Raw genomic sequence first — 115,343 nt, forward strand, 5'->3', positions numbered from 1 at the left:
CTCGCGCGACCAGTACCGGTAGGCGTCGACGACGTTGCGGGTGTCGCCGTGGGCGAGCAACTCGGCGTCGAGGCGCGGGTCGGCGGGTGCGAGTTCACCGGGATGTTCGACGGCCCAGGGCCCGACTCCCACGGCCGGCCCGGTCTGCCATTCGGTGGGACCGGGTACCGCGCCGGACTCGTCGGCGGAACCCGCCGGGCCGGCCTCAGTCAAGCCCGAGGTCGCCGAGATCGAGGAGCGAGCGGTACGGCACGCCGAGACCCGTGATGACCGCGTCCGCGCCGGTCGCGCGGTCGACGACAGTGGCCACTCCGACGACGTTGCCGCCGATACCGCGGACGGCTTCGACAGCCGTCGACGGAGAGGCGCCGGTCGTGCTGGTGTCCTCGACGACGAGCACGTCGCGACCGAGGATGTCGGGGCCCTCGATCTGGCGTTGCATGCCGTGTGCCTTGGCCGCCTTGCGGACGACGAAGGCGTCGATCGGCCGGCCGTCGGCGTGCATGATCGACGTCGCCACCGGGTCCGCCCCGAGGGTGAGACCGCCCACGGCGACGTAGTCCCAGTCCGCGGTCAGTTCCCGCATCAACCGGCCGATGAGGCGGGACGCCTCGTGGTGCAGCGTCGCGCGGCGCAGGTCGACGTAGTAGTCGGCCTCCTTGCCCGACGACAGCGTCACCTTGCCGTGGACCACGGCGAGGTCGCGGACGAGCTCGGCGAGCCGTGCCTTCGCGGTCGGATCGACCTGCGGGGTCTCGGCGGGAACCGGGGCGGACGAGGACATGCGGCTTCCCTCTCGGTCGAACATGGAGCGTCAGGCGATCAGTTGCGGTGCCGGTTGGGCCGCTCGCCGGTGTCGCGGCGGGGTGCGTCGTCGGAGGTCCCGGCGGACCCGCGGACGGGCATCGGCGACATCCGGCGGCCCCCGGTTGAAGGGGCCGGGGGCTTGCGGGCCGCAGCCGGGCTCTCGGGATCTGCGGACGCGCCGGTCTGGGACGCCGGTGCCGTCGAGGTGCCGGCGGCCTGCCGACGGCGCTTGTCGCGGAGGGACTCGGTCTTCTCGTCGGCGAGCTCGGCCCGCGTGGGTCCGTGCGGGTCGCGCGGATCGGGTGAATCCTCCGGCTCTCGCATCGGCGGCAGCACCCGGAGCAGATCGGCGAACCGGCGGACGACCTCCAGGCCGGTGTTCAGCTTGGCCGGGTCGTTGGTCACCGGCATCGAGCCGAGCGCCCAGTTGCCCTCGTTCCACAGGACCTCGACGAACGCGGGCGCCTTGTTGGCGAGGGCCACCATGCGGCGGTCGCAGACCCGGCGGGCGACGTCGAGGTTGTTGGAGAACATGACGCGCGGGCCCATCGCGCCCAGCAGTTCCACGTCTTCCTCGGCGGGCGCGAGGACGTCCTCGTGCCGGAGGTCGACGACGACGTGCGAGGGTGAGGAGCGTCGGACGGCGATCACGGTCGCGGTCTCGGCCAGGTCGAAGACCACGGCCTCCACCCCGGCGTAGTGGCCGTAGGCGACGTCCTGGACCGGGATGTGGTCGCCGACGTTCATCGTGGCGCGCCGAAAGACCTTGCGCAGCTTGGTGTCCGACTCGCGGAACTTGAACTCGTGCTCATCGCCCCAGACCGCACGCTGGTGCCGTGCGACGCTCGACCGCTGGCGGTCGAGCCACAACAGGACACCCGCACCCAGTAGGGCCACGGCGGCGATCAGGAAATAGACGGTGGTCATCGCGCTACAGCCTACTATCGGCGGTCCCGCGGTGAGGTCATCCGCCTACCCGGATGTACCCGCGTTCCTTGTCGACGACGTTGACCAGCATCTCGGCCGGGTCCGCGGTACCCGCCGCGACATAGCGCCGCAGGTTGTCGAGGACCTGCTCGGCCAGCGCCTCGCGCCATCCGACGGCATCTCCGCTCATGTGCGCCGAGATCGCGACCCCGGGCAGATCCCACAGCGGGCTGTCGGCGGGCAGCGGCTCGGTCACGAAGACGTCGAGCGTGGCCGCGCCGAGGTGGCCCGAGCGGAGCGACTCCACGAGGGCCGCCTCGTCGACGAGTTCGCCGCGGCCGACGTTGACGAGGTGGGCGCCGGGTTTCATCGCCGCCAGCACCGTCGCGTCGATCATCCCGGCGGTCTGCTCGGTCAGCGGCGCGATTGCGACTACGGTGTCGAATCCGCCGACCTGTGCGGCGAGATCGTCGGTGGCCACGACATGCCCGAAGTCCGGATCCGAGTCGCGAGCGGTCCGGCCGGCCCCGACCACCCGGACACCCACCGCGCGAAGCAGTTTCGCGATCGCGCGGCCGATCCCGCCGGTCCCGATCACCAGAGCGGAGGTGCGGTGGGTCGCCACGGTCTCGCGGTGTCGCCATTCATGATCGCGCTGCAGCGCCATCGATTCGTGTAAACCCTTGTGCCGCGCGAGGACTGCGGCGAGGACGAACTCCGCGATCGGCCGGTCGAAGACGCCGTGGGCGTTGGTCACCACGACGTCGGAGGCCCGTAGCCCGTCGAAGAGCAACGAGTCGACGCCCGCCGCACACACATGAACCCAGCGCAACGATGCCGTGGCCGCGCCCCAGTGGTCGGCGAGGCCACGGGAGAAGAAGTCCCACAACACGAGAACGTCCGCACCCGGCAGGGCCGCGCCGAGATCGTCGGCCGTGCAGAGCCGTACCGTCGCGAGCTTCTCGAGCTCGGCGAGGTTGCCCGGCGGGGGATCGTCGGGCGAGATCAGCAGGGCGACCACGGGCGCGTGTGGGGTCATGACCCCACCGTAGGTGACGGGTCGGTGCGTTCGTCGATGACGAAGAGCAGCAGCGTCACCGCAAGGAAACCCGCCGGCACCCAGGCGGCGCGGCCACCCATCACCTGGGTGCAGACCGCCCCGACGAGTGCGCCGCCGGCGAACACCCCGACCACGCGGCCGTAGACCGTCAGGGCCTTGCGCGCGTCCGGGGCCCGGTCGACGGTGACGCCGTACCCGGCCTCCACGAGGCGCATCAGATTCCCGGTCGTGGCCACCGCGATGTAGTTGAGATCGCCGATGTTGCGGAACAACTCGATCTGCATGGCGGTGATGAACGAGATGGGGATGGTGACGAACGAGTGCGGGACGGAGGTGGGGACGAAGCCGATCACGACGAGGATGCTCACCTGCAGCGCCATCGTCACGCGGATCGGGTACACGAGGAGATGGTCGAAGCGGCCGGCCTTCACGTGCACCGCCAGCACGACGCCGACGAGGAACGCGAGGATCGGCCAGAGATGACCGGAGGCCTGATACCAGTGCTGCTCCGACAGATTCAGCGCGAGCAGGATGACGTTCCCGGTCTGGGCGTTGGCGAACACCCCGCCCCGGGACAGATACGTGTAGCTGTCGAGAAAACCGCACGCCGCGGTGATCAGCAGGGCGAAGCGCAGCGACGTCGACGTGGTCACAGGACCACCGGGATCGAACCGGTCCGGCACCCCGACCGGTCGAGCAGCGAACCCAGTCGCTTCGGGGTCTCCAGCGTGACCGAGCGGTCGGCGACGACGAGTCCCGGCACCCGGCTCTCGAGCTGCTGCTCGAACTCGGACAGTTCGCCGACGGTGTGCAGCCAGACAGCCATCAGGATGTTCGCGGTACCGGTGACCTCACAGCAGACCCGTACCTGGGGTAGTTCGTCGAGCGCGTCGACGAGCGCCGAGATCGACCTCGACGACGCCCGCGCCCAGACGTTCGCCGTGACGGGCCATCCGCTGATCACGTGCGACACCTCGCATCTGATCGACAGGACGCGTTCGGCGACGAGTGCGGTCAGCCGACGCCGGACGGTCGGCGCGCTCAGACCACTCGCGGTCGCCAGATCGACCGCCGAACGCCGGCCGTCCTGCGCCAGGGCGGCGATGAGCTTCAGATCCATCTCATCGGGTTCGTGCGCCAGCGGGCGGTGCTCGGGTCGGTGCTCGGCGAGCACCGACTCCTCGGCGTCGGACAGTGTGTGCACCCGCCAGCGTTCGCTCTCGCCGAAGACACGCATCACCACCCTCGTCCGGGTCCGGGCGACCCCCTCGAGGTCGGCGAGTCGCTGCACCCAGTCGCCGAGGAAGCCGAGATCGGGGACCATCACGGTCAGCAGCAGGTCGCCGTCGCCCGCGGTGCGCTGGATGGTGGCCACGTGCCGGTCCGCCGACAACCGCTCGACGAGCGCCGCACGCCGTGACGAGGTCTGGACCTCGACGAACGCGCTGCAGCGGGTGTTCAGGTACGCGGCCCCGGGATAGGTCACGATCCAGGCGAGACCGCTGTCGACGAGCCGCTCCCAGCGTCGGGCCGCGGTCGCCGCGCTCACGCCCACGACGTCGCCGACGACGCCCCACGGCGCCCTCGGCGCGACCTGCAGAGCGTGAACGATCTGATAATCGAGGTCGTCCGGCACGCAACAATCCTGCATCACGAGGTGAACTTTTTTCGGTTTCGGCAGACGCCGGGACAGTCCGCGGCAGCGCTCCTACGTTTCCTCCCAACACCCCAGTGGCCGCTTGAGCGGCCCGAGATCGAGGAGGACGATTCGTGAAGGTCTGCGTCATCGGCGGAGGTCACGGCTCTTATGCGGCCGCGGCCGAGCTCAGCGAGAAGGACCACCATGTCACCTGGTGGCGACGGGACGGCGCAGCGTTCTCGTCCCTGGTCGAGCGCGGCACGCTCGAGATCGACGACCACCGCGGCCGGCGGCAGATCGGCGTCGACGGCGGAGCGGGCGGCGGGATCTCGATCGTCGCCGACCTCGCCGAGGCGGTGTCCAACGCCGAGGTCATCGTCGCGCCGGTTCCGGCGTTCGCCCACGAGTCGCTCGCGCGGCAGCTCGCCCCGCACCTGCGCGACGGCCAGGTCGTCTACCTGCCGCCGGGCAGCTTCGGGTCGTTCGTCTTCGCGCGGGCGGTGCGCGCGGCCGGCAATCCCGCGGACGTCGCGTTCGCCGAGACCGGGACCCTGCCCTACCTCGCACGCAAGCACGGCGACACCCGGGTCGTCGTCAGCGGGTACGCCACCCGTCTGCCCACCGGAGTGTTCCCGGCCCGGCACACCGATCGGGCGCTGGCGGTCCTCGGTGAGGTCTATCCCGCCGTCGAACGCAGCGAGGACGCCCTCAGCGGCGCGCTCATGAACGCCGGCCCGATCATCCACCCGCCGCTGATCCTGATGAATGCCGGTCCGCTGGAACACTTCCCGTCGTGGGACATCCACAACGAGGGCACCCAGGACGCCATCCGGCGGGTCACCTCCGCGCTCGACGCCGAACGCATCGCGGTCCGGGAGGCGCTCGGCTACGGCGCACCGCACTTCCCGCTCGCCGACCACTACACCGCCGACGGCGACGAGTGGATGTACGGCAATGCCGCCCACGAGAAGCTCACCGACAGCGGCGACTGGCGCGAGAACATCGACCTGCACACCCACCGCTACATGACCGAGGACGTCGAGATCGGGCTGGCGCTGCTGAGCTCGGTGGGGCGGTGGGCGTCGGTACCGACGCCGGTGGCCGACGGCCTGCTCGCCCTCGCCGGCGCGGTCACCGGACGTCCGGCCGCAACCGGCGGCCGGACCCTGGAGAACCTGGGACTGGCCGACCTCGACCGGTCCGGCATGCAGGCACTGCTCCACGACGGACCGGCCCAGTGACGGGTCGCCACGTCGCCGTCGTCGGCGCCGGCCGGATGGGTCAGGGCATCGCCGCCGCGCTGGCCTTCGGGAACGTGTCGGTCACGGTCGTCGACCTCCGCGACCGCGGTGCCGACGCCGCGGCCTACCTCGACGGGGTTCGCACCGCGGTCCGTCAGGCACTGGCGCACAAGGTCACGCTCGGCCTGCTGGCGATCGAGGACCTCGACGACGTCGCGGCGCTGGTCACCGTCGTCGGCGAGGTCGACGCCCTGGGTCCGATGGCCGGCGCCGATCTGGTGTTCGAGGCGGTACCCGAGGTCGCCGAGATCAAGCGCGACGCGCTCGCGTGGATCGAGGCGATGGTCGGCGACACCGTCCCCATCGCGTCGACCACCTCGAGCTTCCTCGTCGACGAGCTCGCCGGGGCGTTGTCGGCCCCGGAGCGATTCCTCAACGCGCACTGGCTGAATCCGGCTGACCTCATGCCGCTCGTCGAGGTCGCGCCGGGCACCGCCACCGGCCGCGGGGTCGTCGACGCCACCCGCGACCTGCTCGTCGCGTCGGCAAGGTACCCGTCGTGTGCGCCCCGTCGCCCGGGTACATCGTGCCCCGGCTGCAGGCGCTCGTGATGAACGAGGCGGCCCGGATGGTCGACGAGGGGGTGGCTAGCGCCGAGGACATCGACACCGCGGTGCGCATCGGATTCGGCTCGCGCTTCGCGGTTCTCGGCCTGCTCGAGTTCATCGACTGGGGTGGTTGCGACACCTTGTTCCACGCGTCGAATTACCTGCGTGGTGAACTCGGCGAGCGGTTCGCGCCCGCCCCGCTGGTCGAGTCCAACATGACCTCTGGGCGTCGTGGGATATCCGACGGCGCAGGCTTTTACGAGTTCGACCCGGCCACCGTGGCCGACTACCGCGCACAGCGGATCGCCGACTTCGCCCGCGTACTCGACGCGGTCGGGCGTCTCGCCCGGCACGAGGAGTTCAGCACGGCCGACTGACGGATCGGGCGACGACCTCACCCGCCACCGGACCCGGTTCCGGTGGCGCGGTGAAGCGTGCCCGAACGCGGCCAATAGCTGAGCGCGGTAAAGCTTTTCCCGATTCCCACCGCCTCGCGGGTTCGACACAATCGATCCATCCACGAGTACAGCCAACGAACGACGGCCTCGAGGGTCCGTTCGCCCACCGATGAGGAGTGATCCGTGGTAACTCTCGACAATTCTGCACCACCCGACCCCTCGGCCACCGGCACCGGCCGGCCGCGCCGGGAACGGACCACCCGCGTCGCCGTCGCGTCCGGTGTCGGCACGATCATGGAGTTCTACGACTTCGCGATCTACGGCACCGCGACGGCACTGGTCTTCAACAAGATCTTCTTCAACGTCGACGATCCCTGGTTCGGCACCTTCCTGGGCTTCGCGACCTTCGCGGTCGGCTTCGTGATGGCGCCGATCGGCGCCCTGATCTTCGGACACTTCGGGGACAAATTCGGTCGACGCAAGGCGCTGACCGCCGCCTTCCTGCTCATGGGCGGATCGACCCTGGCCATGGGCGTCCTCCCCGACTACCAGGCCATCGGGATCGTGGCACCGATCATCCTGGTCTTCCTGCGCATGGTGCACGGCATCTCGCGCGGCGGTGAGATCGGCGGCGCCGCCCTGCTCGCCGCCGAACACGCGCCGACGCACCGGCGCGGTCTGTACGGCTGCTTCGTCACCCTCGGTTCGCCGGTCGGCGGCATCCTGGCCAACCTGTCGTTCGCCCTCGTCCTGCTGTTGCCGATGGAACAAGTCCTGGCCTGGGGCTGGCGGATCCCGTTCCTCATCGGCGGTGTCGTGCTGGCGATCGGGGTGTGGACCCGGTCCCGCGTCAGCGAGACTCCGGACTTCGTCGAGTCCAAGCAGGCCGAGGAGAAGTCGCCGCCGGCCTTCGCCGTGCTCCGCCAGAACTGGCGTCGCGTCGCGCTGGCCGCCGGTATCAACGTCGGACAGAACTGTTACGCCTTCCTGCTGTTCACGTTCATGCTCTCCTTCCTGACCGAGACCGATCCGGGACGCGGCTTCGACCGGTCCCCGGTGGTCTTCGGCAGCACGCTGGCGCTCGCCTGCCACGCCGCGACGGTCGTGCTGGGCAGCTACCTGTCCGACCGGCTGGGCCGCAAGACGGTGATCGGATTCGGGATGATCACGTCGCTGCTGTTCGCTCCGATCCTGTTCTCCGTCACCGCATCCGGGTCGTTGGCCGCCTGCATCACGGTCATCTCCATCGGCTTCGCACTGACCGGGTTCGTCTATGGTCCGATGCTCACCACCTTCGCCGAGCTGTTCCCGATCACGCAGCGCTACAGCGGCATCGGGATCGGTTTCCAGGTCGGCGCGGTGCTGGGCGGCGGCCTGGCGCCGATGATCGCGAACCGGATCGTCAGCGCCACCGGCAGCGTGATCCCCGTCGGCTTCTATGCGGCGGCCCTGATGGCGATCAGCCTCTGCTGCCTGATGGTCATCCGCGAGACGGCTCCCGCGCTCGCCGGGCGACCCACGTTGCGACAACGTCTGCGCAGCTGACCTCGCGGGCCAACCATTGACAGCATCCTGTCATTAATGACAGGATGCTGTCATAGTCGTCCGAAGGAGGCACCATGAAGACCGTCCATCTCGCCCTGTACCCGACGCTCGCCGATTGGGAGTTCGGGTACGTCGCGTCCGGCATCAACAATCCCGAGTACCAGGCCGAGCCGGGAACGTTCCGGATCGTGACCGTCGGCGCGACGACCGAGCCGGTCCGCACCATCGGCGGGGTCACGATGGTGCCCGACACGACGCTCGACGCGATCACGCCCGAGGACAGCGCGATGCTCGTCCTGCCCGGCGCCCAGATCTGGGAGACCAACGACGCCTTCGTCGACGCCGCGCGGCGCTGGTCCGAAGCCGGCACCCCGGTTGCCGGGATCTGCGGCGCGACAATGGGTCTCGCGCGGGCCGGACTACTCGACGACCGACGCCACACCAGCAACGCGCCGGAGCAGTTGTCGCCCACCGGTTATGCCGGGGCCGCCCACTACGTCGACGCCCCCGCCGTCACCGATCGCGGTGTCATCACCGCGGCGGCGATCGCCCCGGTCGACTTCGCACGGGAGGTCTTCGCGTTGCTCGGCGTCTACACGCCGCCGGTGCTCGACGCCTGGCATCAGCTCTACGGCCACCAGGATCCCAGCGGCTTCTACGCGCTAGCCGGCGAGCAGTGAGAGACCCGCAGGACCTGCTGTCAGCCTCCGCGCTGACAGCGTTCCGGCTGAACGGGCAGTTTCTCGCACTCGCCGAGCGTCTCGCCGAACCCGCCGGGCTGACCGCCACGCGGTGGCAGGTGCTCGGCGCGGTGCTCGACGAACCGCTGCCGGTCGCGGGCATCGCACGGGCGATGGGGATCACGCGCCAGAGCGTGCAGCGCACCGCCGACCTCCTCGTCGCCGACGGACTGGCCGAGTACCGCGACAATCCGGCCCACCGTCGCGCCAAGCTCGTCGCCCCCACCGCGGCCGGCCTCGCGGCCGTCCGGGCGATCAACCCGGGCCATCGCACGGCGGCCATCCGGTTGGCGGCCGCACTCGACCCGGCCCGGTGGGAGCACGCCTTGACCGCACTCCGCGATCTCAGCGCCGCCCTCGACGAACTCGACGACCAGCGTTGATGTCTAATTGTTGACAATCGTACGATCGAGCGTCACCGTGTAGCCATGACTGCCGGCGTCGAGTCCCAGATCCACAGTTCCCAGGTCCGCACCGACCGGATCGCGTCGCTGAGCCCCGCCCTGAAACAGGCGACTCCCGTCGTCGTCGACACTGCGGCCGGTTCGTGGATTCGGGGCACCGACGGTCGCGACTACCTCGACTTCACCACCGGTATCGGCGTGACCAGTACCGGCCATTGCCACCCGCACGTCGTCGCGGCCGCGCAGGCGCAGTGCGCGAAGATCATCCACGCGCAGTACACCACCGTGATGCACACCCCGCTCCTCGAGCTCACCGCCCGACTCGGGGCGGTACTGCCCACGGGCCTCGACTCCGTCTTCTACGCGAACTCCGGTTCCGAAGCCGTGGAGGCCGCCGTCCGTCTCGCCCGGATGGCCACCGCGAAGCCCAACATCATCGTGTTCCAGGGCGGCTTTCACGGCCGGACCGTCGCCGCGGCCAGCCTGACGACCGCCGGAACCCGCTTCTCCGCCGGTTTCTCGCCCCTGATGAGTGGCGTGCACATGGCTCCGTTCCCCTACGCCTACCGCTACGGCTGGGACACCGACACCGCGGTCGACTTCGCACTCCGTGAACTCGACTATCTGCTGCAGTCGCGCGTCGCGCCCAACGACACCGCGGCCTTCCTCATCGAGCCGGTGCTGGGCGACGGCGGATACCTGCCCACCCCGCCCCGCTTCCTGCAGGGCCTGCGCGAGCGCGCCGACCGCCACGGCATCCTCCTCGTCCTCGACGAGGTACAGGCGGGATTCGGTCGCACCGGCAGGTTCTGGGGTCACCAGCACGCGGCGGGCCTGACCCCCGACATCCTGATCACCGCCAAGGGCCTGGCGTCGGGATTCCCGATCTCGGCGATCGCGGCGCCGACGGAACTGATGAGCAAGGCGTGGCCGGGGTCGCAGGGCGGCACGTACGGCGGCAACGCCGTCGCGGCCGCCGCCGCGATCGCGACCCTCGAGGTGATCGAGTCAGAGGGCCTCGTCGAGAACGCGCGCGTCCGCGGTGAGCAGCTGCTCGCCGGTCTGCGGCAGGTGTGTGCACCGTTCCCGGGCGTCGGCGACGTCCGCGGGCTGGGGCTGATGGCCGGCATCGAGTTCATCACGACCGATGCCGCCGGGAACACGACGCCCGACGCGGCGGCCGCGCTCGCCGTTCAGCAGGCCACCACCACCCAGGGGTTGCTCTCACTCACGTGCGGGCCGTCGGCCAACGTCGTGCGCCTGATCCCCGCCCTGGTCGTCACCGCCGAGGAGATCGACCTCGGCATCGCCCGCTTCGGTGCCGCGCTCGCCGCGGCCCTGGGCTAGACCTGACAGCCCGGTCTCACATGCCACGGGTGGACATCGCAGCCGAACTCACCGCTCTCGGTGTCGATGCGGACGCCTCGACACGTCGCCTGGCCGAATACTCCTACGACGCCTCCAATTACCGTGTCCCGCCCCTGGCGGTCACCTTCCCGCGCAGCGCCCGCGACGTCGCGACGGTGGTCGGGTGGTGTCATGACCACCGCGTCCCGGTGGTTCCCCGCGGCGGTGGGACCTCCATGGCCGGCAACGCGATCGGGCCCGGCGTCGTGCTCGACCTGTCCCGGCATCTCGACCACGTCCTGTCCGTCGACGCCGAATCCGCGACCGCGGTCGCGGGCGCCGGGATCGTCCTGACCACACTGGCCGCCGACGCACGAGCCGCCACCGGCGGCAGGCTCACCTTTGCGCCGGACCCGTCCTCGGCCTCGCGCGCGACCCTCGGCGGCGCGATCGGCAACGACGCCTGCGGCAATCACTCGGTTCGGTACGGCCGTACCAGCGACCACATCGTCGAACTGCACCTCGTCACCGCCGACGGCCTGATGCTCACCGCAACTCGTGACGGGCTCCGCGCCACCGAGGCCGCCGATGCCGCGGCAGCGGAGCGCGCGGCCGAGATCACCGCGTCCCTGCGGGAGCTGACCACCGCGAACCTCGCGATCCTGCGCACCCAGCTCGAGACCATCCCGCGGCAGGTCTCCGGTTACCATCTCGCGAAGCTGCTGCCGGAGAACGGTTTCGACGTGGCTCGCGCACTCGTCGGCAGCGAGGGGACCTGCGCGATCGTCGTGTCGGCACGCGTCACGCTGGTACCGGTCCCGACGTCTCAGCTCCTGCTGTGCGTCGGCTACCACTCCCCCGCCGACGCCGCCCGGGACGTACCGGCGATCCTTCCGTTCGCACCGTCGGCCATCGAGGGCATCGACCGCAAGATCGTCGCCACGATGGCGGCGCGGCGTGGCCACGACGCCGTCGCCGGCCTGCCCGACGGATCCGCGTGGTTGTTCATCGACGTCGACGAGGACAGCGCTGCCGCGCAATCCGAGTCAGATGTGCCGGCGACCGCCAAGCGGTTGCTCGACCACCTGCGTGCGCAGGGACGGATGACCGACGCCACGGTGGTCGACGACCCCGCCCGCCGCCGGGCGCTGTGGCGGGTCCGCGAGGACGGCGCGGGTCTGTCGTCGCGCCTCGCCGACCCCGACGACGAGAGCATCGGCGCGGGCTACGAGTCGTGGCCCGGATGGGAGGACGCGGCCGTCGCACCCGAGCGGCTCGCCGACTACCTCGACGAGTTCGCCGGCCTGCTCGACCGGCACGGCCTCACCGGGGTCATGTACGGCCACTTCGGCGCCGGGTGCATGCACGTGCGCATCACGTTCGACCTGCGCTCCCCCGAGGGGCGCGCGGTGATGGCACGCTTCTGCACCGAGGCCGCCGAACTCGTGGTGCGACACGGCGGTTCACTGTCCGGTGAGCACGGTGACGGACGCGCCCGGTCGGCGCTGCTGCCGCTCATGTACAGCCCGGCGATGATGTCGGCCTTCACCCGCTTCAAGGCGATCTGGGACCCGCACGGAATCCTCAACCCGGGCAGCATCGTCGATCCGCCCCCGATCACCGCCGACCTCGCCCTCGCCGACGTGCCGCGTCGCCACTGGCCCACCGCTTTCGACCTGGGGCACGAACTCCCGCTCGTCGACCCGTTCGTCCACGCGGTACAGGGATGCATCGGCGTCGGACGGTGCCGGGCGGACTCCGGCGGGGTGATGTGTCCGAGCTACAAGGCCACCCGCGACGAAAAGGACTCCACCCGCGGGCGCGCCCGTGTGCTGCAGGACATGGTCCGCACCGCGCCGAGCGTCGACGAGGGATGGCGGTCCACCGATGTCGCGGAGGCGCTCGAACTGTGCCTGTCGTGCAAGGCGTGTTCCACCGACTGCCCGACCGGCGTCGACATGGCCACCTACAAGTCGGAGTTCCTCGACCACCACTATCGACGTCGGCTCCGCCCGCTGTCGCACTACTCCCTCGGCTGGATGCCCGCGTGGCTGTCGGCGGCGGGGCTCGCGGCACCGGTCCTCAACCGCGCACTGCGATCCAGGCTGAGCGGTCTCGCCGCGCGCGCCGGCGGACTCGACCCCCGGCGCACGATGCCCGCCTTTGCGACACAGCGTGCGCGGCGCACCCATCTCGGTGCACTCTCACCGGTCGACGCGTCGTCCACGGTCGTGCTGTTCGTCGACTCCTTCACCCGCGCCTTCCGGCCGCAGGTGGCCACCGCGGTCGCCGAGATCCTCCGGGCCGCCCACTCCGTCGACCGTGCGTCAGATCCCGTCGACCGTGCATCAGCTTCCGTCGGCTGTGCGGCCGACAACTGCTGCGGCCTCACGTGGATCTCCACCGGCCAGCTCGATCATGCCCGAAAGGTGCTGCGCCGTACCGTCGCCGACCTCGACGACGGGACGGACCGACCGATCGTCGTCGTCGAACCCAGTTGCGCCGCGGCGCTCGCGAAGGACCTGCCCGAACTCGTGCCGACCGACGCCGCCCGTCGCGTGGCTGCACGCGTGCGAAGTTTCGCCGCCCATGTGCCCACTCTGCTCGATGCCGGCTGGCGACCACCACCACTGCCCGACGAGGTGACGTTGCAGACCCATTGCCACGAGTACGCGGTGTTCGGCGCCCGGGTCGGCATCACCGCCCTGGAGGCCCTGGGGGTCACCGTGCACACCGCGGACGGTTGTTGTGGCGTGGCAGGCAACTTCGGTTTCGAGAAGGGTCACTACGAGGTGAGCATGGCCGTCGCCGAGAACGGACTCGCACCGGCGCTGCGGAACGCGCCGCAGCGGGCCGTCGTCACCGACGGGTTCAGCTGCGCGATGGCCGTCGAACACCTCGCCGCCGTCGACGACGCCCTCGCCCCCGCGCGCGTACGCGGAATCCATCTCGCCGAACTGCTCAGGGCATCACCCGATACCGATACTCCAGGAGTACAACCATGACGACCATCGCGCCCCAGACCGCTGCCGAAGCAGTGTCCCGCGTCCACACCGACCTGTTCGTCGACGGCGAGTGGGCTCCGGCCGCGTCGGGCAAGCGCTTCGACGTCGTGAACCCGGCCACGGAAGAGGTACTCGCCCAGGTGGCCGACGCCGACGCCGTCGACGCTCGGCGCGCGCTCGAGACCGCGGCCGCGCACCAGGCCGAGTGGGCCACGACCTCACCGCGGTTCCGCAGTGAGATCCTCTATCGCGCACATCAACTCATCATGACGCGCGCGGACGAGATCGCCGCGGTGATGACCGCGGAGATGGGCAAGCCCCTCGCTGAGGCCAAGGGCGAGGTCGCCTATGGCGCCGAGTTCTTCCGCTGGTTCGCCGAGGAAGCCGTGCGCATCGGTGGCGACTCCACCACCACCGGCGACGGATCGCACCGGGTCGTGGTGACCAGGCAGCCCGTCGGCCCGTGCATCCTCATCACGCCGTGGAACTTCCCGCTGGCCATGGCGACCCGCAAGATCGGGCCGGCCGTCGCGGCCGGTTGCACCATGGTCTTCAAGCCCGCCGAACTCACCCCGCTCACCTCCCTGCTGCTGGCCGACATCCTCGTCGAGGCCGGTCTGCCCGCGGGGGTGCTGAACATCGTCACGACCAGCGACCCGTCGACCGTCGTCACCGAGTGGATGGAGAGCGGACTCGCCCGCAAGGTCAGCTTCACCGGGTCGACCGAGGTCGGGAAACTACTCCTGCGTCAGGCGGCGGGCACGGTCATGCGGACGTCGATGGAGCTGGGCGGCAACGCGCCGTTCATCGTCTGCGCCGACGCGGACATCCCGCGGGCCGTCGACGGCCTGATGTTCGCCAAGATGCGCAACATCGGTCAGGCCTGCACGGCCGCCAATCGAGTCTTCGTGCACCGCAGCGTGATCGACGAGTTCACCGACGCCTTTGCCGCGAAGATGGCTGCGTTGCAGGTGGGTGATGGTGCGGCCGACGGTGTGCAGGTCGGCCCGCTCGTCGAATCGAAAGCCGTCGAGAAGGTCTCGGCGCTGGTGTCCGATGCCGTGGCCAAAGGCGCCACGGTCGTCTGCGGGGGCGAGAACCCGGACGGCCCGGGCTTCTTCTATCCGCCGACCGTCCTGACCGACGTCGGGCTCGACGCGGATCTCACTCGTACCGAGATCTTTGGGCCCGTCGCCGCGATCATCCCGTTCGGAAACGCCGACGACGCGGACGATCCCGCGGCCGACGACGAGGTCATCGCACTGGCCAACGACACCCCGTGGGGGTTGGTCAGCTACTTGTTCAGCCAGGACGTCGACCGCTGCGCCAGGCTGTCGGCCGCGCTGGAAACCGGTATGGTCGGGGTCAACACCGGCGCCGTGTCCAATCCCGCAGCCCCGTTCGGGGGCGTCAAGGAATCGGGACTCGGCCGCGAGGGCGGACGCGTGGGTATCGAGGAATTCCTCGACATGAAGTACACCGCCACGCCGATTCCCCGTCGCTGACAGGGGTTCCGTTATCCATCCCGTTCAGACAGGAGCGAGAAGACCATGTACCTGGGTGCTCAGCTGTTCACCGACAGCGAGTACGAACAGCGCCTGAGACGTGTCCGTGAGCTCATGGACCGTCAGGGTCTGTCGGCGATCATCGTCACCGATCCGGCCAACATCTTCTATCTGATCGGTTACAACGCCTGGTCGTTCTACACCCCGCAGATGCTGTTCGTGCCGATCGACGGCGAGATGATCTTCTACGCCCGGGAGATGGATGCGCATGGCGCACATCGCACGTCGTGGTTGCCTGCCGACCAGATCGTCGGCTACCCGGAGAGTTACGTGCAGCGCCCACATCTGCACCCGTTCGACTGGGTCGCCTGGTCACTGCGACAGCGCCACCAGATCGCACCGGCGTCCAAGGCCGGCTCGGTGGGGCTGGAGATGGACTCGCATTTCTTCTCTCCCAAAGCCTATCGGGCGCTGTTCAACGCGATCCCGGAGTGGAAACTCGTCGACAACTTCGAACTCGTCAACTGGGTGCGGTCGGTGAAGTCCGACGCCGAGATTCAGCTGATGCGGCAAGCCGGGATGGTGTGCTCGGAGGCCATGCGCGCCGCCATCGACACCATCGACATCGGGGTCCGGCAATGCGATGCGGCCGCGGCCATCTCGCAGGCGCAGATCACGGGCACCCCGGAGTACGGCGGCGACTACCCGGCGATCGTCCCGATGATGCCCACCGGCGCGGCGGCCGACACCCCGCACCTCACCTGGCACCAGGGCACTTTCGTCGAGGACGAGGCGGTCGTCATCGAATTGACCGGTGCGCACAACCGATACCACTGTCCGCTTGCCCGGACGGTGTCCCTCGGCACCCCGAGCAAAGACCTGGACTACGTCGCCAAGGCAACCGCCGAGGGCCTGAACAACGTGCTGGAGGCCATCAAGCCGGGCGTGGCCACGCGCGAGCTCGCCTCGACGTGGAACTGGACACTTGCGAAGTACGGCCTCGAGAAACCCTCGCGCCTGGGCTATTCGATCGGCATCGGCTACCCGCCCGACTGGGGCGAGCGCACGATCAGCATCCGCAGCGAGGACGAGTCGGTACTGGAGACCAACATGACCTTCCACATCGTCTGCGGAATGTGGATGGACAACTACGGTTTCGAGCTGTCCGAGTCGGTTCGGGTCAGCCCGACCGGCGTCGAATGCTTCACCGACTTCCCGCGCGAACTGATCCAGAAGTAGCCACACAACCTGATCGACACCAGCACGACGACCACACAATCTGATCCCTGAGGTCCGAAACCAACACGACGACCACACCACCTGATCCCTGAGGTGCGAAACCAACACGACGACCACACGATCTGATCCCTGAGGTGCGAGGAGCGCAAGCGACGAGCCACGAAGGGCTGCCGAGACGAGGTGAAGAAAGTGACCACAACCGAAACCGCCTATCACAACCGACATTCGGCACCGACACTGCCGTTGGCGGGCCGCGCCAAGGACCTCGTCGGTTCGATGATCGACTCGTCGACCTCGCTGCTCGCCGCGCAGTCCCACGACATCGTGCGGTTCGCGATGGGCTCCCCCGCGGACGAGGCCGTACCGGCCGACGAGTTCCGTCAGATCGCCGGTGAGATCCTCGATCACACCTCGTTCACCTACGGTGCCACGGAAGGCGAGCCCCGGCTGCTGCAACTGCTCGTCGACTATCTCGCCACGACCCCCGACCCGTCGTCCCTCGACCGGTTGGTCATCACCACCGGCGGGATGCAGGGACTCGACCTCGCCTGCAAGCTGTTCGTCGATCCCGGGGATCTGGTCATCGTCGAATCCCCCACGTACACCAACGGCAGTGCGACCGCGCTGTCCTACGGCGCGCAGCTGCTCGAGGTTCCCGTCGACGACGACGGCATGCAGGTCGATCAGCTCGAGGCACTCGTCGCACGCACCCGTCAGACGCCGAAGGCGATCTACACGATCCCGACATTCCAGAATCCGTCCGGCGTCACCATGTCCGAGGAGCGCCGCCGCGAACTGCTGCGGCTGGCGCACACCTGGGGGTCGGTCATCATCGACGACGACCCGTACGGGCTGTTGCGGTTCGCCGGCACCGACATCCCGACCTTCCAGACGCTCAGCCCCGGCGACCCGCTGATCTTCTCGGTCCGTACGTTCTCCAAGATCCTCGCGCCGGGCTGGCGTGTCGGCTGGGTCGACGCCGATCCCTCCCTACGCCAGCTGCTGATCAACGGCAAGCAGGCGATGGACACCTGCACCAACGTGCCCAACCAGCACATCGTCGCCGAGTACATCGCCCGCGGCGGACTCGAGGACCATCTCGCCGGGATTCGCCTGCTGTACCGCGAGCGCAAAGAGGCCATGCTCGACGCCATCAGACGTCATCTCGGCGATCGGGTGGTGACCACGGACCCCGAGGGCGGCTTCTTCCTGTGGGTCACGTTGCGCGACGAGTTCGCCGAGATCGACACGCGCGAACTCTTCGAGGTCGCGCTCGCGGACGGGGTGGCGTTCATCCCCGGCCCCGCGCTGTCGCCCGGTAAACGCTTCCGCAACTCGATGCGTCTCTGCTTCGCATCGAGCACCCCGGAACGGATCGACGAGGGTGTCCGACGTCTCACGGCCAGTCTTGAGAAGATGGCCGGGTGAGTCGTGAACCAGACCTGACCGCCGCCGAGACCGCGGTGCTCGGCTTCATCGACGAGGCCGCGATCATCTCGCTCACCTCGGCACTGGTCGAGGCGTCCAGCGAGAACCCGGGCGGTACCGAAGAAGCCGCGGTCGAAGTGCTCGAGAGTGCCTGCCGCGCGCTCGGTTTCGACGTCGTGACCCACGAAGTGGCACCGGGGCGGCCCAATCTCGTCGCCACCGTGCCTGCCGGCACCGGAGCGGGACTGATGTTCCTCGGACATTCGGACGTGGTACCGGCCGGTCCCGGCTGGTCAGCGGACCCGTACACGGTCCGCATCCGCGACGGCCGCATCTACGGCCGCGGTGCCACCGACATGAAAGGCGGACTCGCCGCCGTCGTCGCGGCGATGACCGCGCTGCGCCGGGCCGCCGAGGTCGGGGTCGAACTCTCCGGACCGGTCCGCCTGGTGTGCACCGTCGACGAGGAGGAACACGGGACCGGGGTGCGGGACTTCGTGGGCCGCCCCGCCGACCTCGAGTTCCGCGGCTGCGTGGTCGCCGAACCCACCGACATGCAGGTGGTCCGGGGTTGCCGCGGTGCGTCGTACATCGAGATCGAGGTGACCGGTCGCGCGGCTCATTCCGGACGTCCCACCGATGGTCGCAGCGCCATCGACGCCGCGGCGGCCATCGTCGACATCATCCGCGCCGACGGTGAACGGCTGGCCGAGACGGCCGACGACCTGCTCGGTCACGGCACCTGGAATGTCGGCACCATCACAGGCGGACAGGGCATCTCGGTGGTGGCACCGGGTTGTTCGCTCGGCATCGACCGGCGCCTGATGCCCGATGAGGACCCGCATCGGATCGCCGACGATCTGCGAAGAGCGATCAGCGACAGAAGAATCGACACCGACGGCATCAGCGTCGACGTCCGGGTGACCATGGAGATGCCCGGTTTCGCGACGGAAGCCACGCACCCGCTCGTCACCACAGCGGTCGGTGCGGTCACCGATGCCGGGGCGGACACCTCGGTCGGCGGCTGGACTGCCGCCTGCGACGGTGGCTTCGTCAGCCGCGACCTCGGTGTCCCGTCGATCGTTCTCGGTCCGGGCAACATCAACACCGACGCCCACCAACCGGACGAGTCGGTGGCCATCGCCGACCTGGTCATCGCGGCGAGAGCCTACGCCCTCGCCGCGATGCGGCTGCTGGGCCCCTAGTTCACCTTCTGCTTCTGCAGCGCCGTGAAATCGTTCTCGAGACTGGGGATCTCGGTACCGCGCAGCGAGGCACCGGCGGTCTCCTTCAGGAAGCAAAGGGCGACCATGCCGATGGCGCAGGCGCCCATCATGTAGACCGCGGGGAACAGGTTCCAGTCGGTACTCTCGACCACTGCATCGTTGACGAGCGGCGCGGTTCCGCCGAATGCCGCGGTCGCGACGTTGTAGGAGATCGCGAACCCGGCGTATCGGACCTGGGTCGGGAACATCGCCGGGAAGGTGGCGGAGATGGTCGCCAGCTGAGGGATGTACAGCACACCCAGGATGACGAATGCCACGATGGCCCAGGCGAATCCCTGCCCCATCAGCCAGTAGAGCGGCAGCGCGAGGACGAACAGGCCGATCAGCGAACCCCACCACATGGGTTTGCGGCCCGTCGAGTCCGACCACCATCCGAAGAACGGGATCAGCAGCATCATCACGAGCTGGCCGATGAGGTTGACGATGCTGGCCGAGGTCTCGGACAGATCGATGGTGTTCTGCAGGTAGGTCGGCTGGTAGGCCAGCAGGGTGTAGTTGGCCACGTTGAGAGCGATCACCAGACCGAACATGGTGATGATCGGACGCCGGTAGTTGACCAGCAGATCCTTGAACCGGGTCCAGGCCGAGCCCTTGATCTCGTTGTCCTGCTCCAGTTCCTGGAACACCGGCGTGTCCTCCATCTGCGACCGCAGGTACAGCCCGATCAGGCCCATCGGCAGTGCGAGCAGGAACGGGATGCGCCAACCCCACTGATCCATCTGGCTGTCGGACAACGCCAATTGCAGCAGGAGGACGAAAAGTGTCCCGCCGCAGAAACCGGCCAGGGTGCCGAATTCGAGGAACGAACCGTACTTTCCGCGCTTGTTGTCGGGCGCGTACTCGGCCATGAACGTTGCGGCACCGCCGTATTCGCCGCCGGTCGAGAATCCCTGGATGACACGGAGCAGGATGAGCAGGACGGGCGCCCAGAACCCGATCGACGCATGCGTGGGCAGCAGACCGATCAGTGCGGTCGCGCCGGAGATGAGCAGGATCGTCATCGCCAGAACCGATTTGCGGCCGATGCGGTCGCCGATCGGTCCCCAGACCATACCGCCGAGGGGCCTCAGGACGAAGGAGATCGCGAAACCCAGCATGGTGCCGACGGTTCCGAACTCCCCCGGGAAGAACGCCTGCGTCAGGTAGACCGAGGCCGCGGCGTAGACGCCGTAGTCATACCACTCGGTCGCATTGCCGATCGCCGAGGCGCCGATGGCCTTGCGGAGAAGCCTCTTGCCCTCTGGTGAGTTCGGGTCTGGTGCGAGCTGCTCGTAACTGTCTGCTGTCGTCGTGTCGCTCATCTGCGCTTCCTGAGTCGTGGGGCCGCTGAGGGTCGATCTCGTTGCTGCGATCGGTGGACCCGGGGCCGCGGGCGATCAGCCCCTCGCCACCTGCAGGTTCGCGGCGTCCTCGCCGTCCCCGAGCAGGCGACGCAACCCGTCGGCCATGTGCTCGATCATCAGAGCATCGGCCGCCGCGGCGTCTCCCGCGGCAATGGCGTCCACCAACGCCTGGTGTTCGTCGATCCGGTCCTTTCCCGAGGAGTACGTCCCTCGCATGGCTCGCAAACACATCCGCGTCTCCACGAGGATCGTCTCGTGCAACCGCGAAAGCCGTTGACTTCTAGCATATTCCACCAAGGTCTGGTGGAAGGTCATGTCGGCCTCGGCCATCCCCGCGCCGTTCGGCTCGTCGACGAACACGCGCATCGCGTCGACCGCGCCGCCCAGTGCCTCCACCGCCTCCTGCTCGCGCCGCGCGATCACCTGTTGCACAGCAGCGCGTTCCACCGCAGTGCGCGCGACGTACATGTCCCGGATATCGTCCTCTTCCATCGAGACGACGAACAAGCCGCGGTTACGGTGGCTGACCAGCAGTCCTTCCGCGGTCAGTCGCTGCATGGCCTCGCGCAGCGGACCACGACTGACGCCCAGATCGGCCGCCAGCCCCGACTCCGTCAACTGCGAGCCGGGTGCGAAGTCCCCGTTTGCGATCGCATCGTGCAACTTACGCGCGATGATCGCCGGTGTCGATTCCTGGACCAGCGGCGACAGCACCCGCCGACGTGGCGATTTGTCCTGTTTCGCCTGGTCGACGACGGTTCGATTCGTCCCCGGGTCCTGTGGACCCGGCGTCTTCGCCCCCACCTTCATGGTCACCGTCATTCCCTCTTTCTTACCGTGAATGGCGCGCGTAAGTCAGTGTTTCCCCGCGCGCGCCGCCCATCCAGACGTCATTGCAGGCTGCGGCGAAGTCGTCCAGACCCTCGATGATCGTGGCGAACACATTGCCCGGCACCCATCCGACGTCACCGTTGACCAGCAGATTGTTGCGGCCGTAGAACACTGCGAGGTCGATGAGGAGCCGGTGCTCGGCGGGGGCCGAGCCGAGCTCGTAGCCATACGCCGGGTTCTCGAGCACCCCGTCGAAGGTGAAGTAACACAGGTCGCCCGGGATGGGCGTGATGGTGGTGTTCTCCATGCCCGGTTCGGTCGCGCAGAAGGCCGGTAGTAGAGTGTAGATCTCGTTGCGGGCGAACTTTCCGTGAAACACCTGACCGCCCAGCGGCAACGCGTCCCAGACCGCGGCTGCGGTGCGAGGCGCTTCGGCATCGAGCATCCGGGCGACCGCCGTGACCCCGCGCTTCTCCAATGTCACGGTGATGAACCGGTCATGTCGGGCCGCGGGGCCGGTTCGCTGTTCGTCGGTCACGCGCGGTCTCCCAACATCGTGAAGCCGGCGGCCGCCTCGTACGCTGCCGCGACGCGCAACACCGTCGCGTCGTGATGCCGGGCGCCGACGAACTGCGCGCCGGTCGGCAGACCATCGGCGAATCCACTCGGTACGGTGATCGCCGGCTGACCGGTGAGATTGAACGGGTAGCTGTAGGGAGTCCAGGATGTCCAGTCGGGCGACCCCGCCCCGTCCGGGACGATACGACCGGCCTCGAACGCCACCGTCGGCATCGTCGGCGTCAGCAGGACGTCGAATTCCTCATGGAGCAGGCCCATCTGGGTACCCATCTCCATCCGTAGCGCGGTCGCGCTGACGAAATCTGTTGCAGTGAAACCGGAATGCCGTTCCACCGCGTCGATCAGCAGCGGGTCCACGAGTTCGGCCGCGTGCGGTCCGAGCCCGCGGACGACGACGTCGGCACCCGCGAACCAGATGACGTGGTAGGCCCAGGCCGGGTCCTCCCATCCGAGATCGACCTTCTCCACGGTCGCCCCGAGCTGTTCCAGTACCGACGCCACCCGGTCGGTGTTGGCCTGTACGCCTGGGTCGTTGGTGCCGAAGCCGAGATCGGCGCTGTAGCCGACACGCAGATCGGCGAGGTCGCGAACGTCGGCGACCGCGGTGACCGCACTGGTTGTCGGCGACGGCAATGCGGACCAGTCACGGGGATCGAACCCGCTCAAAACATCGAGCAGCGCAGCACAATCCGATACCGTCCGCGTCATCGGACCGACGTGGGCGACCGGCGCGAACGGGCTCGGCGGATACATGGGCACCCGGCCGAGTGTCGGCTTGAACCCGACGACGCCGCAGTAGGCGGCCGGTATCCGGATGGAACCGCCACCATCGGTGCCGACCGACAGCGGACCCAAGCCGGCCGCGAGCGCCGCGGCACTGCCTCCGCTCGACCCGCCCGACGTACACGAGGTGTCCCACGGATTGCGGGTGACGCCCGTGCGCGGACTGTCGGTGACGCCCTTCCATCCGAATTCCGGTGTGGTGACCTTTCCGAGCAGGACCGCACCTGCCTCACGAAGACGTGCCACCGCGGGAGCGTCGATGTCCCACACCATCTGATCGGGCTCGATCATCAGCGAGCCGCGCAGCGTCGGCCATCCGGCGGTCAGCAACAGGTCCTTGATCGAGACCGGAACGCCGTCGAGCGGTCCGCGGGGTGTCCCGGCGGCGAATCGCTCAGTGGACTCCCGGGCCTCGGCGCACGTGCGTTCGCGGTCGATGAGGCAGAACGCGTTGATGGACGGATCGACGTCATCGATGGCGTCGAGCATCTCCGCCGCCACCGAATCCGGCGTCAGCTCGCCGGTACGGTAGGCCTCGGCCAGTTCCGTGGCGCTGAGCCACCGCGTGGCGTCCGTCATGCGTCCCCTCGGAAGATTGGTAGATTGTTGACAATCTACCTTGGAGGTGTGGGCGTGACAACCACCGTCGCGATGCTCTATCCCGGCCACGCAGCCGAGGACGACTTCGAACTGATCGAGGCCGCGATCGGCGCTGTCGAGCCCCATTCCGAGGTCCGATTGCCGGTCGTGATCACCGAGGTGGACTCCGACGACCACACCGTCGAGGCCATGGCTGCGGTCGGCGAGCAGGACCGCCTCTTCAACGGCGTGCGGCGAGCGCAGGCCCACCACCCATCGGCGCTGATGTGGGCGTGCACCTCGGGCAGCTTCGTCTTCGGTTTCGACGGCGCCCGACGCCAGGCCGCCGATGTCGCCGGAAAGTCCGGCCGTCCGGCGTCGTCGACGTCACTGGCCTTCGTCGCGGCCTGCCGGCATCTCGGTCTGTCACGGGTCGCGGTCGCCGCCACCTATCCGGAACCACTGGCGAGCCGCTTCATCGGGTTTCTCGCCGACGCGGGTGTCGAGGTGGTGGTCCTGCGCGCCAACGACATCGGGACGGCGACCGAGGCAGGGATGTTCGACGGCGACGAATTGTTCGAGATGCTGTCGGCCGCCGATTCCACATCGGCACAGGCAATCCTGGTCCCCGACACCGCGTTACACACCGCGATGTGGGTCGTCGACCTCGAGGCCAAGTTCGGCAAATCCGTGCTGACCGCGAATCAGGTCACCGCGTGGGAGGGGCCCCGACTCACCGGGCTCACGGTCGACGCTCCCGGACTCGGGAGCTTGTTCACCTCTCCGCCCGGCCCACTCGCTGGTTGAGGGGTGTCCCTACCCGCTGGTTGAGGGGTGCCCCCACCCGCTGGTTGAGCCGGCCCCGAGCGGAGCGAGGCGCCGTGTCGAAACCACTCACAGGTCTCGTCAGAGTGTGTCCCCTACCCCTTGGTTGAGGGATGCCCCCACCCGCTGGTTGAGGGGTGCCCCCACCCGCTGGTTGAGGGGCGTCCCCACCCGCTGGTTGAGCCGGCCCCGAGCGAAGCGAGGCGCCGAGTCGAAACCACCTGGTAACCAGGCAAACCCGTAAGGACCTCAGCCCTCAACCGACCAACCCGAAAGCGCCGCAGATGTGTACGTCGAGTCGATGTCGTCGCGGAGGCTAGCCAGGCAGGCTGGCGTGTCACGCTGGCAAGCCGAAATCCAGAGACAGTCCGGAATGACGCCGGCCTGATTGTCGGCAGTTGAGTTTCTCGGGTCACCAGGTGGTTTGAGGTTCCCCTGAAAAAGTGGACACGGTTAGCTTGTTTGCTGACTTGTGTGTGATCTGATTTCGAAGTCGATAGGTGAGACCATCCCTAGCGAGCTATGCCTTCTGTCATGGTTGTAGAATCGGATGTAATTGTCAAGTCCGGCAGCAAGATTCGCGTAGCTGCCGTACGCGTGGCGCTTGTAGTTCTCGTGTTTGACCGTTGACCACAACGACTCGGCGCCGGCGTTGTCCCAGCAGATGCCGGTCGCGCCCATCGAGCGTTGCAAACCATGTCGACGGCACGCTGAAGCCATGTCGTAGCTGGTGTACTGACCGCCTCGGTCGCTGTGCAGAATGGTGCCGGCCACCGAACCGCCACGAGTGAGCACTGCAGCATCCACCGCGTCCTCGACGAGCTCGGTGCGCATGTGATCTGCCAGCGACCAGCCCAGCACTCGACGCGAGTGCTCGTCTCGGATCGCGCACAGGTAGGCGTCCCCTTCGCCGCAGGTCAGATAGGTGATATCGGAGGTCCAGACCAGGTTGATGCCGCCGCGATCGAAATCGCGGCCGACCCGGTCCGGCGGGAACGACGCGGCCGGATCGACCTGGGTGGTCCTGACCTTGAACGTGCGCGGACTGATGCCCTCGATGCCCATCTCGGCCATGATCTTGGCGACGGTGTTCTCCGAGACCGCCACCCCCTCAGCGTGCAGATCGGCGGTAATGCGCGGTGAACCGTAGATGCGTCGCGAGGCCTGCCAGTGCGCCAGAATCTTCACTTCCAGATCCCGGCGCCGCTGCTGTCGGGGCGTCAACTCGACACGATGTTGCCGATCTGCCCACGCGTAGAATCCGGACCGCGACACACCCAGGAGAGCAACAAGTTTCGTCACGTCGTGGTTGGCGCACTCCGCGGCGATGAGTTCGAAACGACTCACCGATGATGCTGCGCCGCAAAGTACGCCGATACTTTTTTCAGGAATGCGATATCACGGTCCTTCTCGGCGAGTTCGGCACGCAGCCTGGTCAGTTCTGAGCGTTCACTCGCCGACAGATCTTGGTCGGGCGGCACCTTGCGAACATCATCGGCGACGCCGTCTCGAAGCCGCTCAGCCCGAACCCATTTGCCCAGCAGATTCTCATGCACATTGAGTTCCCGAGCCACCTCGGTGATCGGCCGACCACCATCAATCACCCGACGAGCAGCCTGAGCCTTGTACTCCGGCGTAAACGACCGCCTCCTGGACATGTCGACATCCTTCCAGCAGGACCCCTGGCCCCACTATCTCGGTGTCCACTCAAACTGGGGAGGCTCAGTTTCGACACGGCGACTCGCCTAGCGGCTCGTTGCCGGCTCAACCAGCGGAGGGGAGGTGCCGCATCAACCAGCGGAGGGAGGTGCCGCATCAACCAGCGGAGGGAGGTGCCGGCTCAACCAGCGGAGGGGGGTGCCGGCTCAACCAGCGGAGGGGGGTGCCGCCTCAACCAGCGGAGGGAGCTGCCGGCTCAACCAGCGGAGGGGGGTGCCGCCTCAACCAGCGGAGGGAGGTGCCGGCTCAACCAGCGGAGGGGGGTGCCGGCTCAACCAGCGGGGGCTCGCGACCGACGCACAGTCAACGAGATTCGGCGCACGGCCGACGGATCAGTCGATCACCGCTTTCGCGACGGTGATGCAGGTGGTGATCCACTCCCGGTCGGCCGGTCGGAGCGGGCGTGACGCGCGGTCGGCGTCCTCGATCGCCCAGTGCGCGTTGAGGATCATCCGGACGATGACCCAGTCGCGGGCCCGGTCCGGATCGAGGTCCGCCGCATCGGTGATGGTGTAGAAGCGGCGGCGGATGTCGTACCGAACGTCGGACACGCGCGGGCCGAGGCGATTCCACAGCATGGGGGCGAGTTCGTAGTGCGCATCCCCCGACATCGGGCTCGGGTCGATGGCGACCCAGCGGCCGTCGGCATCGGCGAGGACGTTCTCGTGGTGCAGGTCGCCGTGCACGATGACACCCACCGTGGCCGTGTCGGCCAGGAAGTCCCGGCCGACCGACAGCGCCTGCTCGACGAACCGGCGCGGAACCGGCGCGTCCCGCGGGATGCCGGCCAGGTTGTCCAGCCAGCGCTCGAGATGTGTGGTGAGGAGCGCCAGCCGCCCCGGCGCAGGGATGTGCAACCGGCCGTAGAGACCGGCGACCACCCGGCATGCTTCGTCATCGTCGATGGTCGTCAGATCGCGTCGCGTCAGTCGTTCGAGGAGGATCGCGCGTCGACGCGGATCGGCGCGCAACATGCGTACCGCCCCGCGACCGTGCCAATGTTGCAGTCCCAGTGCCTCTTGCGCACCTTCGTCGTCACCGTCGAACGCCACCTTGAGGACCGCCCGCGCACCCTGCCGATCGAGCACGGGAACGACGAGTGACTCGAACCCGTGCCACAGCTCGTCACCGTCACGACGCAATCCCCACTCGTCCAGGAGGGCCGAGACCGCGCCCGGTAGACGCGACAGCCAGTCCACCCAGAGCGGACCGAGCGCGGCCTGCTCCGACAGACCGACCGGGATCTCCGGCGCCGTGATCACAGTGCGCCGCGGACGAACCGGTAGCCCATTCCGGCCTCGGTCAGGAGGTGCCGCGGGTGCGCCGGGTCCTCCTCGAGTTTGCGTCGAAGACTCGCCAGGTAGACGCGCAGGTAGTTGCTCTGCCCCAGGTACCCCGGGCCCCACACCGTGGTCAGGATGTCACTCTGCGACACCAGTTTTCCCTCGTGACGCACCAGCATCTCCAGGATGCCCCACTCGGTCGGCGTCAGGTGGACCGGAACCTCCCCGCGCGTCACCTGTTTGGCGGCCAGATCCACGACGAAGGCACCCGCGTCCACGACCGGCGCTTCCGACGTCGCGTTCGACACGGCTCCGCGCCGTAGCGCGGCTCGCAGCCGGGCCAGGAACTCCTCCATGCCAAAGGGTTTGGTGACGTAATCGTCGGCCCCCGAGTCCAGCGCGACGACCTTGTCGGCAGCGTCGGTGCGCGCCGACAGGACGATGACGGGCACCGTCGTCCATCCGCGCAGTCCCTCGAGAACCGTCAGACCGTCGATGTCGGGCAGGCCGAGATCGAGCACCACGACGTGCGGGTTCTCCCGCGCGGCCGCTGTCAGCGCGGCGGCCCCGGTGGCCGCGGTCGTCACCGCGAAGCCACGCGCGTTGAGGTTGATCCGTAGGGCCCGCAACAACTGCGGTTCGTCGTCGACGACCAGGACCCGTGTCTTCTCGGCGCTCATCGGGTCGGCCTTGCTGTCTCGGGGTGCGCGTCCTCGTCGGTCGCGGGCAGGTCGACGACCATGGTGGCGCCACCGCCCGGCGTGTCCTCGACGCTCAGCACGCCCCCGATTGCCGTGACGAATCCCCGCGCCACCGACAGCCCCAGGCCCACCCCCGACGACGCGCCGCTGGTGTCGCCATTCTGGTGGAAGGGTACGAAGATCTGGTCTCGATCCACCATCGGGAGACCGGTTCCGTGGTCAACGACCCGGATCACGCATCGGGGCGGGTCGGCGGGGGTCAGCCGGGCGGTGATCTCGACCTGCCCGCCGCCGTGTCGGCGCGCGTTGTCGATGAGGTTCGCCAGCGCACGCTCGAGCAGTCCGGGATCGGTGTACGCCCAGGCATGTTCGAGATCGAAGACCGGGCCCGGTGGCCGGTCGGGACGGCCCGCCGTCACCGCGGCGCGATGCACGACCTCGGGCAGGAAGGTCCGCTGCCGCTGCGGCCGGACCGCCCCTGCCGCGAGCCGCGAGGAGTCCAGCAGGTTCCCCACCAGCGAGGTGAGGTGATCGACCGACTCGTCGACGGTCGCCAGCAGTTCCGCGGTGTCCTCGTCACTGAAGGTGACGTCGTCACTGCGCAGGCTCGACACCGCCGCCTTCGCCGCGGCCAACGGCGTCCGCAGTTCGTGTCCGACCGCCGACAGCAGGGCCCGCCGTAGCTCGTCGGTGCGCGCGAGCGCGTCGGCCGTCGCCGCCTCGGCTTCGAGGGCGTGACGCTGCACGGCGCCCGCCGCCTGCCCGGCCACGGCCGACAGGACGCGACGATCCCGCGCCCCGAGCTTCGGCCCGCGCAGGAGCAGTTCGAACTCGTCACCCGGCACGACGCAGACGGTGTCGGCGTCCTCCGGGGTCGTCGGCGGTGAGTCGCCCACCGCGGCCTCGACCGTCCGGCCGGCCCGCGAGGTCCGCCGTACCACCGACACGGCCGACTGATCGTAGGTCTCCCGGAACCGGTCCAGCAGGACCGGGACGTCGGCACCGCCGAGCACGACGCTGGAGAACAGCGCGAGCAGTTCGGCCTCGCGGGCGGCGTCCTGCGCCTGTGCACGTCGAACGGTCGCCGAATCCACCAGCGCGGCAACCGCGATCGCGATCAACAACATCACCAGGATGGTGATCAGATTGTCGGGCTGGCTGATCGTGAACGTGAACCTGGGATCGGTGAAGAAGTAGTTCAGCAGCAGGCCGGAGATGACCGCCGACAACGCGGCCGGCAGGATGCCACCGAGCATCGACACCGCCAGCACCGCAACGAAGTACAGCGCCGATTGGCTGGCGAAACCGAGCCACGGGTCGAGCAGCTGGAGCACCCCGGTGACGACGGCCGGGACCAGCACCGCGAAGACCCAGCTCAGCGGCCGGTGGAAGCGGGTGTCCCGGATGTCTAGTCGGGACCGCCGGGTCGTCTCGTCGTGGGTCACCATGTGCACGTCGATGCGGCCGCTCTCGCTCACCACGGCGGCGCCGACGCCTTCGTCGAAGATCCGCTGCCATCGCGGTCGGCGCGAGGTGCCGAGTACGAGCTGGGTGGCGTTGACGCCACGTGCGAAGTCCAGCAGCGTGTCCGGGATGTCGTCGCCGACGACGGTGTGGATTCGCGCCCCGAATCCCGTCGCGAGTTCCTTGAGCGCGGCGAGGTCCACGCCCGCACCGGTCAGCCCGTCGCCCCGTACCACATGGACGGCCAGCAGTTCGGCGCTCGACCGCGATGCGATCCGGCTCGCGCGTCGGAGCAGGGTCGGCGATTCGGCGCCACCGGTGACGGCCACCACGACCCGTTCACGCGCTTCCCAGGTCTCGGTGATGGAGTGCGCCGCACGATAATCCGCGAGCTTGTCGTCGACCTGGTCGGCGAGCCACAACAGCGCGAGCTCGCGCAGCGCGGTGAGGTTGCCCTGCCGGAAGTAGTTGACCAGGGCACCGTCGACCCGCCCGTTCGGGTAGACCTTGCCCGCGGACAGGCGCTGGCGCAACGCTTGCGGATCGATGTCGACGAGTTCGATCTCGTCGGCACCGCGCACAATGTCGTCGGGCACGGTCTCCCGTTGCACCACTCCGGTGATCTGGGCGACGACGTCGTTCAGACTCTCCAGGTGCTGGATGTTGATCGTCGAGTAGACGTCGATCCCGGCGGCGAGCAACTCCTCGATGTCCTCCCACCGCTTGCGGTTTCGGAGCCCGGGGACATTCGTGTGGGCGAGCTCGTCGACCAGCACCACCTGCGGCCGGCGAGCCAGCACAGAGTCGAGGTCCATGTCCTCCAACGGTGTCCCGCGGTAGGGGCGCCTGGTGCGCGGGACGACTTCCACACCTTCCGCGAGGGCGGCAGTCGCGACCCGCCCGTGGGATTCGACGACCCCGATCACGACGTCCGTGCCCTCGTCGACAAGGGTTCTGGCCTGCGCGAGCATCTCGTAGGTCTTGCCGACGCCGGGCGCACAACCGAGGAACACCCGCAGTTTGCCGCGACCATCGTGGTGCCCGGTCGCCGCTGATGTCATCGACCGAGTCTAACCGCGCTCACGGGGCGCGACAGCCGGGCGGCGCGTGCCCCAGCGCGAGGTTCACCTCGAGGACGTTCACGCGGGGCTCACCGAGGAATCCGAACTGTCTGCCCTCGGTGTGCGCGTCGATGACCGCCTCGATCTCCGCGGGTGACCGACGGTTCTCGCGCGCGAGCCGGGCGACCTGTAGCCCGGCATAGGCGGGACTGATGTGCGGGTCGAGTCCCGACCCCGACCCGGTCACCGCGTCGGCGGGCACCTGCGCGGGTGTCACTCCCTCCCGTGCGGCGATCAGCGCGCGACGCGCGGTGACGTTGGTCAGCAGGACCTCGCTGTTGGGCCCCTGATTGGTCGCCGCGGACGCTGCCGGGTCCCCGGTCGCCATCGGCTCACCCGGGGCGCCCACAACCCGAGCATGCAGATAAGGATCGGGCGCACCCGCTTCGACCTGCGGGTCGACACCGATCAGCGTCGAGCCGACCGCACATCCCGCGGTATCGAACACCCGCGAGCCCTCCGCCCCGTCGGTGTTCACCCGCGAGATCGCCCACACGGCAGCCGGATAGGCGAGGCCCAGGATCAGCGTGAGACCGAGGATCATGCCCGCGGCGGCGACGCATTGCCGGACGAAGCCGGACCAGACTGTGTTCATGACGTCATCCCATTCCCGGAAGAAGACGAACGAGGAGATCGATCAGCCAGATGCCGACGAACGGCGTGACCACCCCACCGATTCCGTAGACGAGTAGGTTGCGGCCCAACAACTTCGACGCCGAGTCCGGCCGGTAGCGCACGCCGCGCAACGACAGCGGGATGAGCGCCACGATGATCAGTGCGTTGAAGATCACCGCGGACACGATCGCCGACTGCGCCGAATGCAGGCCCATGATGTTCAGGGCGTCGAGTTGTGGATAGACGGCGGTGAACATCGCGGGCAGGATCGCGAAGTACTTCGCGAGGTCGTTGGCGAGCGAGAACGTCGTCAGGGCACCTCGGGTGATCAGCAACTGCTTGCCGATGCCGACGACCTCGATGAGTTTCGTCGGGTCGGAGTCGAGGTCCACCATGTTGCCGGCTTCCTTGGCCGCCGATGTCCCGGTGTTCATCGCCAGCCCCACGTCGGCCTGCGCCAGCGCCGGTGCATCGTTGGTACCGTCGCCGGTCATCGCGACCAGACGCCCGGCGGCCTGCTCCGAGCGGATGAGATCCAGCTTCTGCTCGGGTGTGGCCTCGGCGACGAAGTCGTCGACACCGGCCTCGGTCGCGATGGCCCGGGCGGTGAGCGGGTTGTCGCCGGTGACCATCACGGTGCGGATGCCCATCGCGCGGAGCTGCGCGAACCGCGCTGTCATGCCGGGCTTCACCACATCGGACAGCCCGATCACACCCATGACGCGGGCGGGCCGGCCGGCGTCGCGGACGCCGACCACGAGCGGCGTGCCACCCGCCGACGACACCCGCTCCACATCGGCGGCGACGGCGTCGTCGACGGCCCCTGCTCCGGCGATCACCCAGCGGGTGACCGCGTCGGCGGCGCCTTTCCGATACTCGACCACACCGCCGTCGGTCCGGGAGTCCACGCCGCTCATCCGCGTCTGCGCGGTGAACGGGATGATCGTGTCGCCGGTCGCTGCGTCCGGCGCGATGCCGTACGCGGTCCGGCAGAGTTCGACGATGCTGCGTCCCTCGGGGGTGTCGTCGGCGAGACTGCAGCGGTGGGCGATTCGTGCCAGTTCGTCGACGGACACCCCGGGGGCCGCGTACAGATCGGTGGCGCGCCGGTTGCCGTAGGTGATGGTCCCGGTTTTGTCCATCAGGAGTGTGTCGATGTCGCCGGCCGCCTCGACCGCGCGCCCCGACATGGCCAGGACGTTGCGCTGCACCAGCCGATCCATGCCGGCGATGCCGATCGAGCTGAGCAGGGCGCCGATGGTCGTCGGTATGAGGCACACCAGCAGCGCGATCAGTTTCACCGGGTCGGGGGACTGCCCGGCGTACTCCTGCATCGGCGAGACAGCGACGACCGCGAGGAGGAAGATCACCGTCAGGCTCGTCAGCAGGATGTCCAGCGCGATCTCGTTGGGGGTCTTCGTCCGCGCGGCGCCCTCGACGAGCGCGATCATCCGGTCGACGAAGGTCTCCCCCGGCGCCGTGGTGATCCGGACGACGATGCGGTCGGAGAGCACCACGGTTCCGCCGGTGACCGCCGAGCGATCGCCACCGGATTCGCGGACGACCGGCGCCGACTCGCCGGTGATCGCCGACTCGTCCACGGTGGCGATCCCGTCGACGACGTCGCCGTCACCGGCGATGACCTCGCCCGCCTCGACCACGACGAGGTCGCCGATCCGCAGGTCGCTGCCGGCGACCTCCTCGGTCGCCCCGACCCCGGTGACGTCGTCGTCGGCGCGGAGCCGACGAGCGACCGTGTCCCGCTTCACCTTTCGCAGACTGTCGGCCTGCGCCCGGCCACGTCCCTCGGCGACGGCTTCGGCGAGGTTGGCGAACAGGACGGTGAACCACAGCCAGGCGGCGACGGTCCAGCTGAACCAGGATGGCCGCAGCATCGCGAGCAGGGTGGTGACGACGGCTCCGAGGAACACGACGAACATCACCGGGTTCCGGGCCTGATCGCGCGGGCTGAGCTTCCGCAGTGCCAGCGGCATCGACGTCACCAGCGAACGCACGTCGAAGGCGCCGCGCGACACCAGCGTCGGCTCGGCGTCGATGGGATCCACGACGCTCGTCTTGTCAGGATCGTCGGAGGTGACGAGTTGTGTGGTCACAGCAGTGCCTCGGCAATCGGTCCCAGCGCCATGGCCGGGAAGAAGGTGAGACCGGCGACGAGCACAATGGTCGCGGTCAGAAGGAATCCGAACAGGAGTCCGGAGGTGGGCAGGGTCGAACGCGTCTCCGCCGCAACGTCATCGGTGGCGGTGTCGGCAGGGACGGTGAGAACCGCGGTCGACGCGCCGCCGACTCGGTCCCCGATGGCGGCCGACGGTCGCGCGGGGTCCCCGGACCGGGCGTCACCACCGCGCGGCGTCTGCCGGGCGAGCAGCCCGGCCAGCGCGAGCACCAGCACGATCGGCAGGAAACGACCCACGAGCATCGCCATACCGAGCGAGGCCTGGAACCAGTCACCGGTCACCGTGAGTCCGCCGAACGCACTGCCGTTGTTGTTCGCCGCCGACGCGTACGCGTACAGGACTTCGCTGAACCCGTGGATCGAGCCCGGACTCCCCGGCGCCCCGCTGTTGCCCTGCGCCTGCGTCGTCGATCCCAGGATCATAGAGATCCCGGTGCCGATCAATACGAGCGCCGGCATCACCAGCACGTACAGCGCGGCCATGGTGATCTCGTGCTGTCCGATGCGTTTACCGAGGAACGTGGGCGAGCGCCCGACGAGCAGACCACCGATGAAGACGGTGATCATCGCCATCACGAGGATGCCGTAGAGACCCGATCCCACACCGCCGGGTGCGACCTCACCGAGCAGCATGTTCCACAGGACGGCGCCGCCGCCGACCGCCGAGAAACTGTCGTGCGCGGAGTTCACCGCGCCGGTCGACGTGCCGGTGGTCGACACCGCGAACAGCGCCGATCCGGGGATGCCGAACCGGACCTCCTTGCCTTCCATCATCCCCCCGGCGGCCGCGGAAGCGCTTCCGGGGGTGCGGCTCTCGAAGATCCACACGAGCGTGAGCATCAGCGACCAGATCGCGGCCATCACGCCGAGCAGCGTCAGTCCCTGCTGGCGGTCGCCGACCATCCTTCCGTAGGTGCGCGTCAGGCAGACCGGGATCAACAGGAGTACGGCGATCTCCAGCAGGTTCGACAAAGGCGTCGGGTTGGAGAACGGGTGTGCCGAGTTCGCCGACAGTGTCCCGCCGCCGTTGGTGCCGAGTTCCTTGATGGCCTCCTGCGAGGCGAACGGGCCGAGCATGCTCCGCGCGTCGGCACCGTCGAGGGTGGTCCACCCGAACCCGGTGTGCCAGGACTGCACCAGCCCCTGGGTGATCAGCAGTGTCGCGAGGACGAGACTGAGCGGCAACAGGATTCGGACCGATCCGCGCACCAGGTCCACCCAGAAGTTCCCGATCTCGCCGGTTCCGCGGCGGCTCACGATCCCGCGGATGACCGCGATCGCGACCGCCAGTCCCACCGCTGCCGAGACGAAGTTCTGGACGGCGAGGCCGAGCATCTGTGTCAGGTTGCTCATCACCACTTCGGGCGAGAAGGACTGCCAGTTGGTGTTGCTGACGAAGGAGATCGCGGTATTGAACGCCATCGACGGGGCCACACCGGATTTACCGTCGGACCACGGCAACACCCCCTGCAGACGCTGCAGCAGGTAGACGACGAGGAACGAGATCAGCGAAAAGGCCAGCACTGCAAGGGCGTAACCCACCCAGGTCTGCTGGCGGCGGGGGTCCACCCGCGCCATCCGGTAGAGGACGCGCTCGACGAGAAGGTCCCTCTCACCGGTGTAGACGCGTGCCATGTAATCGCCCAGGGGGACGTAGGCAACGGCAAGGATGACGACCAGCGCGGCCACCTGCAGCAGTCCCGCAACAGTTGTGTTCACGGCGTCAGAACCTCTCCGGGAACACCAGCGCGACGAGCAGGAACACCACGGTCGCGGCGGCGAGGGCCAGCAGCACGACGTTGGTCACCCCGTCGGCGGTCACGACTTGGTCCGCACATCGAGGGCTCGCACCGCCAGCACGCACAGGGCGAACCCTGCGAGGGCCGGCAGCACGTACACGAGGTCCGCCACGCAGTCACTCTCCGATCACATCGACGTCCACCACTCGGTGGCCACGTCGAAGGATCACGCAGCCCGACGGGCCGCGAAAGAGCTCTTAACACTTTCCATACGCGGGCCACGCCGTTATTGATGCGGCGTTGACATCCGCGCGGAGCGGCGCGGGTTGCTACGCCGTAGGCGTGATGACGATCCCCACGCTGCCGTGATCGCCCCGGCGGAGCTTGCTGCCGAGCATGGTGATCTTGCCGAGGAGTCCGTACTTGTCGGCGATGGCCTTCTTGACGCGGCCGCTGTCCGCGGCGTCGAGCACCTCGGCGGTGCCGCTGACGGGTGCACCGAAAGTCTTGTGGCCCCGGACGTCACAGGCCTGCACGACGACGCGCGGATCGCGTCGCAGGCGCTTGACCTTCCACGAATCCGCGACGGTCCACATGACGAGTTGGTCGCCGTCGAGCGCCGCCCACAGCGGCGAGGTCACCGCGGTGCCGTCCTTGCGGTAGGTCGTCAGATTCACGTACTTGGCGGTGCCTGCTTCGCCGAATGTCGCCGCGCTCGAGGTCATGCGGCAATGCTACGGGCAAACAGTGTCTGCGCATGGCCGTCCGACGTGCCCGCGGGCCCGTTGATCTCGCCGAGGACTCCGGCGTCGCACAGGGTCGCCCAGGCGGTGACCTGGTTCGCCGACAGGACGGGCTTGCCGAGTTCGGCTTCGAGGCCGGCGAGGATGTCGTAGGTCCACAGGTTGGTGCAGGACACGAAGATCGCCTCGGCATCGGGATGGTCCGCGGCGCGGATCAGGTCGGCGGTCACGTGGTAGGGAATCGTCCAGATCTCGTGGTCGCGGCCGAGCCCGGCCTGCGCCACGACGCTCCGGCCTGATTCGGCGAGGAAGTCGCACAGCAGAGCGGTGAGGTTCGCCGTGTAGGGCGTCGCGACCGAAAGCGTACCGATGCCCAGTACATCGAGCGCACGGATCAGTGCCTCCGACGTCGTCACCGCCCGGTCGGCACCGGCCGCGACCATGCAGTTCGAGATCTCGAGCGCACCGGCCATCCCGTAAACGAAGCTGCCGGATGCGCAGGCGTAACCGAAGGCGCGCGGCCCGACCGACGAGACGGCCCGCACGGCGGCGGCGATCTCGGCGTGGTTGTTCAGGTCGCGGCACAGTTCCACGTCCACGGGCGCGTCGATGAAACCGGTGCGGGTGAAGTACAGCGACACCGAATCCGGCATCCACCGCCACAGCTCACGATCGAGAGCCATGTCGAACGGGCACACCATCCCGATACCGATCTGGGCCGTCATGCAGGGATGATGGCACATTGTCGGATTGTCTACAATTTGTGCAGGCCCGCCTCGCGCAACGCCGCTTCCACGTCCTCGCGGATCACGCAGCCGTAGGCGTGGTCGTTGACCATTCCCGTCGCCTGCATGAGAGCGAACATCGTGGTCGGACCGACGAACCGCCAGCCGCGCTTCTTCAAGTCCTTGGACAGAGCGAGCGACTCGGGCGAGGTCGTCATCGAACCCGGCACGTGGTCCCCGGCGGGGGCGTATTTCCAGAAATAGGACTCCAGCGACCCCTGCTCGTCGATCAGTTCGACGGCCCGGCGAGCATTGTTGATCGATGCCTCGATCTTGCCGCGGTGTCGGATGACGCCGGCGTCGGCGAGCAGCCTGGCGACGTCGGCGTCGGTGAAGCGTGCCACGCGCTCGATGTCGAATCCGGCGAACGCGGCCCGGAAGTTCTCCCGCTTGATCAGAATCGTCCGCCAGCTGAGCCCGGACTGGAAACCCTCGAGGCAGACACGCTCGAACAGCGCCGTGTCACCGGCTATCGGGAATCCCCACTCCGTGTCGTGGTAGGTGGTCTCCGGCTCACGCGCCGCCCACAGGCAACGCGCTCGACCGTCGGCGATCGTTATGGTGTCGTCAGGCATGCACGCCCCTCTCGTCGCGAGGAGGCTACTCCGCGACACCGACATCCCAGCTCATCGGCGGTTCGGGGGGTACGAGCGCCGCCGTTATCTCCCCGTTACCAAGTATTGCGAAAGCGTCCCGTTGTGTGTCGCGATGATCACTTTGCGCAGCGCGGGGCATAGCGTTGGACACATCGCAACTCGGCCACCCGGCGCAGTGCCGCCCGACGTGAGCCCCGAGAGCGGGACAATCCATCTGCGGCAAGGAGCTTCGTGATGAAAGACACCGAACTGAGCACTCTCCTCGCCCGGGTGGCCACCGGCGACATGGACGCGTTCGCGCAGTTCTACGACGCGACGTGCGACCGGGTCTACGGCATGACGCTGCGGGTCCTCCGCGATCCGGGCTACAGCGAGGAGGCCACCCAGGAGACGTTCCTGGCGGTCTGGCGCAATGCCGACGCCTACGATCCCGCGTCCGGCTCCGCACTGTCGTGGATTCTCACTCTCGCGCATCGTCGCGCGGTCGATCGCGTGCGCTCCGAGTCGGCGGCGACCCGCCGGACCGTCGCCTACGGCATCGCCGACACCGGTCGCGAGGTCGACGAGGTCAGCGAATCGGTGGAGCGACGCGAGATCGCCCGTCTGATCCACACCGGCCTGGAAACCCTCACCCCGCTGCAGCGCCAGGCGATCGAGCTCGCCTACTTCCATGGGCTCACCTACCGCGAGGTCGCCGAGCATCTCGACGTCGCCCTGCCGACCGTCAAGTCCCGCATCCGGGACGGCCTGATCAGACTCCGGCAGACCGTGCCGGTTCGCGTCGCCTGACACCACCCGCGCCAAGCCCCACCGGCCCGACCGACCCCGCTCGACGGCGATCACCCGCCAACCGAGTGGGGTCGACTCATGTCGGCACCCCGGACGAATCGGCTGTGGCGTCGACCACACAAATTTTGGGACGCAGGCCAGGTCACAGCCGTTACCACCTGGCGTTCGACGCGAATCCACCGACCACGTCTCCCGCCGCCCGGCCCGGACAGGCAAAATCATGGGTGGATGTCACGCGAGTCCATCCCCGTCGTGATATCGGTAAAACCGGACCCACAAGGCCGCACACACAAACGCGTCGACCAAGACAGAATCGAGAACACATCGCATGAGTGCCGAACAGCCGACCATCATCTATACGCTGACCGACGAGGCACCCATGCTCGCCACTCACGCGTTTCTACCGGTCGTGCGCACGTTCGCCGGGGCGGCCGGGATCGCCGTCGAGACCAGCGACATCTCCGTCGCGGCTCGCATCCTCGCCGAGTTCTCCGACCTCCTGCCCGATGACCAGAAGGTCACCGACAACCTGGGCGAGCTCGGCAAGCTGACCCAGAAGTCCGACACCAACATCATCAAGCTCCCCAACATCTCCGCGTCGGTCCCCCAGCTGCTCGCCGCCATCAAGGAGCTCCAGGGCAAGGGTTACGACCTGCCCGACTTCCCGGGCAACCCGAAGACCGACGAGGAGCGCGCGATTCGCGACCGGTACACCAAGTGCCTCGGTAGCGCCGTGAACCCCGTTCTGCGCGAAGGTAACTCGGACCGTCGAGCACCGAAGGCGGTCAAGGAGTACGCGAAGAAGCACCCGCACAGCATGGGTGAGTGGTCGATGGCTTCGCGCACCCACGTCGCCCACATGCGCGAAGGCGACTTCTACCACGGCGAGAAGTCGATGACCGTCTCCGGCGACCGCAAGGTCAAGATGGAGCTGATCACCGACTCCGGCGAGACCCTCGTGCTCAAGCCCGAGGTCACGCTGACCGACGGTGACGTCATCGACAGCATGTTCATGAGCAAGAAGGCCCTGATCAAGTTCTACGAGGAACAGATCGACGACGCCTACAAGACCGGCGTGATGTTCTCGCTGCACGTCAAGGCCACCATGATGCGCGTCTCGCACCCCATCGTCTTCGGGCACGCGGTCAAGGTCTTCTACCGCGAGGCCTTCGAGAAGCACGGCGAACTCTTCGACGAGCTCGGCGTCAACGTCAACAACGGGCTGTCGGATCTCTACAGCAAGATCGAGTCGCTGCCCAGCGCGCAGCGCGAGGAGATCATCGACGACCTGCACAAGTGCCACGAGCATCGCCCCGAGCTGGCGATGGTCGACTCGGCCCGCGGCATCACCAACTTCCACTCCCCCAGCGACGTCATCGTCGACGCCTCGATGCCGGCCATGATCCGCGCGGGCGGCAAGATGTACGGCGCCGATGGCCGGCTCAAGGACACCAAGGCCGTCAACCCGGAGTCGACCTTCTCCCGCATCTACCAGGAGATGATCAACTTCTGTAAGACCAACGGACAGTTCGATCCCACGACGATGGGCACGGTGCCCAACGTCGGTCTGATGGCGCAGAAGGCCGAGGAGTACGGCTCGCACGACAAGACCTTCGAGGTCCCCGCGGGCGGCACCGCCAACATCACCGATCTGGAGACCGGCGAGGTGCTGCTCACCCAGACCGTCGAAGAGGGCGACATCTGGCGTCTGTGCATCGTCAAGGACGCGCCCGTCCAGGACTGGATCAAGCTGGCCGTGAACCGGTGCCGCGATTCCGGGATGCCGGTGCTCTTCTGGCTCGACCCGTACCGCCCGCATGAGAACGAGCTGATCAAGAAGGTCCACAAGTACCTGCCGGATCACGACACCGAGGGCCTCGACATCCAGATCATGTCGCAGGTCCGCGCCATGCGGTACACCCTCGAGCGCGTCGTCCGCGGCCTGGACACCATCTCGGCGACGGGCAACATTCTGCGCGACTACCTGACCGACCTGTTCCCGATCCTGGAACTCGGCACCAGCGCCAAGATGCTGTCGATCGTCCCGCTGATGGCCGGCGGCGGACTCTACGAGACCGGCGCGGGCGGCTCGGCACCGAAGCACGTCAAGCAGCTCATCGAGGAGAACCACCTCCGCTGGGATTCGCTCGGCGAGTTCCTCGCGCTCGCGGTGAGCCTCGAGGACGTGGGCAAGAAGTTCGACGACAAGCGCGCCGTTCTCCTCGCGAAGGCCCTCGACACCGCCACCGGCAAGCTGCTCGAGAACGACAAGGGACCGTCGCGCAAGACCGGCGAACTCGACAACCGCGGCAGCCAGTTCTACCTGGCGCTCTACTGGGCTCAGGAACTCGCCGCGCAGACCGAGGACGACGAGCTCGCGAAGCACTTCTCGTCGCTGGCCGAAACCCTCGCGGCCAACGAGGACAAGATCGTCGAGGAGCTCAACGCGGTTCAGGGCGAGCAGGTCGACATCGGCGGCTACTACTACCCCGACTGGGACAAGACCGCCGCCGTCATGCGTCCGAGCACGACGTTCAACGAGGCACTCGCGAACGCGCAGCGCTGATCTGGAAGTCGGCGTGGGTCTCGAGTGAGGCCCACGCCGACTCATCAGACCCATTCGAACTGGATCAGACGCTGGCCGCAGATGCCCGTCGCGTCAACAACATTCGGCCCGTGGAGTAGTGCGTGCGATCGACAAGATCCTCGAGGGGCGGGAGCCGCAGCTGGGGTTGACCAGTCGTGCGGTGGTCACGGCCCGTCGTGCGCCCATCGTGCGTGTCGGCGGGCACAGGCAACGCGTCTATCGGGCCCGTAAAGTCGGCGCGGCCGCACGTAGTCCTCTCGATCTCTTCGGCGTACACACACCCTGCTAGCAAACAGGTCGAGGATCGGTCAGTCGGAGTAGCGGGGCACGACGGCGAACACCTCGATGTCGCGCGGTACCCCCTTGGCGCGGAATCGCCGACGACGAGTGGCGTACCGATCAGCGCCGGCGGCCTCGACGGTCGCTCCGCTGGCCAACAGCTCACCGGCTCCCGCCGCTGCCGCGACCCGAGCGGCGACGTTCACATCGACACCGAGGAAATCGTCACCGACCGCCCGCGGTTCGCCGGTGTGGAGACCGGCTCGCAGCTGTGGCCGGTAGTCCCCGACCGTCAGGGCACTCACGGCGACAATCACCTCGTGACCGGCCTCGATCGCTTCGACACCGTCGATGAACACGGCCATCGTCCCGTCGCCGAGATGTTTGACGATGCGTCCGCCGCGGCTGCGCACGATGTTCTCGGTGACGCCGTTGACGTCGCGCAGGAGTTGGAGGACCTGGTCGTCTCCGGCATGCAGGGCCCACGTCGAGAATCCGACGAGATCGGTGACCAAGATGGTGGCGGGGACTGGGGTGCGTTCGGATCGACGACGTCGTGTGGTCACCAACGCCTGCCACACCTGGATCGATGCGAGGCCGAGCTCTCGTATGGCACTGGGTTTCTCGGGCCGGGACTCGCTGATGAGGCGGGCCACGCGGTCGGATGCACGCGGCCCGGTGATCGGGTTCTCGTCGTGCGGGATCAGATCTCGTGCGGCGCGAGCCGCCTTGACGACCCCGGCCCTGGAGTCGGTGCGGGCCAGCAGGTCGGCCATCCGGCGCCCGGGTCCGGGACGGTCGGGATCGTCGCGTCGGACGGGAAGCCGGTCGCCCCGACGACGGGTCGACCCACCGGTCCTATCGTTCGCTGCGGAGGGCCCGTCCGGGCCGTCCGCGGCGGATGTCGCATCGTCCTCGGTCGGACCGGGATCCGGGAGACCGTCGCGGTCACGTGTCGAATCGTCGGCTCCGGTCACGCCTTGAGTCTAGTGGCCCCGCTCATCGCGAGACCGACACCGCCGCGGCCTCGGTGACACCGTTCCAAACGCTGAACAAGCCACACAACGCCGACCCACGTCGCACTGCGACGGGGCCCGATGTGACGACTGATGACGTCGACAGTCGCGAACATCGACAAGGTGATCCAGACGCAGAACAACACAAACAACGCGAAACCGATATAGAACGGCCAGTTGTCCGCGCGGCAATCAGCAGCGCATTCGGATAGTCCGGCCGTGGCCACCAGCACATCCACCATCTAATCGCCGCGGGCAGCCCTACCCGACGGCCTCGTCGAGGAGGACGACCGTGTCGACGAGCGCACCGCCTGCACACGGATCATGCCATCGAAATTCACTCATCCATCATTACGGTCGGCCCTCACAGGCGGGTCGTCATTAGTTCGAGTGGCGCTGTACGAACTACGCGAAGCGTGCTGCACCCGTTCGATCAGAATGGGGCGGCGGAAATGTAGAGCCATGTGCTGCGGTCACCCGCCTGGGGGTCGAACCAGACGGTGAGATGACCGCCCCACTCCCCCGCTGACGCCGGGTCGTTGTAGTCGCCAGCCGGCCGGCCACATGCCATCAGAGTCGGTGAGGGCGGCGGGCCGTGCCTCGACGGTGAGCGCATCGACGCCATATTCGGCGGATCGGTGGTCGCACAGTGCAGCCGTGACTGCCGAATGATCCTGTCGCGCAACATCGCACCGTCCGCTTTCACGACGACGTAAGCACTCGGTTTGCCTTGCAACTGCGATGTCACTTCCCCGTAGTTGATGGCGCTGTCGTTCAGGTGAACACCCATGGCTTCGGCGATCCGTTCAGCCCCGTCGGCGTCTTCTGTGACCGACACCTTGGACAGGCTGTCCTCGAACCACGACGAGCGAAGAGTGAGCCAACCAGCGGCACCGATGAGCACGATCGCGGCGGCGAAGGCGGTGATGATTCCACCGAGCACCCAGAAAAACAACACCTTGGTACGCACTCATCAACTGTGGCACGCCTACATCTGCCCGCCATCACCTGCACGCGCTGGCCGCGGCGACGCACCGCGTCTGAGCAGGTCGGGATTGACGACTCGGATGGCCTGGACGAAGGCAACGACGAGCGCTCCGTAGCTGCACACCGAGTACGGCCGGGGGCTGTGGGTGCTCATTGTGATTCGGGGGTCGTCTCGAATCCAGTAGGTGCAGCGCACGCCGAGGGGAAGGAGCTCGAATCGGTGAGACCAGTCGAGGCTGGGATGGAATGTGCTCACCACGTCTGGAGGCGGCGGTGGTATGAGCCTCCCCAGTTTGAGTGGACACCGAGATAGTGGGGCCAGGGGTCCTGCTGGAAGGATGTCGACATGTCCAGGAGGCGGTCGTTTACGCCGGAGTACAAGGCTCAGGCTGCTCGTCGGGTGATTGATGGTGGTCGGCCGATCACCGAGGTGGCTCGGGAACTCAATGTGCATGAGAATCTGCTGGGCAAATGGGTTCGGGCTGAGCGGCTTCGAGACGGCGTCGCCGATGATGTTCGCAAGGTGCCGCCCGACCAAGATCTGTCGGCGAGTGAACGCTCAGAACTGACCAGGCTGCGTGCCGAACTCGCCGAGAAGGACCGTGATATCGCATTCCTGAAAAAAGTATCGGCGTACTTTGCGGCGCAGCATCATCGGTGAGTCGTTTCGAACTCATCGCCGCGGAGTGCGCCAACCACGACGTGACGAAACTTGTTGCTCTCCTGGGTGTGTCGCGGTCCGGATTCTACGCGTGGGCAGATCGGCAACATCGTGTCGAGTTGACGCCCCGACAGCAGCGGCGCCGGGATCTGGAAGTGAAGATTCTGGCGCACTGGCAGGCCTCGCGACGCATCTACGGTTCACCGCGCATTACCGCCGATCTGCACGCTGAGGGGGTGGCGGTCTCGGAGAACACCGTCGCCAAGATCATGGCCGAGATGGGCATCGAGGGCATCAGTCCGCGCACGTTCAAGGTCAGGACCACCCAGGTCGATCCGGCCGCGTCGTTCCCGCCGGACCGGGTCGGCCGCGATTTCGATCGCGGCGGCATCAACCTGGTCTGGACCTCCGATATCACCTATCTGACCTGCGGCGAAGGGGACGCCTACCTGTGCGCGATCCGAGACGAGCACTCGCGTCGAGTGCTGGGCTGGTCGCTGGCAGATCACATGCGCACCGAGCTCGTCGAGGACGCGGTGGATGCTGCAGTGCTCACTCGTGGCGGTTCGGTGGCCGGCACCATTCTGCACAGCGACCGAGGCGGTCAGTACACCAGCTACGACATGGCTTCAGCGTGCCGTCGACATGGTTTGCAACGCTCGATGGGCGCGACCGGCATCTGCTGGGACAACGCCGGCGCCGAGTCGTTGTGGTCAACGGTCAAACACGAGAACTACAAGCGCCACGCGTACGGCAGCTACGCGAATCTTGCTGCCGGACTTGACAATTACATCCGATTCTACAACCATGACAGAAGGCATAGCTCGCTAGGGATGGTCTCACCTATCGACTTCGAAATCAGATCACACACAAGTCAGCAAACAAGCTAACCGTGTCCACTTTTTCAGGGGAACCTCAGTAGTTGCTCAGGGGAAAGCCGACGGGTACAAACCCATCACGCACCGAACACGTGTGACCGGGGTAGTCGTTGTAATCGTCGAGACTGGTCAACGCGAGGAAAGCAATTGCCCCGCAGATCGCCAGCACCGCAGAAACTGCGGCCGAAGATCGTCGGATGTTTCGGCCAGCGGCGCTGAAGGAGAGCCAGATGGTCCACGCCCAGAACATGAGCGCGAGGGCGACCGGTGGCGTGAGCAGAACGAAGAACCCTTCCACCGTCACTCGTTCTCTCGGCAGACCGCTACTACTCCGCAATCGTTCCACCTGACCCGGACTCCGATTGACCTCGATGTCCGCACCGGCTCAGGTCCTGCCGGAGGTGAACGAATGAGATTGGTCTCGCAGCGGTCCGCCTGAACCATTCTTCTTCAGCTTCGGCTTCGCCCACCCGGCTGATTACGGGGCGTGTATGACTGGGCACCCGAGCTCTACACCGGTCCACTCGAGCAGCCGTCGCTCGCCACCGTGCAGCACCTCCTCCATCCCAACGAGCCCGTCACAGGCTCACCAGTCACTCAGTCGAGCGGTACCGGTTAGGCGACCAGTTGTTGGCGGCTTCTGCCGACACCTAGGACTGTCCCGTCGTCTACCGTCGAAATCATGGCCGACGTCAACTTCTACTTCGACCCCGTCTGTCCGTTCGCGTGGATGACGAGCAAGTGGGTGCGAAAGGTACAGGCGCAGCGGGACTACACGGTGGAATGGCGGTTCATCTCGCTACGTCTGCTGAACGCACACGTCGATTACGACGCGCAGTTCCCGCCGGAGTACGAGGCCGGGCACACCGCCGGACTCCGCCTCCTGCGCGCGGCGGCGAGCATCCGCCGCGAACACGGACCGGCCGCCATCGGCCCGCTCTACGAAGCCCTCGGCACGCGGATCTTCGACGCGCACACCGGTTCCTACACCGTCGACACCACCGACTTTCGCGGTACCGCGGAGTTCCTCGGACCCGTCCTGGACGAACTCGGGTTGCCCGCGCACCACCTGAACGCCCTCGACGACGCCCAGTTCGACGCGGAGATCCAAACCGAGACCGACGAGGCCCTGTCCCTGACCGGTCGTGATGTGGGTACGCCGATCATCCACTTCCAGCCGCCCGAGGGAGTTGCATTCTTCGGGCCCGTGATCAGCCGTCTACCCGGTGACGACGACGCGGTCGTGCTGTGGGACCACGTGATCGGGCTGGCGAGCTTCCCGGGTTTCGCCGAGCTCAAGCGGAGCCTGCGGGAGAAGCCACAACTGCGGGCCTTCGGAGTGACCGACGGCGAGGCGGGTGTCGAGGAGGACTGGCACGGCGGGAGTCGGCGCACCAAGAAGTGAGCCGCCCCGGCGTCTACTTGAACGGATTGAGCGTCCGGCCGAGGAAGTACTGGATACCCGGCGGAATGGGACGCACGGCCGTCGTGACCAGCTTGTTCACCATGCCGGTCACGCACACCGCGTCGCCCTTCATCACCGCGTTCCACCCCTCGCGCACGACGTCCTCCGGCTCCTGCCACAGCACGCCGGGCAGGCGATCGGCGGTCTCGCGGGTCTCCGCACCCATCGCATCGTGGAACTCACTCCTGGTGAAACCGGGACACAGCGCCGTCACGTGGATGCCGTGCGGTTTCAGCTCCATGTCCAGGGACTGGGACATCAGCAGCACATACGACTTGATCGCGGAGTAGAGCAGGCCCTCCGCCGGAGGCAGCAGCGCCGTGATGGACGAGACGTTCACGATCCGCCCCCACCGGCGCTTCTTCATCCCCGGGAGCACGCGGTGGGACAGCTCGGTCAGCGAGGTCAGCATCAACTGCAGCTGCCCTCCGACCTCCTCCCACGGCGTCTCGGCGAACTTGGTGCTCAGCGACCATACCGGCGTTGTTGATCAGCACGTCGATGTCCAGCCCGAGTTCATCGGCGCGCTCGATGATCGCGGCCGGCGTGCCGGGTTCGGACAGATCCCCGGCGAACACCTCACAGCGAACGCCGTGCTCGCGATGTAGTCGCTCGGACAACTCGTCGAGCCGTTCGGCCCGACGGGCGACCAGCAGTAGGTCGTACCCTTCCGCGGCGAGATGTTCCGCGAACGTCTTGCCGATCCCGGCGGAGGCGCCGGTGATCACGGCGGTGCGGTGGTCGAATGAACTGCGTCGATCCGAGGACATGCGCCGGCTTTCTGTCGATGGACGATGCCGCGAGTAGTACCAGACCGCGCGTCCCTCGTCGGATCACGACAGGCGAGTTTGTTCCAACGAACAGGCTCAGGGAACGTGTCCGTACGGGTGCCAGCCGGACGGATTCCACTTGCCGCCGCGTTCTTGCCGGACCTCGCGCAGGCTGGTACCCACATACCGGGCCTCGAGTTCGGCGTCGGGTTTCCCGGTGTACACCCACCGCTTCGGATCCAGGTTTCCCTCGGCGTCGCGGTAGGACTCCCAGTAGTCGACGCGATGGACGGCCCGGACGAGATCGTCGGCGAACACCAGCACCGGTAGATCGGGGACGGTTCGGTGCGGCCCCGCACGCCAAGCGCTGCGAGCGGATTCGTAGATCACCTCGGCAGTGGCGTCGCTGCGGGCGGACTCGTCGACCTTCACCAGCACGCACACGTCGGGCAACGGCGGCGACACCGGCGCCGCATGTCGCAGGATCAGCTCCTCGATGCGCCACGGCCCCTGTGCATCCGGCGTCTCCGGAAGTTCCGATCCGGCCAGAGCGACGACGTCGACTACCGTGCGTCGTAGCGAAAGCGCGTGCGCTGCAGCCGAATCGACAGAATCTACATCGTACCGCAGAATCCAGTGTTCGACGCCGAACCCGTCGGCGTCGATGTCGCGGATACGCTCGGAGATGGCGGCCGCGACCTCGGCCGGATCGTCGTCGCCGACGATGTCGGCAGGGTCGGGTGCGTCGCCCGCCAGCGCGGCGGCGGTATGGCGGTATACGCGGTTCCCGCGGCCGGCGTCGACATGGAACACCGTGGCGTCACGCGGATCGACCAGTGCATAGACGTAACTACCGAGCACCGTTTGCGCTTCGTGGGGAACAGGTTTCGGGGCACCGGGCGCGGGGACGCCGACCGGCCGCAGCAGGGTGAGGACCTCGTCGACCACCGAAGGGCGGACCCCGAGCCCCCCGGCGGTGATCCCGCCGAAGACGACCTCGCCGGCGCGCTCCCGGTCGACGAATCGTCGGCCGGCGAAACGGTCGACGGCGCGCACCACATCGGCGACCTCGGCGCGCCGGGCCGCCGCACTGCGGGAGAACGTGCGCTCGTCATCCGGGTCGAGCATCTCCGCGAACGCCGACGACGACAAGAAGTCGCCGAGCGCCGTCCGGGGCAGCTCGACCGCATCGATCCTGTTCACCGCCATGGTCGCATGATGCCAGCACCCGACACGCAAACCCGCGAAGCGCTAGTGTACGTTTGTACATGTACATTCGTACATTAACTTGGAAGGGTAGTGATGACCGAGGCAGCGCCCCGCCGCCGACGAGATCCCGAGGAACGGCGACGCACCATTGTCGAGGCCGCCGCCACGCTCATCACCGAGGTGGGCTCCGAGGGGCTCACCCACCGGCTCGTCGCGAAACGTGCCGGTGTGCCGCTCGGTTCGACGACGCAGTACTTCGCCACGCTCGACGATCTGCGCGAGGCAGCGCTCGCCCGCCTGGCCGACGACATCGACTCCGGCCTGGCCGAGGTGGCCGAGACCCTCGCCGAACACGGCCCAGCCGCGGCGGTCTTCGCCGAGACGCTCCACGACTATCTGTCCGACGAGCGGTTGATCCGCGCCGACCTCGCGCTCGTGTCGGCCGCCGTCCTCGATCCCGCGCTCCGCCCGCTCGCGGTTCGCTGGCCCGACGGGCTGGTCGAGATCCTCATCCCGCACGTCGGGCAGACGGCCGCTCGCGCGATCGCCGCGTACACCGACGGCGTGGCCATACACGCACTCCTCTACGGGACGCCGCTGTCCCTCGACGACCTGACCGCCACCCTGACGGCCCTGACCGGGCTGCCCTCCCCCGAGCACGACCGGAGCCGACGATGACCCAGCGATCCGCCACCGAGACCACCAGCGCAGACGGCCTGTCCTTCCGGCGCCGATGGGCGTCGGCCGCCGTGTTGTCGGCCAGCCTGCTGGTCATCACCGTCGACCTCACGATCCTCAACGTCGCACTCCCCGACCTGGCCGGCGACCTGCGCCCGACCGCCGATCAGCAGCTGTGGATCATCGACGCCTACTCGCTCGTCCTGGCCGGCCTGCTGCTCTCCATGAGTTCACTGGCCGACCGGTGGGGCCGAAAACGGATGCTGGTCACCGGCTTCGCGGTGTTCGGTGGGGCCTCGGCACTGGTCCTGCTGGCCGAGTCACCCGAGGCGGTGATCGCGGTCCGGGTGCTGCTGGGCGTCGGCGGCGCGATGATCATGCCGACCACGTTGTCCCTGCTGCGCAGCATCTTCACCGACCCCGCCGAGCGTGCGACCGCCCTCGGGCTCTGGGCCGCGGTGTCGGGCCTCGGTGCGGCCGTCGGGCCGATCGTCGGCGGAGTTCTGCTCGAGTACTTCTCGTGGCGCGCCGCGTTCCTCGTCAACGTCCCGCTGATGGCGGTCGCCATCGTGGCCGCAGTGCTGATCCTGCCGGAGTCGAAGCACCCGCAGCCGGGCCGGTGGGACGCCGTCGGTGCGCTGATGTCGATCGCCGGCATGGTCGCCCTGGTCTGGGCCATCAAGCGGTTCGCCAAGGAGGAGAGCCTCCTCGCACCGGCCGCCTGGGTGGCCCTGATCGGCGCGGTCCTCATCCTGGCCCTGTTCGTCCGACGCTGCATGCGACGCACCGAGCCGCTTCTCGACGTCTCGTTGTTCCGCAGCCGGCCGTTCAGTGCGGGTGTTCTCGCCGCGCTCGGCTCGATGTTCGGACTGGCGGCGGCGCTCTTGCTGCTGGCCCAGTGGCTCCAGTTGGTCGAGGGCCACTCCCCGATCGCGGCCGGTGTGCGGCTGTTGCCGGTGGCGGGAGCGGCGATCGTGTCCTCGATGATCGCCGCCCCGCTGTCCCGGATGATCGGAGCCCGAGCCGTCGTGGCCGGCGGTATCGGCATCGCCGGCGTCGGGATGGCGCTGATGTTCCTCGGTTCCGACGGCCTCGACTACGGCACCGTCGCCACCGCCCAGGTGTTCGTCGGATTCGGCATCGGATCACTGGCCATCGCATCGGCGATGATCATGGCCGGCACCCCGGATGCCAAGGCGGGCAACGCCGCCGCGCTGGAAGAGACCGCCTACGACCTGGGCAATGTGCTCGGGGTCGCGATCCTCGGCAGCGTGGCGTCGATCATCTACCGGACCACGCTGACGGCCGAGCCCGTCCCCGGCGTACCCGCCGAGGTGACCGACGCGGCCGGCGAATCCCTCGGCGCCGCCATGGGTCTCGCCGAAGCCGCCGGGGCACCGGGCCTCGCGGAGCGGGCGGCGGCCGCGTTCACCGACGCCATGCAGCAGACGAGCCTGGTCGGCGGGGTCACGCTGGTCGCCGTCGCCGTGGCCGTCTTCGCGCTCGTGCCGCGCGGCACGGATGTCACGGCCGCGCAGCACTGACGTAGTCGTGCCTGTCATCCGGGCGGGGTGACGAGCTCCCGGTTGAGACGGTCGAGAAGTTCTGCGATCCGCTTCGGCTGATCGTGCGGAGCCAGGTGGCCGCAGTCGTCCAGGACTTTCAGCTCGACGTCGAGCCGCGCATGTACCACCTCAGCCAGCCGCAGTGTCGGCAAGAAGACGTCATGGTCGCCGGAGACCACCATCAAGGGGCGGTCCGTCGGCAATTCATCAGACGGCCCCGGCGCCAGACTCGTACGGCAGTGTCCGGCAACCAGATCCATCCATGCGATCAGCGCGGGATCGACGTTTCTGTCCGGCGCCGTCATCATTCGCAGCAGATCATACGAGCGTTCCGGCCGAGGCGAGGCCAGCCATGAGACGGTTGTGCGCAATGTCCGAGGCGAGACCGCCAAACGGGTGATGCCCGCAGGTGACACGAGTAGGCGTCCGGCGATCAGCGATGAGGCACCGGCCAACGCGATCGCAGCCCCGAGCGAGTGACCCAGCACGATCACCGGATGGGCGACCGTCGCGCCGAGCACCTCGTCGAGCCACCGCCCGTAGGCAGGGATCCGACCGCGTCGCCGCGGACGTTCCGGTGCACTTGTCCCCGGCTGGCCGGGCACGTCCAGACTGATGACGTCGTTGTTCCGCGCGAGTTCGGACAGCAGCGGGATCATCGTCGCCGAGTTCATGTTCGTACCCGGCACCACGACGACAGTGCGCCGGTCGGCGGGTGCCGCCGTCCCGGGGTCGGGAGACCGGGATGCAACGATCCTGGTCCGCCCCGCCGACGTCTGGACTTCCCATTGCGCGGCAACACAATCTGCTGCCGACAACCGGATCTCGCACCATCGTCGGATTACGTCGCGGCCGGATTCGGTCTTGTATGCGGTGATCATCAGGAAATCCCATCGGCGCGTCTTCACGGCACACGGCATCGATGATCAGCCCGGCAAGGGATGACAACGACACACGTGCAGCCGACCAGACTTCCCGGCACTCCACCCGCCACGATAGCAACGGTCGAGACGCAACCGCAGACGATGAGGTCTAGACTCGGACGGGTGCCAGCCTTCAGCCCCCTCGAATGGCCGGTGTTCCGCCAGTTGCGGTCGGGCGACGTCTTCGGGCGCGGACCGGCGGTCACCTCGGCGAGGACACGCGGCATCGAACCGCGCACCGCCACCGCGGACCGTGTGGTCCAGAGCGTGTGCCCGTTCTGCGCGGTGGGTTGCGGGCAGAAGGTGTACGTCAAGGACGAGCGGGTGGTCCAGATCGAGGGCGACCCGGACTCCCCGATCTCCCGCGGGCGCCTCTGTCCCAAGGGCGCGTCGAGCGAGCAGTTGGTCAACAACCCGATGCGGCAGACCTCGATCCGCTATCGGGCCGCGTACGCGACCGAGTGGCAGGACCTGGATCGCGACACCGCGATCGACATGATCGCCGACCGTTTCCTCGAGGCCCGACGCCGTGGCTGGCAGGACCGCGACGACGAGGGCCGACTGCTCCGGCGGACCACCGGTGTCGCCTCGCTCGGCGGTGCCACCCTCGACAACGAAGAGAACTATCTGATCAAGAAGCTCTTCACCGCGGCGGGCGCGATCCAGATCGAGAACCAGGCCCGCATATGACACTCCGCCACGGTTCCCGGTCTGGGGGCCTCGTTCGGACGCGGCGGCGCCACGCAATCACTGCAGGACATGGCCAACGCCGATTGCATCGTTCTCATGGGCGGCAACATGGCCGAGGCGCACCCGGTGGGTTTCCAGTGGGTGTCGGAGGCGAAGGCCAAGGGCGCGACGATCATTCACGTCGATCCGCGTTTCACCCGTACCTCTGCGGTGGCCGACCGGCACATCTCCATCCGGGCCGGCTCTGACGTCGTCCTGCTCGGTGCGCTCATCAACTACGCCATCACGCACGAGAAGTACTTCCGCGAGTACGTCGTCGCCTACACGAACGCCGCCACCCTGATCGCCGCGGATTTCCGCGACACCGAGGATCTCGACGGCCTGTTCTCCGGCTTCGACGCGGAGACCGGCGAATACGACGCCACCAGTTGGGCTTACGAGGAACCGTCCGCCCACTCCGACGACGGTGGCCGCGACAGCGAGGACGGCAAGGTCGAGTCGCCCGGCCACCCGGACGACGGGCCGCGGGTGAAGGACCGCGCGGTGGGGCACGAGCATGGCTCCGGCGGGCCGCCGCTGGAACACGGGGCGACAGTGCGCGATGACACCCTGGAACACCCGCGCAGCGTGTTCCAGATCGTCAAGCGTCACTACTCGCGCTACACACCCGAGATGGTGCGCGACATGTGCGGGATCTCGGTGCGCGACTTCGAGTATCTGGCCCGGGCCGTCACCGACAACTCCGGCCGCGAGCGCACCACGTGCTTCGGGTACGCGACCGGCTGGACCCAGCACACCTTCGGCGCGCAGTTCATCCGCGCCGCGTCGGTTCTGCAACTCCTGCTCGGCAACGTCGGGCGCCCCGGCGGCGGCATCATGGCCCTCCGCGGACACGCGAGCATCCAGGGGTCCACCGACATCCCGACGCTGTTCAACCTGCTGCCCGGGTATCTGCCGATGCCCTCGGCGGGCAAGCATGACAGTTTCGCCGACTACATCGACGCGATCACGTCGAAGGCCGAGAAGGGTTTCTGGGCCAACGCCGAGGACTACATGGTGAGTCTTCTCAAGGCGTGGTTCGGGGATGCCGCAACCGCCGAGAACGACTGGTGTTACGACTACCTGCCCCGGCTCACCGGGCCCGCCGGGACCTTCCAGACGACGGTCGACATGCTCGCCGACAAGGTCGACGGTTACTTCGTCCTCGGCCAGAACCCGGCGGTCGGATCGGCCAACGGGCGCCAGGCGCGGATGGCGATGTCGCACCTCAAATGGCTCGTCGTCCGCGACCTCAACATGATCGAGACGGCCACCTGGTGGAAGGAGGGCCCGGAGATCGAGTCCGGCGAGCTGCGCACCGAGGACATCGCCACCGAGGTGTTCTTCCTCCCCGCGGCCACGCATGTGGAGAAGGCCGGCTCGTTCACGCAGACCCAGCGCATGGTGCAGTGGCGCCACCAGGCGGTCGAGCCACCGGGTCAGTGCCAGAGCGAGATGGACTTCTTCTTCGAGCTCGGGCGGCGCATCCGCGAACGCCTCGCCGAGTCGACCGACGAACGTGACCGCCCGCTGCTCGACGTCACATGGGACTATCCCCTCGACGACCACGGCAACCCCGACCCCGAAGCGGTGCTGTCGGAGATCAACGGCTACCACGTGAACGGCGAAGACGCCGGCTCGAACCTCACGTCCTACACCCAGATGAAGCGCGACGGCTCGACCGCGGGCGGCTGCTGGATCTACACCGGGGTCTACACCGGCGCGGACACCGACGGGCCGTCGAACCTGGCCGCACGCCGGGTCCCGCAGGGCGGCGGCGGGGTCACCCAGCACGAGTGGGGCTGGGTGTGGCCGGCGGATCGTCGAATCCTCTACAACCGTGCGTCGGCCGACCCCGACGGCCGCCCGTGGAGCGAACGCAAGCGGTACATGGAATGGGACGCCGACGCCGGGCGGTGGGTCGGTCCCGACGTGCCCGACTTCCCTGTCGACCTGGCTCCCGATGCTCGTCCCGACCCGTCGGTCGGCGGCGTCGAAGCCCTCTGCGGCGACGACCCGTTCGTCATGCAGGCCGACGGGAAGGGCTGGCTCTACGCCCCGCGCGGGCTGGTCGACGGCCCGTTGCCGACGCACTACGAACCGCAGGAATCCCCGGTGGTCAACGCGCTGTATCCCCAGCAGCAGTCGCCATCGCGAGTCCTGTTCCCCCGCACGGACAATCTCGACGCACCCAGCGGCGAGAGCCCCGGCTCCGAGGTGTACCCGTTCGTGTTCACGACGTACCGGCTCACCGAGCACCACACCGCGGGTGGCATGAGCCGCTGGACGCCGTACCTGACGGAACTGCAGCCGGAGATGTTCTGCGAGATCTCACCCGAACTCGCCGAAGAGCGGGGCCTCACCAACGAGGGCTGGGCGACGATCGTGTCGCCGCGCGCCGCGATCGAGGCGCGGGTGCTCGTGACCGACCGCATGATGCCGCTGACCATCAACGGCCGGCAGGTGCATCAGGTGGGTCTCCCCTATCACTGGGGCGTGGGTTCCAACGCCGTGATCAGCGGCGACGCCGCCAACGATCTGATCGGGGTCACACTGGATCCGAACGTGCAGATCCAGGAGTCCAAGGTGGGCTCGTGCGACGTCATCGCCGGGCGCCGGCCGCAAGGCCGGGCACTGCTCGACCTGGTGCGTGCCTACCAGGAGCGGGCCGGGGTCACCGTCGAGACCGACAACCAGCACATCACCGGGAAGGCGGAGGAGTAGATGGGACAGCTGTCCGGGCCATCCGATCCCAGCACCGACGCGCACTGGAACACCCACAAGGAGCGCAAGGGGTTCTTCACCGACACCTCGATCTGCATCGGCTGCAAGGCCTGCGAGGTGGCGTGCAAGGAATGGAACGGCAACCCGCGCGACGGCGACCTCGCCCTCACCGGGATGTCGTACGACAACACCGTCGCCCTCGGCGCGAGCACCTGGCGCCACGTCGCCTTCATCGAGCAGAATTCCGACCGCATCGCCGAGGCCCGCGAGTCCGGGCGTGCGCTCGTCGGACTGGGCATGCCCGCGATGCCCGGCTCCTCGCCTGAAGATCGTTCGTCTCTGCCGACCAGGCCCTCTCCCCTGCCGGCTGAGCCGGCGAGGAGCGAAGCGACGAGCCGAGTCGAAGTCCCCGACACCCCCGAGTTCCGCTGGCTGATGTCGTCGGATGTCTGCAAGCACTGCACCCACGCCGGGTGCCTCGACGTCTGTCCGACCGGCGCGCTGTTCCGCACCGAGTTCGGCACCGTCGTGATCCAGGACGACGTCTGCAACGGCTGCGGGACGTGCGTGGCCGGATGTCCGTTCGGCGTCGTCGAGCGCCGGGCCGACGGCACCGCCGCGCCGACGACCCGCTCCGGCGAACGCAAGGGCGAGCAGCCCGAGGTGCCCAAACGCGGTGTCGCGCAAAAGTGCACGCTCTGCTACGACCGGTTGCTCGACGACGAGACACCGGCTTGCGCGAAGACCTGCCCGACCACGTCGATCAAGTTCGGCGACCACGACGACCTCGTCGACGACGCGCACGCCCGCGTCCGGGCGCTGCACGAGCAGGGCATGACCGAGGCGCGGCTCTACGGCGCCAACCCGAACGACGGTGTCGGCGGCACCGGATCGGTGTTCCTGCTGCTCGACGAGCCGGAGGTCTACGGACTGCCGCCGGACCCGCGGGTGTGCACCGCGGACCTGCCGGCCATGTACAAGCGCGCCGGGATCGCGGCGGCCGGAATGCTGGCCGCCGCCGCACTCTCGTTCCTACGGGGCGGCCGATGACCTCGTCGGAGTTCGACTCCTTCCGTCCGCCGGAGCCGCCCCGGCGGCGCGGCCGGGGTTTCGGCCGTGGCGGAAAACGCAGACCGGGTAGAGGTTTCGGGCAGGGCGACGGCAACCGTGAGATGTCGATGGTGCCCGATGCCGAATTCACCTCGTATTACGGGCATCCCGTCGTCAAGCCACCACCCTGGGACGAGAAGGTGGCCGCCTACCTGTTCCTCGGCGGTGTCGCCGGCGGCTCCGGCGTCCTGGCCGCCGGGGCCCAGCTCACCGGGCGGGACGCGTTGCGCCGCAACGCCCGCCTCGGTGGTCTGGGTGCCGTGGGTCTGGGCGGGATCGCGCTCGTCGCCGACCTCGGACGGCCGGACCGGTTCTACAACATGTTGCGCACGTTCAAGGTGACGTCGCCGATGAGCGTCGGTTCCTGGATGCTGTCGGCGTTCAGCGGGGCACTCGGCGTCGCGGCGGTCGCCGAGGTCGACCGGATGACCGGTGCGCGGCTGCCGCTCGGGCCGCTTCGTGCGGTGTTGCGCGCCGTCGAGGCCCCCGCCGGGCTGGCCGCCGGGCTGGCGGGTCCGCCGCTCGCGGTGTACACCGCGGTCCTGCTCTCCGATACCGCCGTGCCGACCTGGAACGCCATGCACCGGGACCTGCCGTTCGTGTTCGTCAGTTCCGCGAGCCTGGCGTCGAGCGGGCTGGCGCTGGTCACCACGCCGGTCGGTCAGGCCGGGCCGGCACGGACTCTCGCGGCGCTGGGCGTGGTCGGCGACCTCGTCGCGATGCGACTCACGGAGCGACGGATGGACCCGGTCGCCGCCGAACCGCTCCACCACGGAAAGGCCGGCACCCTGCTGCGCTGGAGCGAGCGACTCGCCGTCGCCGGCGGAGTGGGCGCGTTGCTCAGCGGGCGCTCCCGCCCCCTGGCGGTCGTCTCGGGACTCGCACTGCTCGCCGCGTCGGCCTGCACGCGATTCGGCGTCTTCGACGCCGGCATCGAGTCGGCCAAGAACCCCCGCTACACGATCGAACCGCAGAAGCGCCGCCTCGCGGCCCGTCGTGCCGCCGGAATCACCGACGACTCGATCACCACCGGGCCGCCCGCGCCCTGAGCGGTGCCCACTGAGGAGCGCCGCCCCCTGCTGCTCCCTGAGCGCCAGCGCCGCACTCCGCTCCCGAGCGCAAGCGCCACCCCCTCCGCTCTCTATCCGAAAAAGGCGGTCCCCATTGCTCCCTGAGGTGCGAGGAGCGCAAGCGACGAGCCACGAAGGGCCTGGTGAGACACGTTGCGTGACCCTTCGTGGCTCGCTTCGCTCGCACCTCAGGGAGCATGTTTTTCGGACGTTCACGAGTGTTCTTTCGTGGTCCACAACGGCCGCCAGGCCCCCGCTCCCTGAGGAGCGCCCGGAGCTTGCGGAGGGCGCGTCACGAAGGGTCTTGGCGACCGAGTCAGCGAACCCGGATACCCATCCCCGCAACCGTCTCGGCGACCCCACCGCTCCCTAATCCGAAAGAGGCGCATAACCCCTGCTCCCTGAGGTGCGAGGAGCGCAAGCGACGAGCCACGAAGGGTCAGCGCACCGTGATCCCGAAGCCCGCCACCGTCTCGCCGATCACCGGGTAGCCCGGGACCTCGCCGACCACGAGCAGCCCGCCCGAGGTCTGTGCGTCCGCGAGGAACAGCAGGTCGTCCTCGGCGACACCGGAACCGACCGTGAGGTGCGGACGCACCCAGTCGAGATTGCGGCGGGTACCCCCGGACACGAAACCGTCCCGAAGTGCCTGCGCCGCCCCGTCGACCGCGGGCACCGAAGCGCGGTCGACTACCGCGCCGACCCCCGACGCGCGGCACAGTTTGTGCAGATGCCCGAGCAGGCCGAAGCCGGTCACGTCGGTCGCCGCGCGGACGCCGGCCGCGACCGCGGCGCTCGACGCATCGCGATTGAGCGTCGTCATCAGGGCGATCGCCTCGTCGAACACCTCGCCGGTCTGCTTGTGCCGGTTGTTCAACAGTCCGACCCCGATCGGTTTGGTCAGGGTGATCGGCAGCCCCGGCTCGGCCGCGTCGTTGCGCAACAACCGGCCGGGTTCGGCCACCCCTGTCACCGCCATGCCGTACTTCGGTTCCGGATCGTCGATGGTGTGCCCGCCGATCACCGGACAGGCGGCCTGCGCCCCGACGTCGAGACCGCCGCGCAGCACCTCGGTCATCAGCTCCATCGGCAGCACCTCCCGCGGCCAGCCGACCAGGTTGATGGCGACGACGGGGGTGCCGCCCATGGCATAGATGTCCGACAGCGCGTTGGCCGCGGCGATGCGGCCCCAGTCGTACGGATCGTCGACGACCGGGGTGAAGAAGTCGGCGGTGGAGAGCACCGCGACGTCGTCGCGGATACGCACTGCCGCGGCGTCGTCGCCGTCGTCGAGTCCGACGATGATGTCGTCGCCGACCTGGCCGGTGAGTCCCGCGACCGCCTGCTCGAGCTCGCCCGGCGGGATCTTGCACGCGCATCCACCACCGTGGGCGTAGCCGGTCAGTCGGATGGGTGTCTCGCTTCGCACGGTCACCGTGTCGAGGGTAGCCCTCCGGTAATCTCCGATGCTGTCCTCCGGCGATCGCTACCATCGGGCTCATGAGGCAAGCAGACGGCGAGTACTACGTCACGGCCGGCGAGCTGCAGGCGTTCTGGGAATCCGGTCACCACTACTGGTACATGCGGGAGGACGGGTCGACCGACCTGTACGCCGACGAACTCGATATCACCCACGGCTGGCCCATCTTCCTGATGAAGCGCGACGAGGAGTGGTTTGCGAAGTGGGACGGCGATTTTGAGCGTGCCGTCGATGACGATCTCAACCCGAAGTTGATCCGCCACTTCGAGGAACTCATCACCGAGGGCAACTGGCCGCACCGGCAGGACTGACCCGGCCGCACGTCGGATAGGTTGGGACCGCGTGGAGGCGTATGGGTCCTGGTGGGCTCCCCGGTCTTCAAAACCGAGGAGGTCGAGTATCTCGGCCTGGCGGGTTCGATTCCCGTCCGCCTCCGCCAGGGGGGTCGACCGTGACCCCCGCCGGCTGAGCCGGTGACGAGCGAAGCGAGAGCCACCCCCGCCGGCTGAGCCGGAGACGAGCGAAGCGAGAGCCCACCCCCCGCCGGCTGAGCCGGTGACGAGCGAAGCGAGGAGCCGTGTCGAAGCCCCCCGTCACCGATCCGCGCCGTCGAATTCCGCGAACCGACGCACTGTTGGCCCTGCCCGCGGTGTCCGCGGCGCGTGCACGACTGGGCGACACAGCGATTCGCGACATCATTCGCCAGGCCCAGGACGCGGCCCGCCGCGGCGAGACGCCACCGGATGACGTCGAGCGGATCGTCGTGGAATCGGTCAGCGCGTCGTATGCCTCGTCGATCCGCCCCGTGCTCAACGCCACCGGGGTCGTCGTGCACACGAACCTCGGGCGGGCACCGCTGTCACCCGCGGCGCTCGACGCCGTCGGCGCGGCGTCGGGTTACGTCGACGTGGAACTCGATCTCGAGTCCGGCACCCGGTCGAAGCGCGGGGCGGCCACCCGCAGCGCTCTCCTACGAGCCTGTCCCGCAGCGGAAGACGCGCTGATGGTCAACAACGGTGCGGCCGCATTGGTACTGGCGACGACCGCGCTGGCGGCCGGGCGTGCAGTCGTCATCAGTCGTGGCGAGATGATCGAGATCGGCGCAGGTTTCCGGCTCACCGAACTGATCGCGTCGACAGGCGCCCGGTTACACGAGGTCGGCACCACCAACCGCACCCACGCACGCGACTACGCCGACGCCCTCACCGACGACGACGTCGGAGCAATTCTCAAGGTGCATCCGAGCAACTTCCGGGTCGAGGGCTTCACCAGCGAGACATCGCTCTCCGAGCTGCGCGGCCTCGCCCGGGCGCACGGCGTGCCCGTCGTCGCCGACATCGGCAGCGGACTCCTGCAACCCGACCCGCTGCTGCCCGACGAACCCGACGCCACCACGACACTCGAATCCGGCGCCGACCTCGTCATCGCCAGCGGCGACAAACTCCTGGGCGGACCACAGGCCGGACTCCTCCTCGGCGATGGAGCGCTCGTTCAGCGTCTCGCGAAACACCCACTCGCACGGGCCGTTCGCGCGGACAAGCTGGCACTGGCTGCGATGGAGGCAACCGTCGGCGGGCCACGACCCCCCGTCTGGGAATACCTCCACGCCGATCCCGACAGACTTCGCGTGCGTACCGAATCCCTGGGCACGGCAGTCGGATTCCCGATCGTCGCCCATGACGGACGGGTGGGTGGCGGTGGCGCACCCGGCGTGCCGCTGCCGGGGTGGGCGGTGCGGCTTCCGGTCGCAACGGCCGCCCGCCTACGCGTCGGCGATCCGGCCGTCCTACCCCGCGTTCACGACGACGCGTGTCTGGTGGACCTGCGCTGCGTTCCCGAAGCCGACGACGTGCGGGTACTCGCCGCGATCCGACAGGCTCTGGGCGCGTCGTGAAGTCGCGCTCGTGAAGTACGTGGTGGCCACCGCCGGACACGTGGACCACGGGAAGTCCACACTGGTGCGTGCTCTGACCGGGATCGAGCCGGACCGATGGGAGGAGGAACGACGCCGCGGGCTGACGATCGACCTCGGTTTCGCCTGGACCACACTGCCTTCCGGTGCCGACGTGGCCTTCGTCGACGTCCCCGGCCACGAGCGGTTCATCCCGAACATGCTGGCCGGCCTGGGCCCGGCGCCCGTCGTCCTGTTCGTCGTCGCCGCGGACGAGGGATGGAGCGCCCAGTCCGACGACCACCGTGATGCCGTCGCCGCCCTCGGCATCGAGTACGGGCTGCTGGTCATCACCCGAGCCGACCGGGCCTCGCCCGACCGCGTTCGTGAAGTGATCGATCTGTCGCGTGATCGCCTCAGCCGCACCGGCCTTTCCGATGCGCCGGCGGTCGTGGTGTCGGCGCCCGATCGCGTCGGAATCGACGAACTGCGCACACGGCTCGACGCCGTCTTGGCCGGGACATCACCGCCGTCGACCTCGGGGCGTGTCCGGTTCTGGATCGACCGGGTCTTCACCCGCACCGGCGCCGGCACCGTCGTCACCGGCACCCTATCCGCCGGGACCATCTCGGTCGGCGACACCCTGGACCTGCTCACGGTTGACGGCCGCCGGCGACTCGATGTCCGTGGATTGCAGAGCGAGGGTGCAACTCTCACCAGCGCCGGCCCGGTCAGCCGAGTCGCGATCAATCTGCGCGGCGTCGGCGTCGACGACGTCTCGCGCGGCGACGCACTCGTGACGCCCGGAGCCTGGCACACCTCCGCAGTCGCCGATGTCCGGCGCGTGAGCGGCATGTCCTTCGAGGAGGCACCGGAACACCTCGTCGCACACATCGGCACAGCGGCGCTACCGGTTCGGTTGCGCCCCTTCGACGGCGACCACGCGCGTGTGACCCTCGCCCGTGCCGTGCCGATGTCGCGGGGCGATCGGGTGGTGCTCCGGGATCCCGGCCAACGGATTGTTGGCGGTGGCGTCGTGCTGCACCCCGATCCCCCGGCGCTGACCCGGCGCGGCGACGCAACACGGCGCGCTGCCTCGCTGGCGGCCATGTCCGACGGCGCCGGGGCCGCCGAAGAAGTGCATCGGCGTGGCGCGATGCGCGTCACCGATCTGACGCGACTCGGCCTGGTCGACGACGCCGAGCCCGCTCCCCACGGCGTACGAGTGATCGGCGAGTGGTGGGTCGCCGAAACCTCCCTCACCGCCTGGGCGGAACGGCTTCACGCCGCCGTCCGCGAACTACATCAACGGGACCCGTTGTCGGCCGGGCTCTCTGCGGCCGGCGCACCCGCGCTGCTCGGGCTCCCGGACACGACGCTGCTGGCGACCGTCATCTCGGAAGCCGGGCTGTCATCGTCCGACGGGCACCTGGCAATCCCGGGTCACAAGCCCTCCCTGGGTGATGCCGACGACGCGGTCAGCGCACTGGAGCGCCGGCTCGCCGACCACCCGTTCCGTGCACCCGAGGCCGATGACCTCACCGCACTCGGCTTGGGCGCCCGAGAACTCGCCGCCGCCGAGCGCACGGGCCGAATTCTCCGTTTGCGCGACGGTGTCGTGCTGTTGCCGACCGCCCCCGCCCTGGCGATGCGCATCCTCGCCTCGCTCGATCAGCCGTTCACCACCAGCGCCGCTCGTCAGGCGCTCGGAACCACTCGGCGCGTGGTCATTCCGCTACTGGAGTACCTCGACGCCCGCGGTTGGACCCGCCGTCTTGACGCCGGGCACCGGGAGGTCGTGCGCTGAGCAACGGGCGGTGGTCCTGTCGTACAGGTCGCCGTGTGAATCGCGGGAAGAGCTTCCGTCCGAGGCCCCTACCACACGACACCGACAAGTCGACATCAACGAATAGCATTGCACAGCAGTATGTTTGGCCTTGCCGCACGTCTGGATTGGTGTACACTCGAACCTACATTCGCAGCAACGGTTCTCGGAGGAGGTGACCGTCATGCCCAGCACCGCACACGTCGGTGGCGACTCGACAGCGCCGCAACCGCGTGCCGTTGAGTTGGTGGCCGATCTCCACCGCACCCTCGACAAATTGCAGACCGTGGATCTGTCGCCGTGTACCGATGCCGAACTCGCTGAGGTGGCCGCGGAGACCGAACGCGCCATCGCTCGTCTGACCGTCGCCGGGGACCGGCAGATCGATCAGGCCGTCGCCCGCGACCTGCCACGCAAGGCCGGCTGCCGCACCCTGATGCAGTTCATGACCCACCGGCTACGAGTGTCGAACCCGATGCGCCGCCGTAAGCATATGGACGCCACCGCCCACCGGACCAGCCTCGGCGGCGAGGTCCTCCCACCCGAATACCCCTGTCTCGCCGAAGCGTTCGCACAAGGCACGGTCGGCACCGCGCACGTCCAGGCCGCATTGGACGTCCTCGACCGCATCCCGGGCACCATCGACCACGACATCAAGGTCGCCGCTGAACGACAGATGGCCGAAATCGCCGAAGCCCACACGCCTGCCGAGATCACCCGGCTCGGCGCGCGGCTGCTCGCCCATCTCGACCCCGACGGCACCCTGGCCGACGACACCGACCAGAAACGACGCCGCGGCCTGTGGATCGGTCGGCAACGCGCCGACGGCACCGCCAAGATATCGGGCACCCTGACACCCGAACTCGTCGCCCGGCTGACGATGATGTTCGCCGTCTGGGGCAAACCCGGACTCAACAACCCCGACGACCCGCAGTCGCCTCGCGGACCGGCCGGCACCGCCGACCCCGACGCCCTGGCCTCGGCAGCCGACCGCGACGGCCGCACTCTCGCCCAGACCAATCACGACGCCCTCGACGCCGCACTGGCCGCAGGCTTCGCCGACGGAACACTGGGAACCTCGCACCGAGGCCTGCCCGTGCAACTGATCATCAAAGCCGACCTCTCCGACCTGACCCGCGAAGCCGGACTCGCCACCACCGCCACCGGAACCCTGCTGCCCATCCGGGACTTGATCGCGATGGCCGCCGACATGCAACCCTGGCTCGCGATCTTCAAAGACGCCACCACCGTCCCCCTGCACTTCGGACGGGGCAAACGCCTCGCCACCCGCGAACAACGCCTGGTCTCCTTCGCCCGACCCGACGGCGAGGTGTGCTCGGCTCCCGGGTGCGATCAGCCCGCCACCCAGGTCGAGCTTCATCACGCCGAACGAGACTGGGCCAAGGGCGGACTCACCGACATCGATGACCTCGCACCGGCCTGTCCCCGCCACAACCGCATGGTCGGCGACCAACCCGGCCAGTACACCACCCGGATCGTCCGGTCCGGGCCAGACGAAGGCCGCTGCGCCTGGCGACTCAACGTCGAACCCGGCGCACCGCCCAACCCCGAATACATCAACCGCCGACCCGACATACCCAAGCGGTTGCAGGCCCACCTGGCACAGGTGCGGCGAGAGATCCACGGACGCACCACGTCCGGCGACGAGCCACGCCCACATGACGCGCGCCGCTCATGGCTGAAAACCAGCCACGTCATCGACGTCCGACCACCCCGACCCGGACCACGCACGCCCCGGCCCTCCCTCGTCGAAGCACACCTCATGGAGTTACTCGCCACCTCGTGAAGTTCGCCGGCTCATCCGCGGTGGTCAGCGCGTGAGGACCACCTTGCCGATCGCCCCTCCGGATTCGGAGACTCGGTGCGCTGTACGAAGATTCTCGATCGTGAAACCAGCCAGTTCACGGTTGACAGTGCTGCGAATCTTGCCGGCGTCGACGAGTTCGGCGACCCGGCCGAGGATCTCGTGTTGTGAGTCGTCTTCCGGTGCGAACAACGGCTTGGAGAACATCAACTCCCAATGCCAACTCTGGCTCTTCTGCTTCAGCGGGAGGGTATCGAGACCTTCGGGCTCGTCAATGGCGACGACCTGACCGTGTACACCCATGATGTCGGCATAGGACTCGACATTTCCGTCCGAGTGGGGCGAGAAGATGTAGTCCACACCGCGCGGAGCGTATGCCCGCACGTCCTCGCGCAGGCGTCTCGGGTCGACGACGTGGTGGGCACCGAGTCCTCGCGCCCATTCCTGCGACTCAGGCCGTGACGCGGTTGCGATCACGGTGAGATCAGTCAGGGTCCGGGACAACTGAATGACCATCGAGCCGACGCCCCCGGCACCCGCCACCACGACGATCGTTCCCGAGTCCGCGGAATTGACCCGCAGCTTCTCGAACAACGACTCCCAGGCAGTGATCGTGGTCAACGGCAGTGCGGCAGCCGCGCCGAAGTCGAGGGACGACGGTTTGCGCCCGACGATCCGCTCATCGACAAGATGGAACTCGGCATTCGTTCCCGGCCGATCGATCGAACCGGCGTAGTAGACCTCGTCCCCGACGGCAAACCTCGACACCTCGTCGCCGATCCCGACGACAATCCCCGCCGCGTCGAATCCCAGAACACGCGGCGGATCGGAGTCACGCAGGCCTGCACGCACTTTGGTGTCCACCGGGTTGACCGAGACCGCGCGGACCTCGACGAGGAGATCGTGCGGACGGGGGGCCGGCACCGGCATTGTCGTCTCGGCGAACGCGCTCGGGTCCTCGACGGAGTTCGCAGCGACCGCGACCAGGGCTGTCATCTCTCGTGTCATGGCGCTAAGGTATCCCCACGACCCCAGTTACCCGCAAGGGCTCCTAGTATCCAATAGAAAGCATCGAGGCCAGCGCCATGTCACTACCGTCCCATCGCGGAGACGCCTACTCTGCGTCGTGTCCCTGCCGAGGGATGCTCGACCTTCTCGCCGACAAGTGGAGCGCCCTGGTCATCGGCGCCCTCCGCGATCGACCGATGCGGTTCGGAGAGCTCCGCGTGCGGCTGGACGGGATCAGCCCCAAAGTCCTCACGGCGACTCTGCGTCGGTTGGAGACAGCCGGGATGCTCACCCGCACCGTCTATCCGGCGGTCCCGCTGCACGTCGAATACGAACTGACGGAACTCGGGGTGGACGCCGCCGGGCCGCTGGACGCACTGCGCCTGTGGGTAGAGGACAACCTCGACCGCTTCCCACATCCGTAGCCGGCGCAGACAAAGGGACCCATCCCGAAGGATGGGTCCCTTTGTCATTCACTTGTCAGTCACGAACTCAGCCGAGTACCAACGACTCTCCGTCGGCACTGACGTTGACCGGCACGACGTCACCGTCGCGGATGTCGCCGGCGAGCAGCTGCTTGGCGAGCTGGTCACCGATGGCCTGCTGCACCAGGCGGCGCAGCGGGCGAGCACCGTACAGCGGGTCGAATCCGCGTGCGCCCAGCCATTCCTTGGCCTTGGTCGACACCTCGAGGTCGAGGCGACGCTGCGCGAGGCGCTTCTTGAGCTGGTCGAGCTGGATGTCGACGATCGACACCAGTTCCTCCGGGCTCAGGGCGTCGAAGATCACCACGTCGTCGAGACGGTTGATGAACTCCGGCTTGAACGCCGACCGCACCGCCATCATGACGTGATCCTTGTCGCCCCCCGCACCGAGGTTCGAGGTGAGGATCAGGATGGTGTTGCGGAAGTCCACCGTCCGGCCCTGACCGTCGGTCAGTCGACCTTCGTCCAGTACCTGCAGCAGCACGTCGAACACGTCCGGGTGAGCCTTCTCGATCTCGTCGAACAGGACCACCGTGTACGGACGACGCCTCACCGCCTCGGTCAGCTGGCCGCCGGCCTCGTACCCGACGTAACCGGGCGGAGCACCGACGAGCCTTGCCACGCTGTGCTTCTCGCCGTACTCGCTCATGTCGATGCGGACCATCGCCCGCTCGTCGTCGAACAGGAACTCGGCGAGCGCCTTGGCCAGCTCGGTCTTACCGACACCGGTGGGGCCGAGGAACATGAACGAGCCGAGCGGCCGGTTCGGGTCCGCGACACCGGCGCGGGCACGACGCACCGCGTCGGACACCGCCTGCACCGCATCCTTCTGACCGATGACCCGGTGTCCCAGTTCCTCTTCCATGCGCAGCAGCTTGGCGGTCTCGCCTTCGAGCATGCGTCCGGCCGGGATTCCGGTCCACGCCGACACGACCTGGGCCACGTCGTCGGGTCCGACCTCCTCCTGCAGCATCACGTCCTGAGAAGGATCCGTGCCGGTCTTCTCGATCGCGGCCTCGAGCTCCTTCTCCAGTCCGGGGACGCGACCGTACCGCAGCTCGGCGGCGCGTCCGAGATCACCGTCGCGCTCCGCGCGATCAGCCTCGCCGCGAAGCCTTTCCAGCTCCTCTTTGAGGTCTCGGACCGCGTCGATCGCGGTCTTCTCCGACTGCCACCGGGCGGAGAGCTCGTTGAGCTTCTCCTTCTGGTCGGCCAGCTCGGCGCGGAGCTTCTCGAGCCGCTCCTTCGACGCCGCGTCGGTCTCCTTCTGCAAGGCGACCTCCTCGACTTCGAGACGGCGGACGATCCGCTCGACCTCGTCGATCTCGACGGGGCGCGAGTCGATCTCCATCCGCAACCGCGACGCGGCCTCGTCGACGAGGTCGATGGCCTTGTCGGGCAGGAAGCGCGAGGTGATGTAGCGATCGGAAAGCGATGCGGCAGCGACCAATGCGGAGTCGGTGATGCGCACGCCGTGGTGCACCTCGTACCGGTCCTTCAGGCCGCGGAGGATGCCGATGGCGTCTTCGACCGACGGCTCGCCGACGTACACCTGCTGGAAGCGACGCTCTAGTGCGGCGTCCTTCTCGATGTACTTGCGGTACTCCTCGAGGGTGGTGGCACCGACCAGCCGCAGCTCACCACGGGCGAGCATCGGCTTGATCATGTTGCCGGCGTCCATCGCGGAATCGCCTGTCGCACCGGCTCCGACGATCGTGTGCAGCTCGTCGATGAAGGTGATGACCTGTCCGGCCGACCCCTTGATCTCGTCGAGCACGGCCTTGAGCCGCTCCTCGAACTCGCCGCGGTACTTCGCACCGGCGACCATCGAACCCATGTCGAGGGAGATGACGGTCTTGTTGCGCAACGACTCCGGCACGTCGCCGGCGACGATGCGCTGCGCGAGACCTTCGACGATGGCGGTCTTGCCGACGCCGGGCTCACCGATGAGGACCGGGTTGTTCTTGGTCCGCCGGCTGAGCACCTGCACGACGCGCCGGATCTCGGTGTCGCGGCCGATGACCGGGTCGAGCTTGCCCTCGCGGGCGGCCGCGGTCAGGTCGGTCGAGTACTTCTCGAGAGCCTGGTAGGTCGATTCGGGATCCTCGGAGGTGACCCGTGCGCTGCCGCGCACGGCGACGAACGCCTCGCGCAGAGCCTGCGGAGTCGCACCGAGGTTGTGCAGCAGTTTGGCGATGTCGGAATCACCGGTCGCCAGGCCGACGACGACGTGCTCGGTCGAGACGTACTCGTCGTCGAGCTCACCGGCCAGCTGCTGAGCTGCGGTGACGGCCGCGATCGATTCGCGGGATAGTTGAGGCGTCGAGCTGGCGCCGGACACCGTCGGCATGCGATCGACCAGAGCCTGGGCCTGCGCACGAACGCTCGACGGGTCCACGCCCACTGCCTTGAGCAGCGGCGACGCGATGCCGTCGGACTGATTGAGCAGTGCCACGAGGATGTGGGCCGGTCGCACGTCGGGGTTGCCAGCACTGGCCGCCGCCTGCACAGCAGAACTCAATGCTTGCTGCGTCTTGGTGGTGGGGGTGAAGCTGTCCACTCGCGTGCACCTTTCTCTTAAGTCCAACAGGCTCAAGTATGAGCCATACGCGGTCTACAACGCCAACATAGTTGAGTGCATTCCGCTCAAGCCTGAAGTTTCTGTGACATAGACCACTTGCTCCAGGATGTCGGGGGTTGGCGATCCCCCGCCCTCACAGCCGTCCAGGCTCGGGACCCGACGCCACAGACTCTCCGGAACGCGACAAACCGATCCGCAGTATTGAACGACGCACAAGTCGGGCGCCTATTCTTGAGCCCGATGTCACAGCTTTCACGCGACAAGAAGAAGCGCCGCGCCCAACGTAAGCGCAAACACGACTCCGGCAGTGGCAACCACTCCAACGTGGTACCGCTTTTCGGCACAGCAAGGCGACACGTTGCTCCCGAATCATTCAAGTCGTGGCTCCGCGATGAGGTCTTCCCCGGCGACGAGGAAGCTGTCACCCACATCGGGGCGTACGCGTTCATCGTGCTCGACGCCGTCGGGCAGACGAACCCCGGTTTCGATCCGCTCTCCTGGACTACCGACGACGTCGACACCATGGTGTCGATGCTCAACCACATCGAGTCGAACCAGCAGCAGGACGCCAAACCGCTCGCCATCGCGATCGAGACGCTGCGCCGCTACCTGGTCGAGACCGGCATGTGGCTCAGCACCGAATCCGTATCGGCCTATGCCGCCGAGCAGTTTGCCCTTGCCTCCGGGCTCGAGTTACGGACCACGACAATCGAGGAAGTCGACGAGGCCACCGAACGCGCTGCCCTCCTGGACACACAGCCCGTCCGGCGGGTCACCGAGCTGTTGGACTGGCTGGGTCCGCACCGCCCCACCACGCAGAGTCGGTGGCTCAAACCGGCCGAGGCCCGCGACCTCGCCCGCCGACTCGACATCGACTTCCCCGCTCACGTCAAGAGCATGAGCGACGTCGCGTCGTTACATCACCTGTGGGGCTTTGCCCAGGCCCTCGATATCGTCGAAGCCAATACCTCGAGCGCACGTCCCGGGCGCGCCGCCCATCTGTGGCGGGACGAGCCCCGGATCGACGTGCTGCGGGTGGGTCTCACCGCATGGGTTCGGTCCGGCTTTCCTCGGGAATACAACCCCGACATCGACTTCTCGTCGTCCTTGATCGGCGTGGTCATTAGCGGACTCGGCGATTCACCGCTGAGTATCGCCGAGATCAACGCCTGGGTCCCCAAACTCGGACTCAGCGAGTTCCTCGTCGAGGCAATCCATCGTCGGCTCGAGTTGTACATCGAAGAAGGCTGGCTGACGCTCGAGGGCGACAGGTACGTCGTTCCCGTCGCGTTACGCCCTGCCGTGGTATCTGCGCTCCCCCTGCCAGGACCTCCGCAGGACTAGACTTGGCCGGCGGCGCAGGGATCCGCTGACGTCCACAGTGCGCGATCGGTAACGGAATCCAGCACACATCCCGCACTCTGCACATCTGTTCGCGCAATATGGATTGAGTGACCACAGACAACTCCACCGGGCCGGTGATCTTCATCCTCTTCGGGTCGACGGGCGACCTCGCCAAGCGGATGGTCCTGCCGTCGCTGTACGAACTCCACCGGCGAGACCTGCTCCCCGACGGATGGCAGCTGATCGGCAACGGACGCGGCGACCGGACCGACGATGAATTCCGGCAACATGTGAAGGACGCGATCGAGGAGTTCGGTCCGGACGGGTCGGTGTCATCGGACGAATGGGAAGCGTTCGCCGAGACCATCCGCTTCGCCGGCGGCGGGTTCACCGTCGACGACCCCGGCCGTCTGCCAGAGGTGATCGACGCGGCCCGTGACGCCGTCGGCGACGGTGCTCAACTGGTCCACTATCTGGCCCTCCCACCGACCACCTTCGTCGACTACACGAAAGCCATTGCCGCGCACGATCTTGCGAAGGGATCCCGAGTCGTCTACGAGAAGCCGTTCGGTACGTCCCCCGACGGCTTCCGGACTCTCGACAAGGCGGTCCACGAATCCCTGGACGAGAAGCAGATCTACCGGATCGACCACTTTCTGGGGAAGGAGAGCACCCAGAACCTTCACGTCCTCCGTTTTGCCAACGGGTTGTTCTCGGGGGTGTGGAACCGCGAACACGTGGCAGAAGTCCAGATCGACGTCCCGGAGACCCTCGACATCGCCGACCGCGCCGCCTTCTACGACGCCACCGGCGCATTCCTGGACATGATCGTCACCCACCTGTTCCAGGTGGCGGCCGAAGTCGCGATGGAACCCCCGGTGTCGCTCGGCGCCGACGACCTGCTCGACGCGCGGGAGTCGGTCATCGCGGCGTTCCGGCCGCTGGACCCCACCGAGGTGGTCTTCGGCCAGTACGAGGGGTACCGCGACACCGACGGCATCCCCGCGGACTCCACCACCGAGACGTTCGCGGCAGTCCGCCTGTGGGTCGACACCAACCGCTGGCACGGCGTCCCGTTCCTGCTGCGGACCGGCAAGATGCTCGACCACAGCTCCCAGCGACTCAGCCTCGTGTTCCGCTCCCCCGCCGACGGTCCGCTGACCGATACCCCTGAGGACGGCACCGTGCTGACCTTCGATCTGGCCGGCGATGGTGCCATCGATCTGGCGGTCACCGTCAAGGAACCCGGTTCGGGCACCGACCTCTCCGTCGCCCACATGACCGAACAGCTCGACAAGGTGGCCGACGGCCTGTCGCCCTATGCCCGACTCATCGTCGACGTGCTGCGCGGCGATCGGTCGCTGTTCACCCGACCCGACGGCCTCGCGCATGTGTGGGAGGTGGCCGCACCGGTGCTGGCGAATCCGCCGGCGCCGCAACCGTATGCGGCTGGATCGACCGGCCCCGCGGCCGCCGACGACCTGTGCGGCGGGTCCGGCTGGATCTGAACGCGGACATGAGATCCGGTTGTGGTTTGTCCCGGTTACCGGCACAAAGCGCAACCGGATCCCGTGGCGCTCAGTTCAATCACCAAGCCGTCTATCGAGATTGATGGCCGCGCTGATGAGTGCGAGGTGGGTGAACGCCTGCGGCATGTTGCCGAGTTGTTCGCCGGTGAGTCCGACCTGCTCGGCATAGAGGCCGAGGTGATTGGCGTGGGTGAACATCTTCTCCAGCGCCAGCCGGGCGTCGGCCAGGCGGCCGACCCGGGTGAGTGCTTCGACATACCAGAACGAGCACAGGGAGAACGTCCCCTCGGCACCGTCGAGCCCGTCGTGCCCGCCGTCGGTGTCGTACCGGAACACCAGGGAGTCGCTCACCAGTTCTTCCTCGATCCGCTCGAGCGTGCGGAGGAACCGATCATCGGTGGGCGACAACAACTTCACGGCGGGGATGAGCAACAGCGCGGCGTCGAGCCGATCGGAGTCGAGCGTCTGGACGAAGGCCCCCACGTCATCGTTCCAGCCCCGCTCCATGATCTGCAGGAAGATGTCGTCGCGGGCCTTCATCCAACCGGCGACGTCGCCCGGTAGACCGCGCTGCCGACTCATCCGGATCATCCGCTCGAGGGCCACCCACGACATCACTCGCGAGTAGACGTAGTCCTGCGGCTTGCTCCGCACCTCCCAGATGCTCTGGTCCGGACGATCCCAGTTGTCGACGAGCCATCCGGCCACCGTGCACAGATGCGTCCAGGACCCGTAGGAGATCCCCGGTCCGTACTTGTTGTACAGGTACACCGAGTCGATGAGCTCGCCGTAGATGTCCAGCTGGAGCTGGTCGGCGGCGGCGTTTCCGACCAACACCGGCGAGGTCTGCCGGTAACCCTCCCAGTGGTCGAGTTCGGTCTCCTTCGGCGGCGGATCCCCGTCGACGGTGTACATCAACCGCAGCGGCCCCAGATCCCCCGCTTCGTCGGCGCCATCGTCGAACCGGCAGGTCAGCCAGTCCATGAACGCGCCCGCCTCGTCGGTGAAACCCAGCCGCAGTAGCGCGTAGAGCGTGAAGGCGGCATCGCGGATCCACACGTAGCGGTAGTCCCAGTTCCGTTCGCCGCCGATCTCTTCGGGAAGCGCGGCGGTCACCGCGGACACCACCGCCCCCGACGGTTCGTGCGTCAGCAGTTTGAGCGTGAGCGCCGACCGGTGCACCATCTCCCGCCACCGGCCCGTGTAGGAGGAGCGCGAGACCCAGTCCTGCCAGAATGCGACCGTCGCGGCGACGACCGCGGGAGAACTGTCGTGGTCGAGCATGTCGGACCCGATGGGGTCGGGGGCGAGGACGAACGTCACGCACTGACCGGTCTCGACGGTGAAGTGGGCCTGTGCATCCCGGTCGTCGACGGTGTCGACATCGACCGTCGACGCGAGATGCAACACCAGATCGTCGGTCTCGAAACGGAGTCGGCGTTCGTCCTCGACGACGACGGTGTGCGCCTGGCGCCCGTAATCGAACCGCGGCGCAACCGTCACGCGGAACTCCACGGAGCCGCGCACGCAGGAGACCCGACGGATGATCCGCGTGCGATGGTCGGGATCGTGCGGGCGCGCGATCGGCATGAGGTCCTGGACCTCGGCGACACCGTCCTCGCTCAGGAAGCGGGTGACGAGCACGTTGGAGTCGGGGAGGTAGAACTGCCGCGTGGTGACCTCTCCGTCGATGGGTTCCACGGTCCAGGCACCGCCGCGGCGGGCGTCGAGCAACGAACCGAACACACTCGGCGAGTCGAACCGCGGACAACAGAACCAGTCGATCCGCCCGTCGACTCCCACGACGGCCGCGGTACGCAGGTCCCCGATGACACCGTGGTCGGCGATCGGCAGATAGTCACCGGTGGCGTCGGCCGTCGTCGCGCCGTCGCATCGAGCCGTCGCAGCCGCGTCCTCGCCTGATTCGGAAGGGGTGCTCATGCCGGCCATTCGGTGCCTGCCTCATCTCGGATGGGCGACCGGGTTCCCCAATACGCCGGTCTGAAACCCGCCGATACCGGACACTCGACAGCGATCGACCCTCGACGGAAGGACAACGGTGCCGACAAGCAGCGTGGACACGAGCATGACCGACGACGCCGCCAACGTCTTCGCCGACGCCAAGGCCTACGCCGACGAGCCGCGACTGCACGCCGCGATGGCCCACCTGCGGGCACACAATCCGGTACCGCGTGTCGACCACGGCCCCTACCGGCCGTTCTTCGCGATCACCAAGCACGCCGACATCATGGACATCGAGCGCGACAACAACCTTTGGCTCAGCGAACCGCGTCCGGTGTTGACCACCGCCGCCGCCGACGATGTGGCACGTGCTCAGCTGGAGTCCGGTGCCGGACTGCGCACCCTGATCCACATGGACGACCCGCACCACCGCAAGGTCCGCGCGATCGGCGCCGACTGGTTCCGTCCGAAAGCCCTACGCGACTTGCAGACCCGCGTCGACGAGCTCGCGAAGCGCTACGTCGACAGGATGCGCGACATCGGACCCGAGTGCGACTTCGTCGAGGAGGTCGCGGTCGGCTTCCCGCTGTACGTGATCCTGTCGCTGTTGGGCCTCCCCGAGGAGGACTTCCCTCGGATGCACCAGCTCACACAGGAACTGTTCGGCGCCGACGACGTCGAATACCGGCGCGGCGCAACGCTCGAGGAGCGGATGACGACGCTGCTCGACTTCTTCGCGTACTTCAGCGAACTCACCGCATCACGACGCGCCCACCCCACAGACGACCTGGCGTCCGCCATCGCCAACGGCCTCATCGACGGCGAGCCCCTGTCCGACGTCGACACCGCGTCGTACTACGTGATCGTCGCCAGCGCCGGCCACGACACCACCAAGGACGCCATCTCCGGCGGCCTGCGGGCGCTCATCGAGAACCCCGGTGAACTCGAACGACTTCGACGCGAGCCCGAACTCGTGGGGACCGCGGTCGAGGAGATGATCCGGTGGACCACACCGGTCAAGGAGTTCATGCGCACCGCCGCCGAGGACACCTCGGTGCGCGGTGTGCCCATCGCCAAGGGCGAATCCGTCTATCTCGCCTACACGTCGGGCAATCGGGACGAGGACGTCTTCGACGACCCGTTCACCTTCGACGTCGGCCGGTTCCCCAACAAACATCTGTCGTTCGGTCACGGCGTCCACTTCTGCCTCGGCGCCGCCCTGGCCCGGATGGAGATGCGGAGCTTCTTCGCCGAACTGATCTCGCGACTCGACTCCATCGAACTGGCCGGGACACCAGAGCTGGCCGCGACGGTGTTCGTCGGCGGTCTCAAGCACCTGCCGATCAGGTATTCGCTGCGCTGAGCAGCGACCGGCCCGATCCGAGCATCGGAAGCGTTGTGCCGGAGCGTCATTCCGACAATCGACAGACCGGGGTCCCGATCGGCCGACGGCGCGCCCGGGTCGCGGCACCTCGCTTACCATCGGGGCTGCCTGACCACCATCCCCGAGGAGTAGTTGTGCACGAGCTCACCAAGGGCTCCAAGACCACCCTGAGCACGACCGCACACCTCGTCGAAGTTGCGAGCGCGTCACCCGGCGACGTCGACCTCATCGCCGTGCTCCTGACGGCCGGTGACAGGGTCCGCACGGACGACGACCTGATCTTCTTCAACAACCCGGCTTCCTCGGGCGTTCGGCTCCGCGGTTCGGATTCATGTGCGGTCGACCTGACGTCGGTGCCCGCCGACGTCGAGCGGGTCGTCGTCGCGGCGAGCACCGAGGCGCAGCACAAGACATTCGAACAGATCGGCTCGCTGACGGTGACCATCTCGGGTTCGGGCACGTGGACGTTCACGCCACCGGATCCCGGAACCGAGACCGTCCTGCAGCTGGTGGGGTTCTACCGCCGGAACGGACAGTGGAAGCTCGACGCGATCGGGCAGGGCTACAGCCAGGGGCTGGCGGCATTCGCCACCGACTTCGGGATCACCGTCGACGACGCACCGGAACAACCGCCCGAGCTCGCCGCTTCAACAACCGGCGCCCCGGTGAACGCTGTGCCGCAGCAGGTTCCGGAGTCGCCGCAGGAGGTTTCGGCAGCACCGCCGGCCAATCTTTCGAAGGTCAAGGTCTCCATCACGAAGGACTCCCGCGACAAGACCGCGTCGATCGACCTGCGCAAAGGGTCGTCGGACTGGGTTCTCACCGTGGGCCTCGAGTGGGACGGACGGGGCGCGGAGTACGGGGCCGACGGTCGGGTGACGAAGTACGGCAAGGGTGACCTCGACGTGTACTTCTTCTGCCGTGACGAGGTCGCTCATCGGTACGTGGTCATCAGTGGCGAGAAGGCGCATCGCGGCGATTTGCGGAGTTGGCCCTTCATCGAGCACCACGGGGACAGCCGCGGTCCAGGGCGAGGCAACAAGCCCGCCGTCGAGCAGGTCACGGTCCTGCCGAAGGAGAACGGCGATCTCCTCGTCAACGTCTACCAATCCGTCGACAACGGAGCCGGCGCGATCGACAAGTTCGGCAGGCCCAGAGTGGCGATTCGATACGGCAGACCGGGCAAGGACGGTCTGCCCGGGCCGGACAGCGACGAGATCCTCATCCATGTCGGCAACGGCAAGAACTCGTTCTGGGCGACGGTCGCACACATCGACGTGCAGGACGGTGTGTTGAAGGTCGACGGAACGACCCGCTACAGCAAGTTCTTCTCCGAGCGGATGCCCACGCTCGACCGCACCGGGAAGTGGGTGCGCAGCGCCAAGGAGGCGCCGACCGGACGCAGCAAGAAGAACAGCGGGTCCGGTCTGGACCGCTACGACGGTGAACTCTGACCGTCGAGAGGACCGATTCGGTTTCGGCTGTTCACCTTTCGACGGTCAGATCGACCCGCTCGTCGTAGAAGCAGATGAGGTCCCGGACGGGCTCGGCGTCGGTGAGCGGATCGGTGTAGGTCCATGCCACATCAGGGATGACCTCGTCGCCGACGACGGCCGACCAGTAGGTTGCCTCGCCCTTGTACGCGCAGACCGTGACCGTGTCCGACGGCACGAGTAGATCCATCCGGACGTCCTCGCGCGGCAGATAGTGTCGGGGCGGCAGGTGGGTTTCGAGCAGCAGGGTCGGGCGTCGACTGTCCGCCAGGACCGATCCTCCCACCGTCACCATCACATGTCTGCCGGTGTCGAGGCAGTCGATGCGCTGGAACGGATCGTGCGGATGACCGACCGCCGTCTGTTCCTCTTCGCGCCACTCGTCGAAGCCCGACCAGTCCAGCAGGACGTGGCCGGCGAGATCGGCATCGTCCGGACGGAACGCGGCGCCGGCCAGCGTCCGTCCGCCGGCCACGAGGTCGCAGGTCGTACCGGGCGTCGTGTGCACGTCGAAGGGATCGACCGGTGTCAGGATCGGTCCGTGGTCGTCGGCGGCGTCGACTGACTGTGCATCGGTCAGCGGCGCAACGACATCGGAGACGGGCACCGCATAGCATCCGACCACCCGGTAGGGCTCCCACACCTGGATGGCCCTCGCGGAGTCGACGACGACTTCTCCGTCGACCAGCGCGCGCACCCGTCGCCGCATGTCCGCCCAGCGCAGTGAACCCAGCTGGGACATCGTGAACTCATCCATCGACGTGGCCATGTGACCGATGGTCCTCCGGTCACGCCGCGCGCGCCAGGCCAGATCGGGCTTTTGCATCGCCGGTCGTGATCGGTCAACCGTTCGGCTCCGTCGTGGGCGGACATCTGGTGACGACGGCGGGAACCCGCCCCGGCGCAGTAACCGCTTCGAGACGCGAAGGCACCGCTCGACGAAACCCCGTGGTGCGACGATGAGCAGATGACCAGCCCGTCGGACCTCGACCCCACCAGACCCGGGTCCGGCGACGCCGCGTGGAATCACGCCCAGCGCGACGAAACGGAAACCCAACGCCTGGATCGCAACTGGAATTCGCTGCTGCAAGAGCTGCGGGTCGTGCAGACCGGCGTGCAGATCCTCACCGGATTCCTACTCACGCTGCCCTTCCATGACGGTTTCGAAGAGCTCGGCGGCACGTTGCGAGTGATCTACCTGATCACGGTGTCGTGTGCCGTGGGCGCCGCGATCCTCCTGGCGGCGCCCGTGGCGCTGCACCGGGCCCTGTTCCGTCAGCACCAGCTCGCGCTGATCGTCACCTACGCGCATTACCTGGCTTTCGCCGGCCTCACCCTGCTCGGCCTGGCGCTGTCCGGTGCGGTCACCGTCGTCTTCGGAGCGACCGCCGGACCGGTTCCGTCGGCGATCGCGGGCATCGTCACCCTCGTGACGTTCTCCCTCGCGTGGCTGATCGTGCCGCTGTGGCTCCGCGCAGTGACCGGCGCGCGGGATGACTCCGTCGACGACCCCCGCCGTTGACAGCGTTCCCCCGCCGCGGTACGCAGACGACGTGACCCTCGCGCCGAGTTTCATCGAAGAACACTTCGACCAGGTGACCGTGCTCGCGTCGGCGCATGGCGGTGCGTTTCCTTACGGCAACACGGTCGTGGTCCGCGGCTCCGCCGGGACCTGGTGGTCGATCCCTCCCTCGAGGTCGACCACGACCCGGTGCAACCCGACGCGGTGATGATCAGTCACGCACACGAGGACCACATCGCTGGCCTCCGGTACTTCTCCGCGGACAAGTTCGCCCATCACGCCGACGTCGATGGCGTGCGATCCCTGCAGGTCCTTCTCGACAACTACGGACTGACCGACGAGGAGAGGGCCGGCGTCGACGCCCAGATCGGCGACACCTTCCGGTTGACGTCCGGCTTCCCCGAGGCCGCCGGGGTCGAGGACGGACACGCCTTCGAACTCGGCGGGGTCACCGCGACGGTCGTCCACCTGCCCGGGCACACCGCCGGGCATTCCGGCATCCTCGTCGAACCCACGGGCTTTCTCTATCTCGCCGACATCGACCTCACCTCGTTCGGACCGATGTACGGCGACCTGGGGAGCAGCGTAGACGACTATCTCGCGTCGATTGCGCGAGTACGCGACATCGATGCCCGCTGGTACGGCACCTTCCATCAGAAGGGCGTGGTCACCGGCGCCGACGAATTCCGATCACGTCTCGCCGACTACGAGGCCGTCATCCATCGACGCGAGGAACGCCTGCTGGAGTTGCTGCGCCGCCCACTCACGGTCGAGGGGATCGCCACCGAGCGGCTGGTGTATCGCCCGCATGTCCAGCTGCCCTTCGTCGACGCGGTGGAGAAACGGACAGCCGAACTCCACCTCGAACGGCTCGTGCGCCACGGCCAGGTCACGCGTTCCGAGGACGGCGTCTACCACCGCTCGTAGGGCGGTCGTCCCGCTCCGCGACGTTTACCGAATGTCCGGTTCGGACACCCTCGGTGTGTCAGCGACACAGCGAGAGTGAGGAGCGAGTAGTGCACACCGACACCACCCGCGCAGACACCTGGGATTTCGGTCTGGACAGCGCCATCCCCGACCTCGGAGACCCCGGCGACGTCGAGATCACGTCGACGGATTTCAGCGACACGTACTACGACACCGAGGACCGGGACCTCCTCGCGCACGGCACCACGGTCGTCTACGTCGACGGGGACGAGCGTCCGGCCGGCTGGCGGGTCGTCACCCCCTCCCCCGCTGAGGCCATCACCGAACGAATCGACGCCCCCTCGACGGCCGTCCCGCCGACGATTGCCGATGCCCTCTGGGGGCTGAGCGGCGGCAAACCGCTTCGCGTCGCGGCGATCGTCCACACGCACCGAACCCGCCACCGCCATCTCGACGCGAACGGTGAGACCGACTACGAGGTGATCGACGACACCGTCTCCGCCACCGCCACCGGCCCGGTCGCCACCGCCACGTCCTGGCGCGAGGTCGCGGTGCGCTCCGCGTCGAAGGATGCGGTGCCCAAGGGTGTACGCAAACGGATGGTCGGGGCCGGCGCGCGTCCGGCGTCGGCGTCGTCGACGTACGAGCGCGCCATCGGTCACGAGGCACCGCACCGAGCCGGATCGGCGTCGCCGGCCGCTGCCGCCGCACTGGACTACGTCCACGAGCAGATCGCGACCATCTTCGCCGGCGATGTCGCGCTGCGTCGCGGTGAGAACCCGGTGCACGGCGTTCGCGTCGCCATCCGCCGTCTCCGGAGCACGCTGCGGACCGCGGCACCGCTGTTCGAGCCGAGCGGCCTCGTGAGACTCGACGACGAACTGCGGTGGTTCGCAGGGGTTCTCGGCGAGGTGCGCGACCGGGAGGTCCTGCGCGCACGATTCGCCACCGCCCTCGCCGAACTGCCCGACGAGCTCGTGCTCGGACCGGTTGCGGCGCGGATCGAGGAGGAACTCTCCGCTCAGCAGCACCACCATCGCGAGAACGTCGCCGCCGAGATGACATCGGACCGGTATCGCCGGCTGCTGTCGACCCTCACGACCTGGAACGAGGCAGTCCCGCTCGTCGATGACCAGATCTCGAAGAAGCAGGTCCGTCAGATCGCCACCCGCGCGGCGCGCAAGGCGGACAAGCGGTTGAAGCAAGCCCTCGCCTCCGGGCACGAGGAGGATCTGCATCGGGCGCGCAAGGCGGCCAAGCGCGCCCGTTACGCCGGTGAGCTGGCCACGCCCGTCGTCGGGTCGATCGGTCGTGCGCAGGCCAAGCGCTACAAGAAGATCCAGACCGTCCTGGGGGAACACCAGGATGCCGCCGTTGCCGCCCGCGCCCTGCGGGAACTGGGCGCCGCCGCGGGAATCCGCAAGGGAGAGAACGGTTTCACCTACGGCATCCTGTATCAGCGCGAGCTCCACGCGGCCGCCGCGGCCCGCGACGCCGTTCTGTCCGGAAAAAAGTGATCGCCCGTTCAGCTCGACGTGTCGAGGATCGCGCGCCGTAACTCGGTGTGATCGTCGAAGAACGACGTCTCGGTCCCGTACCTGCGGAAGGTGTCGCTGCCCCGGCCGGTGACCACGACCACGTCGCGGTCACCGGCCATGGACGTGGCCGTCGAGAATGCGCTCCGCCGGTCGGGTTCCTCGATGACGACCGCCGACGCCTCCCGGTGCGCGCCGCGCAGCACACTGGCCCTGATCTCGCCGGAGTCCTCGTCCTCGGGGCTCTCGTCGGTGACGATCACGACGTCCGCGTAACGCGCCGCGACCTGTCCCAGTGGTTCTCGTTTCCCTGGATCGCGTCCGCCGGTTGCCCCGACCACGGCGATGAGCCGACCGTCCTCCGTCAACGACCTCAGGTAGGGGAACATCGCGTGTTGTCCCGCCGTGTTGTGCATGTAGTCCACGATCGCGCGATACGGCTGTCCGGCATGCACGGGTTCGCACCGTCCGGCGATGCCGGTCACCGAGGAGACGCCCTCGGCCGCAGCGGCGAGGTCGACGCCGTCTGCCACCACGGCGGTGAGCGCCAGTAGAGCGTTGCCGACCTGGTGAGGCCCCAACACCTGCAGCCCGACCCGGGATCGCCCGTGTGGCGTGTGGACGGTGAACTCGGCGCCGAGACGCCCGGCCCGGATATCGGTGGCGACGACGTCGGCGTCCGTGCGTCGAGTCGAGCACGTCCAGGTCTCCGTCGTGGTCCCGGCAGCCAGACGCACACCCCAGTGGTCGTCGATGTCGACCACCGCGATCTGCGTCCGCTCCGGTGTGAACATCGCGGCCTTGGTCGCGAAGTAGCCCTCCATCGACTCGTGATAGTCGAGATGGTCGTCGGACAGGTTGGTGAACGCCATCACGCGGAATGCGGTGCCGTCGACCCTTCCCTGATCGATCGCATGCGAGGAGACCTCCATCGCGCAGCAGGTGACGCCGTGGCGTCGGAAGGTCGCCAGGGTCCGCTGCAGCATGGGCGCCTCCGGCGTCGTGCGGGCGGGGACGACGTCGTACCCGGGGCCCCGGACCCGCGCACCGGAGATGAGCCCGCCCGCCTCCCCGGTCGCCGCGAGGGCCGCATCGACGAAGTGGGTCGTGCTGGTCTTGCCGTTCGTGCCGGTGACACCGAAGATCCGCAGATCACGTGACTATTCACCGTGGAACCACGAGGTCAGCGGCCCCATGATGCGGCGAGGTTCGTCGACGACCAGAGAAGGCAGGACCGACGACGGGCGGTCGCTGATCACGAGGACGGCACCGGCCGCGGCCACGTCGCGCTCGAAGTCGAGTCCGTGCCAGCGGCGGCCCGGGATGGCCAGGTACGCGTCTCCGGGACGGATCGTACGGGAATCGTCGTCGATGTCGCGGACCACCGTCGACCCGGCTGTGAGGTCGCCGAGGATGGCGGTGTCGAGGTGGTCGGCGATCTGCGCGACCGTCACTCCGGATCCCAGGTCGGGGTCCGCCTGGCGAACACTCCGCTCCGGGTCCATCGCCGCGAGGTACCCGTGGCGAGGGCGAATCCAAACCTCGACGTACGGTCCGGCCGGCCCGACGCAGGCCCGATACCATACAAATCTCGGCAAACGGTCATAGCGCACGCCCGCATTGGCCGCTGTGACGCGGCTCACAATCTGTAGAACCCGCTGTGGCTCAACGTGTTCGAGTCGGCGCGACTGGTTGATTCACACCGGGGTGTTACATCTGCCCTCGTCGTGGCAACACTCGGGGTGTAGCCGATCCAACCCGTTCAAGAGGGGAGCAAGAACCGATGACCGTTTCCACCACCACCGTTCACCAGCAACTTCGCGCGATCCTCGCATTGACGCACACCGAGATCCAGATCGCCGAGACCCGGCAGGCCCAGGCCCGTACCGATGCGATCCGCAAGGAACTGGCCCAGAACGCCGAGAACGCCCGCGAGCGCGCACTCACCATCGAGACCGCCCTGCGTGACCGCGGCGGACTCGTCGATGTCGTCCGGCCGGTACTCGGCCGTGTCGGTGCCGTCGCCAAGACGCTGGCCGAGCAGACCCAACCGCTGGACGAGGCCCTGCTCGACGACCTCGCACTAGAGCAGCGGCTCGTGGCACGCGCCACGTACCTGAAGGCACTGGCCACCGGTCAGGATGACCAAGCACTCGTCGGCCTGGCCGACAAGCTCATCGACGCCCACACGGCGACCGTCCACTGGCTCACGACGGTTCTCGCCGAAGAGGCTCTCGGCGGCCCGGCCGCCCTGCGTCGCGGCCCGTCGCAGTGGGCGAGCGGCCTCGCCGCGCGCGCCTTGACCGCCCCGGCGCTCGGCGCATCGTGGGCGATCGACCGCACCGCCGAGTTCGCCCGCCAGCTCCCCGACCCCGTGGAGACCCTGCGCAGCCGGTTCGGACGAGCAGTCGACGACGCGACCGAGACCGCCTCGCGAGCCGGTGACGCCGTCAGCAACGCCGGTGCCGCGGTCTCGAAGACCGTGGCCGCCGGCCGTGACGCCGCCCTCGAGGCAGTCGAGGACAGTGCTCGCGACAGCGGTGCCGAGGGTGCCGCCGACGCGCTCCACCAGCTCCGCGAGATCACCGGAACCGTTGAGGCGGAAGACCTCCCGATCGAGGGCTACGTCGATCTCAACGTCACCGACGCGGTGGCCGCGGTCAAGGAGTTGACCAAGCCGGCCGACCTGCGGGTCACCCTCGCCTACGAGGAGGCGCACAAGAACCGCCAGCGCGTGGTCTCCGCGGTCGAGATCCGCTTCGCCGAGATCGCCAAGGACCTGGTCGGCATCGACAGCTGATCTGCCGAACCGACCGACCCCGACGGCCGCCATCGACCTGATGGCGGCCGTCGGCCTGTCGGAAGCATCTGCAGATGTCGCGAAACGTGGCGCCAGACGCAACGACACACGACAACTGGCGTCGGCCCCACCCACCTCTGCACGAATTTGGATCAGATCCAGAAAAACCGTGCGAAGTGGCGGTCACGCCCCTATGGTGGGGGACGTGGCATCGACATCGGACCATGCCCAGCAACTCCGGGCCGCAGATCTTCGTGTCACCCAGCCTCGGGTGACGGTGATGGCCGCCGTCGACAAGCACCCGCATGCCGACACGGACACCATCTATCACGCGGTACGCGAAACCCTGCCCACCGTCTCACGTCAGGCCGTCTACGATGTGCTGCACGCCCTGACCGAGCGCGGGCTCATCCGCCGCATCCAACCCTCGGGTTCGGTGTCGCGCTACGAGTTTCGCACCGGAGACAATCACCACCACGTCGTCTGCCGCGCCTGCGGTGTCATCGCCGACGTGGATTGTGCAATCGGGGAAGCCCCATGCCTGACCCCCTCGGAAGACCACGGTTTCGCAATCGACGAGGCCGAGGTCATCTTCTGGGGCCTGTGCCCCGATTGCCTCAGCAAGGCCCCGACCTGATCACCTCCCGTGATCGCAGCCTGTCAGTCCCCTCGAAAGGAATGTCGTGACCTCCGACAGCCGCCCGCCCAACTCCGACGCCGACACCGCAAGTGCCAGCGAGAGCGAGAACCCGGCGATCCCCTCGCCGAAGCCGAAAGCGCATGCGCCGCTGACCAACAAGGACTGGTGGCCCGAGCAGATCGACCTCTCGATCCTGCACGCCCATTCCTCGCTGTCCAACCCGCTCGGCGAGGACTTCGACTACGCAACGGAATTCGAGAAGCTCGACGTCGAGGCCCTGAAGGCCGACCTGGTCTCGCTGATGACCACGTCCCAGGACTGGTGGCCCGCCGACTACGGCCACTACGGTGGCCTGTTCATCCGTATGAGCTGGCACGCCGCCGGTACCTACCGCATCTTCGACGGCCGCGGCGGCGGCGGTCAGGGTGCACAGCGGTTCGCCCCGCTGAACAGCTGGCCGGACAACGCCAACCTGGACAAGGCGCGTCGTCTGCTCTGGCCCATCAAGCAGAAGTACGGCACCAAGCTGTCCTGGGCCGACCTGCTGGTGTTCGCCGGCAACGTCGCACTGGAGTCCATGGGCTTCAAGACCTTCGGCTTCGGCTTCGGCCGCGAGGACATCTGGGAGCCCGAGGAGGTGTTCTGGGGCCCGGAGGACGCCTGGCTCGGCACCGACAAGCGCTACTCCGGCGAACGTGAGCTCGCCCAGCCCCTCGGCGCCACCACGATGGGTCTCATCTACGTCAATCCCGAAGGCCCCGAAGGCAAGCCGGACCCGATCGCCGCCGCCGAGGACATCCGCGAGACCTTCGGTCGCATGGCGATGAACGATGAGGAGACCGCGGCACTCATCATCGGCGGCCACAGCTTCGGCAAGACCCACGGCGCCGGCGACGCCGACCTGATCGGACCCGAGCCCGAGGGCGCCCCGATCGAACAGCAGGGCCTGGGCTGGAAGTCGGGCTACGGCAAGGGCAAGGCCGAGGACACGATCACCAGTGGTCTCGAGGTCGTCTGGACCTCCACCCCGACCCAGTGGGGCAACGGATTTCTCCAGAACCTCTACGGTTACGAATGGGAGCTCACCAAGAGCCCCGCGGGGGCCTGGCAGTACGTCGCGAAAGACGGTGCGGGAGCAGGCACGATCCCCGATCCGTTCGGCGGTCCCGGTCGCGCGCCCACCATGCTGGTGACCGACGTCGCCCTGCGCGAGTCCCCCATCTACGCCGACATCACCCGTCGGTGGCTCGACCATCCCGAGGAGCTCGCCGAGGCCTTCGCCAAGGCGTGGTACAAGCTGCTGCACCGCGACATGGGTCCGGTCAGCCGTTACCTCGGCCCGTGGGTTCCCGAGCCGCAGATCTGGCAGGACCCGGTGCCCGCGGTCGATCACGAACTGATCGACGCCGACGACATCACCTCTCTCAAGGGCACGTTGCTCGACGCGCTGTCCCCGACGCAGCTCATCAAGACGGCCTGGGCGTCGGCGGCCAGCTTCCGCAGCACCGACAAGCGGGGCGGTGCCAACGGCGCCCGCATCCGTCTCGAGCCGCAGAAGAACTGGGAGATCAACGAGCCCGGCGAGCTCGCCAAGGTGCTGCCGGTACTCGAGCAGGTCCAGAAGGACTTCAACGACTCGGCATCGGGCGGCAAGAAGGTCTCGCTCGCCGACATCATCATCCTCGGCGGTGCGGCGGCGATCGAGAGGGCCGCCGAGGCAGCCGGTTTCCCGGTCACCGTGCCGTTCACCCCCGGCCGTACGGACGCCTCGCAGGAGAGCACCGACGTCGACTCATTCGAGGTCCTCGAACCGCGCGCCGACGGGTTCCGCAACTTCAGCAAGGACGGCGAGAAGACTCCGCTGGAGTCGCTGCTCCTCGACCGTGCCTACATGCTGGACCTCACCGCGCCGGAGCTGACCGTCCTCGTCGGTGGTCTCCGCGTGCTCGACACCAATTACGGTGGCAGCAAGCACGGCGTGTTCACCGACCGGCCCGGCGTCCTGTCGACGGACTTCTTCCGCAACATCATCGACATGAACACCGAGTGGAAGAGCGGTTCCGACGAGAACGTCTACGAGGGAACCGACCGCGCCACCGGCGAGAAGAAGTGGACGGCAACGGCTGCCGACCTCGTGTTCGGCTCGCACTCGCAGCTGCGCGCGCTCTCCGAGGTCTACGCGCAGGACGACTCGGCGGAGCGTTTCGTCAACGACTTCGTCAAGGCGTGGGTGAAGGTCTCGAACAACGATCGGTTCGATCTGGCCTGATCCGTCATCTCACGATCGAGAACACCCCGCGGGCACCTCGCCCGCGGGGTGTTCTGCTCTGCCGGTGAGGTTCTCGAATCACCGTTCCCGCAGGCACGCGACGACCTCGGCGAGCACCTGCTCGACACGGGCCCGTGAGCGCGGAGGCCGCGCCGGTCACCAGGACCTGCAGCTCCCCCTGTGCGGTCGGCGAGCCCTCGATCTGCAGCATCCATCGCGTGGTCCGCGGTGGGAACACGTACAGGTGACCGCCCACGCTCGGCCCGGTAATCGTCGGGGTCCAGCCGAGCAGCACCGGCACCGGGAAGAGGCGCCCGTCGACGACCGGCCGGCCCAGTACGTCCAGCACGTCCTCCATCGGCCCGGTCGCCGCGGCGATGCACCGACGGGTGCGCTCGACCGAGCCGCGGACATCCTCGCGGGCGTCGAGCGGTGTGACCGCAGCGACGACGAAGTCGCCCACGGTGTCCTCGGCGCCCGCCGGCCGCGTCGACGCCGCGGTGGCCGCCATCACCCGGTCTTGTCCGGTCAGTCGCGCGAGCGCCTCAGACACCGATCTCCCGAATGCCTCGAACGGGGTCATGCCCTGCTCGGACGCACCGGCACGGAACCGTGCGTAGACGTCGGCGTCGACGAGAGCCCGGCGACGAACCGCCGTGGACTGCGCGCAGGAGACGGGGTCCAACCCGTCCAGGGTGAAGGACCCCGCGGGCGACTCACCGAGCAGTTGGTGCCACGACCGGCCGTCCATGTCGTCGTCAGTGCGTGGTGCGTGCGGCGAGATGGGTTGCACCGCAGGGACATTCACTCCGCGGGCGAGCAGGTCCGCCTCCCGGGCCAGCGTTCCGAGCGAGTGCCCGTCGACCGCGATGTGATGGAACACCGCGACCGCGGCCATCACACCGCCGTCGGCATCCGCCAGGATCCGCACGCAGAACGGCGGCGCGACCCGGACATCGAGCGACGCCGACATCTGTTCGGCGTGTGCGCGTAGGCTCTGGCGTCCCGGGTTCGGGTCTGGGTCCGAAACCACCTGCACGGCAACATCGACCGCTGCGTCAGCGCCGCCGGCCAGCGCCCGCTGGACCGGCCCGGCGGGGGTGTCCGGATAGCTCGACCGCAGGGCGGGGTGCCGATCGGCCAACGCGCGGAGCAATTCTCGCAATTCGGGAGCGGTGGGCCGCCCGGTCTCGGGTGGAACCCATCCGACGCGGACCAGCTGCCCGTGCGGGTGTCCCGGTGCGCGTTCGACCGTCCGTTCTGCGGACGTGAGCGGACGATCGTCGTCCGGTGCGGCCGGTCGCCGTACGGTGTCGTCCGGGCGGACCGGCTCGACCATCCGCTCGGCCAGCGTCTCCAGGTCGGGCGCGGTGAGCACGTCGTCGGGCCCGATCTCGGAATGCCCTGCCGCGATCAGCGATCCGACGACCCGCATGACCGCCAGGGAGTCGCCGCCCTGCTCGAGGAAGCCGGCGAACAGATCGACCTCATCAGTGCCCAGCGCCTCGCCCACGACCCGAACCAGCAGGGTCTCGTGCGAGCCGACGGGTCCGCGCACCGACCGGCGACCGGGGAGCGGGTGGTCCACCAGCTTTCCGACGTCGAGCTTGCCGTTGCCGGTACGGGGTAGCGCGTCGATGCCGATGATGAGCGCGGGCACCATGTACGACGGCAGGACACCGGCGACCGCGCGACGCAGCCCGGGTGCGTCGACATCCGTTCCGGTTCGCTGCGGCACGACGAATGACACCAGAGCGGTACGGCCCGACGGCAACTCGCGCAGAATCGTCGCGGAACTCCGCACGTCGGTGCATCGTCCGAGCGCAGCGTCGATCTCAGCGAGTTCGATTCGCAAGCCCCGCAGGGTGATCTGTCCGTCGCGGCGTCCGAGCAGTCGGATCTCACCGGCCTCGGTCCACTGGGCCAGGTCGCCGGTCCGGTACATCACCTCCTCGGCCGAGAACGTGCTCTGCACGAAGGCCTCCGCAGTGGACGCCGAATCGTCGAGATAGCCGTCGGCCAATTGCGGTCCCGCACAGTGGAGCGTGCCGATCGCCCCGGGAGGTTGTGGCCGGCCGAGGCGATCCAGGACCGCCTCGTCGACTCCGACCATCGGCGGGCCCACAGTGATCGCCTCGCCCGGCAGCAGCGGAGCGGAGATGTTGATGCTGCACCGGGCTTCGGTGGGTCCGTACGCATTCCGCAGCCGGACGCGACCCGACCAGCGGTCGACCACCCGCGGCGACGGCGGTTCGCCACCGATGATCACCTGCACCAGATCGTCGGCCAGATCCAGGGGCAGGGTGTCGAGGACCGACGGCGTGACGATGAGGTGACTGACGCGATGCCGTCGGATCAGCTGTGCCAGTGCATCACCGCCGGGTGCCGACCTCGGCGCGACGACAACTGTCGCCCCACAGGCGACCCCGCACAGCATCTCGACGATCCCGGTGTCGAAGGTCGGGGACGACGCGTGCAGGATGCGTGACCCGGGTGCTAGAGCGTACGTCTGTCGGATCTCCGCGATCAGGGCGGGCAGGCCGCGGTGGGGCATGATCACGCCTTTGGGCGTTCCGGTGGAACCCGAGGTGAACAGCAGGTAGGCGGCATCGTCGGGCCCGCGTTCCAAACCCGGCCACCGATCGGGGATCGGAGAGCCGGGGTCGTCGTGCTCGAGGTCGAGCCACCGGATCGAGCCCGGGTGTGGGGCGCCCGGCACGCACAATCCGACCTTGGCGCCGGAGCGATCGAGCAGATCCCTCGTTCTCGCGTCCGGTGCGAACGGATCGCCGACCGGCACCCATACGCCGCCCGCACACAGCACCGACCAGAACGCGACAACGGAGGCCGCCGACCGCTCGATGGACACCGCCACGCGGTCGCCCGCACCGACCCCGGCCTCCAGGAGCAACCGGGTCCCGCGAACGACCCGGCGCGCGAACTCGCGTCGGGACACCGACACCTCACCGTCGATGATCGCGATGGCCTCCGGGTCCGCCGAACGGTGGTCCTCCAGGTGGCTCACGGTCGGCGTGAAGGGCGGTGCCGGTGGTCCGCTCCGGCACCGAAACCGCTCCCACTCCCCGTCGACGAACACCGAATCGTCGGGAACCGTTGGGCCACCGTCCAGTTCGCGCAGCGTGGCGGTGAGGTATCGGTCGAAACGTCGGGCGAGGGTGGCCAGCGCATCGGTGTCGACGACGGCGTCCGGGGCTTCCCAGGTCACCGCCCGGCGACCGTTCTGATCGGCGGGGTGCAGGGTCACCGCGACGTCGGAGATCGGTCCGGTCCGCATCACCTCGAGTCCCCAGTGCAAGCCGTCGACAGCGGGCGGCCCGAAACCCGGCAAGAGGTTGACCACCGCACCGAAGCCGTTGAGCCCGTGCTGGTTCCGCAGCATGTCCTCGCGAGGGTAGCGCTGATGGCGCAGTGCCTCGATCAGGGCCGACGACACCGCGGAGAGGGCCTGCCCGGCGTCGCGGTCGCCGATTCCGTCGAGGCGCAGGGGCACGACGTTCGAGACAGGCTGCACCGCCCGGAGACGTGCCGCCGAGGTACGTGCCGCGACCGGGAGACTCAATCCCACGTCCGGGGCGTCGAGGAGCCGGGCGCACAGGCCCGCGAACGCGGTGACGAACTCGGCCGACGATGCGGTGCGCGGACTTCTCAGGGTTTCGGTGACGCGCGTGATCGACGACGTGAAATGCGGGATGGAACCGGCCAGCAGGGACGGCGCGAGGCCGTCGAGTCGTCGGGCCCAGTGTTGTTCGTCGGCCCCTCGGCGTCGCGAGCCGCGGTACCTCTCCTCTTCGGCCTCGAGTTCGGGGTCGTCGGCGAGGGGCATCTCGTCCGGTCGCGCAGTACCCGCGTAGACAGCGGCGATGTGCGCCATGACCCGCAGGACGCCGGCGCCGTCGGTGAGCACGTGATGCACCCGCACGATCCACCGGTGGGAGTCGGGAGCGAGGACGTGCAGTTCGCTGCGGAACAACGGCAGTCCGAGATCGGCGCCTGCGGGGTCGTCGAGGAAACGCTGCGCACGCGCCTCGCTCTCGGCAGCCGGGTCGGCACACGCGGACAGGTCCACGCACTCCACCGGGTCCAGTCCGGAACCGGCTGGTTGCAGGGGGTGCGGATGACCGTCGGCCGGCGACCGATTCGGGCTCAGACGCACGTCGTACCAGCCGACGTGGTCGAGCACGGCACCGGCCGTGCGGTGGAGTCGTTCGGCATCGAGCGGGCCGCTCAGGGTCAGGCCGAACGCGACGACATGCGAGACCTCGGGATGCAGCAGTTGCGAGAGCCACAGGCCGCGCCGGGTCACGGTCATCGCGGATCGCCCACTGGGCCTCGTCGGGTGGAGCCGTGCCCGGAGATCACGCCCCGACCGTAGGTGCGCCGAGTTGAACGGACGCTGAAATGCGAGGTCCGGCGGTCGACGACGACCGCCGTCCGCGGTGCATCTCCCGCGGCGTCACGCGCCGAGCGCGCGGGCGAACATCGGCCAGGACTCATGCATCTGGTCCTCCCAGTACCCCCAGGAATGCGTACCGGTCGCCGGGAGCCGGACGACGGCCGGGATGCGCAGCGCGGCGAGGCGGTTTGCCATCGTCACCGTGCACGATCGTGCGGTCGCTTCGGCGAATCCGCCGGCCGCGACCTGTTCGGCGAGCTCCCCCACGTTGCCGGCGATCCGCCGGTCGGACAGATTGTCGTGCGCACCGGGCAATCCGGTCGCCGCACTGATCCACAGGGCAGGGGTGCGACGCCCGAACTTGTAGGCGTTGATCACCGGATCCTGGGCTGCCCACTGCGGGTCCCCGGGCGGGCCGTACATGTTGCTGGCGTCGGCGAGTCCGGGGACGAACGCCACGTTGCGCAACAGCAACTGCCCGGTGGGCGACGCGGTGTCGGCGCATCCCGAATAGGAACCGACCGCACGGTAGAACCCGGGGTGGTTCTCGGCGATCCGGAGCACGGCAGTACCCGCCATCGAGATCCCCGCGACCCCGCGCGAGCGTCCCGGGCCGGATCGTCCCCCGTGCGCGTTCTCGAAGGCGGCGGGCAGCTCCGAGGTCAGAAAGGTCTCCCACCGCAGGGGCCGTGACGTCTTCACGCCGAACCGGAAGTTCGCGGCCGGGTCGACGCGCCGCCAGTCGGCGTAGTAGCTCGCCGCGCCCCCGATCGGGGCCACGGTCCACACGTTCTTGTTCGCATAGAACGCGTTGGCGTCGGTGGCGTGCGTCCAGTCGTCGTTGTCCTCGCCACCGGACGATCCGCTGAGCAGGTACATCACCGGTGCGGCCTGGTTCCGGTTCGCGGGCGTCTGGACCAGCGACGGGACCTGGGTCTGCATCGACCGTGACCACACCGACACCACGAGATTGCGGGGCGACACCCAGGTCTCCCGGTATGGCGCGCCGGCCGTCGCCTTGGCGTATCGGACACCGGTGAGGGTGTCCGCCGACGCAGATCCCGCGGAGGGCACGAGCACACCCGCCACGCCCATCACCATGGACAGGACGGCAACGCCGACGCCGACGCCGACGACCAGGACATTCGGCAAGCGAGACATCGGCGGCTCCTCGAGTTCGTGCCGAATCATCACCGACCCGGTCCCGTCATCGTATGCACACCGCTCTGTACCCAGGACCGTTCGGGTCAATCGTCCAGGACTGTCGCACAACAGAATCGGACGAATCGGGTATGAGGTGCGTCGGCCCGACGTACGGTCGGACGATGACACCACTCCTGCGCACCGCCGTCGCGACGCTCGCCGCCGCGGCCGCTCTCCTGACGCCGCTCGCGATGTCGTCGGGGACGGCGAATTCCACGCCTTCGTCCGGAGTCTCGGCGGTCAGCCTGGCCAAGGCGGATATCCCGGCCGACCTCCTACCATTCGTGCCCGACGGCGTACACGTGGAGGTTCGGGAGATCACCATCGCCCCCGGCGGCACCACCGGGTGGCACTATCACGACGGCCCGCTCTACGGACTGGTCCGGCAGGGCACCCTCACCCACCCCGGCTCCGACTGCAAGCCGGTGGTGTACCGGACCGGCGAGATCATCGCCGAACCCGGGGGCAAGGCGAACACCCACGAGGGAACCAATCTCGGGACCACCCCGGTCGTGCTGGTTGTCCTGTACCTGATGCCGCTGAACAAGCCGCTGTCCGAGGACGCACCCGCACCGCCGTGTGCGACGGCCACTTCCTGACGGCGGGCGAGCCAGCCCCTGCTCCCTGATCCGAAAGAAGTGACCCCATTGCTCCCTGAGCTGAGGAGTGAGGAGCGATAGCGACGAGCCACGAAGGGCCTGGTGAGACACGTTGCGAAGCCGTTCGTGGCTCGCTTCGCTCGCACCTCAGGGAGCAGAGGGAGGCCGTCGCTGCACCCAACGGACCAGCGGTTCTGTGGTTCACTCGGATCAGGGAGCAGAACGCTGCCGCCAGTCGAGCAGTGTCCCGAGGTCGGCTGCGAGCGAACGTGAATCAGCGGTCACGAGTTCTCCGTCGCGTACCACCCACCGACCTGCGACCATGACGTCGCGGGGTCGCCGGCCCGGGCCGGCCCACAGCAGGCCGTCGACCGGGTCGGTGACCCCGGCGTCGAAGACGTCCGAGCAGTCCCACACGCAGAGGTCGGCGGCGGCACCGGGCCGGAGGTGCCCCAGCTCGCTGCGGCCGAGACCTGCCGCCGAACCCTCGGACGCCATCGCGAGAACCTCTCGGGCCGTGACGGGTTCGCCGATCAATCCCGAGACCTGAACGGCCAGGCGGGCATCGGCGAGCAGGTGCCCGGCGTCGTTGCTCCCGCCGCCGCTGGTGCCGAGTCCCACCCGCACACCCGCGGACACGAGCGCCGCAACCCGCGCGACGCCCCATCCCATCGGCACGTCGCACCCGGGCGCGTGGGTCGCAGACGCTCCCGATCGCGCGACCAGAGCCACTTCGTCGTCGGTGATCTCGCACAGATGCGCCAGCGTGACGTCGTCGGCGAGCCAACCCCACTCGTCGAGCAACTCGAGGGGACGCCGCCCATATCGTTCCGCGGCGACCTGCACATCGACCTGCTCGTTCGCCTGCGTACGACGACGCAGGCCGAGTCGGGATGCGACCTCGCCGAGCGTCGCGAAGGTCTCCGGCCCGTCGCTGTGCACGCCGGACGGGCCGACGGCCAGCTGCAGCATCCCGTCCGCGCTCGTGCCGGTTGCCCCGCACCCAGATGGGTTCGGTGGATGTCCTCGACCGATGTGGCTGCGGCTTGCGGGTCGTCGCGAGCAGTGCCCCGGACGAAGACCAATCGCGCACCGACCCGTGCGGCGGCATCGATGGTCCCGCCGGCCAACGCGACCGGGTCCTGACCACCGGGCCAGGTCAGATGATGGTCGGCGACCGTGGTCACACCGCACAGCAGGGATTCCGCGAGACCGGCAGCCGCTGCCGCGGCGACGAGCTCGGGGTCGACACCGACCGATGAATAGCGTTGCGCCATCAGGCCGAGCCACTGCGGCATCGGTACCGACCGGCTCTCCGGACGCGACCGGAACGCGGTCTGCAGCAGATGGTGGTGCGCGTTCACGAGACCGGGCGTGACGACGCACCCCGAGACGTCGACGACCTCGTCCGCGGCGGTCCGGCCGCCGACCGCGGCCCCGATCCGCCGGTCGTCGACCACGACCGGATCGCGCGTGACCATCGACGCGTCACGTAGGACCGCCACGGCGCCGGTGAGCACCGTGACGGTCACAGCTCGAGCACCAGACGACCGCTCGTACACCGCGACACGCAGATCATCATCGATTCGTTCTCGGACCGCTCCTCCGGCGACAGGATCGAGTCGCGGTGGTCCACCTCGCCGCTGACCACCCCCGTCTCACAGGTTCCGCAGACACCTTCGCGGCACGACGACGGCGCCACCACCCCACGTCCGTCCAAGACGTCGAGGATGGTGCGATCCTGCGGCACCGTCACCGTCACGCCCGAGAAGGCAAGGGAGAGTTCGAACTCCGCGTCAGCCGCGGACTGCGTCGTCGTGGCGGTGAACTTCTCGGCGAACGAATCCACGGCCGGTTGCGGCTCACACACTTGCGCAACGGCTTCCAGCATCGACGGCGGTCCGCAGGTGTACACGGCGGTGCCGCGGGCGAGCCCGGCCAAGACGCCACCGAGATCCAGGCGCCCCGAGTGGGCCGACTCGTGAATCGTGACCAGTCCGGGGTACCTGGGTTCGATCTCGTCGACGAAGGCCATCTCCGCCCGGGACCGTCCGACGTAGACGAGCCGCCACGGCCGCCCGGTACGGCGGGCCTCGTCGACGAGGGCGAGGACGGGGGTGATGCCGATACCACCGGCCACGAACACATAACCGAGTGCACGTGTCAGCGCGAAGTGATTGCGCGGCGGGCTGATCCACACCTCGCCGCCCACCTGGATGTCGTCGTGCACGGAGTCCGAACCGCCCCGGCTGTCGATCCGCCGCTCGACGGCGATCCGGTACGTACTCGTGTCGTCAGGGGAGGAACACAACGAGTACTGTCTGACCGGGCCGGCCGGTGTGTGCAGATCGACGTGCGATCCAGCGGTCCACGACGGCAGCGCGGCGACACCGACCGGCGCGAGGACGAATTCGTCCACCCGACGGGCGAGCCGGCGCCGTGACACCACACGGACACGCAGTCCATCTCGAAGGTCGTTCGCTGACACAGACATCGGAGATCTCCTAGGTATTACGATCTCCGCCGGGATTCCCAGCCACGGGAACCACCCCCACCGTCGCGGATCTCCGACACCTGCGTTGACGCCTGGACAACGACGAGCCGAGCGGCCTCGGAACCGGTGAGCCGCCACCGGTGGGGAATGCCGCCAGCGTAGTAAAGGCTGTCGCCTCTTCGCAATTCGAGGAGACTTCCGTCGCCGAGGTCGACCTCGACCTCGCCGTCGACGACATGCAACCACTCGTCCTGCTCGTGCTGGAAGTACTCGCCGTAGTCCCGCCGGTTCAACAACTGCTCCTGGGGGAAGAACGCGGCGTCTCCTCGAACGAGCAACCGGGCGTATCCGGCGTTGTCGCCGGCCTGCGGAAGGATCGCGCCCTCGCCGGCACGCACCAGTTGCGTCCCGACGGGTGCCGGAGACGGTGCCCCCGCCACGTGCGCAGGGTCCGCGGCCAGCATCAGACTGACCTGGGTTGTGTCCAGCGCCCTGGCGATCCGTTCCAGGGTCGTCATGCTCGGACGCGCGTATCCGCGCTCGAGCTGCGACAAGAACGGATGCGAGATACCGGCCTGCGCAGCCAGATTCGTCAACGTGAGGCCATGCTGCTTACGTCGTCGGCGGATCTCGGCACCCAGCGACACCTGCGCGACGTCCGGCTCGTCGAGCGCCATGTGGCTCACACCCTTCCTGCAGAACCGATGGTTACACGCCCGCAGCGCTGGTTAACGTCGTGGCAACAGCGCATTCCTATATTCGGACGTGTTGACGTGATCAACAAGTATCACGAACCGCCCCAACCCCGCCGACCCCAGCCACAGCGGGACCACCGACCCAGTCGTGCACCGTCGCACGCCATTTCGATGTTCTCGAGGAAGTGTCATCAATGCCGACTCAGCAGACAGCGCCCGTGCCGGGCATCACCGGATCACTGGCCGACGGGTCAATGGTCGATGTCGAGCTGTCCGCCGATGCCGACGGTATCCACCGCGTCCGCGCCGTCACACCGTTTTCTCCCGATGTCCCACATCCCGCCGACTGGCTGGATCTCCGCGACCACCTGCTGCTCCCACCCGCCGCCGAACCCCACGCCCACCTGGACAAGGCCCTGTCGTGGCCGGAGTTGTCACCGCCGAGCGGCGACCTCAACGCCGCGATCGCCTCCTGGCGGGCCGGCAGCGTCTCCCTCGATGAGCAGTCCTTCCGGACGCGCGCTCTCCGGGCGACCTCGTCCATGCTGCGCAACGGCATCACCGCGGTGCGCACCCACGCCGACGTGCTCTCGCACGACGACCCACTGCGAGCCGTCCGCGTGCTCACCGAGGTCCGAGAGCACCTGCGCGGACTGATGGACATCCAGGTCGCGGTCCTGGCGAGCCCACTCACGCCCACCGCGCACATCGAGGCCGCGCTCGACGCCGGCGTCGACCTCGTCGGCGGGCCCCGCACATCGCCGATGACCCGCTCGCCGAGCTCACGAGACTGCTCGACCTCGCCGAAGCGCGCGGTATCGGCGCCGACCTGCACGTCGATGAATTCCTCGACGGTGACCACCTGACCATCGAGGCCTTCGCCGACCGCGTCGCCGAGTGGCCCGACGACCGGATCCGCACGGCCGGCCACTGTTGCCGCCTCGACACCCTGGCCGCCGCCGACCTGCAACGGGTCGCACGGGCGCTCGCACGGGCCCGTGTCTCGGTCGTCGCCTTGCCGGTGACGAACCTGTACCTCCAGGGCCGATCCGGCCCGTCCGCGGGGCGACGAGGCATCACGCCGATCGACGTGCTGCGCGACCACGGCGTCCGCGTCGCCGGTGGTGCGGACAACATCCGCGACCCGTTCAATCCCGTGGGCCGGGCCGACCCGCTCGAGACCGCCGCCCTGCTGATCACCGCGGCACATCAGAACCCGGACACCGCAACGGATCTCGTCACCTCCGACGCACGTGCCGTGCTCGGACTGGAGCCCGCGGGCCCCGTCGTCGGAGCCCGCGCCGACCTCGTCGCCATCCGCGGCGCCGATCTCACCGAGGTCATCGCCACCGCGCCGGCCGACCGGGTCGTGATCGTGAACGGAACGGCGGTCGCACGCACCGAGTCCACCACCTGGACGGCGTTCCCGTCGTTCCCGGTTCCGTCCCCGGCAGGAGCATCACCGGCCGGAATGTCCTCAGCCGCAGCATCACCGCTGGGCCTGTCCCCCGTCGGCATGGAGAGATGATGAGTTCACCAGCAACGACCCCCAGACCGGCACTCGGTCACCCGCTCGTCGGCTTCGAACACGTGGAGCTCACCTATCCGGACGGCACTCACGCCCTCCGCGACGTGAACCTGACCGTGCGGGAGGGCGAGTTCGTCAGCGTCGTGGGCCCATCGGGTTGCGGCAAGTCGACCCTCCTGAGGTTGTCGTCGGGACTGGAGACGATCACCGACGGTTACCTGCAGAGCGGTGCCGAACGGATCGGTTACGTGTTCCAGGACGCCACCCTGCTCCCGTGGCGGACCGTGGCCGACAACGTCGCACTGCTCGGTGAACTCGACGGTGCACCGAAAGCCGAACGGCGCGAACGAGTTCGCGCGGCACTGGAGACGGTCGGGCTGACCGGGTTCGACAAGCACCTGCCGCACATGCTGTCCGGCGGCATGCGGATGCGGGTGTCGCTGGCCCGCTCGCTGACGCTCGATCCCGACCTGTTCCTGTTCGACGAGCCGTTCGCCGCACTCGACGAACTGACCCGCGAACGGCTCGGCACCGACCTGACCGAGCTGTTCGCCGTCAAACGCTTTGCCGGCCTGTTCATCACCCACTCGGTCGCCGAGGCGGCGTTCCTGTCCACTCGTGTCCTGGTGATGTCGGGACGGCCGGGAACCATCGTCGACGAGATCGAGGTCCCCTTCGACTATCCCCGGTCGCCCGACCTGCGTTTCGAGCCGGAGTTCGGCACGATCGCCGGCCGGATCTCCCGCGCACTCCGAGAGGCACATTCATGAGCGCCCCCGACACCGGCACCGAGACCGCCCCGGGCGTGCGAACCCCGAAAACCGGCAAGGGCGGTACACCCGACCCGGGCTCGACCACCGAGCTCGCCGTGGCCGCGCGCACGGGTCGACGGGGCCGTTCCCGTTCGAAGATGGTCGGAGTGGCCGCACCGCTCGTCGTGCTGGCGCTGGTCATCGGCGCGTGGTACCTCGTCAGCTACGCGGTGCTCGATCCCGGCCGTCGATTCCTGATGCCGCCCCCGCACCAGGTCGTCACCGACGGACTGCTGGGCGACTCCGCCCAGGCGATGTGGGAGGCCCTGAGCCGCACGGCGACTGTCGCGTTGACCGGCCTGGCGATCGCCGCGATCATCGGCATCACGTGGGCGGTGATCATGTCGCAGTCGCGGCTGATGGAGAACGCCCTCTTCCCGTATGCCGTGGTCCTGCAGTGCGTCCCGATCCTGGCGCTCGTCCCCCTGGTCGGATTCTGGTTCGGATTCGGCTTCAGTGCACGGGTTTTCGTGTGTGTACTGATCTCGCTGTTCCCGATCGTCTCCAACACCCTGTTCGGCCTGCGATCGGTCGACCGGCAGATGCGGGATCTCTTCGCCCTGCACCATCCGAGCCGCGTCACCATCCTGCGCAAGCTGGAGTTCCCCGCCGCCATGCCGGCCATCTTCGCCGGTCTCCGCATCTCGGCGGGCCTGTCGGTGGTCGGCGCCATCGTGGGCGACTTCTTCTTCAAGCAGGGCAATCCCGGCATCGGCATCCTGATCGACAACTACCGGTCGCGACTGCAAGCCGAGGAACTGTTCGCCTCGATCGTGCTCGCCTCACTTCTCGGCGTGGCCGTCTTCTGGTTCTTCGGCTGGCTCGGCAACCGCATCGTCGGACGCTGGTACCAGCGCTGACCTGATCTTCTCTCGCCGGGTGGTTTCGACTCGGCTCCTCGCTTCGCTCGGTGCCGGCTCAACCAGCGGGTGGGTCCCCTGTCGTCGACACCCCATGATCCTCCATTCAACTTCCGAAATCTCTCAGCCCGAAAAGGAACTCATCTCATGAACACACCCGTCTGGCGTCGCCTGTCCAAGACCACCGGTGTCGCCGTCGTCGCCGCCGCCCTCGCCTTCACCGCCGCATGCAGTTCCGGGGAGAGCACCGAATCCTCCGGTTACACGGGGGCGGTCGGCCCGGTCGACCTGAGCGCCAACTGTCCCGACAAGGTCGTCATCCAGACCGACTGGAACCCGGAGGCCGAACACGGCCACCTCTACCAACTCCTCGGCCCCGACCCCACGATCAATGCCGGCAACAAGCGCGTCGTCGGTCCGCTCTTCGACCGCGGCGAATACACCGGCGTCGACATCGAGATCCGGGCCGGCGGACCCGCCATCGGCTTCCAGTCGGTGACCTCGCAGATGTACTCCGACCCGGAGATCCTCCTCGGTTACGTCGACACTGATCAGGCCATCCAGAACTCGAAGGACAACCCGACGACGGCGGTCATGGCACCGCTCGACATCAGTCCGCAGATGATCATGTGGGATCCCGCCACCTACCCGCAGGTCCAGGGGATCGCCGACCTCAAGGCGGCGAACGCGCGCGTCCTGTACTTCGAGGGGGCCACCTACATGGACTACCTGACCGGGTCGGGCGTCCTCTCCTCCGCGCAGGTCGACGGCAGCTACGACGGGTCGCCGGCCAACTTCGTCTCCGACGGCGGCAAGACCGCCCAGCAGGGGTTCGCCAGCTCCGAGCCACAGGTCTACCAGGAAGAGGTCGAGGGCTGGCAGAAGCCGGTGAAGTACCAGCTGATCCACGACGTCGGCTTCCCGTCCTACAAGTCGTCGGTGGCGGTTCGCTCGGACGCACTGGAAGAGAACGCCGCCTGCCTCGAGCAGCTGGTGCCGGTGTTGCAGCGCGGTTCGGTCGATTATCTGGCGTCGCCGCAGGCGGCCGACGCGGTCATCCTCGACGCCGTCGAGCAGTACGACACGGGGTGGGTGTACTCCCAGCGGAACGCCGACTACGCACGGGAGACGATGGCCGACCTCAACCTGGTGAGCAACGGCACCGACACGACGATCGGCAACTTCGACACCGCGCGCGTCGCCCGGGTGATGGAGGTGACCGGGCCGATCTTCACCGAGCAGGGCACGCCCGCAGCCGACGGCCTGACGCCCGAGGCGATCGCGACCAACCGCTTCATCGACACCTCGGTGGGCCTGCCGTCATGACCGCTCCGGTGGTCGCGGTCGGTACCGACGAGGGACGCCCCGACTTCGGCCCCGAGGACGTCGATGCGCTGGCCGACGACCTGCTCGCGATCGTCGGCCCGCGCGGCATCAGCTCACTTCCCCGCGCGCTCGAACGCGCGGCCCGCGACGGCTCGGGGATGAGTCCGATCCTGTCGGCGCAGGATCTCGGCCGACCCGATCTCGTGTGCTACCCACGCACGGCCGACGCGGTGCCCCACATCGTCCGCGCGGCGGTCGCCCGCGGCGTACCGATCACCACGCGCGGCAAGGGAACCGGGAACTACGGCCAGGTCATCCCGCGCTTCGGCGGACTCGTCCTCGACATGACGTCGCTGACCGCGATCGGGGACGTCACCGACCGTTCGGTCACCGCCCAGGCGGGCGCGCGGATGATCAACCTGGAACAGACCGCATGGTCGCACGGCAGCCAGCTGTGGATGTACCCGTCGACCGTCCAGTCGACGCTCGGCGGGTTCCTGGCGGGAGGTTCGGCTGGTACCGGCACGATCGTGCACGGCCGCAACCATCAGGGGTTCGTCGACGCACTGGATGTCGTCCATGCGACCGGCGAGGCCGAGGTGGTCCATCTCGAGGGCGACGACGCAACCCCGTTCGTGCACACCTACGGGGTCGCCGGCATCATTGTCGGCGCCACCGTCCGGGTGGAACCGCTGCAGGAATGGCGCTGCGTGTACGCGAGTTTCGGCTCCACACGCGAGGCGTTCGACGCGGCGCTCCGACTGGCGGCGGTCGAACCGAAGCCGCGTCTGCTGTCCGCGGACGGCCCCGTCATCACGGGGGCGCTGCCCGACGACCCCGCGCTCGTCCGCGGTCGCGCCAGCGTGCGCGGGATCATCGACGCCCGGGCATTGGCGGAGACCACCGACCTGGTCGTCGCCGCCGGCGGCCGCGTCGAAGCGGTCCGCGAGGGCATCGCCGAGACGGTCAAGCTGTCGACGCTGTCCTACAACCACCCGACGTGGTGGTTACAGAAGTCGCAGCCGGACAGGTGGTTCCACATGGAGGTACGCGGGGACGCACTCGTCACCCGGCTCGAGGAGGTGGAGAAGGTGTACGAGGGCGGCATGCTGCATCTCGAGGTCGGCCACGAGATGATGTTCGGGATGCTCAACGGGATCTACCGCAGTCCGCAGCAGGTCATCGACGGCGTCGCCGCACTCGAGGATCTCGGGGTCGGCGTCCACTCCCCGCACCAGTGGTACGTCGATCTCGATGCCGAGCGCGTCCGCGCGCTGGCGCACCAGACCGACCCGAAGGGTCTGCTCAATCCCGGAAGGTGGATGTGAACACGGTGACCACCAGGACGACGCGCCCGGCCGCGCATCGGCGTTATGCCGAGCTGACCACCGAACAGATCGGCACCACCCTGTCGCGGGACTCGATTATCGTACTACCCACGGGCGCAATCGAACCGCACGGCCCGCACCTGCCGTTGGCCACCGATCTCATCGTCGCGGAGTCGGTCGCCGAGGCCGTCGTGGACCGCGGTGCCGCCGCGGGGCACGATGTCTGGCTCCTGCCGGCGCTGGGTTACACCAAATCCGACGAGCACTCGCGGCTCCCGGGCACGATCTGGCTGCGGGCGAGCACCCTGTTCGAGACGATCGTCGACATCGGGGCGTCGCTCGCACAGACCCCGGCGCGTCGTGTGCTGTTCCTCAACGCGCACGGCGGCAACTCCGCACTGATCGAGGTCGCCGCGCGCGAACTCCGACGACGGTTCGACCTGCAGACCTTCTTTTCCTCCGGCCCGGGTCACCCCGGTCCCACCGAGCGCGGACTCGGCATCCACGCGGGCTGGGCGGAGACCTCGATGATGCTGCACCTCCGGCCGGATCTCGTGCACATGGACAAGGCGGTCGCGACGGTGGCAGACGCGGTCGCCGACGCCGGGCACGTCGGTTTCGCCGGCACCGTCCGATTCGGTTGGCTGTCCACCGATTTCGCCGAGTCGGGGGTGATCGGCGACCCCACTGGAGCCGACGCCTCGATCGGCGCGAAGCTTTTCGACGAGCGCGTCGAGGACCTGGTCGCCGCGCTGCCGGAGATCGCCACCTTCGACCCGGGCCGGGTGGGGCGTTGATCACCAGCGGTACCGGGTTCGGAACCGATTGCGCGAGTGCGGATCAGCTCTCGGTCCACCCGATGACGCTGCTGCGGAACTGGCTTCCCCCGTCGGACGAGCCACGGCCGTTGATGGCACTGGCGACGTGCGGCCCCGACGGTTATCCCCGGGTCCGACACGTGCTGATCACCGAGGCCGACGACACCGCGGTCTACTTCCACACCGACAGCCGGTCGGCCAAGGTGGCCGAACTCGCCGACAACCCCCGGGCCTCGATCGCGATCGCCTGGCCCGCCGTCGGCCGGCAGGTCGTCGCGCACGGTGACGTCCGGCGAGCGCCGGACGACGAACTGTCCGAGGCCTACTCGCGCCGTTCCCGGTACCTGCAACTCCTGGCGTGGCTGAACGACGACGACCTCGCCGCATTGCCACCCGAGGAGCGGCGTCGGCGATGGTCCGACTACGACTCGGCCCACCCGCGACTGCCCGCACCGCCCACCTGGACCGGGTACGCCGTCGACTTGCGGGAGATCACCTTCTGGCGCGGCGACCCGGACGGGCCGTCGCAGCGAGTACGGTTCACCGACAACGGAAATCATTGGAATTCGGAGGTTCTACCGGGATGACCGGCACTTACCACAACGCCCTCGTACTGCCGGTCAGCGGCGATAGGCCCTGGTTCTGGGGATGGCTGTCGGTGGGCGAGGACGGCCGGATCTCCGGGATGGGCGAGGGCTCACCGCCGGCCGACGCACCGCTCCCCCGCCACGACCTCGACGGCGCCTTCCTCGCACCCGGTTTCGTCTCGGCACACAGTCACATCTACACCGGCGGGATGCGCGGGGTGGCGCCCAACAGCCCACTCTATGAATGGGTCACGCTGAACAGCACGATGCTGCTCGGCGCCGATGCGCAAGACCTGTACTGGATGACGCTGGCCGGCGGGCTCGATCACCTGTCCTCGGGAATCACCTCCGTGTACAACTTCACCCAGTCCCGCGTCCTGGCACTCTTCGACTACGAGGAGTCCGTCCTCAAGGCGGCTCGGGTGCATTCTCCGGAGTTCGTCACCGCCCAGGTGGACGGCCTGGCGGCCACCGGGATCCGATTCGTCACCAGTGTGCGACTCGACGACGAGCAACTCGGCGAGGACGCCGCGTTCGCCGGTTTCGACGAGGTGATGAGCCACCTGGCGACCGTCGACCGCGACCTCGATCTGGGTGGTTCGGTCTACGGCTCGGTGCAGTGGTCGTCGTCGCAAGCGACCGCCGAACGCGAACGGGCACTGATGGACCGGTACGGGATCACCAATCAGGCGCACTTCGTCGAGACTGCCGAGCAGATCGAGATCCAGCAGTCGAAGTTCGACTGGTACGACGCCGCAGGCGTTCTGGGCCCCGGCTTCGCCTTCGGACACTTCGTGCACCCCACCGAGAACATGGTCGCGCGTGTGCGCGACACGGGGTCGGCGGTGGTGTGGCAGCCGATGTCGAACGGTCGGCTCGGTTCCGGCATCGCCGACATCCCCCGTCTGCTCCGGGATTCGGTGACCGTCGGCGTCGGTGTGGACGACCAGTCGTGCACCGACGTGTCGGACCCGTTCGAGAACATGCGCACCGGGCTGTTCCTGCAGCGCGGAAAGCACAGCGACGCCGCGATTCTCACCCCCGTCGACATGCTCGCCCTCCACACGCTCGGGTCGGCATCGGCGATGGGCGTGGCCGACAAGGTCGGTTCGCTGGAGGTCGGGAAGTTCGCGGACCTGCTCGTCGTCGATCCCCGTTCCCCCCACCTCGGCCCCATCTGGGACCCCGTCGCCACCTACGTGCTCGGTTGCGGACTGCGCAACCTACGCGAGGTCGTGGTGGGTGGCCGCACGGTATGGGACCGCGACGTCGCCGATCCGCTGCGCGCACAGGCCGATTCCGAACTCACCGAGCGGATGATCGCGTCAGCGGCGCAGTCGGGGATCCATGCGGTGCGCCCACCCGCCGCCGCGACACCATCATCACCGCCGTCGTGACCACCAGCGCCACGATCGTCGCGACCGCGACGCCGACGACCGCCGCCGTCTCGCCGAGGGCGGCGACGGTGATCCCGACGAACGCCCAGATCAGGGTCAGTGGGTATGCGACGAGCACCGACCCGACGGCGGCAGTGACGGCCAGGCCGAGCAGGGCGCATGCGAGCAGGATGGTCAGCTGCCATCCCAGGGACTGCGGATCGGCGAGGTCGGCACCGATCGCGGCGGCCCAGTTCTGGAAGACCGCCGCGGTGGCCCAGGCCGCATAGACACCGACGAGGATGCGGGTCAGGACGATGAGCCACCGGGGCGCCGCGTCGTCGGCCGGTCTCGCGGCGATGCGGGCGGCGTCGAGCAGGACCACCGTCATGACCGTCAGCACGATCGGTGTCACCCACGTCCACTCCGCGGCCGACACCAGAATCCAGACCGCCGCGCCGGCGAAAGCGACTTCGAGGTCGATGAGCAGACGCCGCGGGTCGTCGGTCCCGGTGGCACGTTTCCACACCACGGCGACGGCGAAGACGATCGACAGCAGGTAGATGAGACTCCAGATCGAGAACGTGTAGCCCGCCGGGGTGATCAACAGATCTGTGGTCGACTCGTTGGGCGAGGCGCCGAAACCGGAGAACGGGACCACGGGCGCGACCACCTGCGCGACCGCCAGGAACACGGCAAGCCAGGTGATCGGACCGGAGATGCGTGTGGGTGTCATGTGATCCAAGGTAGGCACAGGTGTCCGGTTTGCGCCGCGAATGTGCTTGGGGTGGGAGCGAAGCACCCCGATCACCCCCGGCTCCCCGAGGTGCGCGTGGAGCTTGCGGACCGCCAGACTTCAACTCGACTCCTAGACCTCGATCGAAGTCTGCCGGTCGAGTTGAAGTCTGTCGGTCGCCGGCGCGTATCGGCCCAGTCATCGATTCTGGGGAGCCGCCATCACACCTGCGGTACTGCGGACTTTCGGATCGGGGCGCGGAAAGGTTCGTCGAACGACCAAACCGATGGCGACGGCCGCGACCGCGGCGTAGACGACGCCGGTGACGATGGCGCCACCGAGGGTCCCGACTGCCTGGCCGGCGACACCGTCGAGCACCACCATCACACCCGCACCGCTGTAGGCGAAGGCGGAGAACCGCGATGCCACACGGCCCTGCTCGACGGCGCCGAGACCGCGGGTGACAGCGGCGAGCGCCACTCGGTACCCCCCGGCCTGACCGATCCCGCCGACGACCGTACCCAGGACGATCACGTCGAGCCGGCCGAGGACGAGACCCACCACCGCCGTCGACCATCCGACGACCATGAGCACGCCGACCGCCGGTAGCGTCGTCACGAGCCGCACCCCCACGCCGGCGAGACTCGCGACCATCGAGACCAACAGACATGCGCCACCGACGCATTGGGCCACGAGGAGCGAGTCGCTCGCTCCGGTGGCGAGGATCGCGGCGGGCATCGCGCCCACCGCGAGCGTCCCGATCGCCCACGCCAGCGCGCCGACCAGATAGGCACCGGGATCTCGACGACGCGTACCCGCAACGTCGAGGTCGCCGTTGTGGACGTCGAGGTCGCCGGTGTGAGCGTGTGTCGACTGCGGCGCTGAGCCATCGTCCGTCGACGAATCATTGCCATACGCAAGCAAACCGGGAGCCAGACGCAGACCGACGAGCAAGACGATCAGGCATACCGCGGTCGCCGCGGCGTGGATCGCGTACACCGTGACCAGCTGCCAGGGCAGGAACACGGCTATCGCGATGGCCGCGACCAGCCCGCTTCCGGCGCCGATGAGCGAACCGGAGGCGATGAACGCACGACCCCGTTCGCCGCTGGCGGCCACCATGATCGCCGCGGCGGCGCCCGTGCTCAGGCCCACCGACGCCCCGGTGAGGAACCGTCCCGGGAACAGCAGCACGTCGACCGATGCGCCGACGATCTGCAGGAGGTCGCCGACGATCGCCGCGAGGAGAGCGAGCGGTAACACCGTGCGGCTGTGCCGGATGAGCGGGCCGCGAGCCGAGATCAACAGGATGATGATCAGGGCGATGAAGTAGGTGGCGAACAGCACCGACGCCGCGGCGGGCCCGAACTCATGGGTGTCCATGTATCCCGGGAGCAGTGGCGTCATCGCATTCGAGCCGCAGATGGCGAGAATGAACCCGACCCCGGAAGCGCCTGTGAGCACACGGATTCCACGGTCGGATCTCAGAGCGACTGCCATGGGGAGAACTCAAACCGACGTCTGTGACCATCGGGCAACCCCGTCGTGGCCGTCGTATTGCGCACCTCGTCGCCCCGACGCCGAGGCGCTGACCTGCCACGTTCTGGCGGGTGACGACGATGGCGCCGGTCGCGCCGGAAACTCAGCCCACGGGGCGAAGGTCCGGGGTCGCCCCCGGACGGGGTCCCCAATACCTCTCGACCCAACTGCCCGACCGGCCGGTTCATCGGTCTCGGTGATGTCCCAGTCCACGAACTCGTGTAGATCGCCCGCCATCTCGGCGATGACGTCGCGCAGTTCGAGGGGCTCCAGCCAGCGCGGCGGGATGGCCTCGACCCCGTCGCGCGCACCCAGCAGGTTGCCTGCGATCGCGCCGGTGGAGTCCGAGTCGCCGTCGTGATTGACCGCGATGATCACCGCGTCCTCGAGGTCGTCGGCCACCAGCGCGGAGTAGACGGCGATCGCGAGCGCCTCCTCTCCGACCCAGCCCCCGCCGAGGCGCGTGATCGCCGACTCGTGGGACAGGCCCGAACCGGCGAGGACTTCCGCGGCCTCCAGTGCGGCAAGGGTCTCCTCGTGACCGGCCCGATCCCGGAGGATGCCCTTCGCCGTCGCCAGCGCCTCCGGCAGGCCGGCTCCGTCGATCAGCTCGCGGACCGCGACCGCGAGAACGCCGGCGGGAAGCGAACCGGAGGGATGGCCGTGGGTGAGCGCCGCGAGTGTGGTCGCGAGGTCGAAAGTGCCTGCGGCAGACCAGTCCGCGCGGGCCGCGAACAAACCGACCGGCGCCACCCGCATGACACCTCCGCAGCCCTTGCTGTCGTTGTCGGCCGGGACGCCCGGACGAGTGGTCACCCGGAGCGCCTCGAGACAGGTGGTGCCGGGTGCCCGTCGGCTGTGCATCTGCTGGTGCCCTGCCAGCCAGCTGGACCGTTCGGTCGTCGCCAGCACGCCGTGCCGCGGATGGCCGCCCTGCGTGATGAACCACCGCAGGTATGCGCGGGCCGTCGTGGCCGCGTAGCAGGAGATGCCTCCCGCGCAGTCGCGGGCCCAGGCGCGCAGCAGACCCTCCGCAGTGAACAGCGTCATCTGGGTGTCGTCGGTGATGGTGCCGAGGCCGCCGTACGCCTCGGAGTAGGAGGTGATGCCCGCGGGTCCGAACCTCTCCAGGATCGCGTCCCGAGTCGAGAACTCGACTGCCCCGCCCAGCGCGTCGCCGGCAGCACCGGCGAGCAGACATCCGGTGAACCGATCCATGTTCGCCCCCTGTGCTTTCCCCGGCGTTCATCCATGGTCACACGGTTGCGCCGACTCTGCTGGACAGCGGACCGCGAACGGGTACTTTCAGAGGACCTCGAGACGAAGGGGCTCCGATCGTGCTCTCCCTCATCCCCGGTTCACAGCGTCGCAGCCTGGACGAGATCGTCGAGCGCCTCGACTTCTCCGTCGGCGACCGCACCGCCAAACGCAGCGCCTTCTGGTTGATGCTCACGCTGTCCGGCGTCATCGCGGTCTCGGGAGTCGTCGCCGACAGCACGGCGACCGTCATCGGGGCGATGATCGTCGCGCCGCTGTCGACACCGATCCTCGGCATCGGACTCGGAATCGCCACCGGCCGTGGTCGACTCATGCTCGCGAGTGTCGGTTACGTGATCGCCGGGGTCATCCTGGTGACGATCCTGGGCGTCGTGTTCGCTCAGTTGCTACCCAATCCGACGAACGTGCTCTCCAACTCACAGGTGCTGGGCCGGACGTCACCGACGCTCGTCGACCTCCTGGCCGCCCTCGCCACCGGCCTCGTCGGCGCGATCGCCATCACCCGTCGCGACGTCGGTGATGTGCTGCCCGGCGTGGCCATCGCCATCTCCCTGGTGCCGCCACTCGGGGTCGTCGGCGTCTGCCTGGGGTCGGGAGCCCCGTCGCTCGCACTGGGCGCCTTCGTGCTGTTCGCGTCGAACGTGGTCGCGATGATCATCACGAGCCTCGTCGTGTTGACGATCGCAGGCTATGGCCGAGAGGCCGCCGATCTCGCCGGTGCGGAACATCCGAGGGCCCCTCGACGCCGGGCCTACGCGGCACTGGCCGTAGCTCTCGTCGTCGTCACCGTCCCGATGGTCGCGAACTCGCTCTCGTCACTGTGGTCCCGGCAGATCGCGACCGCGGCGGAGTCGTGGCTCGGATCGGGCGGGAACGACTCGTCCGAGGTCACCGGTGTCAGCTGGACCGGCAGTACGGTCACCGTCAGTGTGCTCGCCCCACAGGACCTGCCGCCGATCGACGAGCTCCAAACGACGGTCGACGAGTTGGTCCCCTGGGACCCCGAGGTCGTCGTCGTCCACACCGTCGGCGAGCGGTCGGGTGTCAACTGAGCGTGCCGAACCCCGGCGAGGCATCCGCGCTTCTGACAGAGTGGTACGTACGCATCGCTCACCGAGAACGTCACCGTACGCACTCAACCGAGAACCGACGAGGTCAAGCACATGGCTCTCTCTCGAGACGCATCCCCTGCTGTGGCACAGGCGAATTCGTCCGCCCACGATCACCTCCCGTTCCAGGACACCCACGACCTGGACGCCGCCACGCGCGGACTCGTCGCCGAACTCGATCCCCCCGCCATCGCCGGCCAGGACGGGAAGCCGGTGTGGGATTGCGATGAATTCTCCTTCCTCGCCGAGGAGGCGCCTGCGACCGCCCATCCCAGCTTGTGGCGGCAGTCGGGTCTCGTTGCCCGACAAGGCCTCTTCGAGGTGACAGATCGGATCTACCAGATCCGCGGCCTGGACCTGTCGAACATGACCGTCGTCGAGGGCGACACCGGCGTCATCGTCATCGACCCACTGATCTCACAGGAAACCGCGGCCGCCGGCCTCCGCCTCTATCGGGAGCATCGTGGCGATCGTCCGGTCACCGCCGTCATCTACACGCACTCGCACATCGATCATTTCGGCGGCGTCAAAGGAGTCACCACCCAGGAGGCCGTCGACGCCGGCGAGTGCCAGATCATCGCGCCCGCAGGCATGGTCGAGCACGCGGTCGCCGAGAACGTCTACGCGGGAACGGCGATGGGCAGGCGCGCGGCGTACATGTACGGGGCCGCGCTGCCGAGGGGCCCGCGCGGTGCGATCGGCGCGGGCCTCGGCCAGTCCACGTCCACCGGCACGGCGACCCTGATCGCCCCGACCCTCGACATCACCACCACCGGACAGGTCGAGACCATCGACGGGGTCACCATCGAATTCCAGCTGACGCCCGGCACCGAGGCACCGGCCGAGATGAACTTCTACTTTCCGCAGATGCGCGCGCTCTGTATGGCCGAGAACGCCACCCACACCCTGCACAATCTGCTCACGTTGCGGGGTGCCCTGGTCCGTGATCCGCACGTGTGGTCGCGCTACCTGACAGAGGCGATCAACGATTTCGCGGCGCGCTCCGACGTGCTCTTCGCGTCGCATCACTGGCCGACATGGGGCACCGCGGAGCTCACGGAGTTCCTGTCCCTCCAGCGCGACCTCTACGGATACCTCCACGATCAGACCCTTCGGCAGCTCAACAAGGGCCGGACCGGTCTCGAGATCGCCGAGGACATCCGATTGCCCCCGGCACTCGAGAACGCCTGGCACACACATGGCTACTACGGCTCGGTGAGCCACAACGTCAAGGCCATCTACCAGCGTTACATGGGATGGTTCGACGGGAATCCGGCGCACCTCTGGGAACATCCGCCGGTGGAATCCGCGACGCGGCACGTCGAGTTCATGGGCGGCGCGGACGAGGTGGTACAGAAGGCCCGCCGGTCGTTCGAGGCGGGCGACTTCCGCTGGGTCGCACAGGTCCTGAACTACGTCGTCTTCGCCGACCCGGCGCACGAGGAGGCGCGGAGTCTCCAAGCGGACACGCTCGAACAGCTCGGCTATGGCTCGGAGAACGGCACGTGGCGCAACTTCTACCTCATGGGGGCGTACGAGTTGCGCCACGGACCCGTCGGGACGCCGACTACGACGGCGGCCACGGACATCGTCGCCGCCCTGTCGGTCGATCAGCTCTTCGACGCCGTCGCCCTGCGAGTCGACGGGCCGGCGGCCTGGGACGCCCACCTCGTCCTCGACTGGCACATCACCGACGCCGACCGACGCCACCGGTCGGAGCTGCGCAACGGCCTCCTGGTCCATTTCGACGTGGATCAGGCAAGCGCTGACGACCGCGTCGCAGCGACGTTCACCGTGACCAAGCAGACCCTGCTGATGCTGCTTCTGGGGGTCGTGGATCTCGGTACGGCCGTCGAAGCGGGCGACGTCGGCGTCGACGGTGATCCGAGTGCGTTCGGCGAACTCGCCGGCTACCTGGACGACCCGGATCCCGATTTCGCGATCGTGACACCCTAGGAGACTGCTGAAATAGTCGGTGTCGTTTCGGTGTGGGGTGAGCGGGTTTGCCTGGTGGGCTGGGATCCTGGTGGGTATGCAGGGTGAGCCGGATCGTCAGGGTGAGTTTCTGGATGTGAACTCGGTCGTCGGGCATTTGCTGGCCGAGGGCAGTGTGTTCGCGTTTTTGGCTGCTCATCGCGAGCAGTTGTTTCCTGCGGAGATGTTCGCGGACCTGTTTCCCAGCGGCCGGGGCCGTCCGTCGATCCCGCCGGCCACGATGGCGTCGGTGATCGTGCTGCAAACGCTGCAGGGTTTGTCCGATCGCGAAGCCGCTGATGCGGTCACTTTCGATCTGCGGTGGAAAGCGGCGTGTGGATTCGTGTTGGGTAACAAAGGTTTTCATCCGTCGACTCTGACGTACTGGCGTCGGCGACTGGCAGCCAGCGATCGGCCGCACCGCATTTTCGAGGTGGTACGCGAGGTCATCACCACCACCGGGGTGCTCGCGGGTAAGAGTCGTCGAGCGCTGGATTCGACGATCTTCGATGACGCGGTGGCCCGCCAGGACGCCATCACCCAGGTGATCGCGGCGATCCGGCGGGTCGCCCGAGAGGTCGACGGTGGTGCGGTGGTGGTCGAGCAGCACGCGACTCGTCTGGCCGCGTTGACCGGCGGCGGCTATGACCGGCCCGGCAAGCCGCGGATCGCCTGGGATGATGAGTGTGCTCAACAGGACCTGATCAGCGCCCTTGTCGAAGATGGGTTGGCCGTGCTCGACGGTCTGGACCTCGAGGCCATCGACAAGGAACCGAGTAACCAGGCCCAGGCGCAGGCGGTGGCATTGCTGGCATTGGTGACCGGCCAGGATGTGGAACCGGCACCAGGTTCTGATGGCACCGACGGACGCTGGCGCATCGCGCCCCGGACCGCCCCGGACCGGGTGATCTCCACCGTCGATACCGACACCCGGCACGCCCACAAAACCCGGGCACGCCAGCAGGACGGGTTCAAGGGCCACATCGTCAATGAACCGGAGACCGGGTTGGTCACCGCGATCGAGATGACCAAAGCCGCTGGTCCGGACACTTCCGACGGAGCAGTCGGGGCACGGTTGTTGCTGAGCGATCCGACCGTCGCCGACGACGCCGACGATCGTGAGGTGCTGGGTGATTCAGCGTATGCCTCCGGTGACATGCTGGCCACGCTGGCGCGGACACGATGGAACGCGGTGATCAAACCCAAGCCACACATGCCGGCGGTTGCTGGTGGTTTCGTCGTCGACGATTTCACCTTCGACGCCGACTCGAACACATTGACCTGCCCCAACAACCTGACCCGACCGGTCAGCGCGAAAGGCCACGTCACCTACGGTGCGGCCTGCCAAGACTGCCCACTTCGGGCACGGTGCACCACCGCGGTTCGTGGACGCAAAATCAGTTTCGGCGAACACCACCAACTCCAGCGCGAACACCGACAACACTTCTCTGACAACACTATTGCCGACACCTACCGCCAGCATCGACCCATGGTCGAACGGACGATTGCCTGGCTCACCCGCGGTAACCGGCGGGTGCCCTACCGTGGAATCGAACGCAACAACAACTGGCTGCACCACCGCGCCGCCGCGATCAACCTACGCCGCCTGATCACCCTCGGACTGACTACCACCAACGGCACCTGGACACTGGCCACCGCCTGAACCGCGGCACCGCCGCCCCACCTAGATCGATCACCACGACCACACCCCGGAACCGACACATCCCCGCAGCAGGAACCTCAACCCAGGCTGGACCCTAATTCAGCAGGCTCCTAGTTCCCGCCGGGCGGCCCGGCCGACCCGACCGAGGGTGACACTGCTCGAACACACGTGCGAAACTGTCCGGGTGGGCATGAAGTGGATTGGCGGGGACAACGGCCAACCACACCGGCCCGCCTTCGTGCGGGTCGGCCACAAGGCGGTGCTCATCGACCTCGGCGCGCTCTACCCCAATGCACCGCATTTCAGCGGCGAGTACCACCCCGACGGTTTACAGATCCGGTCGGTGCACCTCGGCGTCCTCACCGAGTGGGGGCGCGACGAATGGGGTGCCTGGTACGGCAAGGTCACCTACACGATCACCTCGAAGGACCGACAGGAGAAGGTCACGCACTGGGTGCCGTCGTGGGCGTTGCGCCCGGCCGGTGACCGGCCGCCCGGGCGACGGTGACCGCCCCCGAGGAGCGAGCTTGCGAGCGTCACCCCCTGCTCCCTGAGGAGCAAGCTTGCGAGCGTCACCCCCTGCTCCCTGAGGAGCGAGCTTGCGAGCGTCACCCCCTGCTCCCTGAGGAGCGAGCTTGCGAGCGTCACGAAGGGTCCTGGTGAGGCGGGTTGCGAGACCCTTCGTGACGCGCCCTCCGCAAGCTCCGGGCGCTCCTCAGGGAGCAGAAGGGTGACCCTCCGCAGGTGAGCAGAAGGGTGACCCTCCGCAGGTGAGCAGAGGGGTGACCCTCCGCCGGGAGCAGAAGGTGGGCCCTGCGCAGGGAGCAGAGGGGTGGCCTCCGCAAGCTCTGGGCGCTCAGCGGATGAGCGGGTCGCGCGGCAAGCCGAGGATGCGTTCGGCGATCTGGTTGCGGGTGATCTCCGACGTCCCGCCGGCGATCGACATCCCGCGGGCACCGAGGATCAGCAGGCCGGCCAGCTTGCCGGGACCGGACGAGAACGCGACGTCGGGTCCGAGCAATTCCGCGGCCAGGTGCGCGCGGTCGCTGAGATGCTCGGCGAGAAGCAGTTTCGTCACATTTCCCTCGGGTCCGGGAGCGGCGCCGACGACCGATCGGGCGGCACGACGCAGATTCAGCAGTCGCAGCGCATCCTCGACGGCGAGGAACTCACCGACCTTCGTCGCCGCCCCCTCGACCCGGTCCCCGTAGCCCTGGACGAGTGCCACCATCTGTTGGACCGCACCGTCGCTACCCGGCGCACCGCCGCCGATGCTGACCCGCTCGTTGCCGAGGGTTGCGCGGGCCACGGCCCAGCCGTCGTTCGGTGTGCCCACCACGTCTTCGTCAGGGACGAAGACGTCGGTGAAGAACACCTCGTTGAACTCGGACCCGCCGGTGATCTGCCGCAGCGGACGTACCTCGACACCGGGCGCCGACATGTCGATCAACACCGCGGTGATGCCCTTGTGCTTGGGGGCTTCCGGGTCGGTCCGCACCGTTGCCAGCCCTCGCCGGCACAGGTGGGCGCCGCTGGTCCAGACCTTCTGGCCGTTGATGCGCCAGCCGCCGTCGACGCGCGTGGCCCTCGTGCTGACCGCCGCCGCGTCCGACCCCGCACCGGGCTCGGAGAACAACTGACACCACACCTCGTCCCCGAGCAGCGCCGGACGGACGAACCGGTCGATCTGGTCCTGCGTGCCCTGCTGGATGAGGGTGAGGATGACCCACCCGGTGATGCTGTAATCGGGCCGCTTCACACCCGCGGTCGCCATCTCCTCCTCGATGACGAGTTGTTCGACGGAATCCGCCGCGCGTCCCCACGGCCTGGGCCAATGCGGCATGACGTAACCGGTGTCGATGAGCTTCTCGCGCAGCGCGGACTCGCCGACGCCGGCGATCTCGGCGATGTCGGCTCGAACGCGCGCACGCAGTTCCTCGGCCTCGGGTGGGAGGTCGAGGCTGTTGGCACGGGTGACGCCGCCTGCGGAGAACTCGTACACGTCACGAGCCGGCTGTTGTCCGCCGAACAGCGCCTGCAGCACCGTGGCGCGGCGCAGATGCAGGTGTGCGTCGTGTTCCCAGGTGAAGCCGATGCCGCCGTGCACCTGGATGTTCAGCTCGGCGTTCGTCGTGTAGGTGGGCAGTGCCAGCGCGGCCGCCGATGCCGCGACCAGCCCGAGCGCGTCGGCGTTCTCGTCGGCCGCTCGCGCCGCGTCCCACACCACCGCGCTGGCGGCCTCCGCGCCGACGAGCATGTTCGCGCAGTGGTGCTTGACGGCCTGGAACGCACCGATGGTCCGGCCGAACTGTTCGCGGACCTTCGCGTAGGCCACCGCGGCGTCCAGCGCGTCCCGCGCCCCGCCGACGGCTTCGGCCGCGACCAGCGTCCGGGTGAGCGCCAGCGCGGTGGCCGCCAGTCTCGGCAGACGGACGGCGGCAGCACTCGACAGCGACACCCTCGCCGACAATCGGGTCGGGTCCAGATCGGCGTGCGCGCCCACCTCGACACCCGAGTCCGACGACTCCACCACCAGCACATCGTCGTCGCCGATGAGTACCAGCAGATCCGCGAGCGGTGCGCCGAGTACCGCGTCGACCTGACCGGAGACCGCCCCACCGGCCTCGGTCAGTCCCGGCACCACCGCGACACCCGCGGTGACCGTGCCGTCGACGAGCGACCGCAGCCAGCGGGCACGCGTCTCGTCGTCGGCATGAGTCAGGATCGCCGAGGCGATCACGGTGGGCAGGAACGGACCAGGCGCCACCGCGCGGCCCAATTCCTCTGTCACGACGACCGATTCGGCGATCCCGAAACCAGAACCGCCGTATTCCTCGGCGACGTGCAGACCCAGCCATCCGAGTTCGGCGATCTCCGCCCAGAACGTGGGTCTGGCCTCCTCGAGCGCGTCGAGTCGGTCGCGCGCCTGCGCCCGCACCTTTCGGTCGACGGCGAATTCGCGCACCACCGAGGCGAGTTCGACGTGGTCATCGGTCAGGGCAATACTCATGGCGACTCCCGGGATCGTCGGTCACCCGATCACACCATCTACCCCCGGTCCGGGGTGGACGCTTGAGACAAACTCATCGAATCCGTTCCCGACGCGCCCGTTGCACGACCGGGTCCGGGAACGGCACGGCATCGACGAGGTCCCGGGTGTACCGGTCCTCGGGCGGTGAGGACGGTGCGCGTTCCGGCCGATGTCCGTCGCGAGATCGACGACGCGGCGGAGGCCTCGGCGGACTGAAGCGTTCCGATCACCGTGAGCGTTTCCCTCGATAGCACCACCACCACAGTGGTCTGATGAATTCGATTGCCATCAAACGACATTGAGAAGAGGACGAGAGATGACCCTGGCGCAGATCGAGGACCGGACCGAGCGCGAGCAGGCAGCTCAGCAGATCTACCGCGACGCGGGGATCACCGTCGACAAGCTCGGCGAGCACATCGGGGCACGCATCGGCCAGGTGCGGCTCGGCGGCGACCTCACCCCGGAGCAGGTGGAGGCGATCCGCCTGGCGCTGGCGATCAACAAGACGATCGTCTTCGAGGGCCAGGACCAGCTCGACGACGACAGCCAGTACGCCTTCGCCGAACTCCTGGGCGATCCCACCGCACCTCATCCGACGGTGACCTCACGCGGCGAACAGCTGCTGACCATCGAAGGCGCCGCGAACAGCTGGCACTCTGATGTGACGTTCGTCGATCGCATCCCGAAGGCGTCCATCCTCCGGGCGGTGACGCTGCCGAGCTACGGCGGCGCGACGACCTGGGCGTCGACGGTGGCCGCCTACGAGCAGCTGCCGAAACCGCTGCGCGCGTTGACCGAAGAGCTGTGGGCCACCCACACCAATCTGTACGACTACGTCGGCCAGAAGGAGCCCTCGGGTGGTGTCGACGTCAGCCGCAAGGCCGAGCACTACAAGGAGTTCACCAGCTCCGAGTACCAGACGCTGCACCCCGTCGTGCGCGTCCATCCCGA

91 protein-coding genes, 1 tRNA gene and 5 pseudogenes (2 of these 97 running past the window's edge) are annotated in these 115,343 nt (G+C 68.1%); 53 read left to right on the forward strand and 44 right to left on the reverse strand.

Features of this window, described 5'->3' with window-relative positions; genetic code table 11:
- The 6 genes in view from QAD21_RS19815 to QAD21_RS19840 are tightly spaced (at most 38 nt apart) and all read right to left on the reverse strand, a layout consistent with a single transcriptional unit that may run on beyond the window.
- A protein-coding gene (locus QAD21_RS19815) for an RNA methyltransferase (RefSeq protein ID WP_259936174.1) crosses the window boundary here: on the reverse strand, positions 1-213 show its 5' end (the start). Its footprint begins 489 nt before the window's first position; only the first 213 of its 702 coding nucleotides appear in the window; its start codon is at positions 211-213; its stop codon lies off the left edge, out of view.
- Positions 206-784 (reverse strand): orotate phosphoribosyltransferase, encoded by a 579-nt coding sequence (pyrE, locus tag QAD21_RS19820; RefSeq protein ID WP_259936173.1) that lies wholly within the window; start codon positions 782-784, stop codon positions 206-208. Before pyrE ends, QAD21_RS19815 begins: the two co-directional genes overlap by 8 nt.
- Before the next feature lie 38 nt (positions 785-822).
- On the reverse strand, positions 823-1,734 hold the full coding sequence (locus QAD21_RS19825) for a hypothetical protein (protein ID WP_068971820.1): 912 nt from the start codon (positions 1,732-1,734) through the stop codon (positions 823-825).
- 37 nt (positions 1,735-1,771) lie between these two features.
- Complete coding sequence (locus QAD21_RS19830; protein WP_159371437.1) at positions 1,772-2,773, reverse strand: D-2-hydroxyacid dehydrogenase; 1,002 nt, start codon at positions 2,771-2,773, stop codon at positions 1,772-1,774.
- Entirely contained in the window at positions 2,770-3,447 is a 678-nt protein-coding gene (locus tag QAD21_RS19835) for a YoaK family protein (protein ID WP_101819762.1), read from the reverse strand. Before QAD21_RS19835 ends, QAD21_RS19830 begins: the two co-directional genes overlap by 4 nt.
- A complete protein-coding gene (locus QAD21_RS19840; RefSeq protein ID WP_259936172.1) occupies positions 3,444-4,430 on the reverse strand; it encodes an Lrp/AsnC family transcriptional regulator in 987 nt (328 codons plus the stop codon). The genes QAD21_RS19835 and QAD21_RS19840 overlap by 4 nt, the downstream gene beginning before the upstream one ends.
- Before the next feature lie 134 nt (positions 4,431-4,564).
- Between QAD21_RS19840 and QAD21_RS19845 the strand changes: the two genes are divergently transcribed.
- The 12 genes from QAD21_RS19845 to QAD21_RS19900 all read left to right on the forward strand — a co-directional run bounded on the left by QAD21_RS19845 (position 4,565) and on the right by QAD21_RS19900 (position 19,098).
- On the forward strand, positions 4,565-5,674 hold the full coding sequence (locus tag QAD21_RS19845; RefSeq protein WP_065629563.1) for an NAD/NADP-dependent octopine/nopaline dehydrogenase family protein: 1,110 nt from the start codon (positions 4,565-4,567) through the stop codon (positions 5,672-5,674).
- Positions 5,671-6,285, forward strand: a complete 615-nt coding sequence (locus QAD21_RS19850) for a 3-hydroxyacyl-CoA dehydrogenase NAD-binding domain-containing protein (protein WP_280360171.1) — start codon at positions 5,671-5,673, stop codon at positions 6,283-6,285. Before QAD21_RS19845 ends, QAD21_RS19850 begins: the two co-directional genes overlap by 4 nt.
- A complete protein-coding gene (locus QAD21_RS19855; RefSeq protein WP_280360172.1) occupies positions 6,285-6,659 on the forward strand; it encodes a 3-hydroxyacyl-CoA dehydrogenase family protein in 375 nt (124 codons plus the stop codon). Before QAD21_RS19850 ends, QAD21_RS19855 begins: the two co-directional genes overlap by 1 nt.
- A 204-nt stretch (positions 6,660-6,863) precedes the next feature.
- On the forward strand, positions 6,864-8,225 hold the full coding sequence (locus QAD21_RS19860; RefSeq protein ID WP_259936171.1) for an MFS transporter: 1,362 nt from the start codon (positions 6,864-6,866) through the stop codon (positions 8,223-8,225).
- A 74-nt stretch (positions 8,226-8,299) separates the two neighbouring features.
- Positions 8,300-8,905: a DJ-1/PfpI family protein gene (locus QAD21_RS19865; RefSeq protein ID WP_259936170.1), complete on the forward strand. Its 606-nt coding sequence runs from the start codon at positions 8,300-8,302 to the stop codon at positions 8,903-8,905.
- Complete coding sequence (locus QAD21_RS19870) at positions 8,902-9,348, forward strand: helix-turn-helix domain-containing protein (RefSeq protein ID WP_065629559.1); 447 nt, start codon at positions 8,902-8,904, stop codon at positions 9,346-9,348. Before QAD21_RS19865 ends, QAD21_RS19870 begins: the two co-directional genes overlap by 4 nt.
- 45 nt (positions 9,349-9,393) lie before the next feature.
- Positions 9,394-10,716 (forward strand): aminotransferase class III-fold pyridoxal phosphate-dependent enzyme, encoded by a 1,323-nt coding sequence (locus tag QAD21_RS19875; RefSeq protein WP_259936169.1) that lies wholly within the window; start codon positions 9,394-9,396, stop codon positions 10,714-10,716.
- 20 nt (positions 10,717-10,736) lie between these two features.
- Complete coding sequence (locus tag QAD21_RS19880) at positions 10,737-13,721, forward strand: FAD-binding and (Fe-S)-binding domain-containing protein (protein WP_259936168.1); 2,985 nt, start codon at positions 10,737-10,739, stop codon at positions 13,719-13,721.
- Positions 13,718-15,226 carry an NAD-dependent succinate-semialdehyde dehydrogenase gene (locus QAD21_RS19885; protein ID WP_259936167.1) on the forward strand — a complete coding sequence of 503 codons (1,509 nt, stop codon included), beginning with the start codon at positions 13,718-13,720 and terminating at the stop codon, positions 15,224-15,226. Before QAD21_RS19880 ends, QAD21_RS19885 begins: the two co-directional genes overlap by 4 nt.
- A gap of 45 nt (positions 15,227-15,271) precedes the next feature.
- On the forward strand, positions 15,272-16,465 hold the full coding sequence (locus tag QAD21_RS19890; RefSeq protein WP_259936166.1) for a M24 family metallopeptidase: 1,194 nt from the start codon (positions 15,272-15,274) through the stop codon (positions 16,463-16,465).
- A gap of 189 nt (positions 16,466-16,654) precedes the next feature.
- Positions 16,655-17,893 carry a PLP-dependent aminotransferase family protein gene (locus QAD21_RS19895; protein WP_259936165.1) on the forward strand — a complete coding sequence of 413 codons (1,239 nt, stop codon included), beginning with the start codon at positions 16,655-16,657 and terminating at the stop codon, positions 17,891-17,893.
- Positions 17,890-19,098, forward strand: a complete 1,209-nt coding sequence (locus QAD21_RS19900) for a M20 family metallopeptidase (RefSeq protein WP_280360173.1) — start codon at positions 17,890-17,892, stop codon at positions 19,096-19,098. The genes QAD21_RS19895 and QAD21_RS19900 overlap by 4 nt, the downstream gene beginning before the upstream one ends.
- Here the strand turns inward: QAD21_RS19900 and QAD21_RS19905 are convergent.
- From QAD21_RS19905 to QAD21_RS19920, 4 genes are all read right to left on the reverse strand, one after another.
- On the reverse strand, positions 19,095-20,480 hold the full coding sequence (locus QAD21_RS19905) for an MFS transporter (RefSeq protein WP_259936163.1): 1,386 nt from the start codon (positions 20,478-20,480) through the stop codon (positions 19,095-19,097). The two genes, QAD21_RS19900 and QAD21_RS19905, sit on opposite strands and share 4 nt — an antisense overlap.
- A gap of 75 nt (positions 20,481-20,555) precedes the next feature.
- The gene (locus tag QAD21_RS19910; protein ID WP_280361808.1) at positions 20,556-21,332 is read right to left on the reverse strand and encodes a GntR family transcriptional regulator; all 777 of its coding nucleotides are present in this window, start codon (positions 21,330-21,332) and stop codon (positions 20,556-20,558) included.
- A gap of 22 nt (positions 21,333-21,354) precedes the next feature.
- Positions 21,355-21,891 carry a DUF3830 family protein gene (locus tag QAD21_RS19915; RefSeq protein WP_259936161.1) on the reverse strand — a complete coding sequence of 179 codons (537 nt, stop codon included), beginning with the start codon at positions 21,889-21,891 and terminating at the stop codon, positions 21,355-21,357.
- Positions 21,888-23,294 carry an amidase gene (locus tag QAD21_RS19920; RefSeq protein ID WP_259936160.1) on the reverse strand — a complete coding sequence of 469 codons (1,407 nt, stop codon included), beginning with the start codon at positions 23,292-23,294 and terminating at the stop codon, positions 21,888-21,890. The genes QAD21_RS19915 and QAD21_RS19920 overlap by 4 nt, the downstream gene beginning before the upstream one ends.
- A 54-nt stretch (positions 23,295-23,348) precedes the next feature.
- Here QAD21_RS19920 and QAD21_RS19925 point away from each other — a divergent pair, with 54 nt between their 5' ends.
- Positions 23,349-24,101 carry a maleate cis-trans isomerase gene (locus tag QAD21_RS19925; protein ID WP_280360174.1) on the forward strand — a complete coding sequence of 251 codons (753 nt, stop codon included), beginning with the start codon at positions 23,349-23,351 and terminating at the stop codon, positions 24,099-24,101.
- Positions 24,102-24,572: 471 nt separating this feature from the next.
- Here QAD21_RS19925 and QAD21_RS19930 read toward each other — a convergent pair whose 3' ends face one another.
- From QAD21_RS19930 to QAD21_RS19985, 12 genes are all read right to left on the reverse strand, one after another.
- A complete protein-coding gene (locus QAD21_RS19930) occupies positions 24,573-25,466 on the reverse strand; it encodes an IS3 family transposase (protein ID WP_165630008.1) in 894 nt (297 codons plus the stop codon).
- Positions 25,463-25,777 carry a transposase gene (locus QAD21_RS19935; protein WP_068969944.1) on the reverse strand — a complete coding sequence of 105 codons (315 nt, stop codon included), beginning with the start codon at positions 25,775-25,777 and terminating at the stop codon, positions 25,463-25,465. The genes QAD21_RS19930 and QAD21_RS19935 overlap by 4 nt, the downstream gene beginning before the upstream one ends.
- Positions 25,778-26,170: 393 nt before the next feature.
- On the reverse strand, positions 26,171-27,100 hold the full coding sequence (locus QAD21_RS19940) for an aminoglycoside phosphotransferase family protein (RefSeq protein WP_165629615.1): 930 nt from the start codon (positions 27,098-27,100) through the stop codon (positions 26,171-26,173).
- Positions 27,097-27,801: a response regulator gene (locus tag QAD21_RS19945; protein ID WP_165629614.1), complete on the reverse strand. Its 705-nt coding sequence runs from the start codon at positions 27,799-27,801 to the stop codon at positions 27,097-27,099. Before QAD21_RS19945 ends, QAD21_RS19940 begins: the two co-directional genes overlap by 4 nt.
- Complete coding sequence (locus tag QAD21_RS19950) at positions 27,798-30,347, reverse strand: sensor histidine kinase KdpD (protein ID WP_280360175.1); 2,550 nt, start codon at positions 30,345-30,347, stop codon at positions 27,798-27,800. The genes QAD21_RS19945 and QAD21_RS19950 overlap by 4 nt, the downstream gene beginning before the upstream one ends.
- A gap of 19 nt (positions 30,348-30,366) precedes the next feature.
- A complete protein-coding gene (locus tag QAD21_RS19955) occupies positions 30,367-31,002 on the reverse strand; it encodes a potassium-transporting ATPase subunit C (RefSeq protein WP_280360176.1) in 636 nt (211 codons plus the stop codon).
- A gap of 4 nt (positions 31,003-31,006) precedes the next feature.
- Positions 31,007-33,088 (reverse strand): potassium-transporting ATPase subunit KdpB, encoded by a 2,082-nt coding sequence (kdpB, locus tag QAD21_RS19960; protein ID WP_280361810.1) that lies wholly within the window; start codon positions 33,086-33,088, stop codon positions 31,007-31,009.
- Between the two features lie 44 nt (positions 33,089-33,132).
- Positions 33,133-34,938: a potassium-transporting ATPase subunit KdpA gene (kdpA, locus tag QAD21_RS19965; protein ID WP_280360177.1), complete on the reverse strand. Its 1,806-nt coding sequence runs from the start codon at positions 34,936-34,938 to the stop codon at positions 33,133-33,135.
- Between the two features lie 4 nt (positions 34,939-34,942).
- Positions 34,943-35,041 (reverse strand): potassium-transporting ATPase subunit F, encoded by a 99-nt coding sequence (locus QAD21_RS19970; RefSeq protein WP_083229393.1) that lies wholly within the window; start codon positions 35,039-35,041, stop codon positions 34,943-34,945.
- Positions 35,042-35,287: 246 nt separating this feature from the next.
- Entirely contained in the window at positions 35,288-35,683 is a 396-nt protein-coding gene (locus QAD21_RS19975) for a PPOX class F420-dependent oxidoreductase (protein WP_068971209.1), read from the reverse strand.
- Entirely contained in the window at positions 35,680-36,426 is a 747-nt protein-coding gene (locus QAD21_RS19980; RefSeq protein WP_280360178.1) for an Asp/Glu/hydantoin racemase, read from the reverse strand. Before QAD21_RS19980 ends, QAD21_RS19975 begins: the two co-directional genes overlap by 4 nt.
- A 29-nt stretch (positions 36,427-36,455) precedes the next feature.
- Positions 36,456-37,061, reverse strand: a complete 606-nt coding sequence (locus QAD21_RS19985) for a DNA-3-methyladenine glycosylase I (protein ID WP_280360179.1) — start codon at positions 37,059-37,061, stop codon at positions 36,456-36,458.
- Positions 37,062-37,316: 255 nt separating this feature from the next.
- On the opposite strand from QAD21_RS19985, the gene sigK reads away from it, so the two are divergent.
- Positions 37,317-37,871 carry an ECF RNA polymerase sigma factor SigK gene (sigK, locus tag QAD21_RS19990; protein ID WP_058249824.1) on the forward strand — a complete coding sequence of 185 codons (555 nt, stop codon included), beginning with the start codon at positions 37,317-37,319 and terminating at the stop codon, positions 37,869-37,871.
- A 328-nt stretch (positions 37,872-38,199) separates the two neighbouring features.
- Positions 38,200-40,437 carry an NADP-dependent isocitrate dehydrogenase gene (locus QAD21_RS19995; RefSeq protein WP_280360180.1) on the forward strand — a complete coding sequence of 746 codons (2,238 nt, stop codon included), beginning with the start codon at positions 38,200-38,202 and terminating at the stop codon, positions 40,435-40,437.
- A 329-nt stretch (positions 40,438-40,766) separates the two neighbouring features.
- Here the strand turns inward: QAD21_RS19995 and QAD21_RS20000 are convergent, their stop codons facing one another.
- Entirely contained in the window at positions 40,767-41,714 is a 948-nt protein-coding gene (locus QAD21_RS20000; protein ID WP_205333914.1) for an adenylate/guanylate cyclase domain-containing protein, read from the reverse strand.
- 472 nt (positions 41,715-42,186) lie between these two features.
- Positions 42,187-42,723 (reverse strand): hypothetical protein, encoded by a 537-nt coding sequence (locus QAD21_RS20005; RefSeq protein WP_280360181.1) that lies wholly within the window; start codon positions 42,721-42,723, stop codon positions 42,187-42,189.
- Positions 42,724-43,086: 363 nt separating this feature from the next.
- Here QAD21_RS20005 and QAD21_RS20010 point away from each other — a divergent pair, with 363 nt between their 5' ends.
- The gene (locus tag QAD21_RS20010; RefSeq protein WP_068969944.1) at positions 43,087-43,401 is read left to right on the forward strand and encodes a transposase; all 315 of its coding nucleotides are present in this window, start codon (positions 43,087-43,089) and stop codon (positions 43,399-43,401) included.
- Positions 43,398-44,291 carry an IS3 family transposase gene (locus QAD21_RS20015; protein WP_165630008.1) on the forward strand — a complete coding sequence of 298 codons (894 nt, stop codon included), beginning with the start codon at positions 43,398-43,400 and terminating at the stop codon, positions 44,289-44,291. Before QAD21_RS20010 ends, QAD21_RS20015 begins: the two co-directional genes overlap by 4 nt.
- Before the next feature lie 25 nt (positions 44,292-44,316).
- On the opposite strand, the gene QAD21_RS20020 is transcribed toward QAD21_RS20015, so the two are convergent.
- The gene (locus QAD21_RS20020) at positions 44,317-44,577 is read right to left on the reverse strand and encodes a hypothetical protein (RefSeq protein WP_205333953.1); all 261 of its coding nucleotides are present in this window, start codon (positions 44,575-44,577) and stop codon (positions 44,317-44,319) included.
- Between the two features lie 384 nt (positions 44,578-44,961).
- Here QAD21_RS20020 and QAD21_RS20025 point away from each other — a divergent pair, with 384 nt between their 5' ends.
- The gene (locus QAD21_RS20025; protein ID WP_068971106.1) at positions 44,962-45,684 is read left to right on the forward strand and encodes a hypothetical protein; all 723 of its coding nucleotides are present in this window, start codon (positions 44,962-44,964) and stop codon (positions 45,682-45,684) included.
- Between the two features lie 13 nt (positions 45,685-45,697).
- Here QAD21_RS20025 and QAD21_RS20030 read toward each other — a convergent pair.
- Together QAD21_RS20030 and QAD21_RS20035 are read right to left on the reverse strand one after the other, a co-directional pair.
- A pseudogene (locus QAD21_RS20030) lies at positions 45,698-46,514 on the reverse strand (SDR family oxidoreductase).
- A gap of 96 nt (positions 46,515-46,610) precedes the next feature.
- Positions 46,611-47,708, reverse strand: a complete 1,098-nt coding sequence (locus QAD21_RS20035) for a GIY-YIG nuclease family protein (protein WP_205333967.1) — start codon at positions 47,706-47,708, stop codon at positions 46,611-46,613.
- A gap of 108 nt (positions 47,709-47,816) precedes the next feature.
- Here QAD21_RS20035 and QAD21_RS20040 point away from each other — a divergent pair, with 108 nt between their 5' ends.
- Positions 47,817-48,401 (forward strand): TetR family transcriptional regulator, encoded by a 585-nt coding sequence (locus tag QAD21_RS20040; protein ID WP_068971108.1) that lies wholly within the window; start codon positions 47,817-47,819, stop codon positions 48,399-48,401.
- Positions 48,398-49,945 carry an MFS transporter gene (locus tag QAD21_RS20045; protein WP_205333954.1) on the forward strand — a complete coding sequence of 516 codons (1,548 nt, stop codon included), beginning with the start codon at positions 48,398-48,400 and terminating at the stop codon, positions 49,943-49,945. The genes QAD21_RS20040 and QAD21_RS20045 overlap by 4 nt, the downstream gene beginning before the upstream one ends.
- Before the next feature lie 14 nt (positions 49,946-49,959).
- On the opposite strand, the gene QAD21_RS20050 is transcribed toward QAD21_RS20045, so the two are convergent.
- Entirely contained in the window at positions 49,960-50,847 is an 888-nt protein-coding gene (locus QAD21_RS20050; RefSeq protein WP_068971115.1) for an alpha/beta hydrolase, read from the reverse strand.
- Positions 50,848-51,012: 165 nt separating this feature from the next.
- Here QAD21_RS20050 and fdh point away from each other — a divergent pair, with 165 nt between their 5' ends.
- The 3 genes from fdh to nrfD are packed head-to-tail and all read left to right on the forward strand — an operon-like array spanning position 51,013 to position 56,501.
- Entirely contained in the window at positions 51,013-54,342 is a 3,330-nt protein-coding gene (gene fdh / locus QAD21_RS20055; RefSeq protein WP_277243149.1) for a formate dehydrogenase, read from the forward strand.
- On the forward strand, positions 54,343-55,392 hold the full coding sequence (locus QAD21_RS20060) for a 4Fe-4S dicluster domain-containing protein (protein ID WP_205333957.1): 1,050 nt from the start codon (positions 54,343-54,345) through the stop codon (positions 55,390-55,392). It begins immediately after the preceding gene.
- A complete protein-coding gene (gene nrfD, locus QAD21_RS20065) occupies positions 55,389-56,501 on the forward strand; it encodes an NrfD/PsrC family molybdoenzyme membrane anchor subunit (RefSeq protein ID WP_137810376.1) in 1,113 nt (370 codons plus the stop codon). Before QAD21_RS20060 ends, nrfD begins: the two co-directional genes overlap by 4 nt.
- 460 nt (positions 56,502-56,961) lie before the next feature.
- Here nrfD and selD read toward each other — a convergent pair whose 3' ends face one another.
- Positions 56,962-57,957 carry a selenide, water dikinase SelD gene (gene selD, locus QAD21_RS20070; protein WP_137810377.1) on the reverse strand — a complete coding sequence of 332 codons (996 nt, stop codon included), beginning with the start codon at positions 57,955-57,957 and terminating at the stop codon, positions 56,962-56,964.
- Positions 57,958-58,022: 65 nt separating this feature from the next.
- Here selD and QAD21_RS20075 point away from each other — a divergent pair, with 65 nt between their 5' ends.
- The 5 genes from QAD21_RS20075 to QAD21_RS20095 all read left to right on the forward strand — a co-directional run bounded on the left by QAD21_RS20075 (position 58,023) and on the right by QAD21_RS20095 (position 63,525).
- Positions 58,023-58,313 (forward strand): hypothetical protein, encoded by a 291-nt coding sequence (locus QAD21_RS20075; RefSeq protein WP_137810378.1) that lies wholly within the window; start codon positions 58,023-58,025, stop codon positions 58,311-58,313.
- A 33-nt stretch (positions 58,314-58,346) separates the two neighbouring features.
- Positions 58,347-58,441 (forward strand) — tRNA-Sec (locus tag QAD21_RS20080).
- A gap of 138 nt (positions 58,442-58,579) precedes the next feature.
- Positions 58,580-59,896 carry an L-seryl-tRNA(Sec) selenium transferase gene (gene selA / locus QAD21_RS20085; RefSeq protein ID WP_068971196.1) on the forward strand — a complete coding sequence of 439 codons (1,317 nt, stop codon included), beginning with the start codon at positions 58,580-58,582 and terminating at the stop codon, positions 59,894-59,896.
- A gap of 10 nt (positions 59,897-59,906) precedes the next feature.
- The gene (gene selB / locus QAD21_RS20090) at positions 59,907-61,700 is read left to right on the forward strand and encodes a selenocysteine-specific translation elongation factor (protein WP_068971197.1); all 1,794 of its coding nucleotides are present in this window, start codon (positions 59,907-59,909) and stop codon (positions 61,698-61,700) included.
- 202 nt (positions 61,701-61,902) lie between these two features.
- On the forward strand, positions 61,903-63,525 hold the full coding sequence (locus QAD21_RS20095; RefSeq protein ID WP_205333958.1) for an HNH endonuclease signature motif containing protein: 1,623 nt from the start codon (positions 61,903-61,905) through the stop codon (positions 63,523-63,525).
- Between the two features lie 24 nt (positions 63,526-63,549).
- On the opposite strand, the gene QAD21_RS20100 is transcribed toward QAD21_RS20095, so the two are convergent.
- Entirely contained in the window at positions 63,550-64,551 is a 1,002-nt protein-coding gene (locus QAD21_RS20100; protein ID WP_223258838.1) for a zinc-binding alcohol dehydrogenase family protein, read from the reverse strand.
- Between the two features lie 134 nt (positions 64,552-64,685).
- Between QAD21_RS20100 and QAD21_RS20105 the strand changes: the two genes are divergently transcribed.
- Positions 64,686-64,976 carry a helix-turn-helix domain-containing protein gene (locus tag QAD21_RS20105; RefSeq protein WP_139115427.1) on the forward strand — a complete coding sequence of 97 codons (291 nt, stop codon included), beginning with the start codon at positions 64,686-64,688 and terminating at the stop codon, positions 64,974-64,976.
- 67 nt (positions 64,977-65,043) lie between these two features.
- On the opposite strand, the gene clpB is transcribed toward QAD21_RS20105, so the two are convergent.
- Positions 65,044-67,596 (reverse strand): ATP-dependent chaperone ClpB, encoded by a 2,553-nt coding sequence (gene clpB, locus QAD21_RS20110; protein ID WP_068970187.1) that lies wholly within the window; start codon positions 67,594-67,596, stop codon positions 65,044-65,046.
- Positions 67,597-67,857: 261 nt separating this feature from the next.
- On the opposite strand from clpB, the gene QAD21_RS20115 reads away from it, so the two are divergent.
- Both QAD21_RS20115 and QAD21_RS20120 read left to right on the forward strand, forming a co-directional pair.
- The gene (locus QAD21_RS20115; protein ID WP_068970186.1) at positions 67,858-68,961 is read left to right on the forward strand and encodes a hypothetical protein; all 1,104 of its coding nucleotides are present in this window, start codon (positions 67,858-67,860) and stop codon (positions 68,959-68,961) included.
- A gap of 107 nt (positions 68,962-69,068) precedes the next feature.
- Entirely contained in the window at positions 69,069-70,469 is a 1,401-nt protein-coding gene (locus QAD21_RS20120) for a glucose-6-phosphate dehydrogenase (NADP(+)) (protein WP_068970185.1), read from the forward strand.
- Between the two features lie 75 nt (positions 70,470-70,544).
- Here QAD21_RS20120 and QAD21_RS20125 read toward each other — a convergent pair whose 3' ends face one another.
- Positions 70,545-72,440: a glycoside hydrolase family 15 protein gene (locus QAD21_RS20125; protein ID WP_058249791.1), complete on the reverse strand. Its 1,896-nt coding sequence runs from the start codon at positions 72,438-72,440 to the stop codon at positions 70,545-70,547.
- A gap of 136 nt (positions 72,441-72,576) precedes the next feature.
- On the opposite strand from QAD21_RS20125, the gene QAD21_RS20130 reads away from it, so the two are divergent.
- The gene (locus QAD21_RS20130) at positions 72,577-73,815 is read left to right on the forward strand and encodes a cytochrome P450 (protein ID WP_280360182.1); all 1,239 of its coding nucleotides are present in this window, start codon (positions 72,577-72,579) and stop codon (positions 73,813-73,815) included.
- A gap of 155 nt (positions 73,816-73,970) precedes the next feature.
- Complete coding sequence (locus QAD21_RS20135) at positions 73,971-75,290, forward strand: TerD family protein (RefSeq protein WP_280360183.1); 1,320 nt, start codon at positions 73,971-73,973, stop codon at positions 75,288-75,290.
- Between the two features lie 31 nt (positions 75,291-75,321).
- Here QAD21_RS20135 and QAD21_RS20140 read toward each other — a convergent pair whose 3' ends face one another.
- Positions 75,322-76,098 carry a DUF427 domain-containing protein gene (locus QAD21_RS20140; protein WP_068970191.1) on the reverse strand — a complete coding sequence of 259 codons (777 nt, stop codon included), beginning with the start codon at positions 76,096-76,098 and terminating at the stop codon, positions 75,322-75,324.
- 198 nt (positions 76,099-76,296) lie between these two features.
- Here QAD21_RS20140 and QAD21_RS20145 point away from each other — a divergent pair, with 198 nt between their 5' ends.
- The 3 genes and pseudogenes from QAD21_RS20145 to QAD21_RS20155 all read left to right on the forward strand — a co-directional run bounded on the left by QAD21_RS20145 (position 76,297) and on the right by QAD21_RS20155 (position 79,295).
- On the forward strand, positions 76,297-76,851 hold the full coding sequence (locus QAD21_RS20145; protein WP_205333959.1) for a DUF6328 family protein: 555 nt from the start codon (positions 76,297-76,299) through the stop codon (positions 76,849-76,851).
- A gap of 31 nt (positions 76,852-76,882) precedes the next feature.
- Positions 76,883-77,778: pseudogene (locus QAD21_RS20150) on the forward strand (MBL fold metallo-hydrolase).
- A gap of 89 nt (positions 77,779-77,867) precedes the next feature.
- Positions 77,868-79,295 (forward strand): CHAD domain-containing protein, encoded by a 1,428-nt coding sequence (locus QAD21_RS20155; protein ID WP_065631426.1) that lies wholly within the window; start codon positions 77,868-77,870, stop codon positions 79,293-79,295.
- 8 nt (positions 79,296-79,303) lie between these two features.
- Here QAD21_RS20155 and QAD21_RS20160 read toward each other — a convergent pair whose 3' ends face one another.
- Together QAD21_RS20160 and QAD21_RS20165 are read right to left on the reverse strand one after the other, a co-directional pair.
- Positions 79,304-80,464, reverse strand: a complete 1,161-nt coding sequence (locus QAD21_RS20160; protein ID WP_288812114.1) for a UDP-N-acetylmuramoyl-L-alanyl-D-glutamate--2,6-diaminopimelate ligase — start codon at positions 80,462-80,464, stop codon at positions 79,304-79,306.
- A 9-nt stretch (positions 80,465-80,473) separates the two neighbouring features.
- Positions 80,474-80,767, reverse strand: a complete 294-nt coding sequence (locus QAD21_RS20165) for a Mur ligase domain-containing protein (RefSeq protein WP_223258837.1) — start codon at positions 80,765-80,767, stop codon at positions 80,474-80,476.
- Between the two features lie 329 nt (positions 80,768-81,096).
- Here QAD21_RS20165 and QAD21_RS20170 point away from each other — a divergent pair, with 329 nt between their 5' ends.
- The 3 genes from QAD21_RS20170 (at position 81,097) to katG (ending at position 85,022) form a co-directional block, all read left to right on the forward strand.
- On the forward strand, positions 81,097-82,113 hold the full coding sequence (locus QAD21_RS20170; RefSeq protein ID WP_065631427.1) for a hypothetical protein: 1,017 nt from the start codon (positions 81,097-81,099) through the stop codon (positions 82,111-82,113).
- 193 nt (positions 82,114-82,306) lie between these two features.
- The gene (locus tag QAD21_RS20175) at positions 82,307-82,750 is read left to right on the forward strand and encodes a Fur family transcriptional regulator (protein WP_065631428.1); all 444 of its coding nucleotides are present in this window, start codon (positions 82,307-82,309) and stop codon (positions 82,748-82,750) included.
- Between the two features lie 46 nt (positions 82,751-82,796).
- Positions 82,797-85,022, forward strand: coding sequence for a catalase/peroxidase HPI (gene katG / locus QAD21_RS20180; protein ID WP_068970181.1), 2,226 nt, complete (start codon positions 82,797-82,799; stop codon positions 85,020-85,022).
- Positions 85,023-85,026: 4 nt separating this feature from the next.
- Here katG and QAD21_RS20185 read toward each other — a convergent pair whose 3' ends face one another.
- Positions 85,027-89,352 carry an AMP-binding protein gene (locus tag QAD21_RS20185; RefSeq protein WP_280360184.1) on the reverse strand — a complete coding sequence of 1,442 codons (4,326 nt, stop codon included), beginning with the start codon at positions 89,350-89,352 and terminating at the stop codon, positions 85,027-85,029.
- Positions 89,353-89,496: 144 nt separating this feature from the next.
- On the reverse strand, positions 89,497-90,597 hold the full coding sequence (locus QAD21_RS20190) for an alpha/beta hydrolase family protein (RefSeq protein WP_165629582.1): 1,101 nt from the start codon (positions 90,595-90,597) through the stop codon (positions 89,497-89,499).
- A 164-nt stretch (positions 90,598-90,761) separates the two neighbouring features.
- On the opposite strand from QAD21_RS20190, the gene QAD21_RS20195 reads away from it, so the two are divergent.
- Positions 90,762-91,238, forward strand: a complete 477-nt coding sequence (locus tag QAD21_RS20195) for a cupin domain-containing protein (protein ID WP_068970179.1) — start codon at positions 90,762-90,764, stop codon at positions 91,236-91,238.
- 210 nt (positions 91,239-91,448) lie between these two features.
- On the opposite strand, the pseudogene QAD21_RS20200 reads toward QAD21_RS20195, so the two are convergent.
- The 3 genes and pseudogenes from QAD21_RS20200 to QAD21_RS20210 form a co-directional block, all read right to left on the reverse strand.
- Positions 91,449-92,770 (reverse strand): annotated as a pseudogene (locus QAD21_RS20200) (amidohydrolase family protein).
- Complete coding sequence (locus QAD21_RS20205; RefSeq protein WP_068970684.1) at positions 92,767-93,732, reverse strand: PDR/VanB family oxidoreductase; 966 nt, start codon at positions 93,730-93,732, stop codon at positions 92,767-92,769. The pseudogene QAD21_RS20200 and the gene QAD21_RS20205 overlap by 4 nt, the downstream one beginning before the upstream one ends.
- A 17-nt stretch (positions 93,733-93,749) precedes the next feature.
- Positions 93,750-94,409 carry an XRE family transcriptional regulator gene (locus QAD21_RS20210; protein WP_058249777.1) on the reverse strand — a complete coding sequence of 220 codons (660 nt, stop codon included), beginning with the start codon at positions 94,407-94,409 and terminating at the stop codon, positions 93,750-93,752.
- Between the two features lie 745 nt (positions 94,410-95,154).
- On the opposite strand from QAD21_RS20210, the pseudogene QAD21_RS25410 reads away from it, so the two are divergent.
- The 8 genes and pseudogenes from QAD21_RS25410 to QAD21_RS20250 all read left to right on the forward strand — a co-directional run.
- A pseudogene (locus tag QAD21_RS25410) lies at positions 95,155-95,955 on the forward strand (amidohydrolase family protein); the annotation flags it as partial.
- On the forward strand, positions 95,955-96,725 hold the full coding sequence (locus QAD21_RS20220; protein ID WP_068970682.1) for an ABC transporter ATP-binding protein: 771 nt from the start codon (positions 95,955-95,957) through the stop codon (positions 96,723-96,725). The pseudogene QAD21_RS25410 and the gene QAD21_RS20220, both read left to right, overlap by 1 nt.
- Complete coding sequence (locus tag QAD21_RS20225) at positions 96,722-97,627, forward strand: ABC transporter permease (RefSeq protein ID WP_165629580.1); 906 nt, start codon at positions 96,722-96,724, stop codon at positions 97,625-97,627. The genes QAD21_RS20220 and QAD21_RS20225 overlap by 4 nt, the downstream gene beginning before the upstream one ends.
- A 147-nt stretch (positions 97,628-97,774) precedes the next feature.
- Positions 97,775-98,953 carry an ABC transporter substrate-binding protein gene (locus QAD21_RS20230; RefSeq protein WP_205333964.1) on the forward strand — a complete coding sequence of 393 codons (1,179 nt, stop codon included), beginning with the start codon at positions 97,775-97,777 and terminating at the stop codon, positions 98,951-98,953.
- Positions 98,950-100,281 (forward strand): FAD-binding oxidoreductase, encoded by a 1,332-nt coding sequence (locus QAD21_RS20235; protein ID WP_058249772.1) that lies wholly within the window; start codon positions 98,950-98,952, stop codon positions 100,279-100,281. Before QAD21_RS20230 ends, QAD21_RS20235 begins: the two co-directional genes overlap by 4 nt.
- 5 nt (positions 100,282-100,286) lie before the next feature.
- Positions 100,287-101,078, forward strand: a complete 792-nt coding sequence (locus tag QAD21_RS20240; protein ID WP_223258801.1) for a creatininase family protein — start codon at positions 100,287-100,289, stop codon at positions 101,076-101,078.
- Complete coding sequence (locus QAD21_RS20245; RefSeq protein WP_068969808.1) at positions 101,075-101,686, forward strand: pyridoxamine 5'-phosphate oxidase family protein; 612 nt, start codon at positions 101,075-101,077, stop codon at positions 101,684-101,686. The genes QAD21_RS20240 and QAD21_RS20245 overlap by 4 nt, the downstream gene beginning before the upstream one ends.
- Positions 101,683-103,083 carry an amidohydrolase family protein gene (locus QAD21_RS20250; protein WP_068969807.1) on the forward strand — a complete coding sequence of 467 codons (1,401 nt, stop codon included), beginning with the start codon at positions 101,683-101,685 and terminating at the stop codon, positions 103,081-103,083. Before QAD21_RS20245 ends, QAD21_RS20250 begins: the two co-directional genes overlap by 4 nt.
- Here the strand turns inward: QAD21_RS20250 and QAD21_RS20255 are convergent.
- From QAD21_RS20255 to QAD21_RS20265, 3 genes and pseudogenes are all read right to left on the reverse strand, one after another.
- Positions 102,992-103,798 (reverse strand): MFS transporter, encoded by an 807-nt coding sequence (locus tag QAD21_RS20255; RefSeq protein ID WP_068969806.1) that lies wholly within the window; start codon positions 103,796-103,798, stop codon positions 102,992-102,994. The two genes, QAD21_RS20250 and QAD21_RS20255, sit on opposite strands and share 92 nt — an antisense overlap.
- 198 nt (positions 103,799-103,996) lie before the next feature.
- On the reverse strand, positions 103,997-105,262 hold the full coding sequence (locus QAD21_RS20260; RefSeq protein WP_280360185.1) for an MFS transporter: 1,266 nt from the start codon (positions 105,260-105,262) through the stop codon (positions 103,997-103,999).
- Positions 105,263-105,559: 297 nt separating this feature from the next.
- Positions 105,560-106,555 (reverse strand): annotated as a pseudogene (locus QAD21_RS20265) (ADP-ribosylglycohydrolase family protein); the annotation flags it as partial.
- Positions 106,556-106,674: 119 nt separating this feature from the next.
- Between QAD21_RS20265 and QAD21_RS20270 the strand changes: the two are divergent.
- From QAD21_RS20270 to QAD21_RS20285, 4 genes are all read left to right on the forward strand, one after another.
- The gene (locus tag QAD21_RS20270; protein ID WP_065631445.1) at positions 106,675-107,667 is read left to right on the forward strand and encodes a TIGR00341 family protein; all 993 of its coding nucleotides are present in this window, start codon (positions 106,675-106,677) and stop codon (positions 107,665-107,667) included.
- 111 nt (positions 107,668-107,778) lie between these two features.
- Entirely contained in the window at positions 107,779-109,680 is a 1,902-nt protein-coding gene (locus QAD21_RS20275) for an alkyl sulfatase dimerization domain-containing protein (protein WP_205333966.1), read from the forward strand.
- Between the two features lie 76 nt (positions 109,681-109,756).
- Positions 109,757-111,361 (forward strand): IS1182 family transposase, encoded by a 1,605-nt coding sequence (locus QAD21_RS20280; protein ID WP_159371900.1) that lies wholly within the window; start codon positions 109,757-109,759, stop codon positions 111,359-111,361.
- 190 nt (positions 111,362-111,551) lie between these two features.
- Positions 111,552-111,869, forward strand: a complete 318-nt coding sequence (locus QAD21_RS20285; protein ID WP_010842754.1) for a hypothetical protein — start codon at positions 111,552-111,554, stop codon at positions 111,867-111,869.
- A 348-nt stretch (positions 111,870-112,217) separates the two neighbouring features.
- On the opposite strand, the gene QAD21_RS20290 is transcribed toward QAD21_RS20285, so the two are convergent.
- Positions 112,218-114,371, reverse strand: a complete 2,154-nt coding sequence (locus tag QAD21_RS20290; RefSeq protein WP_280360186.1) for an acyl-CoA dehydrogenase — start codon at positions 114,369-114,371, stop codon at positions 112,218-112,220.
- 337 nt (positions 114,372-114,708) lie between these two features.
- Between QAD21_RS20290 and QAD21_RS20295 the strand changes: the two genes are divergently transcribed.
- On the forward strand, positions 114,709-115,343 hold the 5' portion of the coding sequence (locus QAD21_RS20295) for a TauD/TfdA family dioxygenase (RefSeq protein ID WP_280360187.1). The gene runs 349 nt beyond the window's last position; the window shows 635 of its 984 coding nt (coding positions 1-635); its start codon is at positions 114,709-114,711; its stop codon lies beyond the right edge, outside the window.

The organism is Gordonia sp. SMJS1 (assembly GCF_029866425.1).
GTDB classification, from domain to species: Bacteria; Actinomycetota; Actinomycetes; order Mycobacteriales; family Mycobacteriaceae; genus Gordonia; species Gordonia hongkongensis.

Bases quoted from the DNA above. Each gene is read 5' to 3' on its own strand.
- pyrE (WP_259936173.1), bottom strand. From the start codon at position 784: ATGTCCTCGTCCGCCCCGGTTCCCGCCGAGACCCCGCAGGTCGATCCG.
- QAD21_RS19825 (WP_068971820.1), bottom strand. From the start codon at position 1,734: ATGACCACCGTCTATTTCCTGATCGCCGCCGTGGCCCTACTGGGTGCG.
- QAD21_RS19830 (WP_159371437.1), bottom strand. From the start codon at position 2,773: ATGACCCCACACGCGCCCGTGGTCGCCCTGCTGATCTCGCCCGACGAT.
- QAD21_RS19855 (WP_280360172.1), top strand. From the start codon at position 6,285: ATGAACGAGGCGGCCCGGATGGTCGACGAGGGGGTGGCTAGCGCCGAG.
- QAD21_RS19865 (WP_259936170.1), top strand. From the start codon at position 8,300: ATGAAGACCGTCCATCTCGCCCTGTACCCGACGCTCGCCGATTGGGAG.
- QAD21_RS19875 (WP_259936169.1), top strand. From the start codon at position 9,394: ATGACTGCCGGCGTCGAGTCCCAGATCCACAGTTCCCAGGTCCGCACC.
- QAD21_RS19880 (WP_259936168.1), top strand. From the start codon at position 10,737: ATGCCACGGGTGGACATCGCAGCCGAACTCACCGCTCTCGGTGTCGAT.
- QAD21_RS19885 (WP_259936167.1), top strand. From the start codon at position 13,718: ATGACGACCATCGCGCCCCAGACCGCTGCCGAAGCAGTGTCCCGCGTC.
- QAD21_RS19890 (WP_259936166.1), top strand. From the start codon at position 15,272: ATGTACCTGGGTGCTCAGCTGTTCACCGACAGCGAGTACGAACAGCGC.
- QAD21_RS19905 (WP_259936163.1), bottom strand. From the start codon at position 20,480: ATGAGCGACACGACGACAGCAGACAGTTACGAGCAGCTCGCACCAGAC.
- QAD21_RS19910 (WP_280361808.1), bottom strand. From the start codon at position 21,332: ATGAAGGTGGGGGCGAAGACGCCGGGTCCACAGGACCCGGGGACGAAT.
- QAD21_RS19920 (WP_259936160.1), bottom strand. From the start codon at position 23,294: ATGACGGACGCCACGCGGTGGCTCAGCGCCACGGAACTGGCCGAGGCC.
- QAD21_RS19935 (WP_068969944.1), bottom strand. From the start codon at position 25,777: ATGTCCAGGAGGCGGTCGTTTACGCCGGAGTACAAGGCTCAGGCTGCT.
- QAD21_RS19945 (WP_165629614.1), bottom strand. From the start codon at position 27,801: ATGAGCGCCGAGAAGACACGGGTCCTGGTCGTCGACGACGAACCGCAG.
- QAD21_RS19950 (WP_280360175.1), bottom strand. From the start codon at position 30,347: ATGACATCAGCGGCGACCGGGCACCACGATGGTCGCGGCAAACTGCGG.
- QAD21_RS19955 (WP_280360176.1), bottom strand. From the start codon at position 31,002: ATGAACACAGTCTGGTCCGGCTTCGTCCGGCAATGCGTCGCCGCCGCG.
- QAD21_RS19975 (WP_068971209.1), bottom strand. From the start codon at position 35,683: ATGACCTCGAGCGCGGCGACATTCGGCGAAGCAGGCACCGCCAAGTAC.
- QAD21_RS19980 (WP_280360178.1), bottom strand. From the start codon at position 36,426: ATGACGGCCCAGATCGGTATCGGGATGGTGTGCCCGTTCGACATGGCT.
- QAD21_RS19985 (WP_280360179.1), bottom strand. From the start codon at position 37,061: ATGCCTGACGACACCATAACGATCGCCGACGGTCGAGCGCGTTGCCTG.
- sigK (WP_058249824.1), top strand. From the start codon at position 37,317: ATGAAAGACACCGAACTGAGCACTCTCCTCGCCCGGGTGGCCACCGGC.
- QAD21_RS19995 (WP_280360180.1), top strand. From the start codon at position 38,200: ATGAGTGCCGAACAGCCGACCATCATCTATACGCTGACCGACGAGGCA.
- QAD21_RS20010 (WP_068969944.1), top strand. From the start codon at position 43,087: ATGTCCAGGAGGCGGTCGTTTACGCCGGAGTACAAGGCTCAGGCTGCT.
- QAD21_RS20025 (WP_068971106.1), top strand. From the start codon at position 44,962: ATGGCCGACGTCAACTTCTACTTCGACCCCGTCTGTCCGTTCGCGTGG.
- QAD21_RS20040 (WP_068971108.1), top strand. From the start codon at position 47,817: ATGACCGAGGCAGCGCCCCGCCGCCGACGAGATCCCGAGGAACGGCGA.
- QAD21_RS20045 (WP_205333954.1), top strand. From the start codon at position 48,398: ATGACCCAGCGATCCGCCACCGAGACCACCAGCGCAGACGGCCTGTCC.
- QAD21_RS20050 (WP_068971115.1), bottom strand. From the start codon at position 50,847: ATGATCACCGCATACAAGACCGAATCCGGCCGCGACGTAATCCGACGA.
- QAD21_RS20060 (WP_205333957.1), top strand. From the start codon at position 54,343: ATGGGACAGCTGTCCGGGCCATCCGATCCCAGCACCGACGCGCACTGG.
- nrfD (WP_137810376.1), top strand. From the start codon at position 55,389: ATGACCTCGTCGGAGTTCGACTCCTTCCGTCCGCCGGAGCCGCCCCGG.
- QAD21_RS20075 (WP_137810378.1), top strand. From the start codon at position 58,023: ATGAGGCAAGCAGACGGCGAGTACTACGTCACGGCCGGCGAGCTGCAG.
- QAD21_RS20095 (WP_205333958.1), top strand. From the start codon at position 61,903: ATGCCCAGCACCGCACACGTCGGTGGCGACTCGACAGCGCCGCAACCG.
- QAD21_RS20100 (WP_223258838.1), bottom strand. From the start codon at position 64,551: ATGACACGAGAGATGACAGCCCTGGTCGCGGTCGCTGCGAACTCCGTC.
- QAD21_RS20105 (WP_139115427.1), top strand. From the start codon at position 64,686: ATGCTCGACCTTCTCGCCGACAAGTGGAGCGCCCTGGTCATCGGCGCC.
- QAD21_RS20115 (WP_068970186.1), top strand. From the start codon at position 67,858: ATGTCACAGCTTTCACGCGACAAGAAGAAGCGCCGCGCCCAACGTAAG.
- QAD21_RS20125 (WP_058249791.1), bottom strand. From the start codon at position 72,440: ATGGCCGGCATGAGCACCCCTTCCGAATCAGGCGAGGACGCGGCTGCG.
- QAD21_RS20130 (WP_280360182.1), top strand. From the start codon at position 72,577: ATGACCGACGACGCCGCCAACGTCTTCGCCGACGCCAAGGCCTACGCC.
- QAD21_RS20140 (WP_068970191.1), bottom strand. From the start codon at position 76,098: ATGGCCACGTCGATGGATGAGTTCACGATGTCCCAGCTGGGTTCACTG.
- QAD21_RS20145 (WP_205333959.1), top strand. From the start codon at position 76,297: ATGACCAGCCCGTCGGACCTCGACCCCACCAGACCCGGGTCCGGCGAC.
- QAD21_RS20170 (WP_065631427.1), top strand. From the start codon at position 81,097: ATGACCGTTTCCACCACCACCGTTCACCAGCAACTTCGCGCGATCCTC.
- QAD21_RS20175 (WP_065631428.1), top strand. From the start codon at position 82,307: ATGGTGGGGGACGTGGCATCGACATCGGACCATGCCCAGCAACTCCGG.
- QAD21_RS20185 (WP_280360184.1), bottom strand. From the start codon at position 89,352: ATGACCGTGACCCGGCGCGGCCTGTGGCTCTCGCAACTGCTGCATCCC.
- QAD21_RS20190 (WP_165629582.1), bottom strand. From the start codon at position 90,597: ATGTCTCGCTTGCCGAATGTCCTGGTCGTCGGCGTCGGCGTCGGCGTT.
- QAD21_RS20195 (WP_068970179.1), top strand. From the start codon at position 90,762: ATGACACCACTCCTGCGCACCGCCGTCGCGACGCTCGCCGCCGCGGCC.
- QAD21_RS20205 (WP_068970684.1), bottom strand. From the start codon at position 93,732: ATGTCTGTGTCAGCGAACGACCTTCGAGATGGACTGCGTGTCCGTGTG.
- QAD21_RS20210 (WP_058249777.1), bottom strand. From the start codon at position 94,409: ATGGCGCTCGACGAGCCGGACGTCGCGCAGGTGTCGCTGGGTGCCGAG.
- QAD21_RS20220 (WP_068970682.1), top strand. From the start codon at position 95,955: ATGAGTTCACCAGCAACGACCCCCAGACCGGCACTCGGTCACCCGCTC.
- QAD21_RS20225 (WP_165629580.1), top strand. From the start codon at position 96,722: ATGAGCGCCCCCGACACCGGCACCGAGACCGCCCCGGGCGTGCGAACC.
- QAD21_RS20230 (WP_205333964.1), top strand. From the start codon at position 97,775: ATGAACACACCCGTCTGGCGTCGCCTGTCCAAGACCACCGGTGTCGCC.
- QAD21_RS20235 (WP_058249772.1), top strand. From the start codon at position 98,950: ATGACCGCTCCGGTGGTCGCGGTCGGTACCGACGAGGGACGCCCCGAC.
- QAD21_RS20250 (WP_068969807.1), top strand. From the start codon at position 101,683: ATGACCGGCACTTACCACAACGCCCTCGTACTGCCGGTCAGCGGCGAT.
- QAD21_RS20255 (WP_068969806.1), bottom strand. From the start codon at position 103,798: ATGACACCCACACGCATCTCCGGTCCGATCACCTGGCTTGCCGTGTTC.
- QAD21_RS20275 (WP_205333966.1), top strand. From the start codon at position 107,779: ATGGCTCTCTCTCGAGACGCATCCCCTGCTGTGGCACAGGCGAATTCG.
- QAD21_RS20280 (WP_159371900.1), top strand. From the start codon at position 109,757: ATGCAGGGTGAGCCGGATCGTCAGGGTGAGTTTCTGGATGTGAACTCG.
- QAD21_RS20285 (WP_010842754.1), top strand. From the start codon at position 111,552: ATGAAGTGGATTGGCGGGGACAACGGCCAACCACACCGGCCCGCCTTC.
- QAD21_RS20290 (WP_280360186.1), bottom strand. From the start codon at position 114,371: ATGAGTATTGCCCTGACCGATGACCACGTCGAACTCGCCTCGGTGGTG.